109 protein-coding genes, 1 other RNA gene, 1 pseudogene and 1 other annotated feature are annotated in these 104,915 nt (G+C 41.5%); of the genes and pseudogenes, 97 read left to right on the top strand and 14 right to left on the bottom strand.

The window, feature by feature from the left end; genetic code table 11:
• The 5 genes and pseudogenes from BFI01S_RS23240 to BFI01S_RS02325 form a co-directional block, all read left to right on the top strand.
• Window positions 1-349, top strand: a pseudogene (locus tag BFI01S_RS23240) (hypothetical protein); the annotation flags it as partial.
• The gene (locus tag BFI01S_RS02340) at window positions 333-1,325 is read left to right on the top strand and encodes a phosphotransferase (RefSeq protein WP_061791168.1); all 993 of its coding nucleotides are present in this window, start codon (window positions 333-335) and stop codon (window positions 1,323-1,325) included. The pseudogene BFI01S_RS23240 and the gene BFI01S_RS02340, both read left to right, overlap by 17 nt.
• Window positions 1,326-1,439: 114 nt before the next feature.
• Entirely contained in the window at window positions 1,440-2,183 is a 744-nt protein-coding gene (locus tag BFI01S_RS02335; RefSeq protein ID WP_061791167.1) for a YhcN/YlaJ family sporulation lipoprotein, read from the top strand.
• Between the two features lie 162 nt (window positions 2,184-2,345).
• A complete protein-coding gene (locus tag BFI01S_RS02330) occupies window positions 2,346-2,894 on the top strand; it encodes an intercompartmental signaling factor BofC (RefSeq protein WP_061791166.1) in 549 nt (182 codons plus the stop codon).
• A 134-nt stretch (window positions 2,895-3,028) separates the two neighbouring features.
• Window positions 3,029-3,613: a tyrosine-type recombinase/integrase gene (locus tag BFI01S_RS02325; RefSeq protein WP_061791165.1), complete on the top strand. Its 585-nt coding sequence runs from the start codon at window positions 3,029-3,031 to the stop codon at window positions 3,611-3,613.
• Window positions 3,614-3,669: 56 nt separating this feature from the next.
• Here BFI01S_RS02325 and BFI01S_RS02320 read toward each other — a convergent pair whose 3' ends face one another.
• Window positions 3,670-4,356: a universal stress protein gene (locus BFI01S_RS02320; protein ID WP_061791164.1), complete on the bottom strand. Its 687-nt coding sequence runs from the start codon at window positions 4,354-4,356 to the stop codon at window positions 3,670-3,672.
• Window positions 4,357-4,578: 222 nt separating this feature from the next.
• Here BFI01S_RS02320 and BFI01S_RS02315 point away from each other — a divergent pair, with 222 nt between their 5' ends.
• The 13 genes from BFI01S_RS02315 (at window position 4,579) to yajC (ending at window position 14,954) form a co-directional block, all read left to right on the top strand.
• Window positions 4,579-6,996, top strand: a complete 2,418-nt coding sequence (locus BFI01S_RS02315; protein ID WP_061791163.1) for a Na+/H+ antiporter subunit A — start codon at window positions 4,579-4,581, stop codon at window positions 6,994-6,996.
• Window positions 6,980-7,405, top strand: a complete 426-nt coding sequence (locus tag BFI01S_RS02310; RefSeq protein ID WP_061791162.1) for a Na(+)/H(+) antiporter subunit B — start codon at window positions 6,980-6,982, stop codon at window positions 7,403-7,405. Before BFI01S_RS02315 ends, BFI01S_RS02310 begins: the two co-directional genes overlap by 17 nt.
• A 2-nt stretch (window positions 7,406-7,407) precedes the next feature.
• Complete coding sequence (locus tag BFI01S_RS02305) at window positions 7,408-7,746, top strand: Na(+)/H(+) antiporter subunit C (protein WP_048011602.1); 339 nt, start codon at window positions 7,408-7,410, stop codon at window positions 7,744-7,746.
• Window positions 7,739-9,229 (top strand): Na+/H+ antiporter subunit D, encoded by a 1,491-nt coding sequence (locus tag BFI01S_RS02300; RefSeq protein ID WP_061791161.1) that lies wholly within the window; start codon window positions 7,739-7,741, stop codon window positions 9,227-9,229. Before BFI01S_RS02305 ends, BFI01S_RS02300 begins: the two co-directional genes overlap by 8 nt.
• A gap of 41 nt (window positions 9,230-9,270) precedes the next feature.
• Window positions 9,271-9,750: a Na+/H+ antiporter subunit E gene (locus BFI01S_RS02295; RefSeq protein WP_061791160.1), complete on the top strand. Its 480-nt coding sequence runs from the start codon at window positions 9,271-9,273 to the stop codon at window positions 9,748-9,750.
• The gene (locus BFI01S_RS02290) at window positions 9,747-10,031 is read left to right on the top strand and encodes a Na(+)/H(+) antiporter subunit F1 (protein WP_061791159.1); all 285 of its coding nucleotides are present in this window, start codon (window positions 9,747-9,749) and stop codon (window positions 10,029-10,031) included. Before BFI01S_RS02295 ends, BFI01S_RS02290 begins: the two co-directional genes overlap by 4 nt.
• Complete coding sequence (gene mnhG, locus BFI01S_RS02285) at window positions 10,009-10,323, top strand: monovalent cation/H(+) antiporter subunit G (protein WP_369691491.1); 315 nt, start codon at window positions 10,009-10,011, stop codon at window positions 10,321-10,323. Before BFI01S_RS02290 ends, mnhG begins: the two co-directional genes overlap by 23 nt.
• Before the next feature lie 146 nt (window positions 10,324-10,469).
• Window positions 10,470-11,081 carry a Holliday junction branch migration protein RuvA gene (ruvA, locus tag BFI01S_RS02280; RefSeq protein ID WP_061791158.1) on the top strand — a complete coding sequence of 204 codons (612 nt, stop codon included), beginning with the start codon at window positions 10,470-10,472 and terminating at the stop codon, window positions 11,079-11,081.
• A gap of 52 nt (window positions 11,082-11,133) precedes the next feature.
• Window positions 11,134-12,135, top strand: coding sequence for a Holliday junction branch migration DNA helicase RuvB (ruvB, locus tag BFI01S_RS02275; protein ID WP_061791157.1), 1,002 nt, complete (start codon window positions 11,134-11,136; stop codon window positions 12,133-12,135).
• Window positions 12,132-12,338: a DUF2905 domain-containing protein gene (locus tag BFI01S_RS02270; RefSeq protein WP_061791156.1), complete on the top strand. Its 207-nt coding sequence runs from the start codon at window positions 12,132-12,134 to the stop codon at window positions 12,336-12,338. Before ruvB ends, BFI01S_RS02270 begins: the two co-directional genes overlap by 4 nt.
• Before the next feature lie 28 nt (window positions 12,339-12,366).
• Window positions 12,367-13,395 (top strand): tRNA preQ1(34) S-adenosylmethionine ribosyltransferase-isomerase QueA, encoded by a 1,029-nt coding sequence (gene queA / locus BFI01S_RS02265; RefSeq protein ID WP_061791155.1) that lies wholly within the window; start codon window positions 12,367-12,369, stop codon window positions 13,393-13,395.
• Between the two features lie 60 nt (window positions 13,396-13,455).
• Window positions 13,456-14,595, top strand: coding sequence for a tRNA guanosine(34) transglycosylase Tgt (tgt, locus tag BFI01S_RS02260; RefSeq protein WP_048011594.1), 1,140 nt, complete (start codon window positions 13,456-13,458; stop codon window positions 14,593-14,595).
• A 74-nt stretch (window positions 14,596-14,669) separates the two neighbouring features.
• Complete coding sequence (yajC, locus tag BFI01S_RS02255; protein WP_009333093.1) at window positions 14,670-14,954, top strand: preprotein translocase subunit YajC; 285 nt, start codon at window positions 14,670-14,672, stop codon at window positions 14,952-14,954.
• 39 nt (window positions 14,955-14,993) lie between these two features.
• Here the strand turns inward: yajC and BFI01S_RS22185 are convergent, their stop codons facing one another.
• A complete protein-coding gene (locus tag BFI01S_RS22185) occupies window positions 14,994-15,380 on the bottom strand; it encodes a TIGR04086 family membrane protein (RefSeq protein ID WP_082804448.1) in 387 nt (128 codons plus the stop codon).
• A 198-nt stretch (window positions 15,381-15,578) separates the two neighbouring features.
• Here BFI01S_RS22185 and BFI01S_RS02250 point away from each other — a divergent pair, with 198 nt between their 5' ends.
• Entirely contained in the window at window positions 15,579-16,229 is a 651-nt protein-coding gene (locus BFI01S_RS02250) for a DUF421 domain-containing protein (protein WP_061791154.1), read from the top strand.
• Between the two features lie 28 nt (window positions 16,230-16,257).
• Here BFI01S_RS02250 and spoVB read toward each other — a convergent pair whose 3' ends face one another.
• Window positions 16,258-17,823, bottom strand: a complete 1,566-nt coding sequence (spoVB, locus tag BFI01S_RS02245; protein WP_061791153.1) for a stage V sporulation protein B — start codon at window positions 17,821-17,823, stop codon at window positions 16,258-16,260.
• Window positions 17,824-17,945: 122 nt separating this feature from the next.
• Here spoVB and BFI01S_RS02240 point away from each other — a divergent pair, with 122 nt between their 5' ends.
• From BFI01S_RS02240 to dtd, 8 genes are all read left to right on the top strand, one after another.
• The gene (locus tag BFI01S_RS02240; protein ID WP_061791152.1) at window positions 17,946-18,242 is read left to right on the top strand and encodes a post-transcriptional regulator; all 297 of its coding nucleotides are present in this window, start codon (window positions 17,946-17,948) and stop codon (window positions 18,240-18,242) included.
• Window positions 18,243-18,540: 298 nt separating this feature from the next.
• Entirely contained in the window at window positions 18,541-20,805 is a 2,265-nt protein-coding gene (gene secDF, locus BFI01S_RS02235; protein ID WP_061791151.1) for a protein translocase subunit SecDF, read from the top strand.
• A 131-nt stretch (window positions 20,806-20,936) separates the two neighbouring features.
• Window positions 20,937-21,839, top strand: coding sequence for a cation diffusion facilitator family transporter (locus BFI01S_RS02230; protein ID WP_061791150.1), 903 nt, complete (start codon window positions 20,937-20,939; stop codon window positions 21,837-21,839).
• Window positions 21,840-21,862: 23 nt separating this feature from the next.
• Window positions 21,863-22,180, top strand: coding sequence for a LapA family protein (locus BFI01S_RS02225; protein WP_061791149.1), 318 nt, complete (start codon window positions 21,863-21,865; stop codon window positions 22,178-22,180).
• 154 nt (window positions 22,181-22,334) lie between these two features.
• On the top strand, window positions 22,335-24,704 hold the full coding sequence (gene recJ, locus BFI01S_RS02220; protein WP_061791148.1) for a single-stranded-DNA-specific exonuclease RecJ: 2,370 nt from the start codon (window positions 22,335-22,337) through the stop codon (window positions 24,702-24,704).
• Window positions 24,695-25,207 carry an adenine phosphoribosyltransferase gene (locus tag BFI01S_RS02215; RefSeq protein ID WP_061791147.1) on the top strand — a complete coding sequence of 171 codons (513 nt, stop codon included), beginning with the start codon at window positions 24,695-24,697 and terminating at the stop codon, window positions 25,205-25,207. Before recJ ends, BFI01S_RS02215 begins: the two co-directional genes overlap by 10 nt.
• A gap of 292 nt (window positions 25,208-25,499) precedes the next feature.
• Window positions 25,500-27,695, top strand: a complete 2,196-nt coding sequence (locus BFI01S_RS02210; RefSeq protein WP_061791146.1) for a RelA/SpoT family protein — start codon at window positions 25,500-25,502, stop codon at window positions 27,693-27,695.
• A 14-nt stretch (window positions 27,696-27,709) separates the two neighbouring features.
• Entirely contained in the window at window positions 27,710-28,150 is a 441-nt protein-coding gene (gene dtd, locus BFI01S_RS02205) for a D-aminoacyl-tRNA deacylase (RefSeq protein ID WP_048010352.1), read from the top strand.
• 48 nt (window positions 28,151-28,198) lie between these two features.
• Here the strand turns inward: dtd and BFI01S_RS02200 are convergent, their stop codons facing one another.
• Window positions 28,199-29,944: an N-acetylmuramoyl-L-alanine amidase family protein gene (locus BFI01S_RS02200; RefSeq protein ID WP_235831075.1), complete on the bottom strand. Its 1,746-nt coding sequence runs from the start codon at window positions 29,942-29,944 to the stop codon at window positions 28,199-28,201.
• A 229-nt stretch (window positions 29,945-30,173) separates the two neighbouring features.
• Between BFI01S_RS02200 and BFI01S_RS23235 the strand changes: the two genes are divergently transcribed.
• The 5 genes from BFI01S_RS23235 (at window position 30,174) to BFI01S_RS02180 (ending at window position 35,309) form a co-directional block, all read left to right on the top strand.
• Window positions 30,174-30,350: a hypothetical protein gene (locus tag BFI01S_RS23235; protein WP_048010351.1), complete on the top strand. Its 177-nt coding sequence runs from the start codon at window positions 30,174-30,176 to the stop codon at window positions 30,348-30,350.
• Window positions 30,351-30,463: 113 nt separating this feature from the next.
• Window positions 30,464-30,704: a binding site (T-box leader), on the top strand.
• A 130-nt stretch (window positions 30,705-30,834) separates the two neighbouring features.
• On the top strand, window positions 30,835-32,109 hold the full coding sequence (hisS, locus tag BFI01S_RS02195; protein WP_061791145.1) for a histidine--tRNA ligase: 1,275 nt from the start codon (window positions 30,835-30,837) through the stop codon (window positions 32,107-32,109).
• Between the two features lie 25 nt (window positions 32,110-32,134).
• A complete protein-coding gene (gene aspS, locus BFI01S_RS02190; RefSeq protein WP_061791144.1) occupies window positions 32,135-33,910 on the top strand; it encodes an aspartate--tRNA ligase in 1,776 nt (591 codons plus the stop codon).
• A 187-nt stretch (window positions 33,911-34,097) separates the two neighbouring features.
• Window positions 34,098-34,285, top strand: a non-coding RNA gene (gene ssrS / locus BFI01S_RS02185) — 6S RNA.
• Between the two features lie 262 nt (window positions 34,286-34,547).
• Window positions 34,548-35,309, top strand: coding sequence for a tRNA threonylcarbamoyladenosine dehydratase (locus BFI01S_RS02180; RefSeq protein ID WP_061791143.1), 762 nt, complete (start codon window positions 34,548-34,550; stop codon window positions 35,307-35,309).
• Between the two features lie 61 nt (window positions 35,310-35,370).
• On the opposite strand, the gene BFI01S_RS02175 is transcribed toward BFI01S_RS02180, so the two are convergent.
• Window positions 35,371-35,898 carry a hypothetical protein gene (locus BFI01S_RS02175; RefSeq protein ID WP_061791142.1) on the bottom strand — a complete coding sequence of 176 codons (528 nt, stop codon included), beginning with the start codon at window positions 35,896-35,898 and terminating at the stop codon, window positions 35,371-35,373.
• Between the two features lie 177 nt (window positions 35,899-36,075).
• On the opposite strand from BFI01S_RS02175, the gene BFI01S_RS02170 reads away from it, so the two are divergent.
• Together BFI01S_RS02170 and BFI01S_RS02165 are read left to right on the top strand one after the other, a co-directional pair.
• Window positions 36,076-37,017 (top strand): ABC transporter ATP-binding protein, encoded by a 942-nt coding sequence (locus BFI01S_RS02170; RefSeq protein ID WP_061791141.1) that lies wholly within the window; start codon window positions 36,076-36,078, stop codon window positions 37,015-37,017.
• On the top strand, window positions 36,995-37,954 hold the full coding sequence (locus BFI01S_RS02165) for an ABC transporter permease (protein WP_061791140.1): 960 nt from the start codon (window positions 36,995-36,997) through the stop codon (window positions 37,952-37,954). Before BFI01S_RS02170 ends, BFI01S_RS02165 begins: the two co-directional genes overlap by 23 nt.
• A 37-nt stretch (window positions 37,955-37,991) precedes the next feature.
• On the opposite strand, the gene BFI01S_RS02160 is transcribed toward BFI01S_RS02165, so the two are convergent.
• Complete coding sequence (locus BFI01S_RS02160) at window positions 37,992-39,257, bottom strand: replication-associated recombination protein A (protein WP_115596849.1); 1,266 nt, start codon at window positions 39,255-39,257, stop codon at window positions 37,992-37,994.
• A gap of 379 nt (window positions 39,258-39,636) precedes the next feature.
• Between BFI01S_RS02160 and cymR the strand changes: the two genes are divergently transcribed.
• From cymR to BFI01S_RS02055, 23 genes are all read left to right on the top strand, one after another.
• On the top strand, window positions 39,637-40,056 hold the full coding sequence (gene cymR / locus BFI01S_RS02155) for a cysteine metabolism transcriptional regulator CymR (RefSeq protein WP_061791139.1): 420 nt from the start codon (window positions 39,637-39,639) through the stop codon (window positions 40,054-40,056).
• A 69-nt stretch (window positions 40,057-40,125) separates the two neighbouring features.
• Complete coding sequence (locus tag BFI01S_RS02150; RefSeq protein ID WP_061791138.1) at window positions 40,126-41,268, top strand: cysteine desulfurase family protein; 1,143 nt, start codon at window positions 40,126-40,128, stop codon at window positions 41,266-41,268.
• A 59-nt stretch (window positions 41,269-41,327) separates the two neighbouring features.
• Window positions 41,328-42,443 carry a tRNA 2-thiouridine(34) synthase MnmA gene (gene mnmA, locus BFI01S_RS02145; protein ID WP_061791137.1) on the top strand — a complete coding sequence of 372 codons (1,116 nt, stop codon included), beginning with the start codon at window positions 41,328-41,330 and terminating at the stop codon, window positions 42,441-42,443.
• 116 nt (window positions 42,444-42,559) lie between these two features.
• Window positions 42,560-43,225 carry a tetratricopeptide repeat protein gene (locus BFI01S_RS02140; RefSeq protein WP_061791136.1) on the top strand — a complete coding sequence of 222 codons (666 nt, stop codon included), beginning with the start codon at window positions 42,560-42,562 and terminating at the stop codon, window positions 43,223-43,225.
• 26 nt (window positions 43,226-43,251) lie between these two features.
• Window positions 43,252-45,678 carry an SF1B family DNA helicase RecD2 gene (recD2, locus tag BFI01S_RS02135; RefSeq protein ID WP_061791135.1) on the top strand — a complete coding sequence of 809 codons (2,427 nt, stop codon included), beginning with the start codon at window positions 43,252-43,254 and terminating at the stop codon, window positions 45,676-45,678.
• 99 nt (window positions 45,679-45,777) lie between these two features.
• Window positions 45,778-45,927, top strand: a complete 150-nt coding sequence (locus BFI01S_RS23230; protein WP_169799718.1) for a hypothetical protein — start codon at window positions 45,778-45,780, stop codon at window positions 45,925-45,927.
• Window positions 45,928-46,048: 121 nt separating this feature from the next.
• Window positions 46,049-46,519, top strand: coding sequence for a PRC-barrel domain-containing protein (locus tag BFI01S_RS02130; protein ID WP_061791134.1), 471 nt, complete (start codon window positions 46,049-46,051; stop codon window positions 46,517-46,519).
• Between the two features lie 15 nt (window positions 46,520-46,534).
• Entirely contained in the window at window positions 46,535-46,726 is a 192-nt protein-coding gene (locus BFI01S_RS02125; RefSeq protein ID WP_061791133.1) for a YrzR-like zinc ribbon domain, read from the top strand.
• 25 nt (window positions 46,727-46,751) lie between these two features.
• Window positions 46,752-46,886 (top strand): YrzQ family protein, encoded by a 135-nt coding sequence (locus BFI01S_RS22180; protein WP_082804445.1) that lies wholly within the window; start codon window positions 46,752-46,754, stop codon window positions 46,884-46,886.
• A 122-nt stretch (window positions 46,887-47,008) separates the two neighbouring features.
• Complete coding sequence (locus BFI01S_RS02120; RefSeq protein WP_061791132.1) at window positions 47,009-48,094, top strand: AI-2E family transporter; 1,086 nt, start codon at window positions 47,009-47,011, stop codon at window positions 48,092-48,094.
• A 385-nt stretch (window positions 48,095-48,479) separates the two neighbouring features.
• Window positions 48,480-51,113 carry an alanine--tRNA ligase gene (alaS, locus tag BFI01S_RS02115; RefSeq protein WP_061791131.1) on the top strand — a complete coding sequence of 878 codons (2,634 nt, stop codon included), beginning with the start codon at window positions 48,480-48,482 and terminating at the stop codon, window positions 51,111-51,113.
• A gap of 42 nt (window positions 51,114-51,155) precedes the next feature.
• Window positions 51,156-51,365, top strand: coding sequence for a hypothetical protein (locus BFI01S_RS23225; protein ID WP_061791130.1), 210 nt, complete (start codon window positions 51,156-51,158; stop codon window positions 51,363-51,365).
• Window positions 51,352-51,618 (top strand): IreB family regulatory phosphoprotein, encoded by a 267-nt coding sequence (locus BFI01S_RS02105; protein ID WP_009333061.1) that lies wholly within the window; start codon window positions 51,352-51,354, stop codon window positions 51,616-51,618. Before BFI01S_RS23225 ends, BFI01S_RS02105 begins: the two co-directional genes overlap by 14 nt.
• Before the next feature lie 2 nt (window positions 51,619-51,620).
• Window positions 51,621-52,037: a Holliday junction resolvase RuvX gene (gene ruvX / locus BFI01S_RS02100; protein ID WP_061791129.1), complete on the top strand. Its 417-nt coding sequence runs from the start codon at window positions 51,621-51,623 to the stop codon at window positions 52,035-52,037.
• 14 nt (window positions 52,038-52,051) lie between these two features.
• Window positions 52,052-52,336, top strand: a complete 285-nt coding sequence (locus tag BFI01S_RS02095; RefSeq protein WP_061791128.1) for a DUF1292 domain-containing protein — start codon at window positions 52,052-52,054, stop codon at window positions 52,334-52,336.
• A gap of 261 nt (window positions 52,337-52,597) precedes the next feature.
• Window positions 52,598-53,731 (top strand): endolytic transglycosylase MltG, encoded by a 1,134-nt coding sequence (mltG, locus tag BFI01S_RS02090; protein ID WP_061791127.1) that lies wholly within the window; start codon window positions 52,598-52,600, stop codon window positions 53,729-53,731.
• Window positions 53,732-53,999: 268 nt separating this feature from the next.
• The gene (locus BFI01S_RS02085) at window positions 54,000-54,635 is read left to right on the top strand and encodes an O-methyltransferase (protein WP_061791126.1); all 636 of its coding nucleotides are present in this window, start codon (window positions 54,000-54,002) and stop codon (window positions 54,633-54,635) included.
• 5 nt (window positions 54,636-54,640) lie between these two features.
• Window positions 54,641-55,570, top strand: a complete 930-nt coding sequence (locus tag BFI01S_RS02080) for a peptidase U32 family protein (RefSeq protein WP_061791125.1) — start codon at window positions 54,641-54,643, stop codon at window positions 55,568-55,570.
• A 35-nt stretch (window positions 55,571-55,605) separates the two neighbouring features.
• The gene (locus tag BFI01S_RS02075) at window positions 55,606-56,874 is read left to right on the top strand and encodes a peptidase U32 family protein (RefSeq protein WP_061791124.1); all 1,269 of its coding nucleotides are present in this window, start codon (window positions 55,606-55,608) and stop codon (window positions 56,872-56,874) included.
• A gap of 3 nt (window positions 56,875-56,877) precedes the next feature.
• Entirely contained in the window at window positions 56,878-57,513 is a 636-nt protein-coding gene (gene udk / locus BFI01S_RS02070; RefSeq protein ID WP_035331228.1) for a uridine kinase, read from the top strand.
• A 251-nt stretch (window positions 57,514-57,764) separates the two neighbouring features.
• Window positions 57,765-58,241 (top strand): transcription elongation factor GreA, encoded by a 477-nt coding sequence (greA, locus tag BFI01S_RS02065; protein WP_048010330.1) that lies wholly within the window; start codon window positions 57,765-57,767, stop codon window positions 58,239-58,241.
• Window positions 58,242-58,297: 56 nt separating this feature from the next.
• On the top strand, window positions 58,298-60,091 hold the full coding sequence (locus tag BFI01S_RS02060) for a peptidoglycan D,D-transpeptidase FtsI family protein (RefSeq protein ID WP_061791123.1): 1,794 nt from the start codon (window positions 58,298-58,300) through the stop codon (window positions 60,089-60,091).
• A 220-nt stretch (window positions 60,092-60,311) separates the two neighbouring features.
• The gene (locus tag BFI01S_RS02055) at window positions 60,312-60,977 is read left to right on the top strand and encodes a YrrS family protein (RefSeq protein ID WP_061791122.1); all 666 of its coding nucleotides are present in this window, start codon (window positions 60,312-60,314) and stop codon (window positions 60,975-60,977) included.
• Between the two features lie 23 nt (window positions 60,978-61,000).
• Here BFI01S_RS02055 and BFI01S_RS02050 read toward each other — a convergent pair whose 3' ends face one another.
• On the bottom strand, window positions 61,001-61,207 hold the full coding sequence (locus BFI01S_RS02050; RefSeq protein WP_048010327.1) for a YrzA family protein: 207 nt from the start codon (window positions 61,205-61,207) through the stop codon (window positions 61,001-61,003).
• Between the two features lie 214 nt (window positions 61,208-61,421).
• Between BFI01S_RS02050 and mtnN the strand changes: the two genes are divergently transcribed.
• The 4 genes from mtnN to sigK all read left to right on the top strand — a co-directional run bounded on the left by mtnN (window position 61,422) and on the right by sigK (window position 64,589).
• Window positions 61,422-62,126 carry a 5'-methylthioadenosine/S-adenosylhomocysteine nucleosidase gene (mtnN, locus tag BFI01S_RS02045; RefSeq protein WP_061791121.1) on the top strand — a complete coding sequence of 235 codons (705 nt, stop codon included), beginning with the start codon at window positions 61,422-61,424 and terminating at the stop codon, window positions 62,124-62,126.
• Window positions 62,127-62,253: 127 nt separating this feature from the next.
• A complete protein-coding gene (locus BFI01S_RS02040; protein WP_061791120.1) occupies window positions 62,254-62,514 on the top strand; it encodes a YrhC family protein in 261 nt (86 codons plus the stop codon).
• A gap of 351 nt (window positions 62,515-62,865) precedes the next feature.
• A complete protein-coding gene (locus BFI01S_RS22175) occupies window positions 62,866-63,030 on the top strand; it encodes a YrzI family small protein (RefSeq protein WP_235831074.1) in 165 nt (54 codons plus the stop codon).
• A gap of 839 nt (window positions 63,031-63,869) precedes the next feature.
• Window positions 63,870-64,589 (top strand): RNA polymerase sporulation sigma factor SigK, encoded by a 720-nt coding sequence (sigK, locus tag BFI01S_RS02025; RefSeq protein WP_061791117.1) that lies wholly within the window; start codon window positions 63,870-63,872, stop codon window positions 64,587-64,589.
• A 25-nt stretch (window positions 64,590-64,614) separates the two neighbouring features.
• On the opposite strand, the gene BFI01S_RS02020 is transcribed toward sigK, so the two are convergent.
• On the bottom strand, window positions 64,615-65,580 hold the full coding sequence (locus tag BFI01S_RS02020) for a F510_1955 family glycosylhydrolase (RefSeq protein ID WP_061791116.1): 966 nt from the start codon (window positions 65,578-65,580) through the stop codon (window positions 64,615-64,617).
• Between the two features lie 444 nt (window positions 65,581-66,024).
• Here BFI01S_RS02020 and BFI01S_RS23215 point away from each other — a divergent pair, with 444 nt between their 5' ends.
• Together BFI01S_RS23215 and BFI01S_RS02015 are read left to right on the top strand one after the other, a co-directional pair.
• A complete protein-coding gene (locus BFI01S_RS23215; protein ID WP_169799717.1) occupies window positions 66,025-66,177 on the top strand; it encodes a hypothetical protein in 153 nt (50 codons plus the stop codon).
• Window positions 66,178-66,301: 124 nt separating this feature from the next.
• Complete coding sequence (locus BFI01S_RS02015) at window positions 66,302-68,098, top strand: M3 family oligoendopeptidase (protein ID WP_061791115.1); 1,797 nt, start codon at window positions 66,302-66,304, stop codon at window positions 68,096-68,098.
• A 40-nt stretch (window positions 68,099-68,138) separates the two neighbouring features.
• Here BFI01S_RS02015 and pssA read toward each other — a convergent pair whose 3' ends face one another.
• Entirely contained in the window at window positions 68,139-68,678 is a 540-nt protein-coding gene (gene pssA / locus BFI01S_RS02010; protein ID WP_061791114.1) for a CDP-diacylglycerol--serine O-phosphatidyltransferase, read from the bottom strand.
• A 269-nt stretch (window positions 68,679-68,947) separates the two neighbouring features.
• On the opposite strand from pssA, the gene BFI01S_RS02005 reads away from it, so the two are divergent.
• Window positions 68,948-69,724, top strand: a complete 777-nt coding sequence (locus BFI01S_RS02005; RefSeq protein ID WP_061791113.1) for a phosphatidylserine decarboxylase — start codon at window positions 68,948-68,950, stop codon at window positions 69,722-69,724.
• Between the two features lie 70 nt (window positions 69,725-69,794).
• On the opposite strand, the gene BFI01S_RS02000 is transcribed toward BFI01S_RS02005, so the two are convergent.
• Window positions 69,795-69,935, bottom strand: coding sequence for a sporulation histidine kinase inhibitor Sda (locus BFI01S_RS02000; protein WP_035331211.1), 141 nt, complete (start codon window positions 69,933-69,935; stop codon window positions 69,795-69,797).
• 528 nt (window positions 69,936-70,463) lie between these two features.
• Between BFI01S_RS02000 and BFI01S_RS01995 the strand changes: the two genes are divergently transcribed.
• Genes BFI01S_RS01995 through BFI01S_RS01960 form a run of 8 tightly spaced genes read left to right on the top strand, consistent with a single transcriptional unit; the run spans window position 70,464 to window position 75,532 of the window.
• Window positions 70,464-70,979 (top strand): YqeG family HAD IIIA-type phosphatase, encoded by a 516-nt coding sequence (locus tag BFI01S_RS01995; RefSeq protein WP_061791112.1) that lies wholly within the window; start codon window positions 70,464-70,466, stop codon window positions 70,977-70,979.
• A 3-nt stretch (window positions 70,980-70,982) separates the two neighbouring features.
• The gene (yqeH, locus tag BFI01S_RS01990) at window positions 70,983-72,089 is read left to right on the top strand and encodes a ribosome biogenesis GTPase YqeH (RefSeq protein WP_061791111.1); all 1,107 of its coding nucleotides are present in this window, start codon (window positions 70,983-70,985) and stop codon (window positions 72,087-72,089) included.
• 47 nt (window positions 72,090-72,136) lie between these two features.
• Window positions 72,137-72,976, top strand: a complete 840-nt coding sequence (gene aroE / locus BFI01S_RS01985) for a shikimate dehydrogenase (RefSeq protein WP_061791110.1) — start codon at window positions 72,137-72,139, stop codon at window positions 72,974-72,976.
• Window positions 72,970-73,260, top strand: coding sequence for a ribosome assembly RNA-binding protein YhbY (gene yhbY / locus BFI01S_RS01980; protein WP_061791109.1), 291 nt, complete (start codon window positions 72,970-72,972; stop codon window positions 73,258-73,260). Before aroE ends, yhbY begins: the two co-directional genes overlap by 7 nt.
• Window positions 73,261-73,299: 39 nt before the next feature.
• Window positions 73,300-73,869, top strand: a complete 570-nt coding sequence (locus BFI01S_RS01975; protein WP_061791108.1) for a nicotinate-nucleotide adenylyltransferase — start codon at window positions 73,300-73,302, stop codon at window positions 73,867-73,869.
• Window positions 73,859-74,425: a bis(5'-nucleosyl)-tetraphosphatase (symmetrical) YqeK gene (gene yqeK / locus BFI01S_RS01970; RefSeq protein ID WP_048010313.1), complete on the top strand. Its 567-nt coding sequence runs from the start codon at window positions 73,859-73,861 to the stop codon at window positions 74,423-74,425. The genes BFI01S_RS01975 and yqeK overlap by 11 nt, the downstream gene beginning before the upstream one ends.
• A gap of 4 nt (window positions 74,426-74,429) precedes the next feature.
• Window positions 74,430-74,786, top strand: a complete 357-nt coding sequence (gene rsfS, locus BFI01S_RS01965) for a ribosome silencing factor (protein ID WP_061791107.1) — start codon at window positions 74,430-74,432, stop codon at window positions 74,784-74,786.
• The gene (locus tag BFI01S_RS01960; protein ID WP_061791106.1) at window positions 74,783-75,532 is read left to right on the top strand and encodes a class I SAM-dependent DNA methyltransferase; all 750 of its coding nucleotides are present in this window, start codon (window positions 74,783-74,785) and stop codon (window positions 75,530-75,532) included. Before rsfS ends, BFI01S_RS01960 begins: the two co-directional genes overlap by 4 nt.
• Window positions 75,533-75,603: 71 nt before the next feature.
• Here the strand turns inward: BFI01S_RS01960 and comER are convergent, their stop codons facing one another.
• Window positions 75,604-76,428, bottom strand: a complete 825-nt coding sequence (gene comER, locus BFI01S_RS01955) for a late competence protein ComER (protein ID WP_061791105.1) — start codon at window positions 76,426-76,428, stop codon at window positions 75,604-75,606.
• A 90-nt stretch (window positions 76,429-76,518) separates the two neighbouring features.
• Here comER and BFI01S_RS01950 point away from each other — a divergent pair, with 90 nt between their 5' ends.
• From BFI01S_RS01950 to BFI01S_RS01940, 3 genes are all read left to right on the top strand, one after another.
• Window positions 76,519-77,151, top strand: a complete 633-nt coding sequence (locus BFI01S_RS01950) for a helix-hairpin-helix domain-containing protein (RefSeq protein WP_061791104.1) — start codon at window positions 76,519-76,521, stop codon at window positions 77,149-77,151.
• 104 nt (window positions 77,152-77,255) lie between these two features.
• Window positions 77,256-77,819 carry a ComE operon protein 2 gene (locus tag BFI01S_RS01945; RefSeq protein WP_061791103.1) on the top strand — a complete coding sequence of 188 codons (564 nt, stop codon included), beginning with the start codon at window positions 77,256-77,258 and terminating at the stop codon, window positions 77,817-77,819.
• A gap of 69 nt (window positions 77,820-77,888) precedes the next feature.
• The gene (locus BFI01S_RS01940) at window positions 77,889-80,216 is read left to right on the top strand and encodes a DNA internalization-related competence protein ComEC/Rec2 (RefSeq protein WP_061791102.1); all 2,328 of its coding nucleotides are present in this window, start codon (window positions 77,889-77,891) and stop codon (window positions 80,214-80,216) included.
• A 125-nt stretch (window positions 80,217-80,341) separates the two neighbouring features.
• On the opposite strand, the gene BFI01S_RS22170 is transcribed toward BFI01S_RS01940, so the two are convergent.
• Entirely contained in the window at window positions 80,342-80,476 is a 135-nt protein-coding gene (locus BFI01S_RS22170) for a YqzM family protein (protein WP_019382872.1), read from the bottom strand.
• A 299-nt stretch (window positions 80,477-80,775) separates the two neighbouring features.
• Between BFI01S_RS22170 and holA the strand changes: the two genes are divergently transcribed.
• Entirely contained in the window at window positions 80,776-81,813 is a 1,038-nt protein-coding gene (gene holA / locus BFI01S_RS01935) for a DNA polymerase III subunit delta (RefSeq protein ID WP_061791101.1), read from the top strand.
• An 81-nt stretch (window positions 81,814-81,894) separates the two neighbouring features.
• On the opposite strand, the gene rpsT is transcribed toward holA, so the two are convergent.
• Window positions 81,895-82,161, bottom strand: coding sequence for a 30S ribosomal protein S20 (gene rpsT / locus BFI01S_RS01930; protein ID WP_061791100.1), 267 nt, complete (start codon window positions 82,159-82,161; stop codon window positions 81,895-81,897).
• A gap of 260 nt (window positions 82,162-82,421) precedes the next feature.
• Between rpsT and gpr the strand changes: the two genes are divergently transcribed.
• The 13 genes from gpr to deoC all read left to right on the top strand — a co-directional run bounded on the left by gpr (window position 82,422) and on the right by deoC (window position 97,438).
• Window positions 82,422-83,555, top strand: coding sequence for a GPR endopeptidase (gpr, locus tag BFI01S_RS01925; RefSeq protein ID WP_061791099.1), 1,134 nt, complete (start codon window positions 82,422-82,424; stop codon window positions 83,553-83,555).
• A gap of 69 nt (window positions 83,556-83,624) precedes the next feature.
• Window positions 83,625-84,830: a stage II sporulation protein P gene (gene spoIIP, locus BFI01S_RS01920; RefSeq protein ID WP_061791098.1), complete on the top strand. Its 1,206-nt coding sequence runs from the start codon at window positions 83,625-83,627 to the stop codon at window positions 84,828-84,830.
• A 17-nt stretch (window positions 84,831-84,847) separates the two neighbouring features.
• Complete coding sequence (locus tag BFI01S_RS01915) at window positions 84,848-85,180, top strand: YqxA family protein (protein ID WP_061791097.1); 333 nt, start codon at window positions 84,848-84,850, stop codon at window positions 85,178-85,180.
• Between the two features lie 198 nt (window positions 85,181-85,378).
• On the top strand, window positions 85,379-87,214 hold the full coding sequence (gene lepA / locus BFI01S_RS01910) for a translation elongation factor 4 (RefSeq protein ID WP_061791096.1): 1,836 nt from the start codon (window positions 85,379-85,381) through the stop codon (window positions 87,212-87,214).
• Window positions 87,215-87,335: 121 nt separating this feature from the next.
• Complete coding sequence (hemW, locus tag BFI01S_RS01905) at window positions 87,336-88,469, top strand: radical SAM family heme chaperone HemW (protein ID WP_061791095.1); 1,134 nt, start codon at window positions 87,336-87,338, stop codon at window positions 88,467-88,469.
• Between the two features lie 120 nt (window positions 88,470-88,589).
• On the top strand, window positions 88,590-89,621 hold the full coding sequence (hrcA, locus tag BFI01S_RS01900; protein WP_061791171.1) for a heat-inducible transcriptional repressor HrcA: 1,032 nt from the start codon (window positions 88,590-88,592) through the stop codon (window positions 89,619-89,621).
• A gap of 96 nt (window positions 89,622-89,717) precedes the next feature.
• Window positions 89,718-90,329 carry a nucleotide exchange factor GrpE gene (gene grpE / locus BFI01S_RS01895; RefSeq protein ID WP_061791094.1) on the top strand — a complete coding sequence of 204 codons (612 nt, stop codon included), beginning with the start codon at window positions 89,718-89,720 and terminating at the stop codon, window positions 90,327-90,329.
• A 25-nt stretch (window positions 90,330-90,354) separates the two neighbouring features.
• Window positions 90,355-92,184, top strand: coding sequence for a molecular chaperone DnaK (dnaK, locus tag BFI01S_RS01890; protein WP_061791093.1), 1,830 nt, complete (start codon window positions 90,355-90,357; stop codon window positions 92,182-92,184).
• Between the two features lie 98 nt (window positions 92,185-92,282).
• Complete coding sequence (gene dnaJ, locus BFI01S_RS01885) at window positions 92,283-93,401, top strand: molecular chaperone DnaJ (protein WP_061791092.1); 1,119 nt, start codon at window positions 92,283-92,285, stop codon at window positions 93,399-93,401.
• Between the two features lie 20 nt (window positions 93,402-93,421).
• Window positions 93,422-94,360, top strand: coding sequence for a 50S ribosomal protein L11 methyltransferase (gene prmA / locus BFI01S_RS01880; protein ID WP_061791091.1), 939 nt, complete (start codon window positions 93,422-93,424; stop codon window positions 94,358-94,360).
• 130 nt (window positions 94,361-94,490) lie between these two features.
• Window positions 94,491-95,240: a 16S rRNA (uracil(1498)-N(3))-methyltransferase gene (locus tag BFI01S_RS01875; RefSeq protein WP_061791170.1), complete on the top strand. Its 750-nt coding sequence runs from the start codon at window positions 94,491-94,493 to the stop codon at window positions 95,238-95,240.
• A 6-nt stretch (window positions 95,241-95,246) separates the two neighbouring features.
• Window positions 95,247-96,599 carry a tRNA (N(6)-L-threonylcarbamoyladenosine(37)-C(2))-methylthiotransferase MtaB gene (gene mtaB / locus BFI01S_RS01870; protein ID WP_061791090.1) on the top strand — a complete coding sequence of 451 codons (1,353 nt, stop codon included), beginning with the start codon at window positions 95,247-95,249 and terminating at the stop codon, window positions 96,597-96,599.
• A gap of 167 nt (window positions 96,600-96,766) precedes the next feature.
• Window positions 96,767-97,438, top strand: a complete 672-nt coding sequence (gene deoC, locus BFI01S_RS01865; RefSeq protein ID WP_061791089.1) for a deoxyribose-phosphate aldolase — start codon at window positions 96,767-96,769, stop codon at window positions 97,436-97,438.
• Window positions 97,439-97,468: 30 nt separating this feature from the next.
• Here deoC and BFI01S_RS01860 read toward each other — a convergent pair whose 3' ends face one another.
• A complete protein-coding gene (locus tag BFI01S_RS01860; protein ID WP_061791088.1) occupies window positions 97,469-98,389 on the bottom strand; it encodes a Na/Pi symporter in 921 nt (306 codons plus the stop codon).
• Window positions 98,390-98,628: 239 nt separating this feature from the next.
• On the opposite strand from BFI01S_RS01860, the gene rpsU reads away from it, so the two are divergent.
• From rpsU to BFI01S_RS01820, 8 genes are all read left to right on the top strand, one after another.
• Window positions 98,629-98,802 carry a 30S ribosomal protein S21 gene (rpsU, locus tag BFI01S_RS01855; RefSeq protein ID WP_009333009.1) on the top strand — a complete coding sequence of 58 codons (174 nt, stop codon included), beginning with the start codon at window positions 98,629-98,631 and terminating at the stop codon, window positions 98,800-98,802.
• A 15-nt stretch (window positions 98,803-98,817) separates the two neighbouring features.
• On the top strand, window positions 98,818-99,261 hold the full coding sequence (locus BFI01S_RS01850; RefSeq protein WP_035331153.1) for a GatB/YqeY domain-containing protein: 444 nt from the start codon (window positions 98,818-98,820) through the stop codon (window positions 99,259-99,261).
• 215 nt (window positions 99,262-99,476) lie between these two features.
• Window positions 99,477-100,808, top strand: coding sequence for an NfeD family protein (locus BFI01S_RS01845; RefSeq protein ID WP_061791087.1), 1,332 nt, complete (start codon window positions 99,477-99,479; stop codon window positions 100,806-100,808).
• 20 nt (window positions 100,809-100,828) lie between these two features.
• Window positions 100,829-101,827 (top strand): flotillin-like protein FloA, encoded by a 999-nt coding sequence (floA, locus tag BFI01S_RS01840; protein WP_061791086.1) that lies wholly within the window; start codon window positions 100,829-100,831, stop codon window positions 101,825-101,827.
• Window positions 101,828-101,861: 34 nt separating this feature from the next.
• The gene (locus tag BFI01S_RS01835; RefSeq protein ID WP_061791085.1) at window positions 101,862-102,341 is read left to right on the top strand and encodes a YqfB family membrane protein; all 480 of its coding nucleotides are present in this window, start codon (window positions 101,862-101,864) and stop codon (window positions 102,339-102,341) included.
• A gap of 62 nt (window positions 102,342-102,403) precedes the next feature.
• Window positions 102,404-102,694: a sporulation protein YqfC gene (gene yqfC / locus BFI01S_RS01830; RefSeq protein ID WP_061791084.1), complete on the top strand. Its 291-nt coding sequence runs from the start codon at window positions 102,404-102,406 to the stop codon at window positions 102,692-102,694.
• An 18-nt stretch (window positions 102,695-102,712) separates the two neighbouring features.
• Window positions 102,713-103,906, top strand: a complete 1,194-nt coding sequence (gene yqfD / locus BFI01S_RS01825) for a sporulation protein YqfD (RefSeq protein ID WP_061791083.1) — start codon at window positions 102,713-102,715, stop codon at window positions 103,904-103,906.
• Window positions 103,903-104,868, top strand: a complete 966-nt coding sequence (locus tag BFI01S_RS01820; RefSeq protein ID WP_061791082.1) for a PhoH family protein — start codon at window positions 103,903-103,905, stop codon at window positions 104,866-104,868. Before yqfD ends, BFI01S_RS01820 begins: the two co-directional genes overlap by 4 nt.
• The last annotated feature ends 47 nt before the right edge of the window (window positions 104,869-104,915 follow it).

The raw sequence follows: 104,915 nt of genomic DNA, 5'->3' as shown, positions 1-104,915 counted from the left end.
ACAGATGCCGCACCAAATGCCGCCGGGTGTGATGGGAGCAGAAGATATGGGAATGCAAATGCCGCATCAGATGCCACAGGTGCAGGGAATGGAAGAATCCCCAGGCATGTCTCAAAAGCCATTGATGCCTGGCTCGGTGATGGGAGCTTCCAATGATTGCGGCTGTGGAGGACCGCAATTTGCCCCTGGAGGCTACGGATCAGGACCAGGATTTGGTCCAGGGCAGGGGTATGGTCCGGGATTCGGCTATGGTCCGGGACCAGGTTTCGGTCAGGGTTTTGGCCCAATGGGCGGGGCGCCTTTCGGAATGCCAAGAAACATAGACGAAAGCAGTGAATACGACGGTTAATAATGGAGGAGACGATTTAGTTCAAAATCGTCTCCTCTCCTATTTGCAGGATCAGCTGCCATTTAAAATTGAAGAATTAAAGCCAATCCGAAAGAAGGTTTATTTACTGAGGACACAGGAAAGATCCTTTATACTAAAAGGGTTTTCATCCTATCACCGTCTAAAGCTTCAGGAAGCATTCACCTCTTCATTAATGAAAGAAGGATTTTCAAAAACATATATTTTTTACGAAGTTGCCAAAGAACCGCCTTTGTTTTTTGACAGGACTTATTACGGCTGTATGGAGTATTTACCGCCTTCGAAAGAAGTTTTTACTTATTATTTTAAGACAGATCGTTTAGAAGGGCTGGAGCTGCTGAAGAAATTCCACGGTACTACAGAGATGCTGGTCAGCCGTTATCAAACGGTTGTGCCGGCATATAGGCAGGCGGACAAGTGGAGAGAAAGAGCAACCCTTTTCCTTAATAATCTCCCTGTAGTAAGATATTTTGTCCAAAAAGAAATTATTAATGAGCTATTAGCCTGGGCAGATTGGTCTTTAAAAGGCATGGAAGACGAAGCCTGGCTTTTTCAGCCGGGGAAGCAGGTAATTCTGCACGGTGATGTAGCACATCATAATTTTCTCAGAGCAAAAGATCAATCTTTATATTTGCTCGATTTTGACCTGGTAGCAATAGGGGCTCCCCATTCCGATTATCTGCAGTATGCAAATCGCATCCTTCCTTATATGAATTGGTCCTTTGAAGATTTGAGAAAATATCCAATCTTAAAATCCAATCTTGAAGAAAAGGGCTTTCTTCATGCATTGGCATTTCCAACTGATATATTCAGGGAATGGAATCGTGTAATAAGGGATAGATCGTATCTTGATTCTGTGAAAATTCGCCCTGTTCTGGACTTAACTGTAGGGCAGTTTGCTGAAAGACAGCGTTTTATTAAAGCTCTTAAATATGCTGCCAATGACAAAAACAAATAATGCTCATTAAAAAATTGGACGTAAATGGACAGAATGAAAGCCTTTCTTTGCTCACAAGCTAAATAAGAGCAGAAATGCTCAGGGCTTGTAATATTAGCGAGGGGGGTTTTTCGCTTGCACAAGAAACTGCTTGCAGTGCCGATGGCTGCCATTTTATCAATGGGATTGACAGGATGCGGAACGAACGAAGACGCAGGTGTTGAACGGAACAATGAAATTGGTCAGCCCATGGGATATTACTCGAATGAAAATCACGGAAACCGCGGCGGCAATGTCCGGGTGGAAGATGGTACCGATAATGATGGGCTTCTGACAGAAATGATGGATCATACGCTTGGAGGCGAGGGGGAAAACACCCGCTATAACCAAGTGGACAATAATGCCGGGAGAGTCCGGAACGAAAATACCGGAAACCCTACTATTCCTATTGCAGACAGAGATCGCAGCTTTTTTATGAAAGATAATCGTTTTAGCCATAGCGATGCAAATTATCATGGCCATCTCGATGACAATACACGACAAGCCAAAAATTCTTATTATCAGGCTTATGAAGGTGAGCTTGCTGAAAAAATTGGCGATGTTGCAGCATCTGTTCCAAATGTTGAAGACGTCAGGTCTGTTACCTATGGCAGCAATGTTTTGATTGCTGTAGATCTGACTGATTACGATAAGGAAGAACAAACGAAAGAAGCGATTCACGAAGCTGTCGAGCCATATCTGAGGGGAAGATCTGCAAAGGTGGTAACAGACGAAGGAACATTCAGCCGTTTAAGAAACATTGATAACAATCTTCGTGATGGAGGCCCAAGAGAGCAAATTGACTGGGATTTAAAAAACTTATTCCGCAGTGAAAAATAACGAATTACTATTAGGGGTAAAAGCAGCTGAGCTTTGCCCCTTTTTACATATAAAATTTTTTCAGGATAAACATGCAAATTTTGGCCAAACTAATCATAAAGATCTGGAAAAACAGGCCAGGCAGATAGTGAAGAAGTTACTATTTAATCGAGGTGATCGATCATGAGAACCATATGGGGCCTGCTACTAGCAGGAGCTGCTTCCTTATATCTCTTCTTCCATCCGGATACATTCAATTTTTTATCTAACAGCACATCTATATATGCTATGGCAGCAGAGGAACAAATTGAAGGTCCGCTTAAGATGGAGGTCATTTTGGAAAGGGAATATCTGGATGGGGAAGTGAGCCAGGAAACGATAGAGGAAACCATATGGACTCTTGAAGATTTCTGGGCTAAATATGATCAATGGCAACTTGTTGATATGGATATAGATTATATGGTATTCCGCAGGAAAGTGGATGATATTTCACCGTTATTAAAAGCAAATGGGTATTTCGGTGTAACGGAGGACGGAACACTTACTATCTTCAATGGAAAGCCGCAAAATACGAATATTATCCAGTCATTCTTTCAAATCGACTTAGGAAAATTAGAAAGTGCAAAATGTGAAGAATTAAAAAAAGGAATACCAATTGTTTCAAAAGATCGATATGTCGAAGTTCTGGAAACCTTTAAAAGCTATACTGCCGGTGAAAAGCATGCGAATTAGCGGTGAAACATGCAAGGGAATGTACTTCTCTTGCATGTTTCTGTTGTGGACAAAAATACAAATGAATTGTTTGTAATGTTACTTAGTTTCTGATAGGATATAATTAAGTAACATTAGATGCAGGAGGGAATCTAGTGGAATATGTTGATCCTATCAAGGACATCAAAAGTATTAATAAAATTAAAGAGATTTTAAAGAGACAATCACAGCGGGACCTATTGCTGTTTGTATTGGGAATAAATACAGGCATTAGAGTCAGTGACCTGCTTTCTTTGAGAATCAGTGATGTTTCAGATGGGAAAGAAATAAAGGAATTTATATATATTGATGATTTAAACAATGGTGCCGAATCTAAAAACAGCAATGAACAGAAAGCCTATTTTTTAAATAACAGTGTAAAAAAAGAATTAAAAAAGTATTTTTCCCAGCATGATTTTACTGAATGCGATTTTCTTTTTAAATCCAAGAAGAATAATCAGCCAATAACCCGCCAGCAGGCTTACCGGATCATAAATAGTGCTGCAAAGGAAGCGGGAATAGAGGGGAAAATCGGAACACACACACTCCGTAAAACCTTTGGTTATCATGCTTACAGAAAAGGGATTGCCATATCGATCATTATGTCGATTTATAATCACCATTCATCAGCTGAAACATTGCGTTATTTAGGAATTGAGAGAGGTCAAAAGCAATTAATCAAGGTGGATGTTAATCTCTAGTCTGATTTGAAAGCATAAAAAACTCCTCCGCATTTCAGCAGAGGAGGAAGTAATCTTTATTCATCATCATCATTCAAGGAATCATCTAAATCAACATTAGTTAAGTCTGATATTATGTCTTCAGTTACAATGACTTGAAGTGTCATCTGGTCTTTCATAAATTTAAAAACCCCATTATTAAAGTCAGTACCCTGATCTTTAAAGAAGATCCCTTCATATTCAGCATCCTTCGTATGTTTGAATGTCACACGATAGTTGCTGCCATCCTTTACGAGGTATGCACGTACGCCTTTTTCAAACTGCCCCTCCTGATCTTTCAGGTAGCGGGACACAGAAATGATATGAAGATCCACAAATGGAATCTCACGAAGAAGTGTATTGATGATGGACCCCTTGGCAATTTGTTCCCAGCGGCTTTGAGCTGTTTGGCCAAGAATTATTTGTGTAATGCCTTTTTCTCTTGCCACTTCGGTGATTACTTTGGATACTGGCCGCTTATCATTATCCTTCAAAATGAAAGCATCAGCACTAAAGTGTTCGGCTAATTGTTTCCACCTGGTGATGTAATGGGATTTCTCCGCATCCATTTCATCAAAAGGTTTTGGATCAATGGTCAAAATATATAAAGGACAATCTAGCATACTTGCTATTTGGCATCCTCGGCGAATTAACTTTTCACCATTTGGGCCGTAATAAACGCAAACAAGAATGCTTTCGTCCATTCGTCCTTTTAGTTTCTTCACTGTAAACTCACCTCGAATAGATGTGAAAAATAGTAGTGTCCATAAATTAAACTATGTATGACTATAGCTTATGCAACCTGAACAGTCAATGTCATTCATTAAAATTAATCAAGTTCAGAGTTAATGGTTTGATGAATAGGGAAGCATACTTTAAAAGACAGTTAATACCCTGAAGTTTAAACAGTAATGTCACCTGAAATTTTAAAAAGGGAGGGGATCTGTTTGTCCTGGCTGCACATAATGGTTTTAGTTCCATTTTTATTTGCAATAATTGTTCCGGTAATTTATAGAATGGTAACACCCCGCATACATACTGGCTGGTTTGTGCTAATAGTGCCATCGGTCATTTTTCTGTATTTGCTTAAATATATTCCAATTGTTTCAAATGGAGATTCGGTTTTTATTTCTGTACCCTGGATCCCGTCATTTGGAATAAATTACACAACATATATTGATGGATTAAGCTTAGTCTTTGGATTACTCATTACAGGCATTGGGGCCCTGGTTGTGCTGTATTCCATATATTACTTGTCAAAGCTGAAAGAATCACTGCATAATTTCTATATTTATTTACTTTTATTCATGGGAGCCATGCTTGGTTTGGTTTTCTCTGATAACATTCTGGTTTTGTATGTTTTTTGGGAATTGACAAGCATCTCATCTTTCTTGCTGATCGCTTACTGGTATCAAAGGGAAAAATCGAGGTATGGGGCACAGAAATCAATGAATATTACGATTTTTGGCGGACTTGCCATGCTTGCCGGATTTATCATGCTGTCAATGATGACAGAAACATTCAGCATCCGTGAAATAATTAATCAAACAGACTCTATATATGAGCATTCTTTATTTTTGCCTGCCATGATTCTTCTTCTCATTGGGGCGTTTACAAAATCCGCACAATTCCCATTCAGCATATGGCTTCCGGATGCAATGGAAGCTCCAACACCTATTAGTGCTTACCTGCACTCTGCGACAATGGTTAAAGCGGGGATATACTTAGTCGCGCGTATGACGCCGATTTTTGGAGGAACTGCAGAGTGGTTTTGGCTTGTAAGCAGCGCCGGGCTTGTAACATTGCTGTATGGTTCTCTTAATGCTGTAAAACAAACTGACTTAAAGGCTTTATTGGCGTACTCAACCATTAGCCAGCTCGGGCTGATCATGAGTCTGCTTGGCATGGGGTCAGCATCCCTGTATTACGGCAGGGGTGATGAAGCGTCGATGTATGCAGCAGCGGTGCTTGCTGCAATCTTTCATTTAATCAATCACTCTACGTTTAAGGGAAGTTTGTTTATGGTTGTGGGGATCATTGACCATGAAACCGGAACAAGGGATATTAGAAGACTTGGCGGTTTGATGCACCTGATGCCTATTTCTTTCACCCTTGCTATAATTGGCGGCTTTTCAATGGCCGGACTTCCTCCATTTAATGGATTTCTAAGTAAAGAAATGTTTTTTACCGCTGTGTTGAATGCTTCTGATATGTCTATTTTCAGCATGGAGTCCTTAGGTGTGATTTTCCCTGTTATCGCCTGGGCAGCCAGTGTGTTTACTTTTATCTATAGCATGATCATAATTTTTAAGACCTTTACCGGGAAATACAAGCCGAAAAAGCTGGAAAAAGCAGTCCACGAAGCACCTGTTGGGATGTTAGTTCCTCCGGTTATTCTATCTTCCCTGGTTATTATCATTTTCTTTTTCCCTAATGTGCTCTCCCAATACATTCTTAAGCCGGCAATGGGAGCTGTTTTACCTGCCTATTCCCAGCCTGGGGAAATTGAAATCAAGATCAGTGCCTGGCATGGCTGGAATGCAGAATTGTTTATGACCATTGGAGTCGTCGGAGCAGGGGCTCTGCTATATCTATATCTAAAAAAGTGGATTGGCATTTATTCGATCTACCCGTATAGCATGACTTTTAATAATTTCTACAATCAAGGGCTCGGCAAAATGGAAGACATGTCCTTCTCACTTACAAAGAGATATATGACAGGTTATATACGTGACTATTTTGTGTATATCTTCACTTTTCTAATAATTATTGTTGGAGGTTCGCTATTTTATTTTGATGGAGCAGCCTTTGATGCCAGCAATAATGCACCTGTCAGCATATATGAAGGTGTGTTGATCATTAGTATGTTAACAGCAGCCTTAACCGTCCTTTTTTCCAAATCAAGGCTGACGGCTATAGTTGCCGTTGGTGCTCTTGGATACCTGGTCTCACTTTTCTTTGTCATTTTCCGCGCACCGGATTTAGCTTTAACCCAGCTGGTGGTTGAGACAGTAACAACTGCCCTTTTTCTTTTATGTTTCTATCATTTGCCGGAAATGCGCAGGAAAGCCGAAAGAGTAAAATTCAGAATGACAAATTTAGTGATTTCCATTGGTGTTGGGGCCATAGTGGCAATTCTTGCCTTATCAGCTAATGGAACAAGATTATTCAAGCCTATCGCCTATTATTATGAAAATTCATATGAACTAGCCGGGGCAAGAAATATTGTTAACGCGATACTTGTAGACTTCCGTGGAATTGATACCATGCTTGAAATATTCGTGCTTGGCATTGCTTCCTTAGGAGTGTACACACTTGTGAAACTGAGAATATCGGGGAGGGGAAAAAGTGAAAGAGCCAAATGATATCATTTTGCATGCTGTTATAAAGGTTGCAGTAGTTATCATACTTACCTTTTCGATTAACCTGTTCTTCTCAGGACATCATAACCCTGGCGGGGGATTCATCGGAGGTTTAGGGTTTTCAGCTGCTCTGACACTTTTGTTTCTGGCATTCGATATTGAAACAGTCCGTCAAAACATTCCTGTTGACTTTAAGGTGCTTACAGCCATCGGTGTATTAATTGCTGTATTTACAGGAGTAGGGGGTATTGTTTTTGGGGAGCCCTTTTTAACACAGGCATTTGATTATTTCGACATTCCGGTTTTCGGAAAGACTGAACTTGCTACTGCAGTGCTCTTCGATGTAGGGGTTGCACTGGCAGTTATTGGGACATCGATGTCCATAATTCTGAGTATAGGTGATGATCACTAAGAATGGAAACTTTAATGTCACTGCTTGTCGGTCTATTTTTTGCCATAGGAACCTATTTAATATTAACCAAGAGTTTGCTTAGAATCATCCTGGGAACGTCCATTATCAGCCATGGAGTCCATCTGCTTATTCTTACGATGGGCGGATTAAAAACGGGAGGTCCCCCATTATTGGGGCTTCAGGACCTTCCATTTACCGATGCGCTTCCGCAAGCACTTATATTAACAGCGATTGTTATTAATTTTGCAACAACGGCCCTATTCTTAGTGTTAAGCTATCGTGCATATAAAGTGCTGGGCACAGACGATACGGATCAAATGAGAGGTAATCATGATGAATAATTTAATTATTATGCCCATTATCATCCCTCTGATTGCAGGGATGGTAATGGTGATTTTTAGGAGGAATTTAAAACTTCATAAAATCTTAAGCCTCATTGCCTTATCAGGATCAGGAATCATTGCGGTCAAGTTAATGGGAGAAAATAAAAACGATGGGATTCAGACCCTGCATTTGGGAGACTGGAAGCCTCCATTCGGGGTAAGCATGGTCGCGGATATGTTTTCCTCCATGATGCTTTTAATAACAAGTATTGTAGCTGTCTGCTGCTTGCTTTATGCCTTCAGATCAATAGGAGAAGAAAGGGAGAGCCATTATTTTTATCCTTTGTTTTTATTTCTGATTACCGGGGTTAATGGCTCCTTTATTACCGGGGACTTATTTAATCTGTTTGTCTGTTTTGAAGTTATGCTCATTTCTTCCTACGTATTGATTTCATTGGGAGGCACTAAAGTGCAGCTCCGGGAGTCTATTAAATATGTTCTTACCAATATAATTTCGTCATTTCTTTTCCTCGTCGCAATTGCCTATATTTATGCCATTACAGGAACTTTAAACTTTGCCCATCTTTCAGTTAGAGTTGCAGAAACAGGACAGAGCGGACTGTTGACCATTATATCTATTTTATTGCTGGTCATATTCAGCCTCAAAGCCGCCCTTTTTCTATTCTTTTGGCTCCCGGGCTCATATAGTGCACCACCGACGGCTGTGGCTGCGGTCTTTGCTGCGCTATTAACAAAGGTTGGCATATATGCGATATTTCGTTTGTTTACCCTGGTTTTCTACCACGAGCCAAAAGTTACACATCTCCTAATCGGCATTTTGGGAGCGGCAACCATGATCCTTGGTGCGATTGGAGCTGTTGCACATTGGGATATTAAGAACATACTTGCTTATAACGTCATTATAGGCGTTGGTTTTATCATTGCTGGGCTGGCCTCTTTCTCAATCGAGGGATTAACCGGCTCTGTATACTATATGATTCATGACATAATCGTTAAGGCGCTTATATTCTTATTAGGCGGGACAATCATCAGTCTTACAGGCACAGGGAAACTAAAAGATATGAGCGGTCTCATTCGCAATCACCCATATCTTGGATGGATGTTCTTTATTGCTGCTCTGTCCCTGGCAGGAATACCTCCATTAAGCGGTTTCCTTGGCAAAGTATTTATAACGCAAGGCACTTTCGAAGCCGGCTATTTCTGGCTTGGCGCAATAGGTCTGTTAACAAGTCTGATGGCCCTCTACTCCGTTATTAAAATTTTTATGAATTGTTTTTGGGGAGAAACGTTTTTAAGTGAGGAAATGGAGTCAGGTACCACTAAAGGGGTGATGTTCCCGATAGCCTGTCTCAGCCTGCTGACAATATTGCTGGGCTTGGGGGCTGAAGGAATCTCTGCATATACCCAGCTGGCAGTTCAAACCTTAATGAATCCGGAGATTTATATTCAAGCTGTTTTTGGTGGCGAGACTGCGCCGTAATACCTGGAATAAACAGATTTTCTTCGAAAGGGGTTATCATTTTGCCCATTCAAGTATTAATCAATCTATTTATAGCTTTTTTATGGATGTTTCTTCAAGATGACTGGAGCGTATTATCCTTTTTCAGCGGTTATCTGGTGGGGATAATTGTTTTGATCGTTTTAGAGAAATTCTTTAAAGCCCCTTTATATTTGAGATCACTCTTAGCCATCCTTAAATTGTTTTTTGTATTTATTTGGGAATTGTTCACTTCGAGCATACTTGTAATCCGGCAGGTAATAAGGCCAAGAATTAATATCACTCCCGGGATTTTCAGAATAGAAACTGAGCTTGAAGGAGAGCTTGAAGTAACTCTGCTTGCTTTGCTGCTTTCACTGACTCCCGGTTCTGTTGTTGTGGAGGTATCCCACGATAATAAAGTGTTCTACATTCATGCCATGGATATTCCGGAATCAAGTGAATCTGTCATAGTATCAAAGGATCGGTTTGAAAAGGCGATAAAGAAGGTGACCCGCAAATGATAGAAATTATTTTAATGCTTTCATTGGGATTTCTGGCGCTTTCAATGATGGCAACAATCTTCCGGCTGGTCATAGGACCCACGATACCAGACAGGGTACAGGCTTTGGATATTTTAGGGATAAATTTAATTTCAGCGGTGGCTATTTTATCGGTATTACTAAAAACACATGCCTTTATGGAAGTCATTTTATTAATTGGCATTCTTTCCTTTATTGGAACAATTGCCTTTGCTCGATTTATGGAAAGAGGTGTTGTCATTGAACGCAGACGTCACAAGTGAACTGGTAGCAGCCATACTGATATTGACAGGCACCATTTTCAGTTTTTTAAGTGCAATCGGAATTATTCGGCTTCCGGATGTGTATACCCGGTCTCATGCTGCCTCAAAAAGCTCCACTCTGGGTGTAATGTTTACATTGTTTGGAGCATTCCTGTTTTTCCTGTTTGCAGATAATTACTTCAGTATTCGATTACTGCTTGGCATATTTTTTGTATTCCTGACTGCCCCCCGTTTCCGCACATGCAATTTGCCGCGCTGCTTATCGCTCAAGTGTAGAATTGAGCAGTACTAGTGTCCAGGATGATTTGAAGGGTGCTTTAAGGAAAGAACAAGAGGATGCATAGATCACTTCAAAAGAGTGTCTGCAGCATTTTTTACTTCTTGTCAAAATAGTTTATGGTACAATGAGGTACAGTTGAATTAGGGGGTAGAAAGGCATTGTTTGAATTTGTAAGAGGCAGGCTCGATTTTATCGGACCTGAATATGTAGTGATTGAAAACAATGGAATTGGCTATCAGATATTAACGCCTAATCCATTTAGCTATACCCCGGAGTTTGGGCAGGAAGTCAGGATATTCACGTATCATTATGTACGGGAAGATATCATTGCATTGTATGGTTTTCAGACCCGTGAGGAGAAAACTCTGTTTACCAGGCTGCTTAATGTTACCGGCATTGGGCCGAAGGGAGCACTTGCAATTCTTGCATCAGGTGAACCCGAACAGGTGGTGCAGGCAATTGAAAATGAAGATGAAGCATTCCTTGTTAAGTTTCCTGGAGTCGGAAAGAAAACAGCCAGGCAAATGATTCTTGATCTTAAAGGGAAGCTACCGGATATTGTCCCTGACTTCTTCCCGAATCTGTTTTCAGCGGATAGAATACAGTCGGAGAGCGGGCATGCGGGAGATTTGGAAGAAGCCTTGCTTGCATTAAAAGCTCTGGGCTATTCAGATAAGGAACTAAAAAAGATTACGCCGGAACTGAAAAAGGAAAAGCTTACAACGGACCAATACATAAAGAAGGCTCTGCAAAAGCTTTTAAAATTATAATTTATTGATGAAGGCCGTTGCGTTTTATGCCGAATTAAGAAGGTGAATAAGTATGGAAGAGCGGATAATATCCGGTGAAGCTGATCTTCAGGATTTTTCATTTGAACAGAGTCTGCGCCCGCAGACACTAAAGCAGTATATTGGTCAGGATAAAGTAAAGGAGAACCTCGAGATCTTTATCAAAGCTGCCAGAATACGCAAGGAGACCTTAGATCATGTCCTTCTATATGGGCCGCCGGGTTTGGGGAAAACGACACTGGCTGCTATTATTGCCAATGAAATGGGCGTTAATATCAGAACAACTGCAGGCCCTGCAATTGAAAGGCCAGGTGATCTGGCGGCGATCCTGACTGCATTGGAACCGGGTGACGTCCTGTTTATTGATGAAATTCATCGCTTGCCTCGGTCTATAGAGGAAGTTCTTTATCCGGCAATGGAAGACTTCTGCCTTGATATTGTTATCGGAAAAGGGCCAAGTGCCAGATCAGTAAGGCTTGATTTGCCTCCTTTTACTCTGGTTGGCGCGACTACAAGGGCCGGGTCTTTATCGGCTCCGTTAAGAGACCGCTTTGGCGTGCTCAGCAGGCTTGAATATTACTCAGAACAGCAGCTGACTAATATTGTTGTCCGTACAGCTGACGTGCTGGATACAGGTATAGATCAAAAAGCAGCGATTGAAGTGGCCAGAAGATCAAGAGGCACGCCCAGAATTGCAAACAGGCTCCTCCGGAGAGTCAGGGACTTTGCACAGGTCAAAGCGGATGGCCAAATTGATGAAACACTTGCCAAGGAAGCCCTGGAGCTTTTGCAGGTTGACCGTTTAGGCCTTGATCATATTGACCATAAATTATTAAGAGGGATAATAGAAAAATTCCGGGGCGGACCTGTTGGTCTTGAAACGATTGCTGCGACCATTGGGGAAGAAGCGCATACGATTGAAGATGTTTATGAACCTTATCTATTGCAGATCGGGTTTCTTCAGCGGACACCAAGAGGAAGAATTGTAACGGACCTGGTGTATCGACATTTTCAAATGGAGGTGCCTGCTGATTGAGCGGGATATCAAAATGGCTGATGGTCATAGGTGCCATCATTTTTGCCATAGGATTTATAAGCCAGTTTATTAATATTGGCAAGCTGCCTGGAGATTTAGTGATTAAAAAAGGCAATACGACCTTTTATTTTCCAGTCGTTACATCGATATTGCTGAGTATTATCCTATCTGCCATCTTTTATTTTATTGGCAGGTTCCGGTAGTCTATTTGAATAACAGAAGGGTGACATCATGAAAGTAGATTGGTTTGATTTTCATTTGCCTGAAGAATTAATTGCACAAACGCCTTTGGCTGATCGGACAAGCAGCAGGCTAATGGTCCTTGTTAAAAAAACCGGGGATATTCAGCATAGTGTTTTTAAAGATATTAAGAATTATCTTAAGGCAGGAGATTGCCTTGTATTAAATGACACAAAGGTCCTTCCTGCGAGGCTGTTTGGAGAAAAGACAGGCACTGGTGCAAAAATAGAGGTGCTTCTTCTCAAACAGATTGAAGGGGATTCCTGGGAAACACTTGTCAAACCAGCCAAAAGAGTAAAAGAAGGAACTGAGATAACTTTTGGAGACGGCAAATTGACTGCTGTCTGCACTGGAACTTCAGATCATGGCGGCAGGGTACTTGAGTTCCGATACGACGGAATATTCTATGAGGTCCTTGAGCAATTGGGAGAAATGCCTTTGCCTCCTTATATTAAAGAGCAGCTTGATGATCGAGACCGTTATCAGACTGTGTTTGCCCGTGAACGCGGTTCAGCTGCAGCTCCGACAGCAGGCCTTCATTTTACTGAACAGCTTCTTGAAGAAATAAAAGAAATGGGTGTGCATATTGCTTTTATTACTCTGCACGTTGGTCTTGGAACTTTCAGGCCTGTTAGTGTAGATGATATAAATGAGCATGAAATGCATGCTGAATTTTACCAGGTAACTGAAGGAACTGCACGGCTATTAAATGAAGTGCGTGAGCAGGGAGGAAGAATCATCAGTGTGGGGACTACTTCCACGAGGACTTTAGAAACCATTGCTTCTGCGCATAATGGCCGTTTTGAGGAAGCAAGCGGCTGGACTGATATTTTCATTTACCCTGGCTATGATTTTAAAGCGATTGATGGCATGATTACGAATTTTCACCTCCCTAAATCAACGTTAATTATGCTTGTGAGTGCACTGGCAGGCCGTGAGAACGTTCTGAATGCCTATAATCAGGCTGTTGAACAGCGTTACCGGTTCTTCAGCTTTGGAGATGCTATGCTCATTTTGTAATATTATTTTGCCTTTCCCTGGCAGGAATAATGTGCTTTTAAATGGAAGGAGAACTGCAACTTGACTGCAATTCGTTATGAATTAATAAAAACATGTAAGCAAACAGGTGCCCGTCTGGGACGGGTACATACGCCGCATGGTTCTTTTGAAACCCCTGTGTTCATGCCCGTTGGAACACTCGCTACAGTAAAAACCATGTCCCCGGAAGAATTGGTGGAAATGGGAGCGGGCATCATTCTGAGCAATACTTATCATCTCTGGCTCCGGCCGGGTCAGGAAATCGTGGAAGAAGCAGGCGGCCTGCATAAATTTATGAATTGGGACAGGGCCATTCTGACAGATTCCGGCGGATTCCAGGTGTTCAGCCTTAGCGAATTCCGCAAAATTGAAGAAGAAGGCGTTCATTTCAGGAACCACTTGAATGGTGACAAGCTGTTTTTATCTCCTGAAAAAGCAATGGATATCCAAAATTCGCTTGGATCTGATATTATGATGGCATTTGATGAGTGCCCGCCTTATCCAGCTTCTTTTGAGTATATGAAGAAGTCAGTAGAGCGGACTTCCCGATGGGCTGAGCGCTGCTTAAAAGCTCACAAGCGCCCGAATGACCAGGGACTTTTTGGTATTATACAGGGCGGAGAATATGAGGAGCTGCGCAAACAGAGCGCGAGAGACTTAACATCTCTTGATTTCCCGGGGTATGCTGTGGGCGGATTATCGGTAGGCGAGCCTAAGGATGTTATGAACCGTGTGCTTGAATTCACAACACCGCTAATGCCGTCTGATAAGCCAAGATACCTTATGGGAGTGGGATCCCCGGATTCTTTGATTGATGGTTCGATCAGAGGAATCGATATGTTCGACTGTGTTCTTCCTACCAGGATTGCGAGGAACGGAACATTGATGACAAGTAATGGCCGGCTGGTTGTTAAGAATGCAAAATTTGCAAGAGATTTCGGCCCTATAGATGAGAATTGCGATTGCTACACATGCCGAAATTACAGCCGCGCTTACATCAGGCATTTGATCCGCTGTGATGAAACATTCGGAATCAGGCTTACAACTTACCATAATCTTTATTTTCTGCTAAAATTAATGGAGCAGGTAAGACAGGCAATTAGGGAAGATCGTCTGGGTGACTTTAGAGAAGAGTTTTTCGAAAGGTATGGATTCAATAAGCCTAACGCGAAGAACTTTTAATAATAAAAATTGAGAGTTCATTTAAGGAGCAGCTTTTCCTTAAATCGGGCCGTTCTTTGAAAGGGGGGAAAACAATGGAGCTTTTAGGAACATTAGGACCATTATTGCTGATGTTTGTTTTATTCTATTTCCTGTTAATTCGTCCGCAGCAGAAACGCCAAAAGGCAGTTCAGCAAATGCAGAGTGATTTGAAAAAGGGAGATAAGGTTGTTACAATCGGCGGCCTTCATGGATTCGTTGATGCCATCGACGAAGACAAAGTGGTTATTAAATGTGGTGACGGAAGCCGTCTTACATACGATCGTGCAGCGATCCGCGAAGTAACGCAGGCAACTGGCGATGCATTAGCAAAATCTTAATATCAAAAAAGAAGGTCCTCAAACTCAGGACCTTCTTTTTTATGCGGTTCTTTTTGTGTTGAGATTCACTCCCAATATACCGCCCATCATGGCTGTAAGTGTGAAACAGGTGTGGTATATCATTTGCTCCATATTAAATAAACTGTCATGCCCCAAATATTGAAAAAGAAAAATGACGATTGAATAAATAAGGCCGGTTAGGCCTCCGAGCAGCCAGCCTTTTTGCTTGCCTTTGCCTCCGGAAATGAACCCGCCTGCAAAAAGAGAAATGAATGAAACAGCAGTAATAATATACTGCAGGGATGACTCCTGCAGAGATGTAAACCGCAGGAGCAGTGAAAAAATGAGACTGCCGGCAACGGCAATGGCAAAAATCGCAATAATACCGTAAAGGACAGCGCTGCCAAAGTTCTTTGATTCTTCTATATGAACCCTCTCCCTTCTTAATAAGTAATAGGAACAGCTTTCAACCCTTGGGGAAGCCAGCCTTTTTCCTTAGTACAAGCATATTCAGACAATGAAAAAATAGAATATAAATTGTTCAAAGAAAAAACCTCATATACTCATAAAAGTTCAAATATGCGGAAGAATAGAAAGGATTGCATCAAAAGGAGTGCTGTAGAAGTGGAAGAATATCTAATCATCATTGTAAGAACCTTATTTCTATATGCAGTCATTCTTCTCATCTTTAGACTAATGGGCAAAAGGGAAATTGGTGAACTAAGCATCTTGGACCTCGTCGTCTATATCATGATTGCTGAACTTGCAGTTGTCGCTATTGAAACTCCGGATTCAAATATTTTGAAAAATGTGCTCCCCATGCTCCTTTTGATGGTTGTACAAATTGTATTGGCCATATTCTCCCTGAAGAGCAAAACATTCAGGGACGTAGTTGATGGAAAACCGACCATAATTATTAATAAAGGAAAAATAGATGAAAATGCCATGAGGAAGCAGCGGTATAACTTTGATGACCTGCTTCTGCAGTTAAGAGAAAAAGATATTGCCAAAATCTCCGATGTGGAATTTGCTATCCTTGAATCCTCAGGTACATTGTCCGTGTTTGAAAGAAATGACAGTAAAGAGGGAGGGATAACGATCCCTTTAATTATAGATGGAACGATTCAGAAAACGAATCTGGAAACGATAAATAAAAGCGACTTTTGGCTGCGTCAGGAACTTCGAAAAGAGGGGTATAAAGAAATATCCAATATTTCTTTCTGCAGTTATGAAAATGGCCAATTTTATGTGGACCTGCTTGATGAAAGAAAATAAACAAGGACAGTTCAGCTGACCTTGTTTATTATTTAAATGCAAGCCTGGATATCATTTTGCCGATTCCCGGAATACGAATTAAGTCATTCTTTCTAATCAGCTTTAAGATTAATAAAAGGATGGTATAGACAATTGTGATGACTGTGGATATCAAAATAACCCTTAAGGCGGTATTCATGTCTGAGGCAAGGATGTTTTTTAGCATCCAGAACCCTAAGCCTCCTGACATACCCATTGCAATAATCGTTTTTATATAATCCCTTACGAAAAAAGTAAAAGAAATAGCTTTCAGAACGGTTGCAAAGTGAAGCATTGTAACCAGAACTGTGCCTGTCAAAATCCCCATTGCAACTCCGTTTATCCCGAATGCAGGCTGGCTGGCAAGGAGAAAGATAACGGCCGTCTTTACAACAGCTCCAATCAAACTGTTGATCATGGCCGCACGGGCAAGATTCAATGCCTGTAAAGTTGCCTGAAGCGGACCCTGATAATAATAAAAAAGGAAAAAGGGCGCCATCAGTTTAATAAAATGAGAACCGCTTGAGGAGCCATACATCACTTCCATTAACTGATCGGAAAGGACGTAAAGAACCACCACTGCAAGGCCCCCGGTAATGAATGCGAATCGAAGAGCCTGCTGAAGCCGGTATTCGATCAGACGCATATTATTTTGGGAATTTGCCTCGCTTATAGCGGGAACAAGAGAAGTTGACAGAGAATAAGTAATAAACGATGGCAGCATCAGCAGAGGCATGGCAAAGCCCGTAAGAGCACCATACTGCTTCGTAGCCGCAGCTGCTGCCACACCTGCAAGTGCCAGACTCTGCGCTACCACAATCGGTTCAAAAAACCAGGCGACAGAACCGATCATTCTGCTCCCAGTCGTTGGGAGAGCAACGGTCATCAATTCGTTAAATGTACTTTTTCCGGAAGACACATATTTAAAAAATTGTTTCCTGACTCTGAATTTCTTTTTAAGCTTAAATGTGGTCATCAAATAAAGCAATGATGCAAGCTCCCCGATGACTGCTGCCAGCATGGCGCCCGCAGCCGCATATTCAATTCCATATGGCAGAAATGCCTTAGTCATTAAAGCGATCAGACTGATTCGGACTATCTGCTCAATCATCTGGGAATAGGCAGCAGGCTTCATGTTTTGCCTGCCCTGGAAATAACCGCGAATGACTGAGGAAACTGCAATGATCGGCACAATCGGAGCGATTGCCATCAAAGGCAAATGGGTCCGGTTATCAGTAAAGAGTGTCTCTGATAATAATGGAGCGAGCAAAATTAAAGCGGGAGTGAAAACAATGGAAAGCGAGATGGTAGTTGCCAAGGAAACAATTAATATTTTTTTAATTTTTGCTGTATCTCCTCTTGCCTCTGCCTCGGCCACATTTTTAGAAATAGCAACCGGCAATCCAATCTGTGTGATGGTGACGACAAGAATCATGGTGGGAAAGGCCATCATATATAGGCCAACACCTTCTTCTCCAATAAATCGGGCAATGACAATTCTGTTAATAAAGCCAAGGACCCTGGTCACCAGCCCTGCAGCGAGCAGGATCATGGTACCTTTCAGAAATTTGGACATTCAACTCCCTGCCTTCTCAAAATGGGTAATATCATATACAATTATCTATATGCAAGATAGAGGACAAAGCATGACAAGCTATCATAATTTCCATGTTATTAATGGCGGGGAGGCGGCTGAAAATGAAAATCGGCCATGAATATGATTATTTTCGCACTACTGTAAAACCTGCATTGGAAAGCAAACTGGAGGAATTTCGGCTTCTGGGATATAAAAAAGTGACTGAACAGGAACTCTGGGGATATCTGACAAAGAAAAAGTGGAAAAAACCAAAAGAAAATGTCAGGCTATTTCAAATTGTGGAAGAAGTAATGGGGGTAAAGGTGAGTGAATACATTCACTATGCTACCATCGAGTCTTTTAAAGAAGCAGAATTTGATTTAGATAATGAAGAAGAACGAAAAAAACTATTAAAGTAGCCCGGTGTTTCCAATTTTTTCAAGGATTAACATGATATAAGACAAATTGACAGGTTTTACAATCTGTTTCATAATGAAAAGCGGAGTAATCGGCATTTTCATGTAATAGGTTATACATAGAATGAAAGTTAAGGACGAGTAGTAAAAGTATCAAACAGTAGTCTTAATTAACGTGAAGGCTTATTAGATAGTAATGCAGCCTTCACGTGCAGGAATGATAGTAAATAATGTATCACTCCGCTGATGCAGTGCCTGTTATATCAAGTAGCGGGCGATAGTTAAGGAGGATTTATTCAGAATGGTAAAGCGCAGCCGTATCGTTGCTTTTTTCCTGATTGTTTTATTATTGGGAAGCTTGGCTGGGGCAACGACAAACAACATCTTAAAAAATATTAAGCTTGGACTTGATTTACAGGGCGGATTTGAGGTTCTCTATGAGGTAACACCAAAAGATGGGCAGAAGGTGACTAAAGAAGTCCTAGCAAGTACTGCCGAAGCGCTTGACAGGCGAATCAATGTACTTGGAGTCAGTGAGCCGAATATCCAGATTGAGGGAGATAAGCGGGTCCGTGTTCAGCTTGCCGGTGTAACAGATCAGAATAAAGCAAGGGAAATTCTGTCCACAGAAGCTAATCTTTCATTTAGAGATGTTAATGATCAGTTGATGATGGATGGTTCAGATCTTGCTGAAAATGGTGCAAAGCAAACATTTGATGAAAATGGAAAGCCAAGTGTTTCTTTGAAGCTGAAAAGCGCCGGCAAATTTAAAGATGTAACCCAAAAAATTGTCAATATGGGAGCGCCAAATAACCTGCTTGTCATTTGGCTAGATTTTGAAGAAGGCCAGGATTCCTTCCAGGCTGAGGCAGCAAAAAAAGACCCTAAGTACTTATCTGCTCCGCAGGTAAGCCAAATCTTTAATCAGGATACTGTTTCCATTGTTGGGAACTTTACAATTGAAGAAGCACAGACGCTGGCGGATTTATTGAATGCAGGATCCCTTCCTGTACAGCTCGATGAAGTTTATTCAACATCAGTAGGTGCTAAATTTGGTGAGCAGGCAATGGAAACGACTATTCTTGCCGGAATAATAGGGGTATTGATTATCTTTATCTACATGATTGCGGTATATCGTTTCCCTGGATTTATTGCAACTCTTACTTTATCGTTTTATATTTATCTGATTTTACTCGTTTTTGACTGGATGAATGGCGTATTGACGCTGCCTGGTATTGCTGCGCTCATTCTGGGGGTTGGTATGGCGGTTGATGCGAATATCATTACCTATGAGAGAATCAGAGAAGAAATGAAAGTGGGCAGAACAATCAAATCTGCTTTCCAGGCTGGAGAGAAAAATTCACTTTCCACCATCTTTGATGCTAATATCACAACAATTCTGGCAGCAGCCGTATTATTCTTGTATGGGACAAGTTCTGTAAAGGGATTTGCTACCATGCTTATAATAAGCATTCTGGCCAGCTTTATTACTGCTGTATATGGTACAAGGCTGCTTATGGGGCTTTGGGTCCAAAGTAAAGCACTTGATAAGAAACCAGGCTGGTTTGGTGTTAAGAAAAGTGAGATCAAAAATATTGCAGAAAATTACGATACCCTTGATTTGCCGACCAAATTTGATAAATTTGATTTTGTAGGGAACCGCAAGAAGTTTTTCATCCTTTCTGCTGTTTTAATTACTGCAGGAATAATTGTTCTTTCTATATTCCGCTTAAATCTTGGAATCGATTTTGTCAGCGGTACCCGGATTGAGCAGCAGGCAAGTGAATCCTTAACAAAAGAAAAATTCCAAGCTGAATTATCAGCCCTTGGAATCGAGACAGATGATATTGTCATCTCTGGAGATAATAATGAAATTGGTGTTGCTAGGTTTAAAGATGTTTTAACTAAAGACGAAATAGCAGAAGTTAAAACTCAATTTCATGAAAAATTCGGTCAAGATCCGAATGTCAGCACAGTTTCACCAACTGTAGGAAAAGAACTTGCTAAAAATGCACTGAAAGCTCTTGCGATAGCCTCTGTAGGCATTATCATCTATGTATCCATTCGCTTTGAGGTCAAGATGGCCATTCCGGCAGTACTGGCACTTCTGCATGATGCCTTCTTTATTATCGCAGTATTTAGCTTTACACGCATGGAAGTGGATATTACCTTCATTGCAGCAATTCTTACAGTGGTCGGTTACTCAATAAATGATACAATCGTAACGTTCGACCGGATGCGTGAGAATATGCAGAAAAAGAAAAAACTCAAGTCATTTGAAGATATTGCGGATGTTGTAAACAAGAGTCTTCGCCAAACGCTTGGCCGCTCTGTAAATACTGTTTTAACGGTTGTATTTACAGTCGTTGCGCTGCTTGTGTTTGGAAGTGAATCGATCAGAAACTTCTCGTTTGCACTTCTTATTGGTTTAATAGCAGGTACTTATTCTTCCATTTTCCTTGCTGCACAGATTTGGGCAGTATGGAAAGGCAAGGAACTGAAAGAAAAAGGCGTTATTCATACTGTTAAAGAAAAACGCAAAGTCAGTGACGAACCTCAAGTGTAATTTACAAAACTCAGGCGAGTGCCTGAGTTTTTTTTATTAAATCAGGATGCTGCCTATTTTACAAATTTGGTTAATGATTCCGGGAAATAGGATAAACTAATAGCAAGATCAGGGAGGAAGGAAGTATCGCTTTGGAAAATAACGATCGTTTTAAGAAAGCTGAATTTGCAGCTATAATTGGCATCGTGGGCAATATTATTCTTGCCGCCCTCAAATGGGGAATTGGCGTTTATTCAGGAAGTAAAGCGCTGGTGGCGGATGCGGTTCATTCGGCTTCAGATGTTGCCGGATCCTTTGCTGTATATTTGGGTCTGAGGGCTGCGAAACAGCCGCCGGATGAGGATCATCCATACGGCCATGGCAAAGCTGAATTGATAGCAGCCATAATTGTTGCCGTCCTGCTGTTCCTCGTGGGAATTGAAATTGGCAAATCATCATTTGAATCATTCTTTTCGCCAATTGAACCACCAAAAGCGATTGCAATAGCTGCAGTGCTGGTTTCCATCATTGTGAAAGAAGCAATGTTTCGGTATAAGTATAATTTGGGAAAGAAACTAAACAGTGATGCTTTAATTGTAAATGCTTATGAACACCGTTCAGATGTTTATTCATCAATTGCAGCTTTGATAGGCATTGGCTGTGCGATTATTGGCGGAAGAATGGGGATCGAGTGGCTTGAGTATGCAGATCCTGTGGCTGGCCTCATTGTGTCCCTTATGATACTCCAGATGGCATGGCGGCTTGGGAAAGAATCCATTCATAGCACACTTGATCATGTGCTTCATGAGGAGGATACATTTGAAATGCGCAAAACGGCTGAATCCGTCGAACAGGTTAAAAGAATTGATGAACTGCATGCCAGGGAACACGGACATTATGTAATTGTTGATATTAAAGTTTCAGTGGATCCGAATATGACTGTTGAGGATGGCCACCGGGTCGGCAAAGAAGTAAAAGGCAAGCTGCTCCAATTGGAAAATGTACAAAATGTCTTTGTGCACATTAATCCTTATAGCAAGGAGCGAATAAATTAGAGAATGATCAGGGAGAGGATAGCATGAAATTTCAATGGACTTTATTATTTGGTTTTTTATTTGCACTAATAGTAGCTGTTTTTGCAGTGATCAATGTCGATAATGTAACGGTAAACTACTTGTTTGGGGAAAGCCGGTGGCCGCTGATTCTAGTGATTTTAGGATCTGTCCTTATGGGGGGACTAATTGTCGGTTCTGTGGGCTTTGTCCGTATTTACTCACTTCAAAGGCAAGTGAAAATACTAAAAAAGGAAAATGAAAAGCTGAAAGCAGGAAATGCTGTAAAAGATAATGCTGATAAAGAAGAATCTGAAAAAGAGCTGGATAGGGATATACATTAAAAACTTGAACTTTTGCTCAAGTTTTACTTTTGAACGCAGAAAAGTGACCTGAAGCTCCTGTTTTTCTTTCCAGAATTGTATGGATTATCCCGATTTTAACTTATTGAAACGCACCTTCCCCTCTTGTATAATTAATAAGCTGAGGGGTGAACGTATGTTACATTCAAGAACGCGATGGATTGTTCGGCAAACACAGGAGGATAAAGTGCAGCGGCTTTCAGAGGAACTGAATATTTCTCCTCTTGCAGCATCGCTGTTAATTAATCGCGGAATGGATACCGTTGATTCAGCACGGTATTTTCTGATGGATAATAAGCAGGAATTTCATGATCCTTTTTTAATGACAGATATGGCAATTGCTGTTTCCAGAATAAAAGAAGCCATAGAAAAACAAGAACCTATTTTAATTTTTGGTGATTATGATGCGGATGGTGTGACTAGCACTTCTGTCATGATGATGGCACTTAGAGATCTCGGTGCTGTCGTCCAATTCTACATACCGAATCGTTTTACTGAAGGCTATGGACCAAATATCCCGGCTTTTGAACATGCAGCCGAAACTGGCATCCGTTTAATTATTACTGTAGATACTGGAATCTCTGCTGTAAATGAAGCAAAAGCTGCAAAAGAGCTTGGAATGGATTTGATCATTACAGATCACCATGAGCCCGGCCCTGAGCTTCCTGAAGCATTGGCCATTGTGCATCCTAAGCATCCGGAAAGCAGATACCCATTTCGGGAACTTGCAGGTGTTGGAGTAGCCTTTAAGCTTGCACATGCACTGTATGGTGAAATGCCTGATCACTTTTTGGAAATAGCTGCTATCGGCACAATTGCTGACCTTGTTTCTTTAACAGGAGAAAACAGACTTATTGCCAAGCGCGGAATTCAAAAACTGAAATCAACTAAAAATACAGGTTTGAATGCTTTGTTTAAAGCGGCACGAATCGAGCTTCCATCCATTAGTGAGGAAACGATCGGCTTTACAATCGGCCCTCGCCTCAATGCAGCCGGAAGGCTTGAAAGCGCGGATCCTGCTGTGGATTTGCTTCTGACAAATGATCCTTATGAAGCACAGGCCATTGCCGAAGAAATTGAAATGCTGAATAAAGAGAGGCAAGCTATTGTCAATGACATTGCAGCACAAGCGGTTCATGAGGTTGAAACAAATTTCCCAATCAGTGAGAATTCTGTTATTGTTGTTGGGAAAGAAGGATGGAACGCCGGGGTAATCGGAATAGTAGCTTCGAAGCTTGTTGAAAAGTTTTACCGCCCGGCCATTGTCCTTAGTTATGACAGTGAAAAAGGGCTGGCGAAGGGTTCAGCAAGAAGTATAGAAGGTTTTGATCTGTTCAAAAATCTATCTGAATGCCGGGATATCCTGCCTCACTTTGGAGGGCACCCGATGGCAGCAGGTATGACTTTATCCATTGATTCGGTTGATGATCTGAGAAGCAGACTGAAAACTCTTGCAAATGAACAGCTGACTGAGGAAGATTTTATTCCTGTAACCTCCATTGACGGGGTTTTCCATATAAAAGATATCAATCTTTCTTCTATTGCAGAGATGCAGCTGCTTGCTCCATTTGGGATGGGGAATGCAAAACCGAAAGTAATGATAAAAAATGCTAATATTGCTGCTATGAGAAAGATCGGATCTGAACAGACCCATATTAAAGTCACAATCGAGAATGATGGATCTTCACTTGATGGCATCGGTTTTGGGCTTGGGCATTTGCATGAGCATATTTCACCATACTCCAAGCTGTCCGTTATTGGTGAATTATCCATTAATGAATGGAATAATATTAAAAAACCGCAAATTTTCCTGCAGGATCTGGCAGTAAACTCCTGGCAGCTGTTTGATATCCGGAGTTTAAAACGGCTTGAAAGGCTTCTAGGTGTCATTCCTGAGGCAAACACAACCTGGATATTTTTTAATGAGGAATATATTTCTAAATATAAGACATTTGCAGGGGAAAACATGGTGAAAATAACATCTGCAGAAGATGCAGAAGCCATAAAACTAGAAGGCTCAAACGTTGTACTGGCTGATTTGCCGCCTTCAAAGGAAATCCTTGCACATGTTTTCTCCGGCAAAAAACCTGCCAGAATCTATGCTCATTTTTATAAAGAAGACAGTGACTATTTCAGCACACTGCCCACAAGAGACCATTTTAAATGGTATTTTGCCCTGATTGCTAAAAAAGGTTCAATTGATATCAGGCGTCATGGGAATGATATAGCCAAGCATAAGGGTTGGAGCAGGGAGACGGTAGATTTTATGTCTCAAGTGTTTTTTGAATTGGAATTTGTTAAAATAAATAATGGTGTCATTTCGTTAAACAATACATCCACTAAACGGGATTTAGCTGATTCACGAACTTATCAGCTTAAACAGGCACAATATACTCTTGAGAGCGATTTGCTCTATTCATCCTTTCAGCAGCTCAAAGACTGGTTTGATGAAGTTATGCAAGGGGCTGTAAAACATGAGGAGGCAAAGGAAGAAAAATGGACTTAAAACAGTATATAACAATTGTAGAAGATTGGCCGAAGCCAGGCATTAAATTTAAAGATATTACAACACTTATGGACAATGGTGAAGCGTATAAATATGCTACTGATCAAATTGTTAAATATGCACGCGAAAAGAAGATTGACCTGGTAGTTGGCCCTGAAGCCCGCGGATTCATCATCGGCTGTCCTGTGGCTTATTCTTTAGGTGTAGGCTTTGCTCCAGTCCGCAAAGAAGGTAAACTTCCACGTGAAACAGTCAAGGTTAATTATGGCCTTGAATATGGCAAAGATGTATTAACCATTCATAAAGATGCCATCAAACCAGGGCAAAGAGTCCTGATCACTGATGACCTCCTTGCAACAGGCGGAACAATCGATGCAACCATCCAGCTGGTTGAAGAACTTGGCGGAGTTGTGGCAGGAATTGCATTCCTCATCGAGTTATCATACCTCGACGGGCGTAAAAAGCTGGACAACTATGATATTTTGACATTGATGCAGTATTAATTTTTTATACAAAGAGAGCGCCAGACGAAATGGCGCTCTTTTTAATTTATTTGAAAATAATATTTAAAGGGCTTCCAAATCCATTTATGGAAATACGATAAAGGAATTCGGACAAAAAACGACAAATTTTTTGTTATTCCCATAAAAATAACAGTCTATCCCTTTACATCTTCACTTTTTTTTTCGATAATAGTAGCAATATTAATTTTTTTAATAACTTGTTATTATTGATCAATTTCAAAATTATTACATTATGCAACTGCATAAAATTCAGGGAGATAAAGGTGATTCCATGGCGAACGATCAAGTTCTGACCGCCGAGCAAGTCATCAACAGGGCAAAAGAATATTTAAACGATGAGCATGCAGAGCTTGTTAAAAAAGCATACGAGTTTGCCAAGCATGCCCATCGTGAACAATATAGAAAATCCGGTGAACCATACATCATCCATCCAATCCAGGTAGCAGGCATCCTTGCTGATTTGGAGATGGATCCATCTACGGTTGCAGCCGGCTTTCTTCACGATGTGGTTGAAGACACCGAAGTCTCATTGGAGAATATCGAAGAAGCCTTCAATTCAGAAGTGGCCATGCTTGTCGATGGTGTAACGAAGCTGGGGAAAATTAAATATAAATCACAGGAAGAGCAGCAGGCTGAAAATCACCGGAAAATGTTTGTGGCTATGGCCCAGGACATCCGTGTAATCTTGATTAAGCTTGCTGACCGCCTTCATAATATGCGGACACTTAAGCATCTGCCGGCTGAAAAGCAGCGCCGCATTTCAAATGAAACACTTGAAATCTTTGCACCTCTTGCCCATAGGCTTGGAATCTCCAAGATTAAGTGGGAGCTTGAAGATACCGCTTTGAGGTACCTAAATCCGCAGCAGTATTACCGGATTGTGAACCTGATGAAGAAAAAAAGGGCGGAGCGCGAAGAGTATTTAGATGATGTAATCAATGTTATGAGGAGCCGAATGTCAGAGGTCTCAATTAAATCAGAAATCTCCGGACGTCCTAAGCATATTTACAGCATCTACCGTAAAATGGCGCTTCAAAATAAGCAATTCAATGAGATATATGATTTGCTGGCTGTACGCATTGTTGTTAACAGCATTAAGGATTGCTATGCGGTTCTCGGGATTATTCATACATGCTGGAAGCCAATGCCCGGCCGTTTCAAAGATTATATTGCCATGCCTAAACAGAATATGTATCAGTCACTTCATACTACGGTGATCGGACCAAAGGGCGACCCTCTGGAAGTCCAGATCCGCACTATGGATATGCACAGAATTGCAGAGTTTGGTATTGCTGCCCATTGGGCCTATAAAGAAGGAAAAAGAGTGAATGAAGGCTCTTCTTTTGAGGAAAAACTGACCTGGTTCCGTGAAATCCTGGAATTCCAGGATGATGCAGCAAATGCCGAAGAATTCATGGAATCATTAAAAATTGATTTGTTTTCCGATATGGTGTTTGTTTTTACTCCTAAAGGGGACGTCATCGAGCTTCCTTCCGGATCAGTCCCAATTGACTTTGCTTACCGGATACATTCGGAAATAGGAAACAAGACAATCGGCGCCAAAGTGAATGGGAAAATGGTAACCCTCGATTATAAGCTGAAAACCGGGGATATCATTGAAATTCTGACATCCAAGCATTCCTATGGGCCAAGTAAAGACTGGCTGAAGCTGGCCCAGACTTCACAGGCAAAAAATAGAATTCGGACTTTCTTCAAAAAGCAAAGAAAAGAAGAAAATGTGGAAAAAGGGAAAGAGCTTGTTGAGCGGGAGATCCGCAATATGGATTTCGAGCTGAAGGAAATCCTGACACCTGATAATGTCAAAAGGATTGCAGAGAAATTCAATTTCGCCACTGAGGAAGATATGTATGCTGCTGTTGGCTATAATGGGGTAACAGCCCTTCAGGTTGCCAACAGGCTTACAGAAAAATGGCGCAAGAAGCGCGACCTTGAACAAACCTCCGATATTACAAATGCTGTTTCGGAACTGAAGACATTTACTTCAGCCAAAAAGCGCGAATCCGGTGTCCGGGTTTCCGGCATTGATAACCTGCTCATTCGCCTTTCCCGCTGCTGTAATCCTGTCCCAGGTGATGAAATCGTCGGGTTTATTACAAAGGGCAGAGGTGTCTCTGTACACCGTGATGATTGCCCTAATATCGAAACGGATGATGCAAAACAAAGGCTTATACCAGTTGAGTGGGAAACAGCATTAAATGACCGGAAAGAATACAATGTTGAAATTGAAATTACCGGTTATGACCGCAGAGGATTATTGAACGAGGTCCTTCAGGCTGTTAATGAAACGAAAACCAACATTTCAGCCGTTTCAGGACGCTCGGACCGAAATAAATCAGCAACGATCAATATGTCCATTGCTATACACAATGTAAGCCACCTGCAAAGGGTTGTGGAGCGGATAAAGCAAATCCCTGATATATATGCAGTAAGAAGGATTATGAACTAAAGGGAGCAGATAGAATGCGTGTTGTAGTGCAGCGAAGCAAAGAAGCCAGCGTAACGGTTGACGGGGAAACCGTTGGAAGCATCAAAAAAGGGTTTGTTTTGCTCGTTGGAGTCACCCACGAAGATAAAGAAGAGGACGCAGCTTTTCTGGCTGATAAGATTGCCAATCTTCGCGTCTTTGAAGATGATGCCGGCAAAATGAATCTATCACTGCTCGATCAGGAAGGTGAAATTCTTTCGGTCTCTCAATTCACATTATATGGAGATTGCCGAAAGGGCAGACGTCCCAATTTCATGGACGCGGCAAAGCCTGCGCATGCCGTGAAAATCTATGATGCTTTTAACCGGTTTTTAGAAGCTAAAGGCCTGAAAGTGGAAACAGGTGAATTCGGCGCCATGATGGATGTTCAGTTAACCAACGATGGGCCTGTTACCTTAATTTTAGAAAGCAAATAATGAACGCAAAAAGCCCCGGCATCCCAATGTGAGTGCCAGGGCTTTTTGCTAATTCTTAAAATATCGTGCAAGCCCCTGACAAATTCCTGCTGCTGCTGATTGCTGATACTGTGCAGAAGCTATCAGGGCTTCTTCTGCGGGATTGCTCAGGTATCCGAGTTCGATCAGAACAGCATTTCGTTTGTTCTCTCTGATTACATGATAATCTCCGACTCTAGAGCCCCGATCTCTCAGGTTTGTCATTGCTGTTACATTGGAGTGGATATTGGCTGCAATCTCCTTTTGGAAAGGATGGTAGTAATAGGTAGTCGCTCCTCTGGCAGTCCGGTCCGGAGTGCTGTCATAATGAATGCTGATAAAAGCATCTGCATTATGATCATGTGAGATCCCTACTCTAGAAGGAAGCGGCAAATAGGTATCCCCGCTCCTGGTCAGAATGACATTAGCCCCGGCAGCCCTTAATTTTTCGGCGAGCAATTGAGCAGTCCTGATTGTAATATCCTTTTCACGTGTCCCTCTTGCTCCTGTTGTCCCATTATCACGGCCTCCATGACCTGGATCAAGGACAATTGTTTTATTTTTTAAATGCTTTTCTGCTCCCGGCTTTGTTACTGCAGGTGCAGATCCTTCAACCGTTACGATCCAGCCGGCTACAAAACCCTTTCCGCCGTTTGGCAGGCGAATTTCGTACCAATCATTATTCAGACTGATAATTTCAAAGCTGTCTCCTTTATTTGCCCTGTGAACGACAGCTGACCGGGTACTCGCTTTTTTTCTAATATTTGATCCGTTATGTAAGATAATTGCAGAACTGCCGTTTACATTTTGCTGAGAAGAGCCGGAATTCTTTTCGGCAGTTATGTCTATAAACCAGCTTGCCGCCCATCCGTAAGAACCAGGCTTAAATTCAATCTTTACCCAATTATCTTCTACTTCAAGAATGGAGAAAGTTTGGCCTTTGGCAACTGAACCAATTGGTTTCCCATTTAACGATGCTTTGTTTCTTACCGTTAAAGAGGTTGCAGTTACAGTGCCGGTTTTCCCGGATGATGACTGTTTTGGTTTGCTTTCTGATTGTGAGGGTTGAACCGTAATATATTGGCTGCTGATCCATCCTGTATTTCCCGAGAAAGAGATTTCTGTCCAGCTGTCATCTTGAGAAAGAACGGCAACTGTCTCCCCCGAATTAAGTTTGCCGATGATATCACTTTGAAGAGATGGCTTGTTTCTCACATTTAGAGAGTTTGCCGTGATCTTCCCGGTTTGGCTGCTGCGGGATGAATTCTTCTTTTGTTTGCCGCTGAATTGGACAAATTCATTTGCCACCCATCCATCTCCAAAAGGAGTTTGAATCTTAATCCAGCTTCCTTCTGTGCTCTTGACCTTATAGGCTGTTCCTTTTTGGATAGCCCCCAGAACCCCGTAACTTGTACCAGGTCCATTTCTCACCCTAAGGCCATCTGTTGTGACAACCACCTGGGAATTGTTACCTGACGTTTTTTCTCCAATCTGATTTGAAGTCATATTGGAAACAAGCCAGCTTGCGACATAGCCATTTTCTCCCTGGAAATTAATTTTAATCCATTCTCCTTCACGGGAAAGGGCGTTAAATTGGTCTCCTTTCTGGGCTTGTCCCAGAATGGGGTAGCTTAAACCCGGCCCTTGACGGACGTTAAGATTATTGGTGGTGATTGTTACAGAACTGTTTTCAGCTTTAACCTGTGTTTCCGGCTGTGTTATGCCAGCTAAAAGCATAAGGCATATCACGAGAATAAGTGGCTTTCTTTTCTTCAACAGGCCGCCTCCTTTCATAATAAAAATCCTTATTAAAAGAAAAACAAACAAGGTGCCCGCAGTCAAGAGAACTTTGGTCCTAAAATACTTCTCCATCTTGTGCAATATCCCTTCTAATATCGGATTATCAGCCATCAATTTTAGCTGGGGAATTTAATTTGTCCGTTATGAAACATTTCATCTGAAAATGGCAAGAATAGAACAGACTATATAAAAAAGGGTGAGCACAATGAGATTTGGAGAAAAAGGAATGTCAGCACAATCTGGTGAAAATCAGCTGTTCGGGGTAGATTTTCATGATTTTATACAAAAAGAACAGAACTCAAACATGATTGAACTCGCGTCAGAGTTTGGACTATCTCTCAGGGATGTAAGAAAACTGAAAAAAAGGCTGGAACGATCATAGCATTTTTTAGTCTTGACATTGGCGGAAATGCTCCGTATTATAATATAAATAAAATGACAAAACAATTAAATGTCTAGCTGCAGCGCCAGACCAAGGCGTTTCTGCTTTTCGATAATAAACCATTGATGGAGAAGAGTAGTTAAACCCCACATGAAAAGAGAGAGAATGCCGTCCGGCTGAAAGCATTCTCACATGATGATTTAACGAAAGAACACTTCGTAGGTTTCTCTCTGAAAAAGGCTTGATCCTTAGTAGGAGCTGAACGTTAACAGGCGTTAACTGTAAAAGAGGAAGTCTATTTATAGGCTTCAACTAGGGTGGCACCACGGGAAAAAACAGACTCTCGTCCCTTGTATTTAATATACAAGGAGGCGGGGGTTTTTTTATTTTGGCGATGCTTGCGAACATGGCTGATTTATTGGCTAAAGCGTAAAGGATCAATAAATTATACATAGTTATCATTTTGCATTAGGAGGTAATTTTCATGTCAATTCGAATACCGAGGGGAACGCAGGACATTCTGCCGGGAGAAGTTGAGAAATGGCAATTGATTGAAGAAAAGGCAAGGGAACTTTGTGAGAAGTTTCAATATCGTGAGATCAGAACACCTATATTCGAACATACAGAATTATTCCTGCGCAGTGTAGGAGACACCACGGATATTGTTCAAAAAGAAATGTACACGTTTGAAGACCGCGGCGGCCGCAGTCTGACCCTTCGCCCTGAAGGAACAGCTTCAACTGTAAGATCTTTTGTTGAGCACAAAATGCATGGCGATGCAAGTCAGCCTGTAAAGCTTTATTATATGGGACCTATGTTCCGTTATGAGCGCCCTCAGGCAGGACGTTTCCGCCAGTTTGTCCAATTCGGCGTCGAAGCGATCGGCAGTGCTGATCCGGCAATTGATGCGGAAGTAATTGCATTGGCAATGTCACTCTATAAAAGAATGGGTCTGCAAAAGCTTAAATTGATTGTGAACAGCCTGGGAGATAAAGAAAGCCGAACTGCACACAGAGAGGCCTTGGTCAACCACTTTAAGCCGCGGATCGGTGAGTTTTGCCAGGATTGCCAGAACCGTCTTGAGAAGAATCCAATGCGTATCCTGGACTGTAAACAAGACCGTGAACATGAACTTATGAAATCTGCTCCATCCATTATTGATTATTTAAATGATTATTCAAAAGCCTACTTCGAGAAGGTTCAAAAGTATTTAAAGAACCTGGATATTGACTTTACGGTCGATCCAAATCTTGTTCGCGGCCTGGATTATTATAATCATACGGCCTTTGAAATTATGAGTGATTCCGAAGGTTTCGGAGCAATTACTACTCTTTGCGGCGGCGGACGATACAATGGCCTCACTGAGGAAATTGGAGGTCCTGAAGCGCCTGGAATTGGCTTTGCTTTAAGTATCGAGCGATTCATTGCTGCTCTTGAAGCAGAAAAGGTCAATCTGCCTCTTGCTAGGAGCATTGATTGCTACCTTGTATCCCTTGGAGAGGAAGCAAAGGATTATACAGTCGGCCTTCTTCAAAAACTGCGGATGGCAGGATATTCTGCTGAAAGAGATTATCTTGACAGAAAAATTAAAGCACAGTTTAAAGCGGCAGACCGTTCAAATGCGAAATTTGTTGCTGTCCTGGGCGAAGATGAGCTTAAAGCCAATAAAATTAATGTTAAATCGATGGAATCAGGGGAGCAAACAGAGGTTGCACTTGATTCGTTTATAGAGAAATTCACAGCACTTTATCAATCATAAACTTGTGTTTACAGGAGGAATTAGTATGTATGGGCGAACGTATTTTTGCGGGGAAGTAACGGAAAAAGCTATAGGAGAAAAAGTAAGCTTAAAAGGCTGGGTGCAAAAGCGCCGGGATCTGGGCGGCCTGATCTTTGTGGATCTTCGTGACCGCACTGGCATTGTTCAGGTTGTATTCAATCCGGAAGTTTCCCCGGAAGCTCTTGCAGCGGCTGAAAAAATCCGCAATGAATTTGTAATTGATATAGAGGGAGAAGTAATTGCGCGTGAAGAAGGCACCATCAATGAGAATTTGAAAACAGGGCGCATTGAGATTAAAGCAGAGAAAGTGACGATCATCAATGAAGCAAAAACACCTCCTTTTGTCATTGATGATAAAACGGATGTTTCTGAAGATGTCCGCTTAAAATACCGCTATCTGGATTTGAGACGCCCGGTTATGTTCGAAACCTTTAAAATGCGTCATCAAGTTACTAAAGTAATGAGGGATTTCCTGGACAGCGAAGGATTTTTGGATGTGGAAACACCGATCTTAACGAAGAGCACCCCGGAGGGAGCCCGTGATTATTTAGTTCCAAGCCGTGTGCATCCAGGTGAATTTTACGCTCTTCCGCAGTCGCCGCAAATCTTTAAGCAGTTATTAATGGTAGGCGGATTTGAGCGCTATTACCAAATTGCACGATGCTTCCGTGATGAAGATCTTCGGGCAGATCGCCAGCCTGAATTTACTCAACTCGACATCGAAATGAGTTTCATGAGCCAGGAAGAAATCATCAGCCTGATGGAAAACATGATGGAAAAGATTATGAAAGAAGTAAAAGGCCATGATGTAAAGCTTCCATTTCCTCGCATGACCTATCAGGATGCCATGGACCGTTTTGGTTCAGATAAGCCGGATACACGCTTTGGGATGGAATTAACAGATCTGTCTGAGATCGTGAAAGAGTCAAGCTTCAAAGTATTTGCCGGAGCAGTAGCATCCGGAGGACAGGTGAAGGCCATTAATGTAAAAAATGGCGCAGGAAAGTACTCAAGAAAAGATATTGATGCCTTAACAGAGTTTGCAGCTGTTTATGGTGCAAAAGGGCTTGCGTGGTTAAAAGCGGAAGAGGACGGATTAAAAGGTCCGATTGCCAAGTTTGTCACTGAGGACGAGCAAAAATCATTCTATTCCGTACTATCGGTAGAACCGGGAGACTTGCTCCTATTTGTAGCAGATAAGAAGAATGTTGTCGCTGATGCACTTGGCGCTCTGCGCTTAAAGCTTGGTAAAGAGCTTGAGCTGATTGATCAAAGCAAATTTAATTTCCTTTGGGTTACAGACTGGCCGCTTCTTGAGTATGATGAGGAAGAAGGCAGATATTATGCAGCCCATCATCCATTTACCATGCCTGCAAGAGAAGATTTAGATCTTCTTGATAAGGATCCTGCTGGGGTCCGCGCACAAGCATATGACCTTGTATTAAATGGCTACGAGCTTGGCGGCGGTTCATTGCGTATTTTCGAAAGAGATGTTCAGGAGAAAATGTTCAGTGTGCTTGGCTTCTCAAAAGAAGAAGCTGTTGAACAGTTTGGTTTCCTTCTTGAAGCATTTGAATATGGCACTCCTCCGCATGGCGGTATTGCCCTGGGGTTGGACAGACTCGTGATGCTATTGGCCGGCAGAACAAACCTGAGGGATACAATTGCATTCCCTAAAACAGCCAGTGCGAGCTGTGTGCTTACAGAAGCTCCTGGGGAAGTCAGCCAGTCGCAGCTTAATGATTTGCATTTAGCACTTAATTTAAAAAAAAGTGAGTAATTTCCTATTTAATGGTTAAACGGAAGAAAAAATTCATTTTTCAGAAAATTAAACCGGGAAGTAACTCCTGACTTTTAGGCAGACTTTCTAATTTTAAGGAATAAAATGGATATATTTGTCCATATCACCTCCATTTCATCAGCTTGAAAAAGACGAAATCGTGTGATATGATCATATCAATAAATAAAGAGTCCTGATGTGTTCGTTGTAAAACCTGAAATTTTGACCAACATTATTCCTTCGGGAGTCCGGAGTTTTCCAGCAGCGTAAATGCCTCATGGATGAGGACTTACAAACGCAGGAAACAGGACACCCACCTGCTGAGTGCGGGTTCAAAACGAGGGCATCAACAGCGACGGCACGATTGGGACTCTTTAGTACATACGATATTTATAATCCATGCCAGCGGGCATGGTTTTTTTATTTGTCCTGTTAGTATGAATCACTGATAAGAAGATAAGTTTTAAATAAGATAATGCTGTGAACACTATTGGAGAGAAGTTTGAATTTAAGCTTAAATGTTAATATCATTAATCCCATAGAACTACTTGCTTTAAAAATCAAGTATGATATATTCATTATCGGGTATAAGAAAATACATGCTTATTAAATAACATCTGATGGAGTTGATATAAATATGCTTCACCAATTTTCCAGGAATGAATTGGCTATTGGCAAAGAAGGCCTCGAAAAAATGAAAAATAGCACCGTTGCAGTACTGGGCATCGGCGGAGTTGGTTCTTTTGCAGCGGAAGCATTGGCGCGTTCCGGCGTTGGCCGGCTTGTGCTGGTTGATAAAGACGATGTAGATATTACAAATGTGAACAGACAGGTCATCGCTTTATTATCCACTGTCGGGAAACCAAAGGTGGATTTAATGAAAGAAAGAATCAAGGATATCAATCCTGACTGTGAAGTTATTGCTTTGAAAATGTTTTATACAGAAGAAACCTATGAACAATTCTTCAATTACGGTCTGGACTTTGTAGTTGATGCTTCCGATACAATTGCCTATAAAATCCATCTAATGAAAGAATGCTTGAACAGAGGGATTCCAATGATCTCATGCATGGGTGCTGCCAATAAGATGGATCCAACCAGATTCCAGATTGCTGATATCTTCAAAACTCATACTGACCCGATTGCAAAGGTTATCCGCACGCGCCTGAGAAAAGAAGGAATCAGAAAAGGCGTTCCGGTTGTATTTTCAGATGAAAGCCCGATTGTAATCCGGGAAGATGTCCGAAAAACAGTAGGAAAAGATGATGCTGAAATCAGAAAGGCCAAAATGCCGCCATCTTCTAACGCATTTGTTCCTTCTGTTGCAGGTTTAATCATGGCCAGCTATGTAACCAGAGAACTCTTAAGCGATATAAAAATTGCACGTGTAAATGACTGAAAAGAGACCGGCCTTCTGAAGGCCGGTCTTTGCGCATGTTAATTTTCTTCAATCGCTTCAGTTAATGAACAGCTCTTTTCTCTTCTATGCTGTCATGCTTCAGCAGCTGGTCTGCTTCTTTCAGGATGCTTGCCATTTCCCCATATTGCAAAAGCTGATTTTTATATTCCGTTTCTTTTTCCTTCAACCTTTTAATTAACTCCTCATTTTGAAGTTTTAATTGCACTTGTTCTTCGTGCAGACATTTATTTTCCTTCATTTGATCTGGATCAGGCTGTGTTTTGGCGAAATTTCTTAAGAAGTGTATGACTTGAGCCAAGTTGGCGGGCGGAACAGTATCAGGAGTTTCATGTGTTTCATGTGTTAGAGAGCCTGCAGTATTCCTTGTGTTTTCTTCGGATCCATAATCTTCCCTTTTGGTTATGACCATGTTCCAGCGATATTGGCAGGCTGAAACTGTACGGCCCAGTTCGGTACTTGCCTTCTTAAAGGCTGATGCTTTTGAATCGCCATTTGATGTGTATTCGAGTACTGTCTCTTCGAGTAATTGATCCTCTTCCGGCTTCCATAAGTCTTTCCGTTCCTTCATTTCTTTGATCACCTCGAAAATACGATTGTTAGGCTTATCGTCACCTTAATAGATGAAAATATTCCATTCTCAGCCCGTGAAAGGTAAAATAGCAAGGAGCAAATCTAATTTTGATCCCGGCCTTAAAGACGTCTGCAAAATGGACAAAGCATTACCAGCTGGGAGGAGGATGAATACATGGATACTCTTGTAGAAATACAGGATGTTACAAAAGTGATTAAAGGAAGAACGATTATTGATTCTGTCAGCTTTGACGTGAAAAAGGGAGAGGTATTCGGTTTCCTTGGCCCAAACGGTGCAGGTAAAACCACCACTATTCGAATGCTGGTGGGCTTGATCGGCATTACTTCCGGGGACATAAAAATTCTTGGCAGCAGCATTAAAACAGATTTTGAAAAAGCGGTTTCCCATATTGGAGCCATTGTAGAAAATCCTGAGATGTATAAGTTTTTGTCAGGTTATCAAAATTTAATCCATTATGCACGAATGTCAAAAGGTGTGACAAAGGAGAAGATTGATGAGACTGTCGAGCTGGTAGGCCTGGCAGATCGGATACATGATAAAGTGAGGACATACTCACTTGGAATGAGGCAGAGACTTGGTCTGGCGCAGTGTCTTTTGCATGATCCCCAAATCCTCGTTCTGGATGAGCCTACGAATGGGCTTGATCCGGCAGGCATCAGAGAGATTAGGGATCATCTGAGGATGCTTGCGAGAGAGAGAGAAATGGCTGTCATTGTATCCAGCCACTTATTATCGGAAATGGAAATGATGTGCGACAGAATCGGCATTATTCAAAATGGGAAATTGATTGATGTTCAGCACATCAGTGATTTTGTACAGGGAAAAGAAAAGGTTTATGAAGTGGAAGTGGATGACCCTGATAAAGCACAAAGAATGTTAAAGGGGATATACCCTGAATTGCCGATACAGGTCACTGGAAACAGCGTGTTTCTTCCACTTGTCCGTGACGGAATACCTGAGATGGTAAAGGAGTTTGTAAGTACAGATATTAAAATATTTGCTGTCCGTGAAGTAACCAAAACATTGGAAGATCGCTTCCTGGAAGTTACTGAGTTCAAGGGAGGTGCCGGACATGCTCGGACTGATTCAAAATGAATGGATGAAGATTTTTAGGCGTCCGGGGACTTATGTCATGATTGGACTGCTTTTAATCATGACGACTGTTGCAGGCGCCTTTATAAAATATCAGGAAAGCGGGGGAACAGTCCCTGATAATATGGAATGGAAAAGGGGTTTGCAGACTCAGAACGAAAGCTATCAAAAACAGCTTGAAGAGATGGGGGAAATGGTTCCCAGAGACATGAAGGAACAGTATCAGAGAGAGATTGCCCTTAATGAATACCGAATTCAACATGATATTTCACCCAATGAGGAATACTCTATCTGGGGATTTGTATCCGATACCTCACAGCTGATTGAATTTGCCGGCCTGTTTACCATAATCATTGCCGGGGGGATCGTGGCGAGTGAGTTTACATGGGGAACCATCAAACTTCTTTTGATTAGGCCTATCAAAAGAGTGAAAATCCTGGGAGCAAAGTATATTACCGTGATTTTGTTCGGTCTGATGCTGCTGGCCCTCCTCTTCGGATATTCAGCACTTCTGGGCGGTCTCCTCTTTGGATTCCCTGAAAAAGCAATTCCTTTTTTATATTATTACAATGGGACAGTGGAAGAGCAAAGCATGGGACTTCATCTGATAGCTTATTATGGCCTTAAATCCATTAATATGCTTATGCTTGCAACCATGGCTTTTATGATTTCAGCAGTTTTCAGGAATAGCTCTCTGGCAATAGGACTTTCTCTGTTTCTGATGTTTATGGGAGGACAGGTAACAAGGCTGATTGCCATGAAGTATGAGTGGGCTAAGTACAGCCTTTTTGCCAATACAGATCTTCTTCAATATTTTGAAGGAGTGCCAATGGTTCAGGGAATGACGCTTGGATTTTCGATCATGATTATATTAATATACTTCCTGCTTTTTCAGGTGCTTGCATTTTATGTATTTAATAAAAGAGATGTTTCTGCTTAAAATAGCAAAAGGTCTGGCATCACAGCCAGACCTTTTGCTATTTAAGGAGTTTTTCATAAATTGATGCTAATGCCTGTTCAAATTTGCCTGTTTTCTTAGGCTGATAATATACCTTGTTTTTTATTCTGTCCGGCAGGTATTGCTGTTTGACCCAGCCCGTTTCATAGTCGTGAGGGTACAGATAGCCGATGCCTCTTCCAAGCTCTTTTGCACCTTTGTAGTGGGCGTCCTTCAGATGATCGGGGACTTCACCGCTTTTGCCTGCGCGAATATCTGCAATTGCAGAATCCAAGGCTTTGTATGCAGAATTGGATTTTGGAGATAAGCAAAGCTCTATGACCGCATTTGCAAGCGGTATCCTTGCTTCCGGGAATCCAATTCTTTCCGCTGTTTCAATGGCTGCAAGAGTTCTGGTCCCGGCTTGCGGCGATGCCAGTCCAATATCTTCATAGGCGATAACCAGCAGTCTTCTGCTTATGCTCTGCAGATCGCCTGCTTCAATTAATCTTCCCAAATAGTGCAGCGCAGCATTTACATCGCTTCCGCGGATAGACTTTTGAAATCCTGATAATACATCGTAATGGGCATCCCCATCTTTATCGTGAGTAAAGCCTTTGCGCTGAATGCATTCCTCAGCAACAGACAAGTCAATCTTAATGATGCCTTCTTCATCCTCTTTTGTTGAAAGCACAGCCAGTTCCAAGGCATTAAGCGAGCTTCTGACATCGCCATTTGAAGCAGTTGCCAGGTGTGTTAGAGCTTCATCGGTAACATCGGTATGTTTATTGCCAAGGCCCCGTTCCTTATCATGCAATGCCCTTGTCAGTGCCATTTTTATTTCATCTGCAGACAGCGGCTTCAGTTCAAAAATTTGACACCGGCTTCTGATCGCAGGATTTATTGCATGATATGGGTTGCTGGTTGTGGCGCCAATTAAAGTGATGCTGCCATTTTCCAGATAGGGAAGCAGAAAATCCTGTTTACCTTTATCCAGCCTATGGACTTCATCCAGCAGCAGAATAACCTTTCCCGACATTTTTGCCTCTGCTGCTACCACTTCCATATCTTTTTTATTATTAGTCACTGCATTTAAAGTGCGGAAAGCATATTGTGTGCTTCCTGCAATGGCGCTTGCAATCGACGTCTTGCCTATACCTGGAGGCCCGTACAGAATCATCGATGAGAGCTGCTTAGCCTGCACCATGCGATAAATAATTTTTCCTTCTGAAACAAGATGCTCCTGGCCGATGATTTCATCTATCGTTCTCGGCCTCATCCGGAATGCAAGAGGTTTAATGTTCAAAGTTATCACTCCAGCCTTTTGCCGGCAGCCTGCAGTCTGCCTATCAATTTTCAGCAAAGCTTTCGCTTTCTATTTAAGATACCATAACATTTCCTGCTGTGAAATCAATTAGACCGCCATTGCCAGCGTGCGGGGTTCAATCCCTTGCGCCCCTTTTCTCCCTAAAATATGCTATAATGTCAAAAGTCTATAATCTTACTAAGGATTTAATTTTCCATATAATGAAGCTGGTCTTTTGGGGTAATTTGGGATCAAGGTGGATTTCCGGAGCAGCTTTGCCGCAGTGCCAGGCTTTAACTGACCGATTTTTGGCAAAGCTTAAAGAAAAGGATATTTATTCGAATCAAATGCTTAAAGACAAGGATAGAGGTGCAAGCTGATGAAAATATCTACTAAAGGCCGTTATGGTTTAACTATAATGATTGAATTAGCTAAAAAGCATGGGGAAGGTCCCACTTCGTTAAAATCGATTGCCCAGACGAATGACCTGTCTGAGCACTATCTGGAGCAGCTTATTGCTCCGCTTCGGAACGCAGGTCTTGTTAAAAGCATCCGCGGTGCATACGGCGGATATATTTTAGGCAAAGAGCCGGCAAAAATTACCTCCGGGGATATCATCAGAGTTCTGGAAGGACCGATCAGTCCAGTAGAAGGAATTGAAGATGAAGAGCCTGCAAAGAGAGAACTGTGGATGCGAATTCGTGATGCTGTGAAAGATGTGCTTGATAACACAACGCTTGAAGATCTTGCCAGCCATACTGATACTGGCGAATCGGATGCTTATATGTTTTATATTTAGTCCTTTATAAGGGGATAATTCATATGTAAAAAAGCAAACAGCAGGATGAAATGAGGTAGGTGAAATAGATTGGAAAGAATATATCTTGACCATGCGGCAACTTCGCCAATGCATCCGGAAGTGATTGAACGGATGACTGAAATCATGAAATCTGAATATGGAAATCCCTCAAGCATTCATCATTTCGGGCGGAGGGCACGCCATATTGTCGATGAAGCAAGATTTGCTTTAGCAAACAGCATTGGTGCAAAAGCCAATGACATTATTTTTACAGGCGGCGGAACAGAAGCTGATAATCATGCGATTTTTGGAACGGCTGAATCCTGCCGCCATAGGGGCAAACACATTATCACAACCCAAATTGAACATCATGCGGTTTTGCATGCGTGTGAGGAGCTTGAAAGACAGGGCTTTGAGGTAACGTATTTGCCTGTTGATCCAAATGGGCGTGTTTCATTAAAGGACGTAGAAGATGCTTTGCGGGAGGATACCATTCTTGTAACCATCATGTACGGAAATAATGAAATAGGGACTCTTCAGCCGATTAAGGAAATAGGAGAGTTATTGGCAGAGCATCCTGCCAAATTCCATACCGATGCTGTTCAGGCTTATGGGCTTGAAAAAATTGATGTGCAGGAATTGAGAGTGGATTTGCTTTCCGTCTCCGCCCATAAAATCAATGGCCCAAAAGGGATCGGCTTTTTATACGCCCATCCTGATGTGAAGCTTTCTTCACGGCTATTTGGCGGTGAACAAGAAAGGAAGCGCCGGGCAGGAACAGAAAATGTTCCATCTATTGCAGGCTTCCAGGAGGCTGTCCGGATCACTCAGAAGGAGATGGAAGCTAAGCGGGAAGAGCTGCATTCTTTTAAGATGCTGTTCATGGATAAACTGAAGCAGGAAGAAGCTGTTTTTGAACTGAACGGATTGCTTGATTGTTCCCTTCCTCATGTTTTAAACTTAAGCTTTCCCGGAACAAATGTTGAAGCCATGCTGGTCAATCTTGATTTGGCTGGAATAGCAGCATCAAGCGGGTCGGCTTGTACTGCAGGCTCCATCGATCCATCCCATGTCCTTGTCAGCATGTTTGGAAAAGGATCAGATAAGCTGCAAAATTCCATCCGTTTCAGCTACGGCCTTTTTAATACAACAGAACAAGTCGAAAAAGCAGCTGTACAAACAGCCAAAATCGTGAAGCGGCTGGCTAAATAGATAAGGTAATGGAAACATGCACGTCTAAGTGTGGTTTCTGAAGATTTGAGGTGAAAGAGATGAAAAAAGATCCAAAGGATACCCGGGTAGTGGTTGGAATGTCCGGAGGCGTTGATTCTTCTGTGGCGGCTCTGCTTTTGAAGGAACAGGGGTATGATGTAATCGGCATCTTCATGAAAAACTGGGATGATACAGACGAAAATGGTGTTTGTACCGCTACAGAGGACTACAATGATGTCATCCGGGTATGCAACCAAATCGGCATCCCATATTATGCAGTCAACTTTGAAAAGCAATATTGGGACAAAGTATTTACCTACTTCCTTGAAGAATACAAGGCAGGGCGGACACCCAATCCGGATGTGATGTGCAATAAAGAAATTAAATTTAAGGCATTCCTTGAACATGCTATGAGCCTTGGCGCCGACTATCTGGCGACAGGACACTACGCCCGTGTGGAATTCAGGGATGGCGAATACAAAATGCTGAGAGGTCTTGATGATAATAAGGACCAAACATATTTCCTGAACCAGTTAACACAGGAACAGCTTGAAAAAGTAATGTTCCCGATTGGGGATATTGAAAAATCAAAAGTCCGTGAACTTGCAAAGGAAGCCGGATTGGCAACTGCAGCAAAGAAAGACAGTACGGGCATCTGCTTTATCGGTGAACGCAACTTTAAGGAATTCCTTGGGAACTACCTTCCGGCTCAGCCCGGAAACATGGAAACCATGGACGGAAAAGTTGTCGGCAAACACGATGGCCTCATGTATTATACGATTGGACAGCGGCATGGACTGGGCATAGGCGGAGCAGGTGAACCCTGGTTTGCAATCGGTAAAGACCTGAAGAGAAATGTCTTGTATGTGGGACAGGGCTTCCACAATGAACTGCTCTATTCTGACTCCATTATTGCTGTTAATACCAGCTGGGTGACTAATTCAGAACAGCCGCAGGAATTTGAATGTACGGCTAAATTCAGATATCGCCAGGCTGACAGCAGGGTAAAGGTTCAAATACTTGGAGATGGCAAGGTCAAAGTTACTTTTGAGGAGCCAATCCGGGCTGTTACCCCTGGTCAGGCGGTTGTCTTTTATAATGGAGACGAGTGCCTTGGCGGAGGAACAATTGATGAAATATTCAAGGATGGCAAACAGCTGGATTATGTCGGTTAAGAAAAGACTTGACCCCGATTCTTATCAAAGGATCGGGGTTTTATTACGGGAATAGAAGACAGCGGAAAAGCTGAATTCAAATATGCTATACTTTGATTTGAATGGAGTGATGAATAATGGATAAAAACCAAAAGGGTATTCAATATATGAAAGAAGGAAAATGGGAAGAAGCCGCGAAGGTTTTTATGGAAGCGATTGAAGAGAATCCTTCAGATCCTGTTTCATATATTAACTTTGGAAATGTGCTATCTGCTGTAGGAGAAAACGAAAAAGCGCTGAAGTTCTATGAAAAAGCAATAGGTCTTGATGAAAATGCCGGTGCTGCTTACTACAGTGCGGGAAATTTATATTATGAATTACAGCAGTTTGACGAAGCTAAAAAGATGTTTGAAACAGCATTGAAAAAAGGCCTGGAAACTGCAGATAATTTCTTCATGCTTGGCATGTCCCTTACTGCCCTTGACCAGGGCAGACTGGCTTTGCCTTATTTGCAGCGGAGTGCAGAGCTGAATGAAAATGACGCCGAAGCACATTTCCAATATGGATTATGCCTGGCACAGCTGGATTACATTGATGAAGCGATCCAGCAGATGAAAAAGTGCATTGAAATTGAGCCGGAGCATGCAGATGCTTATTACAATCTTGGAGTAGCATATGGATTTAAAGAAAAGGAAAATGAAGCACTTGCTTACTTTAATAAGGCACTGGGAATTCAGCCGGACCATATGCTTGCGGGCTATGGAAAAAAGCTGATTGAAAAGGGCGGCAGCGAATTGAATTAAAGTTGTTTTAAGGGGAGGGAAAGGCAATGGAAAAACAGGATTCCATGGATCTTTTTGCCGAACAGGGAAAGTTCATAAAAGGCAGACATCTGGTCACAATCTTTCATAATGAGCAAAACTTATATACGGTTGTGCGCATTCGGGTTGATGAAACGAATGACTCTTATGATGAAAAAGAAGCGGTCATTACCGGCTATCTGCCAAAGATGCATGAGCATGAAACCTATATTTTTTATGGTGAATTCAAAGACCACCCCAAGTTCGGCATCCAATTCCATGCAAGCCATTACAGGAAAGATCTTCCCCAGACGAAACAAGGCGTAGCCAATTATTTATCAAGTGAATTATTTAAAGGGATTGGCAAGAAAACCGCCGAGCAAATTGTCGAGACACTTGGAGAAGATGCGATTACTCGTATTCTTAACCAGCCGTCCCTGCTAGATAAAGTTCCCAAACTGTCACCTGAAAAAGCTAAATTGCTTTATGACACGCTTATGGAACACCAGGGCCTTGAGCAAGCCATGATTGCACTAAATCAATATGGTTTTGGCCCGCAGCTTTCCATGAGAATTTACCAGGTGTATAAAGAAATGACGGTTGAAGTCGTACAAAACAACCCTTATAAGCTGGTTGAGGATATAGACGGGGTCGGCTTTGGCAGAGCAGACGAACTGGGATATCAAATCGGCATATCAGGCAATCATCCTGACCGTATTAAAGCTGCCTGCCTATACATACTTGAAACGGAGAGTATGCAGGCAGGCCATGTTTATATTGAAGTAAAGCCTCTTCTGCAAAGTGTAAAGAAGCTGCTGGAAGAAAATAAGCGTGATGTGATTGAATACAGGGATATATCCAATGAACTGATTAAGCTTGAAGAGGAAGGGAAGATCATGGCTGAAGGCCAAAAAATTTTCCTTCCATCTCTTTATTTTTCCGAAAAGGGACTGGTAACCAATATCAAACGGATCCTAAAGCAAACCCAGTATGATGAACAGTTCCCGGAGTCGGAATTTCTTTTGGCCCTTGGAAATTTGGAGGAGCGCCTGGGTGTCCAATATGCCCCAACTCAAAAGGAAGCCATTCAAACAGCTCTTATGTCTCCTATGCTGATATTGACCGGCGGGCCGGGGACAGGAAAAACAACCGTTATTAAGGGGATTGTTGAATTATATGCCGAGCTGCATGGCTGTTCCCTGGAACCGAAAGATTATAAAAAGGAAGAGCCCTTTCCCTTCCTGCTGGCAGCCCCTACAGGAAGGGCAGCAAAACGGATGGCAGAATCAACGGGGCTGCCCGCTGTAACCATTCACCGTCTTCTTGGCTGGAATGGGACTGAAGGATTTGACCGGCACGAGGAGAGTCCATTAGAAGGCAGGATTTTAATTGTAGATGAAACATCAATGGTTGATGTTTGGCTTGCAAATCAGCTTTTCAAGGCTCTTCCTGAAAATATGCAGGTGATCCTGGTTGGTGATGAAGACCAGCTGCCTTCAGTAGGTCCCGGCCAGGTTTTGAAGGATCTTTTGCGGTCAGAACGCATTCCAACTGTCCGTTTAACAGATATATACAGACAGGCCGAAGGATCCTCAATTATTGAATTGGCCCATGAAATGAAAAAAGGCAAGCTTCCTGCGAACATCTCTGCGCAGCAATCGGATCGTTCATTTATCAAATGCCAGCCGGGTCAAATTGCGGATGTTGTTGAAAAGGTTGTACTGAATGCCAAAAAGAAAGGTTATTCTTCCAAAGATATTCAGGTGCTTGCCCCAATGTACCGGGGACCTGCAGGAATCGACAGACTAAACGAAATACTGCAGGAAATACTGAATCCAAATCCCGATGGAACGAGGAAAGAGCTGTCCTTTGGTGATGTGAAATACAGAATTGGCGATAAGGTCCTTCAGCTTGTCAACCAGCCTGAGAACAATGTTTTTAACGGGGATATGGGTGAAATTGTTTCTATTTTTTACGCAAAGGAAAATACGGAAAAACAGGATATGATTGTCGTATCCTTCGATGGTGCGGAAGCTGCATACACAAGGCAGGATCTGAATCAGATCACTCATGCTTACTGCTGCTCTGTCCATAAATCGCAGGGAAGTGAATTTCCGATCGTCATTATGCCTGTTGTTAAAAGCTATTACAGGATGCTGAGAAGAAATCTCCTTTATACCGCCATTACCCGCAGCAGACAATTTTTGATCCTTTGCGGCGAAGAAGATGCATTGAAAATCGGTGTGGAACGTGCTGAGGAACAGGCCCGCCTGACCACTCTTTCCGAAAAGCTGAGAGATGCAATCCTATCTAATGATGAAACAGGGCTTGAAGATACAGCGGAGTCTTCTCTGACAGAAACACTTTCTCTAGAAGAAAAGCTTCTCCAAGCTGATCCAATGATAGGAATGGGAAATATAACACCGTATGATTTTTTGGAAAAAGAATATAGCTAAGAAGAGCAGTCTACAATAAAAGACTGTTCTTTTTGTATATCTAAGCGATCGACGTGCAATTTGGCGGTTTAATCAAAAATATAAAAAGGAGAGATAAATATGGAAAAAAAAAGCAGAACTTCTCTTCTCAATCTCCATGGAGTAAAACGGCGCAGTCAGCCGCGGCAGAACTATGAGTTTTCAGAGGAACTGTCAGACGGCGGGGAGCGCAGCGAGCGTTTTAATAAGCCAAGGTACAGCACAAAGTAGGCTTATGCAGGCTTGCTAATCCGTTCTTAACAATATTTTTTGGCTCCCGTGGCAATGGTTTTCCGTTATGTTTTTTTAGGGACAGTGAAAACTATAACTGTTCGGGAAGGCGGGATTCTCTTTGCGGACATTTTCTTTATTAAAAGGCCTGCCGGTTTTTGAGTTGAAAACCGGCAATAAGGCAGGCGATATCTGTGATTTATCCATTTCAGGCACCGGAAAAGTACAGGGATTACTCCTGCGAAAGGGCGCACTTTTGAAAAAAACATATATCATCAATATTGAAGACGTGGCATCTTTCGGCTGGGATGGAGTGATGATTGAAGATACCTCTGTTCTGCAGGCAATTCCTAAACATGAGGATTATACATGTGAGACCCATAACCGGTTAACCGGCAAAATGATTATGAGCCGGGAAGGAGAACGGCTGGGTTTGCTTGAGGATGTATACTTTAAGGAAGAATTGGGCACGATTGTAGGGTACGAACTGTCGGATGGCTTCTTTTCAGATGTGCTGGAAGGAAAACGTGTCATAAAAACCGATGACCCGCCTGCAATTGGAAAAGACGCCATAATTGTAAATGTAAAATAGTGAGGTGTCTTTTTCGTGCTGAAATGTCCAAATTGCCAGAGCAAAGATATTGGGAAAATCGGGATTAACCAATATTATTGCTGGAATTGCTTTATAGAACTTTCCTTGTCCAAAGGGATCATTAACACCCATCAAGTAGAGGAAGATGGTACGCTCAGCTCCCTTGATGATTTATTTGAAGAAGATGAGCGCCGGTTTCTTTCGTAAGAATTAACGGAAGAGGTGAGCCAGTTTGAACAGAATATTAACCTCTGCAATGATGCTTGGGGCAGGAATGGCTGCTTATAATTACGCCCAAAAGAATAATATGATATCAGGCCGAAAAATGAAACGCATCCGAAAAAGAATAACAAAAGCTTTATTTTAAAATGATCATGGCTGGTTCTTAAAAAGGGCCAGCTTTTTTGCGCAGCTTCAGGCTAATCTTACTAAGTAAGATGCATAAATCCCAGGGAAGCTATCACAATAAAAACAAGGAGGCGGGCCATATTGAATATTCAAATGAAATGGTACTACCGGCTTGGATTTCTGCTTCTCTTGTTTATTGTGATCTTAGTTTTCCTAAAGCTCCAGGCATTATGGATGCCCTTTCTGGAAATCATATTTGCCGTTCTCATTCCTTTTATCATTGGGGCATTTATTACATATCTTCTTCACCCGATCGTGGAAAAATTGCATGAAACGGGCCTTCACAGGGGGCTTGCCGTTTTTATTATATATTTGTTGTTCTTCGGGGGAATTGGCCTTATCCTATATAAAGGGATTCCGGCTTTTATTCATCAATTGCGTGATCTGGCGGAAAATGCACCTCATTTTGCAAATCAGTATCGCGGGTGGATCGACGCGATTCAGAGTAAAACATCAACATGGCCAGATGGCCTGCAGACCAGGATTGATGATGTTATTGCTGCTGTAGAGCAACGATTAAATAATCTTTTATCAAAGGTAATCACATTTTTTCTGAATGTACTGAACTATGCTGTGATTATCGCAGTTATTCCCTTCATTTCCTTTTACCTTCTTAAAGATTTTTCGATTATGAAAAGAGCTGCCTGGTACTTGACGCCAAGGAAATGGCGGAAGGAAGGCGTGCTATTCTTAAGAGATATAGATAGATCCCTCGGAAGCTATATCAGAGGACAGCTTCTGGTATGTGCAGCCATAGGGACAATTTCTTCTCTGCTATTCTGGGTTTTTGATATGCGCTATCCTCTTTTGCTGGGCACTATAATAGGTGTTACCAATGTAATTCCTTATTTTGGTCCAATTATCGGAGCGGTTCCTGCTGTCATCATTGCTTCAGCTTTATCGGTTAAAATGATCGTCATAACAATTGGGATTATTATTGTTCTTCAATTCCTTGAGGGGAATATCCTATCACCCCTGATTGTTGGAAAAAGTCTTCATATGCACCCTCTTCTCATTATGCTCGCACTGCTGGCCGGCGGAGAAGCAGGAGGGATTTTGGGTTTGATTATTGCAGTTCCAATTTTAGCTGTCATTAAAGTAAGTATGATACATGCAAAAAAGCACTTTTCAAAAAATAAACAGCCAAAAATCAGCGGAACCTCATGATGATGTTGACAACAATAAAGGTAAATCGCTATAATGCGTCTATAAAGTCATATATTAAACATTTTGACGGAATGAGTATGTTATAGGCCATCTGCATGAATGCAACGCTGCATTCATACAAGAGAGGGAGTTCCATGGCTGAAAGAACTCCCAGATGAAGGATAACAGAAAGCTAATCCTGAGTGCAGCTAATCCCTGCCGTATTTCCGCGTTAAGGATCTGAGAGATGGGAGATTGCCTAATAAACCGGATAAGGATCTGGTTATTATTCATTTAACTTCCATAATCAGGGTGGTACCGCGAGCAAGCTCTCGTCCCTGTCCAGGGATGAGGGCTTTTTTTTGTGTATTTAAAAGTTTTTACATATTTTAGGAGGTTGATTAGAATGAAACAATTATCAGGTGCTGAAATACGCCGAATGTTCCTGGATTTCTTTAAAGAGAAAGGACACGCTGTTGAACCGAGCGCATCCCTCGTTCCTCACGAAGATCCTTCCCTTCTCTGGATTAACAGTGGTGTCGCCACTCTGAAAAAATATTTTGACGGCCGTGTCATCCCAGAGAACCCAAGGATTACAAATGCCCAAAAATCCATCCGCACAAACGATATTGAAAATGTCGGTAAAACAGCAAGACATCATACTTTTTTTGAAATGCTGGGCAACTTCTCAATTGGTGATTACTTTAAAGAAGAAGCAATCGTCTGGGCTTGGGAGTTTTTGACTGATAAAAAATGGATCGGCTTTGCTGAAGAAAAGCTTTCAGTTACGATTCATCCTGAGGATAATGAAGCTTTTAACATCTGGAGAGAAAAAGTAGGTGTACCGGAAGAGAGAATTATTCGTCTTGAAGGAAACTTCTGGGATATCGGAGAAGGTCCAAGCGGGCCAAATACAGAGATCTTCTATGATCGCGGTACTGAATATGGTAATGACGCGGAAGATCCTGAGCTTTATCCCGGCGGTGAAAACGAACGCTATCTTGAAGTCTGGAATCTTGTGTTTTCAGAATTCAATCATAATCCTGATGGCACTTATACCCCGCTTCCTAAGAAAAATATTGATACCGGGATGGGACTTGAGCGGATGGCATCTGTTGTTCAAAATGTTCCTACCAACTTTGATACAGACTTATTTATGCCGATCATCCGGGGAACTGAGGAAATTTCTGGCCGGAAATATGGATCTTCAAAAGAAACGGATGTAGCATTTAAGATTATTGCGGACCATATCCGCACAGTAGCCTTTGCTGTTGGTGACGGTGCTCTGCCTTCTAATGAAGGACGAGGATATGTATTAAGAAGACTGCTTCGCCGTGCTGTCAGATACGCTAAACAAATCAATATTAACGAACCATTCATGTATCAATTGGTGCCGGTTGTCGGCGAAATTATGAATGACTTCTATCCGGAAGTAAAAGAAAAAACAGAATTCATTCAAAAGGTCATCAAGAACGAAGAAGAACGTTTCCATGAAACACTTCATGAAGGACTGGCCATTCTTTCTTCTGTTATCAAGAAAGAAAAAGAAAAAGGCAGTGTTACAATTCAGGGTGAAGATGTTTTCCGTCTTTATGATACGTACGGATTCCCGGTTGAATTAACGGAGGAATATGCTGAAGAAGAAGGCATGAAAGTGGATCATGCGGGATTTGAAAAGGAAATGGAAGGACAGCGTGAGCGTGCACGTTCAGCACGTCAGGATGTAGATTCCATGCAGGTCCAGGGTGGAGTATTGGGCGAGCTGAAAACTGAAAGCCAATTTGTCGGATATGATAAGCTTCAAACAAATGCCACAATCGCAGCAATTGTGAAGGATGGGCAATTAATTGAAGAAGCTCATGCTGGTGAAGAGATTCAGCTGATCCTGGATGAAACACCATTTTACGCAGAGAGCGGCGGACAGATTGCTGACCAGGGAACTCTTGAGGCAGAAGGTTTAAAGGTTTCCATTAAGGATGTCCAAAAAGCTCCGAATGGACAAAACCTTCATAGAGCTGTCGTTGAAAAAGGAACACTGAAGGCTGAAGCGTCTGTGTTAGCTTCTGTAAATGAGCAAATCCGTTCAAAGATAATTAAGAATCATACTGCAACTCACTTGCTGCATCAGGCTTTAAAGGATGTTTTGGGAGGCCATGTTAACCAGGCTGGTTCTTTGGTAGGGCCTGATCGCCTGCGTTTTGACTTCTCTCATTTCGGGCAAATTAATTCTAAAGAGCTTGAGAAAATTGAAGCGATTGTCAACGAACAAATTTGGCAAAGCCTTGAAGTTGAAATCAACTACAAGGACATTGAAGAGGCAAAGGCAATGGGGGCTATGGCTCTATTTGGTGAGAAATATGGCAAGATTGTCCGGGTTGTTCAGGTTGGGGATTACAGTCTCGAGCTTTGCGGCGGATGCCATGTTCCTAATACTGCTTCAATCGGATTGTTCAAGATCCAATCGGAAAGCGGAATTGGCGCTGGAACTCGCAGAATAGAAGCAGTAACTGGAGAATCTGCATACAAGCTAATGAATGATCAGATTACTGTATTAAAGGAAGCTTCCGGCAAATTAAAAACTAATCCTAAAGATTTGTCTGCAAGAATTGATGTACTGCTTGGGGAAATGAAGCAGCTGCAGCGCGAAAATGAATCTTTAGCAGCGAAATTGGGCAATATTGAAGCAGGAAGCCTGGTATCAAAGGCGAAAGAAGTCAATGGCATTACTGTTCTTGCCGAGAAGGTACAGGCATCAGACATGAATAACCTGCGCAATATGGCTGACGATTTAAAGCAAAAACTGGGATCTGCTGTAGTTGTATTAGGAAGTGTAAACGAGGGAAAAGTGAATATTATTGCCGGGGTGACAGATGATCTGATCAAAAAAGGCTTCCATGCGGGCAAAGCGGTCAAAGAAGTTGCTGCAAAATGCGGCGGCGGAGGCGGGGGCCGTCCGGATATGGCCCAGGCTGGCGGAAAAGACCCGGAAAAACTTGAAAGTGCTCTGCAATTTGTGGAAGAATGGGTTAAATCCGTTTGATATCCCTGTGAAGTAGTGTAAAATGGAGGTAACCAAGAGAGATTGTTCATCATCAGGAAGAAACAGCTTGTACTTCACCATGTTTTCCTGTCAGGAACAAAATCATTTATTGATCGCTCTGTTTATTCAGGCGGCAGCCAAACCGTTATGAAGAGGAGGACAAGCTGGCTATGCACCGGTACAATACCGGTTAATATAAGCTATCCTATCCGTCATACAGAAAAGCGAGGTGTAAGATATGAGCTCATTTGATAAAACAATGAGGTTTAATTTTCCTGAAGAACCAATCGAACAAGATGTGAATGAAGTTTTGTTTCAAGTATACGGTGCCCTCCAGGAAAAAGGGTATAACCCGATTAACCAAATTGTCGGTTATCTGCTATCCGGGGACCCGGCTTACATTCCCCGCCATAAGGATGCACGCAATATCATCCGTAAACTTGAACGGGATGAGATCATCGAAGAATTGGTTAAATCATACTTAAAACAGCAGCGTGAGGGATAAACATGCGGACTATGGGATTGGATGTCGGCTCTAAGACGGTCGGTGTCGCTCTAAGCGATGCGCTCGGATGGACAGCGCAGGGCTTGGAAACCATCAAAATCAACGAGGAAGAAAAAGAGTTTGGTTTTGAAAGAATTGGTGAAATAATAAAAGAGCATGAAGTCAGTAAAATTGTTGTCGGCTTTCCTAAAAATATGAATGGAACCATTGGCCCCCGCGGTGAAGCAAGCCAGTTCTTTGCTTCAGAGCTGGAAAAGCTATTTGGCCTTCCGGTCGTATTATGGGACGAGCGGCTCTCAACAATGGCAGCTGAAAGAGTGTTGCTGGAAGCGGATGTAAGCCGCAAAAAACGGAAAAAAGTCATTGATAAAATGGCAGCCGTCATGATTTTACAAGGCTTTTTAAATAGCCAAATTTAATGAGGTGAACAGAAATGAACCATGGAGATAACAACATTACTGTAATTGACGAGGAAGGCAACGAGCAGCTTTGCGAAGTATTGTTCACGTTTGATTCGGAAGAATTCGGCAAGTCATATGTCCTTTACTACCCAGTGGGGGAAGATGAAAATGATGATGAAGAAATTGAAATTCACGCATCAGCATTCAGCCCAAGCGAAGACAGCAAGGATGGCGAACTGCAGCCGATCGAGACAGAAGAGGAATGGGATCTAATTGAAGAAATGCTAAACACATTCCTTGATGAGCAGGAAGATTAATAAAACTGGCCCCCGGGCCAGTTTTTTATTTGCTTCTTTTTCCGCCGGAGTTAATTAAACCGACAGCGCAAAATGTGGAAATAATTGGCGAATCTTTTTGGTTTTTGTAATATCCTGCGACTTCCAAAAGAAAATATAGTATAATAAGCCCGTGATGTATGAGGAAACAATAAATATATACGATTTCTTAGGCCAGTTGGCAAGAAAACATGCTAGTTAATTTCCAAAGAAGCCAACGTCTTTTTAACGGGGGGATATGTGATGTCGGCAGACGATCAAAAAGGGAAAAAAGAAATAATACGCGAAAAAATGATTGAGCGCCAAGGCGAAGCAAAAGTAGTCCGTAAAATTGTACTGATAGTTGCAATCATATTATTAATCTCAGCTGCTGCAGTGCTCGGCGGCGGATATTTTTATATTAATTCAGCTTTAAAGCCTGTGGATCCCGATAATAATAAGCCGAAAAAAGTAGAGATACCAATCGGGTCTTCTGTTACAGGAATCGGCACCGTCCTTGAAGAAAATGGAATTATCAGGGATGCACGTGTTTTTAAATATTATGTGAAATTTAAGAATGAAGCTGGATTCATGGCAGGAGAATATGAATTGAAGCCTTCCATGAATATGAAGGAGATTCTGGATAGCTTAAAAACAGGCAAGGTAATGGAAGAAGTTGCTTTCAAGATTACCATTCCAGAGGGAAAACAGCTTGAGCAGATAGCAGGGATCATTGCAGAAAAAACTGATAAAAAACCAGAAGATGTATTGAAAAAACTTAATGAAAAAGCTTTTATTAAGTCTTTAATGACAGAATATCCTGAATTGCTTACAAAGGAAATCCTGGGTGAGAATATTAAATATCCTCTTGAGGGATATCTATTTCCGGCAACCTATCCTTTTTACAAAGAAGATCCGACTATAGAGGAAATTGTCGAAGTTATGCTTGATAAAACGGCATCAGTTATTGAAGAGTATAGCGGTGATATGGAGAAGCGGGAATACACCCCGCACAAATTATTGACAATGGCATCGCTCATAGAAGAAGAAGCAACGGCGAAAGTAGACCGTGATCAGATTGCGAGTGTTTTCTACAACAGGATTGACACAGGAATGCCTCTGCAGACAGATCCAACTGTTCTATATGCACATGGGGAACATAAATCAAGGGTCCTATATAAAGACTTAGAAATCGACTCACCATACAACACCTATAAGTACCCTGGACTTACGCCCGGTCCAATTTCAAATGCAGGAGTTTCCTCAATTGAAGCAGCATTGGTGCCTGCAGAAACAGATTACCTTTACTTCCTTGCTACATCATCAGGAGAAGTTCTTTTCTCAAAGACATTGGATGAGCATAATCAAAAAAAAGCACAGCATATATCAAATAATTAAATTGGGAAAAGGGGAATGTGCAGATATAGCATTCCCCTTTTACTTATGGTAAAATAGATCAGGTGTTTTAATGTCTTTAAGATAGCGTAAATCACGGACAAGCATGGATACAGGCTCATCAAAGCCGGAATGCAGCACAGCGCATTTTCACATCCTATCTGTGAACGCTATTTTTTCATGTCTAAATAAAAAAACGGCTGAGACCTAAGTGTCTTTTAGAGCCCAGCTTGACAATAAAATTCCATCTGATCGAGGTGATGTCAGCTTGATGAACGATAAGCTGCATGCATATATAGAGGAAATAATACCTGATAGATCCCAGTTACTGCACAAAATGGAGCAGTACGCCAAAGAGCATAATGTTCCAATTATGGAGCTGGCAGGAATTGAAGCGATGCTTCAGCTTTTGCGCATTCAAAAACCCAAAATGATTCTCGAAGTAGGCACGGCAATCGGCTATTCAGCACTCAGAATGGCGTTCGCAGTTCCTGAATCGAAAATTGTTTCTATTGAACGCGATGCGGAACGTTACCAGCTTGCCGAAAAGTATATGGAAGAAGCCGGGAAAACGGAGCAAATCATCATCATTAAGGGAGATGCCCTGGAAGTCGAGGAAGATGTTGAAAAGCACGGGCCCTATGATGCTATATTTATTGATGCAGCAAAAGGCCAGTATCAGCGGTTCTTTGAAATCTATTCACGATTTCTCTCAGATGGCGGTGTGATTATTACAGACAATGTCCTTTTTAAAGGCCTTGTGTGTGAACCAGATATAGAAAATAAACGTATCCGGAATATGGTTAGAAAAATTGATGTGTTTAATAAATGGCTAATGAGTCATCCTGAATATCATACAGTTATTTTGCCTGTTGGGGATGGCGTGGCAATTAGTAAAAAGAGGTGATTATAATGAATAAACCTGAACTGTTGGTAACGCCAACAAGTGTTGAAGATATCGGGCCCCTTGTGTCTGCGGGTGCAGATGCCTTTGTTGTAGGAGAACAGCGGTATGGACTGAGACTTGCAGGGAAATTCACAAAGGAAGATGTGAAAAAAGCGGTTCAACTTGCACACAAGCATGGGAAAAAAGTGTATGTGGCAATGAACGCTTTATTTCATAATGATAAAGTGCCTGAACTTGAAGGCTATATCAGTTTCCTGAAAGAAATAAATGCTGATGCAATTATATTTGGGGATCCTGCTGTATTAATGGCCGCCCGCTCGGCTGCGCCGGACATGAAGCTCCATTGGAATACAGAAACTACTGCAACAAACTGGTATACGTGCAACTACTGGGGCAGAAAAGGTGCAAAACGCGCAGTCCTTGCAAGAGAGATTAATATGGATGCCATCATTGAAATAAAAGAGAATGCCGAGGTGGAAATTGAAGTGCAGGTTCATGGCATGACTGCCATGTTCCAATCAAAGCGCTCCCTGCTGGGCAATTATTATGAATACCAGGGGAAAGCCCTGGAAGTTGAAAACCGCAAACAGGAAAAAAATATGTTCCTTCATGATAAGGAACGGGAAAATAAATACCCGATTTTCGAAGATGAAAATGGCACTCATATCATGAGCCCTAATGACATCTGCATTATAGATGAGCTGCAGGAAATGATTGAAGCAGGCATTGATTCATTTAAAATTGACGGGATATTAAAAACTCCTGAGTATATTGTTGAAGTGACTAAGCTCTACAGAAAAGCTATTGATCTATGTGCCGAAGATCCGGAACAATACGATGAAATAAAAGACGGTCTTCTCACTGAAGTTGAAGAAATTCAGCCGGCGAATCGTCCCCTTGATACCGGATTCTTCTTCAAAGAAACTGTCTACTGATTTGACTATATTAAAAAGAAAGAGGAGGAAGCTCTATGGCAGCGGTAAAAGAAAAAATTTCCGAAATTGTCAACGGCAAACGGGTTATTGTAAAAAAGCCTGAATTGCTTGCTCCGGCTGGAAACCTTGAAAAGCTGAAGATTGCCGTCCACTATGGTGCCGACGCTGTGTTTATCGGCGGACAGGAATACGGCCTTCGTTCAAACGCAGGCAACTTCACTTTTGAAGAAATGAAAGAAGGCGTGGAATTCGCCAAAAAATACGGAGCAAAGATTTATGTTACAACTAATATTTTTGCTCATAACGAAAATATTGATGGTCTTGAGGAATATTTGCTGGGCCTTAAAGAAGCAGGAGTTGCAGGAATCATTGTGGCAGATCCGCTGATCATTGAAACCTGCCGCCGTGTTGCACCGGAGATAGAAGTGCATTTAAGCACACAGCAATCCCTCTCCAACTGGAAGGCAGTCGAGTTCTGGAAGGAAGAAGGATTGGAGCGTGTCGTCCTTGCGCGTGAAACAAGTGCGGAGGAAATCAAAGAAATGAAGGAAAAGGTTGATATTGAAATTGAAACCTTCATTCATGGGGCGATGTGCATTGCCTACTCCGGGCGCTGCACACTCAGCAACCATATGACTGCACGTGATTCCAACAGGGGCGGCTGCTGCCAGTCCTGCCGCTGGGATTATGATTTGTATCAGCTTGAAGGCGAAAATGAAGTCCCTTTATACAGCGAAGGAGATGCTCCTTTTGCGATGAGTCCTAAAGATCTTAAGCTGATTGAATCAATTCCGCGTATGATCGAATTGGGAATTGACAGTTTAAAAATTGAAGGACGCATGAAATCCATCCATTACATTGCAACAGTAGTAAGCGTGTACCGCAAAGTGATTGATGCCTATTGTGCAGATCCGGATAACTTCCAGATTAAGCAGGAATGGCTTAAAGAGCTTGATAAATGTGCAAACCGCGAAACAGCGACCGCTTTCTTTGAAGGGGTTCCCGGGTATAAAGAGCAAATGTTTGGAAATCATAGCAAAAAGACGAATATCGATTTCGTCGGGCTTGTGCTGGATTACAATCCGGAAACACAAATTGTTACCCTGCAGCAGAGAAACAAATTTATGCCTGGAGAGGAAGTAGAATTCTTCGGCCCTGAAATTGAAAACTTTACACAAGTCATCGATAAAATATGGGATGAAAAAGGCAATGAGCTGGATGCAGCGCGCCATCCGCTGCAAATTGTTCAATTTAAAGTTGATAAGCCGGTATACCCTGACAACATGATGCGAAAGGAGCTCTAATCAATGAAACGCAAACCCGTTGTAATTGGGGTGGCCGGCGGTTCCGGCTCAGGAAAAACGAGCGTAACTAAAGCGATTTATGACCGATTCAAAGGGCACTCAATCCTTATGATCGAACAGGATTATTATTATAAGGATCAGACTCATCTGCCCTTCGAAGAAAGACTGAAGACAAATTATGACCATCCGCTTGCATTTGATAACGACTTGCTTATTGAACATATTGAAAGCCTGCTGAGATATGAGCCGATAAGAAAGCCTGTATATGATTATGCCATGCATACAAGGTCTGAAGAAGTAATTGAAGTCGAACCAAAGGATGTCATCATCTTAGAGGGCATACTGATTCTTGAGGATGAGAGGCTTCGTAATCTGATGGACATGAAATTATATGTAGATACAGATGCCGACCTGCGGATCATCCGCCGCTTATTCAGGGATATAAAAGAGCGTGGACGCACCATGGATTCAGTCATTGAACAATATGTAAATGTTGTAAGGCCAATGCATAATCAATTTATTGAGCCGACGAAAAGATATGCTGACATCATTATTCCCGAAGGCGGGCATAATTACGTTGCCATTGATTTAATGGTCACAAAAATTCAAACAATTCTTGAACAAAAGTCATTTTTATGAAACAATAGCATTGAAAATGTTCTATAGGACTTATCCTTTTACCGAGTGGCTTTTTTAGATCTATTGCTTGTCCCGGTTCAATATAACCGTCAGCTAAGTCTTTCAGAGCCGGTCAATATAAAAAGATGATCTGCGCGCCCTTTAACAAAGGACGCGCTCCTGTTCATTTTCTTGATAATATGATAAAAAGAAGTACATACATTATAGAACACATCCTTTTAAAGGATGTGTAATTCGAAGGAGTGAAGGTTTTGGCTACAGAAAAGGTTTTCCCAATGACACAGGCAGGTAAAGAAAAACTTGAGCAGGAACTTGAATACTTAAAATCAGTTAAACGCAAAGAAGTAGTTGAACGTATAAAAATCGCTAGAAGCTTCGGAGATCTTTCCGAGAACTCGGAATATGATTCAGCAAAAGAAGAGCAGGCGTTTGTAGAGGGCCGGATTACCACTCTTGAAAATATGATCCGCAATGCAAAAATCATTCAAGAGGAAGAAATAGCTGGAGATATCGTTGGTCTTGGCCGTTCCGTTACGTTCGTGGAGCTTCCGGATGGAGACGAAGAAACTTACACTATCGTAGGAAGTGCCGAGGCGGATCCTTTTGAAGGTAAAATCTCAAACGATTCACCAATTGCCAAGAGCCTGATTGGACGTACAGTCGGAGACGAAGTTACCGTTCAGACTCCTGGAGGAGAAATGAACGTACGCATTGTTTCCATTAAATAAGAATAGCTGGTTTGAAATCAGAAAACCTCGTCAAGACTTTTGACGAGGTGTTTTTTATGTGGAGAAAAAGAGCAGTTGGCTGGCTAATCGTTAGTTTCATAATTCTTTGTTTTTTAATGGGAAGGCTTATCCAGCTGCAGCTTGTTTCAACAGAGCATTTTACAGGCAGGGAAATCAATCTTTTGGAAGCAAGTGTCCGTCAGCGCTCCCAGGAGATGATTATAGATGCCGGGAGAGGGGATTTTCTTGATCGCAGCGGTAATCCCATGACATTTGAAAACAAATCTGTTCTTATATTATTCCCCTTCCTCGCAAGAATGGATTGGGATATAAAAAAGATATCTGAAATTACGGGTGCTTCAGAGTATTCTTTGCGTCATTCTGTTGAGAATGCAAAAGAACCTTTTGCATTTGGAAGCCCGCAGCCCATTCAGCTGTCTTACGATCAAATGGAGAAAATCAATGATTTGAAAATTCCGGGTGTCTTTGCTGTTGAAAAGAAATACAGCCGTTCCGAAAAACCCGCATCCCAGCTAATTGGAATTACCGGCCAAAATCAGGACGTCCTTAATGAAAGGTACCCGGACAAAGATCTGTCTCCTGACACAATGATCGGCATTACTGGCATGGAGAAGAGCTTTGATGAATTTCTGCTACCTGAAGGGGCATCAAAACTTGTTTATCATGTAGATGGAACAGGAGGGCCCCTGTTTGGCATCGATGTAAAATATGTTGAACCGGCAAATCCCTTTTATCCGGTTAATATTAGGACAACTTTGGACTACGACTTGCAGATGATGGCGGAAAAATTGGCGGATCAGCATGGGATTAAAAAAGGCGGTATTGTCCTGCTTGATATAGAGACTAATTCAATTTTGGCAATGGTGTCGCGTCCATCACTTAATAAACATAATCCATTTGATGAAGAAAGCAAAGGGACGATTAACCATATGATTAAACAGCAGATCATGGGATCGGTTTTTAAGACGATAGTGGCAGCAGCCGCAATTGATCATGGTCTGGACGATCCTAAGAGGCAATTTGACTGCAGCAGGAAAATAAATGGGGAACCGGATCTTAAATATCAGCATGGCATGCTGAATTTCGATGAGAGCTTTGCCAGGAGCTGTAATAATACATTTGCATCCATTGCTAAGGAGTTAAAAGATATTAACCCTGATCTCCTTGAACAGTATGCAGACAAACTGTCATTAATAGGTCCTGTAAGCTGGGAGGGAGATATTTATCACTTCAGCGATTTTAAACAGCTTCAGGACGAAGAAAAAGGGAGGGTGTTTCTGTCTGAAGATGCTAAGAAAGACAGTAATTTTGCAGGCCTGACAGGAATTGGACAGCATGAGGTGAGAGCTACTCCACTTGCTGTTGCCAACATGATGGCAACTATAGCCAGAGGAGGAGAGAAAGAAATGGTCCGGGTTGCGTCAGAAATTGAATATAAAAACAGTACATCTCTTATAGAATTCGGGAAACAGAAACTGCAGGGAGAAATAATTGCCCCGTTTACCGCTATGAAGCTTCAAAGGCTGCTAAGGGAAGTCGTAAACAATGAAGAAGGGACCGGCCGCTGGTTTAAAGAGCTTCCTTACGAAGTTGCAGGAAAATCCGGCACTGCAGAAACGGGCATAATGGCAGATGGAAAGCAGCTTCACAATAAATGGTTCGCTGGTTATTTCCCATATAAAAATCCAAAATATGCCCTTGTAACAGTAAATTTGGAAGTTACTGAAGACACAGGAGGAGTGAATCCGCTCTTTGCTGATATTGTGAAAGAAATCTATAACTATAATCATAAACAAGAAACTCCTCCATCTGGCTCTGCAGACTCTTAAACAAATATGGTATAGTGTAACTTTCCACATGCTGCCGTACATTAATTGCTGGCGTTACCTGTGTCCATAGGTTATTTCTTTTAAGATAACCTGATTCCATGTTAGAATGTTGACAGCCGCTGTTTGGGATATAGCCCGTGGGCAGACGGCTGGGGTAATAATTTCTACTCATTTTTTATTATACCTATAAGTCTGATAACAGATTGGGGAGGAGAAAGTCTTGAAAGGGAATAACAGAGAATCCCGTTTTGGTAAACGGGAAAAAAGAAAAAAAACCAATATTATCTTAAATAGTCTTATTGCGCTTGTCATCATCCTTATTATTGTTGTATCAGCCAAAATATTCTTTGGCGGTAATAATGACCAGGCACTTCCTGCTGATGAACAGACAGCATCTGAATCGAAGCAAAATGAGAAAAACAAGGAAGACAAGGGCAATGATATAGAGCAGAACGAGGATAAAGACGAAGAGAAAGCAGATAAAGAGTCTAAAGAAGAAGAAAAAGAAACAGAAGAGAATGCTGAAGAGGAACCTGAAGAAGATAAAGAACAAGTCGTAACCGAAGGCGGAAGCGGGCCTGACGTTGAAAAAACGATTGAAAATCCAGGATGGAAACCAGTCGGAACCTCTCAAACCGGAGAGCATACTGCTGTCTACGATCAAAATCATGCTGATTGGCAGGAAATGCTCAGTGCCATTTCTTATGCGACAGGTGTTGATCAGGGGAATATGACTGTTTGGTTCCTCGGAAATAATGGGCCCAACAGCTCTGTCGGGACAATTTCCACAAAAGATCAAAGTGAAAAGTACCGTGTCTATATAGACTGGGTTGACGGAGAAGGATGGAAGCCATCCAGAGTAGAGGTCTTAAATGCAATAAATTAGTTAATAAGGACGCCAAGGCGTCCTTATTTTTTTGCTTTATAGTGAACCACCGCCGAGAAATAAGTCCTTCCATTCTCATCAAGATGCATTTGATGCGATACGTGGTGGACAGATAAAAGGATGGCTTTATTATGCTCAATCTGTAAATTTATCTTCTTTTCAAGCTCCTTTAGAGTAGGAGCCTCATAAAACTCAACCTTATCTTCTATCAAATCAAACTGGAAATTCATCGTGATTCCCCCTTCCCTTCGATACTATCTTTTATTTTATGGGGTGAGTTTTAGTCTGGCAACTTTCAAAACCTAAGAGGTTAATGCATGAATTATTTACGAATATGGCAAACATCCCGTCTATGATGGTAGAATAGAGTTTGCATAAATCATATGGGCATGCTTATACCATGAATGTAATTAAAGCATAGAAAAATCAGAAAGAGGTTTTAAAATGAAAATAGCTATTATTGGAGCAATGGAAGAGGAAGTTACTTTGCTTAGAGATAAAATAGAAGATAAGCAACAGGATACTATTGCCGGATGCGAGTTTACAGCAGGAAAAATGAGTGGTGCGGATGTTGTGCTGCTCCGTTCTGGAATAGGCAAAGTAAATGCAGCCATGTCGACTGCCATCCTTTTGGAGCGGTACAAGCCGGATTATGTCATTAACACCGGTTCAGCGGGAGGATTTAATCCTGAACTGAATGTGGGAGATACGGTAATTTCGACTGAGGTTAGACATCATGATGTAGACGTTACTGCTTTTGGCTACGAATATGGACAGGTACCTCAATTGCCGGCAGCATTCGAAGCCGATCACAGCCTCGTGCAGATTGCTGAAGCATGCGCCAAGGAAATTGGGGATATCCAGGTTGTCAGAGGGTTAATTGCAACAGGTGACTCCTTCATGAATGATCCGGCAAGAGTGGATTATATCCGTGATAAATTTACAGACCTTCAGGCAGTAGAAATGGAAGCAGCAGCGGTTGCGCAGGTTGCACATCAATTTGAGACTCCTTTTGTTGTCATCCGTGCCCTGTCAGATATTGCAGGAAAAGAATCCGATGTTTCATTTGAGCAATTTTTGGAGAAGGCAGCACTTCATTCTGCTACACTTGTAATGAAGATAGTAGATGCCCTTAAGAATAACAAGTAAAAATGACAGGCCGTTATACATGAATCGGCTTTTCCCTTTTTTTCCTATCTTACATTATTTACATCACCTTCACGCTTGCTAAGTATGTTAAGGTAGAATTATAGTCTTTCTTAGAAGGTGATAATAAATGATGAACGAAGCAAAGCACTTATATGAAAAAATGGTGGATTTCAAGCGATTTGCAATTTCAATGCTCGCTGTCGGATCGTTTTTTTACATTGGCTTAATTATCCCTGACACTGCAAATACAGTTTCTGATTTATATATAATGGCTGGATCTTCTTTAGCTTTCCTTATAGGCTCAATCCTTTTCTTTATCCTTTCCAAACGATGCAGAACGAAATTGAATGAAACGGATGAAGGCCAGGAATACCTCATGAGAAAATAATGAAAATCAGCGCCCGGACTTCCGGGCGTTTTTTTTCATAAATTAAAATTTTTAATAAAAATGAGAAAAAAAGGTTTACAAACTGCATAATCGTGGATATAATTACCAGTGTAAGTGAAAATTCTAAAAAGGAGGTCGAATGAAATGATGTTAACTGCAATTGTATTAGAAGCACAGCTAAATAAATATTGTACAAATTCGACCTACATGGAATGGATCGCTTAGATTTGCTTTATTGACATTACATATCCATGCCGCAGGGGAGAATTGTGCCCTGCGGTTTTTTAAGCCTAAATGGCAGGCCGCTGGGAGTATATCTCTTTGCGGCTTTTTTGTGCCTTTTGGCAGGATATGAAAGAGGAGGTGGAATATCTAATGACATTAAATATCTTATTTTTAACAGTCACGATAAAAAAACGTCACGTATCAGCAGAAGATGTAGTTCGTGAACAAATGGCTAAAGAAATTATTGAACAAAACCGTGATCGTCAATTCTCCATTTACCGCCCATTTTAATTTCAGTGACAAAAAACAAGAAAGGTGGTTTGTTAAATGATTTACATTTTACAAGGACGTCAGGCAATTTTCTGGGTGGAGAAAGATTCTACCTAACAAAGCTGTAACCGGTTAGGAGGTAAGGAGTATGTCTTTGCATATATTAATTTTAACCTTGAAATTCCGAAAAAAAAAAGAACTCATCCACTTGATGCGGATTAACAGAATGTTCACATTCCTCCCCTTTTCTTAAGCAAAAACCATGTTACATTAAAGAAAATAAGGAATTTTATAAGGGGTGTGGAAGATGTTCTGGATCGTAATGGGATTGGTTGTGTGCGGTACTGTCGGCTGCATCATTTCTGCTGAGGTAAGTGTAACAGAGTAATGTGCAATATAAGAAAAAGGACTGACTTCCGGATTGAGAAGTCAGTCCTTTTTGCTTGGGAAAATCCAGAGAAATAGGACGATTCCAGAAACTGCGAGCAATATCAGCAAGGTCTTTAAAGAAAAACCTTCAAAAATAAACTTTGCAAGGCTGTCAAGAAAAACAATAAAAAATACGAGGGCTAAAATTATTCTCTGACCATTCAAATTATCAAGACCTCTTTCTTCCTGATTATTTATATAACTTGAAACGGAGCTATGTATACCGCATGCCGGCGATAAAAATTATAACATGAATGATTATATCCTATCATCATAGCGAAAAGCTTTAATGGAGGTCTAATGGCTGAAAAAATGAGGAACGGAATTTTTTCTGAGGAAGTTATCTGAATTGGACAGACAAAAACAACTCCATCCATACATAGGAATTAGTTATAGGCATTTTTGAACGCATTATAAGCGGGGGTGGAACGATGTCCGGTATTTTAACTGCACTCGGGTTTTTGGTTAAGGAGATAGTGTTTCTTGTATCTTATGTAAAAAATAATGCATTTCCTCAACCGCTGTCTCCTGCAGATGAAAAGAAATACCTGCGTTTGATGGCTGCAGGCGATTCACATGCCCGTAATATGCTTATTGAACATAATCTAAGGCTCGTTGCCCATATTGTAAAGAAATTTGAAAATACAGGAGAGGATTCTGAGGATCTGATTTCAATAGGGACAATCGGATTGATAAAGGCCATCGAGAGCTATTCGGAAGGGAAAGGCACAAAGCTTGCCACCTATGCAGCCCGCTGTATTGAGAATGAGATACTGATGCACTTACGGGCACTGAAGAAGACTAAAAAAGATGTATCCCTTCATGATCCTATCGGGCAGGACAAAGAAGGCAATGTAATATCTCTTATTGATGTTCTTAAGTCGGAATCTGAGGATGTTATTAATACGATTCAGCTAAATATGGAGCTGGAAAAAGTGAAGGAGTATATTGATGTTTTAGATGACAGAGAAAAAGAAGTCATTGTCGGCAGGTTCGGACTTGACCTGCAAAAAGAAAAAACACAAAGAGAAATTGCCAAAGAGCTTGGCATATCAAGAAGTTATGTCTCAAGAATTGAAAAGAGAGCATTAATGAAAATGTTTCATGAGTTTTATCGGGCGGAAAAAGAAAAAAGGAAAAATAACAGCTAAAGGGACAGTTAGACTGTCCCTTCAGTTATTCAATTCTGCCGTTTTTCAATAGGAGCTTCCAGTTCTCACCGCTGTCTGCAGATTCATATACATCTTTGAGATAAGTTGAAACAGCAAGCTTTCCGTCAGATTTATGATCGGCAGCAATGTATGTAATTGGATTGTCATAGCTAAGAAAAGGGATATTAATTTGTGAGCTTTCCATCGTTTCAAGATCGATTTTGCTCATTTGAACCTTTTCCTGATCTGCATACGCATAATACAAGCTGTTTTCCGTAAATGTGAGGGCTGTAGCCATAATTGGCTCAGATATTAATTTTACAGTTTCCCCTTTATCCTGTGAGTAAAAGATGCCGCTTCTTGTTGACATGGCCATGATTTCAGGATTAGTTGGATGTGCCGCAATCATACCAAGAGTGTCGGCCTCAAGTCCTTTTAAGCTGACTGGATCCCATGTTTTTCCTGCGTCCTGAGATCGGTATACACCTGCCTTGAGCTCATCGTTATTTTCCTGATTGATCATATAGATTAAATTGGTATCATAGCCTGCAGCTAGAAAAGGAAAGGAACTTGTTCCGCTAAAAGCCAGTTTATTGAAAGAGGCTCCTTTATCTGTACTTTTCACAATTCCAAGAGGGTTTTTTATAACGGAATTCTTATCAGGATGGCCGCTGACAATAAATCCATCTTTGACAGCCTGAAATCCCATATAGTCATGGTTAAGAGAAGTCGTCTCGTGCCAAATGCCATCTTTGAAAAATTTTAAGCCTTCGCTGGATGAAAGATAAAGTCCGGTATCATTTCCGGGATATCCAATTCCTTGAATATGCTCGATTTGCTGAGCTGAGGCCTCAATAATAGTATAATCAGTCGCTTCTGAAGTTTTATTTGAAGGTTCATCAGCAGTTTTCTTACTTTGCTCATCCTCCATAGAACAGCCGGCAGTGAGCAATAAAAGGAGAACCGCCAAAATCGTTCTGCCATGTTTCATACGTTTCACTCCAATCCATAACTTTCAATGGTTATAATTATCGATGTCATTATATAGTATTTCAGCAAAAAATAAAAAACCCTTGCCTGTGGAAGGGTTCGGATAATCGCTCCCTGCTAAGAGTGAAGAAAAAACTTATTGCGTTCCTCATACTTGATCTCAGAAAGGTGTTTTGTCATTCTGCCTGATCCCTTACAGGCAGGACAGGTTTTCTTTATGAATTTACATGCTGTTATGCTGCCTGTGCCTTTGCATTTCTTGCAGATTGAGATAATCTTCATTTAACACTCCTCCCATAAAATTCCTTCTAGTATATTCTATGAATTTTTCTAATAGAGGTGCTAAGAAAACATCAGTTTTAAACCGTGATTTAGTACAAAAGCCTAATCGATTGTCCATTTATTACATATCTTAGTAATAGAAGGCGAAGGGAGGTAATTGGTTATGCCTTATGGTTATGGCGGTTATCCTATTCCTCCTCCTTATCCATGCGGTTATTATGGAGGAGGCGGTTTCTGGCTGGCCCTCGCAGTTGTCCTGCTGATCCTGCTGCTTGTTTTTGGGGGATTTGCTTATTATGGCGGCTATTTCAGGTAGCGATAACCAGCAGCTGGCTCATATCTTAGGATATGGGCTTCTTTTATAGGTGCTATTTTATAGAAATTTCGGAAAAATCAAGGTATAATATTTCTGCAGCCGAAACTTATTATGGGGGGATTATATGACTGCAGCAGCATATTCATCAGTGTGGGATTTAGATGTTTTTTTTAAGGATGGAAGCGACTCAGCTGAATTTAAACAGCATTTACAGGAAACAAGAAAACATATTGATTCATTTTCTAATCTAATCCATAATTGGGAGCCTTCTAACTCAGCTGCAGATGCCGATGAAATAAGTAAAATTATTGAGCTGTTTCAGCAGACGGCAAGAAAAGTGCGCCAGGCAGGAGCTTTTGTCAGTTGTCTTCAGGCTCAAAATACCGAAGATAAAAAAGCCAAAGACCTTAGAGGGGCAACTACTGAATTGAGTGCAGGTTTTCAAAACGCTTTAACTGTATTTGATCAGAAGCTGGCAAGTTTAGATCACGGTGCATGGGAGCAAGTAATAAATGATCAAAGTTTAAATGAACTCTCATTTGTATTAAGCGAACGCCGCGAAAAAGCCTCAGAAAAACTTTCGCAGGAGGAAGAGACTGTCATTAATGCTCTTGCAGTTGATGGTTACCACGGATGGGGCCAGATGTATGACGTAATAGTGGGAAACATAAAAATTCCATGCACTGAAAATGGGGAGATAAAACAGCTTTCAGTTGGACAGGCTGCCAATAAGTTTTCAAGTCCTGACAGAAAGTTGCGCAAGGAAGTTTTTGATAATTGGGAAAAGTCATGGAACAGCCAGTCTGACTATTTATCCAAGACCCTAAATCACTTAGCCGGTTTTAGATTAAATGTATATAAATTAAGAGGATGGAATGACTTTCTAAAGGAACCGCTGGACTTAAACAGAATGAATAAAGAAACCTTGGAAACAATGTGGGAGGTAATTTCCCGAAATAAAGCGCCTCTTGTTAAATATCTGGAGAGAAAGGCAAAGCTTTTAGGTTTAGAAAAATTAAGCTGGTATGACCTGGATGCGCCGCTCTCCGCGTCAGAAACGAAATTGTCCTATCAGGAGGGCGCAGAATTTATCCTTGAGCAGTTTGCCCAATTCGGAGAAGAGATGACCTCCTTTTCAAAAAAAGCCTTTGAAGAAAAGTGGATTGAAGCTGAGGACCGTCCAGGAAAGGCGCCAGGCGGTTTTCATACTTACTTTCCTGAAGACAGCCAATCAAGAATCTTTATGACATACTCAGGGACACCATCCAATGTTTCTACCCTTGCACATGAACTCGGGCATGGTTTTCATACATATGCAATGAGAGATCTTCATTTGCTGAATCGAAATTATGCCATGAATGTTGCAGAGACAGCTTCTACTTTTGCAGAAATGATTGTCTCTGATGCCGCAGTGAAAAAAGCAGGGTCAGAAGAAGAGAAGCTGGCACTATTAGAAGATAAAGTACAAAGATCGGTTGCACTGCTAATGAATATCCATGCGCGATTCCTGTTTGAAACCAGATTCTATGAAGAAAGAAAACAGGGGAATGTGAGTGCCGAACGTCTGAATGACATCATGGCGGCAGCCCAAAAAGAGGCTTATGGCGACGCGCTTGATGAGTATCATCCATCCTTCTGGGCTTCAAAACTGCATTTCTTTATTACTGGCGTGCCATTCTATAATTTCCCATATACTTTTGGGTATTTATTCTCGCTCGGAATCTATGCACAGGCATTAAAGGAAGGGAAAGGATATGAAGAAAAATATATAGCACTATTAAAGGATACTGCATCGATGACAGTTGAAGATTTAGCGATGAAGCATTTAAATGCTGATTTAACCAAGCCTGAGTTCTGGGAAAGTGCCGTGCAATTATGCTTGGATGATGTGGAAGAGTTCCTGGCATTAACAGGAGATTAATAAAATATAGAAGCCGCGCTCTTATTTTGAGCACGGCTTTTTACATTTTTTTCAGGCTGAAAGGGCTTATCATTAAAATTGAAAGTATCAGCATTATGAAAAGGAATATAGGTGAAGGCCAATACGGGACCGCCAGAAAGCATAAAGTGGCGATGCATCCGGAAGCTGTTATTGGCAGTCCGGTAAAATAGCCGTTATTCTCACTAATGTTAAAACGGGCGAGCCGCAAAGCTCCACATCCTATATATATAGCAGTCAGGAAGGCGCCGGGTGCCCCGAATTCATAAAGTACTCCTGTATATAGGAGCAGTGCAGGTGCAACTCCAAACGAAATTATGTCACTCATCGAATCAAGCTGCTTTCCTAATTCCGATTCGATATTCATTTTCCTTGCTGCCATCCCATCAAATCGGTCAGCAAGAGCTGCGATAAAGATAAGCAGCACACTCAATTTCAAATTGTTATTAATAGAAAATAAAATAGCAAAGCACCCTAAGAATAAGTTAGACAGTGTTAAGATATTGGCTGTCTGTGCCTTTAGCTTCTTAAGGGTTAAATCAAGAACATCCTGAGAAAACATATCGAACACTCCTTGCAACGGGGAATCACAGCTTGCAGACTTTAGGAAGTTTTTCTAACAGCTATGTGTAAATGTCTTCTGGCAAATGGGAACTATCGGGAAGGGTAGAAAAAGAAGTAATCTGCAATTTACTGAAGCTAATAATAAAAAAAGCGCCAAATCTGAGGAAGTCTATGGCAAACTTAGTTTTATATGTTATATAATAATATTTTATTCTATGCTTTTTATGCCTGTTCGTAAAGAACATATTTAGTTAGGGGGCATTTCCATTGTTAAAACCTGTATATCGACTGCTGATTGAATTGACAAATGGAAGATGGACATCCGGTATACTTCAGAAATTTGCACAATCAAGTTTAAGCAGGAGGGTCATTCCATCATTTTCAAGAATTTATAATATTAATGAGAGTGAAATGGAAAAAAAACTGCATGAATATCCAACACTTCATGAGTTTTTCATTAGAAAGCTGAAGGAAGGGGTACGAGTAACCGATGAGAACCCTGATTCAGCAGTAAGTCCTGTAGATGCTGTAATCGAAGATATTGGGGATATCCGGGAGGATCGTATAATTACAGTAAAAGGGAAGGACTATTCCATCTCTGAGATGCTTGGTGCAAATAAAGCAGGGAAATATGCAGGCGGCACTTACATGGTCTTTTATTTAAGTCCGAGCCACTACCACAGGATACACAGCCCGGTCACTGGAAAAGTAGCAGATCAATGGATTCTGGGGTTAAAATCTTTTCCGGTTAACAAATGGGGTTTAAAATATGGAAGAGAAACGCTTTCTAAAAATTTCCGGAGCATAACTGAAGTAAAGCATGGTGATTCAGCAATCGCAATTGTGAAGGTGGGCGCTATGTTTGTAAATTCCATCGAACTTACCCATGAAGGGGACCAGCTTGAAAAAGGAAAGGAAATGGCCTATTTTACATTTGGCTCTACCGTCATTCTCTTATTTGAGAAGGGGAAATTCCAGCTTGAAAAATCAATTAAGACTCCTGCTCATATTAAAGTAGGAGAGCGGATTGGAACTTTATTGTGATTGTGCAGGCCAATTGTTGCGGTTTTAAATATGGAGAATAAAAAAAGCCCTATTCAGGGCTTGTCCATTTTTAGGATGTAACTTTTATTCTGTTTGATAGTGAACGACGGTGGATTTCTGTTTCAATTAAACGGATGAAGTCTTTGCTTAGCTGCAGTTCCTTTGCTTTATAATAGGATTCGATTAATAATTCATCTGACAGTTTACGCATTCCTGTCCCACCTCCAGGTCCTTGATATTTCAGTTCTAAAAGAATTATTTTATACATATAATGTAAGATTTTATGTTGTACCCTTACTCTAGCAAATTAAAACGATTAGAACAACTGTTCTCTTATCCACAGGAAACCGTGGATAACCTGTGATTATGTTGTTTATAAAAAGGGAAAAAGTATTAAAATCATATTGGATTATGTGCATAAAGTTATCCACAGGTGTGAGTAGCAGTTGATTTTTGTCGAAAAATTTTTATTTTAAGGGTGAATAACAACTATTCCGTGGAAATTTACTGAGTTTTGAGTGTCTTTCCCCATTTTGTGGAACCGTATAAAATAGAACTGCCTGATTGTATCCGTCATTCTTTATTTTGAAAGAGCGGGTGAAATTGGGTATGATGAAATCGGTGTTTTATCCAGTGAAAGGCTGCAGACCCTAATTGTCATTAAAGACGGGGAACTAGTTGAGGGCAGTAGAAACATTTTTGCCGGACAATATGAATAAATGATTGAGGTGTAAATATAGTGTTAAAGCAATTTTTGCCTAATCAGCATGTTAAAAGCATTTTTGAAATAACTCCACACAGTTTACAGGAAAAAGGAGTTAAAGGGATAATCACGGACCTGGATAACACTTTAGTTGAATGGGACAGGCCGAATGCAACACCGAAGCTGATTAGCTGGTTTGAAGAAATGAAGCAAAGCAACATCAAGGTTACCATTGTGTCTAATAATAATGAAAATCGTGTAAAGGCTTTTTCCGATCCCCTTGATATTCCGTTTATTTATCAGGCTAGAAAGCCAATGGGCAGGGCTTTCCGGAGAGCTCTATCCGAAATGGGACTGAGAAAAGAAGAAACAGTAGTGATTGGAGACCAATTGCTGACTGACGTGCTGGGAGGAAACAGAAGCGGTTTCCATACTATTTTGGTCGTACCTGTAGCTCAAACTGACGGGTTTGTTACGAAATTTAACCGTCTGGTGGAGAGACGGATTTTAAATTGGTTCAGAAAAAAAGGAATGATTCAGTGGGAGGATTAAAAAGTGAGTGAAGAACAATTTGTTTGCGTAGGCTGTGGAGTAAAAGTTCAGGCAGATAACCCTGATGAGTTGGGTTATGCTCCTCAATCAGCTCTGCAGAAGGAAACAATTATTTGCCAGCGCTGTTTCAGGCTGAAGCATTATAATGAAGTTCAGGATGTAAGCTTGACTGATGATGATTTTCTGAAGATCCTGAATGAAATTGGACAAAGTGATGCACTAATTGTGAAGATTGTGGACATTTTTGATTTTAACGGCAGCTGGCTTCCAGGTCTTCACCGTTTTGTGGGCAGCAATAAAATCCTGCTTGTTGGAAACAAAGTTGACCTGCTTCCAAAGTCCGTGAAGACAAACAAGCTGATTAACTGGATGAAGCAGGAATCAAAACAGCTGGGGCTGAAACCGGAAGAGGTTTATCTGGCTAGTGCGGCAAAAGGGTACTCCATTAATGAAATTGCAGCAGCCATCGATCATTATCGGGAAGGAAAAGACGTTTATGTAGTAGGATGTACTAATGTAGGTAAATCCACTTTCATCAATCGTATTTTAAAAGAAGTAACAGGTGAGGGAGATGTCATCACTACTTCCCACTTCCCAGGGACGACTCTTGATATTATCGAGATACCTCTATCTGACGGAAAGGCTTTAGTGGATACACCAGGTATAATTAACCATCATCAGATGGCCCATTATGTAGATAAAAGGGATTTAAAGGTGATAACACCTAAAAAGGAGATTAAGCCTAAGGTTTACCAGCTGAATGAAGAGCAGACTCTGTTTTTTGGCGGACTGGCCAGGTTTGATTACATTGCTGGCGGCCGGCGGTCATTTGTTTGCCATTTCTCCAATGAATTAACTATTCACCGCACAAAAACAGAAAAGGCGGATGAGCTATACGAGAATCATGCGGGAGAGATGCTCACACCGCCAAGAAAAGAGCAGATGGAAACCTTCCCGGAGCTTGTGAAACATGAATTCACAATTAAAGAACCGAAAACAGATATAGTGTTTTCAGGACTTGGCTGGATTACGGTAAATGAGGGCGGGGCAAAAGTAGCTGCATATGTTCCTAAAGGTGTCCATGCCATGATAAGGAAGTCATTAATTTAGGCTGTGTATTTGCATTTGCTTACGCTTTTCAAAAGGGGTGAGGATTTTTGAAAAAGCTGTTTGGAGTGATTGGGGATCCAATTTCCCATTCAATGTCCCCCGCTATGCACAATGATTTATTTAAGATTTACAATATTGATGCCCATTATCAGCCATTCCATATATCCAGGGAGAATCTGAACGAAGCTATTAAAGGATTCAGGGCAATCGGCATTGCGGGATTTAATGTTACAGTCCCCCATAAGGAGGCTATCATCCCTCTTTTAGATGATCTGGATCCTCTGGCGGAGGCAATTGGGGCAGTTAATACAGTGATCAATCAGGATGGTAAGCTAATAGGCTATAACACGGATGGAAGCGGGTTTGTAAAAGGCCTGCTGAACCAAAAACAATCAATTAAAGACAAAAAGGTGCTTATAGTGGGGGCAGGCGGAGCTGCGAGGGCCATTTATTTTACAATTGCTAAAGAAGCCCCGGAGCTTCTGGATATTTGCAACCGGACTCCAGAAAGGGCAGAACAGATTTTGAATGATTGCCCTTTTGAGGTGCCTGCTCGTGTGCTGAACCGGCAGAAAGCAGAGGAAAGTCTGGAAACATACGATTTAATTGTTCAGACTACATCAATTGGAATGCATCCGGACATTGGCCAAAGCCCACTTTCGGCACATAAGCTTAAGCCTGGAGCCTTTGTCAGTGATATCATTTATAATCCGCTGCAAACCAGGCTTTTAAAGGAAGCTGCCGTAAAGGGCGCCGGAATTCAGAATGGTATTGATATGTTTGTGTATCAGGGGGCTCTTGCTTTTGAAATGTGGACTGGCATTGGGCCCGACATTGAAAGAATGAGACATAAGGTTTTAAATCAGCTGGGAGGATTATTATGCTAACAGGAAAGCAAAAGCGTTTATTGCGATCAAAAGCCCACCATTTAAACCCTATTTTCCAAGTGGGAAAGGGCGGGGTTAATGAAAACATGATTAAGCAAGTAGGAGAAGCACTGGAAGCCCGTGAGTTATTAAAGGTTTCAGTCCTTCAAAACTGTGAAGAAGACAGAGATACCGTAGCACAGCAGCTGTCAGAAGGCGCGAAGGCTGATGTTGTCCAAATCATCGGAAATATAATTGTTTTATACAAAGAATCAAAAGAAAACAAACAAATCAACTTGCCGTAAGCTTAGGGGAAATTAAACTGAATGTATGGAGGAGTGTAAATGGAAAAGGTAGGCATACTTGGAGGGACCTTTAATCCGCCTCATTTAGGCCATCTCATTATTGCAAATGAGGTAATGTCTTCCCATGGTTTGGATGAAGTATGGTTTATGCCGAACCATGAGCCTCCCCATAAAAAGAGGTCAGATAATGTCAGCAGCAGTGATCGAATAGAAATGCTGAAACTGGCATTGCAGAATCATCCTGGCTTTAAATTGGAGTTGATTGAGCTGGAGCGGGAAGGTCCTTCATTTACCTACGATACGATCAGGATTTTGAAGGAACACTATCCTCAAAAGCAATTTTATTTTATTATTGGAGCTGACATGGTTGAATATTTGCCCAAGTGGCAAAACATTGACAAACTTCTTGATTTGATTACCTTTATAGGAGTAAGGCGGCCATCTTACAATTTGCAGACTCCGTATCCGATTCTTTATGCTGACGTTCCTGAAATGGGAATCTCCTCAAGTATGATCAGAAGCCGTGTAAAGGAAGGCGGTACTATACGATATCTGGTACCGGATTCTATAGGGAGTTATATAAAGGAGAATCATTTATATGAATCGTGAAACAGCTCTGGATATTGTAAAGGAGCAGCTGACTGAACATCGCTACCTTCATACAGTCGGTGTGATGGAAACAGCCATTAAACTTGCAGAGAAATATGGCGCTGATAGTAAGAAAGCTGAATTGGCAGCCATTTTTCATGATTATGCTAAGTTCCGCCCTAAGGAAGAAATGAGGGAAATTATCATTAAGGAAGGTATGCCAGCCGAGCTTTTGGATTACAATAGTGAACTTTGGCATGCGCCTGTCGGTGCTTTTTTGGCTGAGAAAGAAGCGGGAATCCATGATAAAGAGGTACTGGATGCAATAAGATATCATACTTCTGGGAGACCGGGAATGGCACTTCTTGAAAAGATCATTTATCTGGCAGATTATATTGAACCTGGAAGGCATTTTCCGGGAGTTGATGAAGTGCGTGATTTAGCACAGACGAACTTGAACAAGGCTTTAATAAAATCTGTTCAAAATACCATCATGTTTTTAATGAAAAAAGGGCAGCCTGTATTTCCGGCTTCCTTCGAAACTTATAATGACCTTGTAATGAATAAGGAGGATTGATTAAATGAAAGAAAATACTATGTTGATGACGGCAGTAAAAGCAGCGGATGATAAACGAGCAGAAGATATAACGGTTCTTAATATGAAGGGAATTTCCCTGATTTCGGACTACTTTGTTATTTGCCACGGAAACTCTGATAAACAAGTGCAGGCCATTGCTCGGGAAATGAAAGAAAAATCTGAAGAACACGGGTTTACGGTTAAGCGAATGGAAGGCTTTGATGAAGCAAGGTGGATTCTGGTTGATATGGGTGATGTTGTTGCACATATTTTCCATAAGGATGAAAGAAGCTACTATAATCTTGAAAGACTCTGGGGCGATGCTCCGGTCGAGAACGTTCAGGGCATTCTTAACCAATGAGCTACGGAAAGTTCGCTTATCTCTATGACAGGCTGATGGAAGATGTTCCTTATGACAGCTGGATTAAATTGGTCAATGAAAAGCATGAAGAATTTAATGTTTCCGGCAAACGATTGCTGGATCTTGCATGCGGCACCGGGCAGCTATCAATAAGGTTAAGTGAACAGGGCTATGATGTAACCGGTGTCGATTTATCAGAGGATATGCTGGCTGTAGCCCAGTCAAAGGCGGAGCAGAAAGGTCTGCAAATCCCCTTTTACCTGCAGAACATGGCAGAGCTCGAAGGGTTTAGTGAATTTGATATTATTGGCATCTTTTGTGATTCTCTGAATTATCTGGAGACAGAATCCGATGTGAAGAACACCTTCCGGCAGGTCCATAGCCATTTAAAAAATGATGGTCTATTTATTTTTGATGTTCATTCCATTTATAAAATTATGCAGATATTTATGAACCAGACATTTGCTGAAAATGACGAGGAAATTTCATATATCTGGCACAGCTATCAGGGCGAATACCCTAATTCTGTAGAGCATGATCTTTCATTTTTTGTTCTGGATGAAGAAACAGGAAAGTATGACCGCTATGACGAACTTCACTTGCAGCGCACTTATCCTATTGATCAATATAAAAGCTGGCTTGAGGAATGCGGTTTTGACCTTGTTGACCTTTCAGCAGATTTTGAAGAAGGACCACCAGGCAGCCAGGCTGAACGAATCATTTTCATTGCAAAGAAAAGTCACTAATAAAAAAACAGCCGTTTTTTCCGGCTGTTTTTTAAAAAAATTGAAGGATTATTTCCATTAGCATCGAATAGCTAATGGAGAGAATACTGTTTTTTTACTTCGACAAGATCTTCGTCAAACTTGGAATGTGTAGCATGGAATAAGTGTTCAAATACACTGCCGAGCTCGCTTTCGAGAATTTTAATTCCCTCTCCTGTAATTCCTCCTTTGACACACACCTTCTCCTGCAATGTAGGCAATGTGTAAAGACCTTTTTTCAGTAAATCCCCAAGCCCGATCAGCATTTCTCCTGCAAGCTTTGTAGCTGTTTCATTATCAATCTCCGTTTCCGCAACTGCCGCATTGATGAAGCGCTGTGTCAAGTAGCTGAAAAAGGCAGGTCCGCAGCTGACAATATCCGAAGATACCCTGGTAATCGCTTCCTCTATAAAGACAGGTGTGGAGATGCTTTCAAAAAGTTTGTTAAGTTCCCCTTTCCATTGTTCGCTGCACTGTTCACCGAATGATAATAATGACACCCCTGATAAGGCCCGGTTAGTAATGCTGGGAATCGCCCTCGCTGCTGAACAAGGCACAATTGATTCAAGCTGTTTTACACTAATAGGGCTGGTTATGGACACTACACATTTATCTTCCGACAGGAACGGCAAAATATCTTGAACAACATTATACACATCATGAGGCTTTACACAAATAAAGATCAGCGAAGAACGAAGGGCGGCCTCTCTTGCATTATTTACAACCTTAATTTCCTGATGCGTTTCTTTTATTTCCATCGCTTTTGCCACTGTCCGATTGGTTATCGTCATGGAATCCGGGGAAACTGCTCCTCCATCCAGGAAGGCCTCGGTCAAAATTCTCCCCATATTACCTGTGCCAATGATTCCGATTTTCAATGCTGCATCCCTCCTTTAAAAGCAGGCTCTCTCATATAACGATATGTATCAAAAAAACATTTATTCCAAAAAGAAAGGATGGAATCCATAGTGACCGAATGGATAAAAACATATAAATTTTACTTTGCATTAGGTGCGATTGCATTGGCTGCACTCCTCTATTATTTTTTGACGCCCGTTCAGGAAACTGAAGTTTTTCCTGAGATTGAACAGTCAATTCCAATGAACGAAGCAGATGGTAAAGAAACAGCAGGTGAAATGCAGGCTGAACAGAGGCCACAGGCAATGAAAGCAGATATTAAAGGCGCAGTGAAAAAACCGGGAGTGTACGAAGCGGAAGAGGGTGAAAGGGTAATAGACCTGCTGGAAAAAGCAGGCGGACTGACGGAAAAAGCGGATAGCACTAAAATTAATTTTGCCCTCAAAATTACAGATGAAATGGTGATATATGTTCCGGAAGAGGGTGAAATTCTTGAAGAGACCCAGATGGGAGCCGGAAATTTCGAGGACAAAGGACAGCAGGATAGCGGAAAGGTGAATTTAAACGGGGCAGATGAAACAGAATTGCAGACACTGCCGGGGATTGGCCCATCAAAGGCTGCAGCGATAATTGAACACCGCGATACCAATGGACCCTTTAAAGGTATTGAGGATTTGAAATTAATATCAGGGATAGGGGATAAAACCTTCGAAAAACTCAAAGAGCATATTAGTGTAAACTAATTTCATTCCATTTGACCTTCACAAGCCTGAGGCTTACACTTATTGAGAGAAAAAAGCTATGTTTGAATTCAGGGCATATATGCCTGTGTAAAGGGGAGAGACAGATGGACCGGATTTCCTGGAACCAATATTTTATGGCACAAAGCCATTTGCTTGCTTTGAGGAGCACATGTACAAGGCTTGCGGTCGGGGCAACCATTGTAAGGGATAAGAGAATCATTGCCGGCGGCTATAATGGATCAATTGCCGGCGGTGAACATTGTGTTGATGAAGGCTGCTATGTTATTGATAACCATTGTGTCAGGACCATTCATGCGGAAATGAATGCGATTTTACAATGTGCAAAATTTGGGGTGCCGACAAGTGATGCAGAAATATATGTAACTCATTTTCCGTGCCTTCAATGCTGCAAAGCGATTATTCAGGCGGGAATTAAAACAGTTTACTACGCACAGGACTATAAAAATCACCCTTATGGAATTGAACTTTTTGGGAAGGCTGGAGTGAAAACTGTCCATGTGGCAGCTGAAAAAGTATCCTTTGATGACAGCATACAGGAAAAACGTGATTTTATAGAAGATTTAATCAATGAGCTTGAAAAAAGCGGTAAAAATCAGGATACCATGAAAAGCTATAAAGAAAAAAAGGACAGGCTTTTTCAAAATTAAACCATTGAAGGAGCAGCACCTGTAATGATAAGGTGCTGCTCCCTTTAAAAAACTAAAGGAGCAAATGATATGAAAGGCAGATGGATCTATGCAGCTGCTGCCTCACTCCTGGGAAATTTGACATCTTTTTTTCATCCGGCAATTGCTATCATTTTTTCTCTTCTTGCCATTTTCCTCTTAAAAAGAAATATCTTGACTAAAAAGAACATGACTATCCTGATTTTGATTTACCTTGGCTTAATCATAAGGAGTGAATTAGCGGAAGAATATAACAGGACAAGTCTTACAGGAAATGAGGGTGATTTTGAAATTACCCTGTCAGATTCAGTAAAGATAGATGGGGACCTTCTCACAGTCCTAATTGAATTGACCGAAAAAAAAGAAAAGGTGGCTGCCAGGTATAAGATAAAATCCAAAACAGAACAAAAAATCCTTTCAGACCATCTGAGGATAGGAATGACATGCAGGGTTAATGGCACCCTACAGACTCCTCCAACATCCACAAATCCTAATTCCTTCAGCTACAAGGATTACCTAAACCACAATAGTATCTTTTGGATCCTCGAATTGGAACAGTTAAATCTCTCTGATTGCACCTACAATAAAAGCCGCATCACATTACCCATATTAAAAATAAGGGAAATGGGAACAAATCATATTTTAGACCATTTCCCTGAACAGACTGCTCCACTGGCGATCGCACTTGTTTTCGGCGATCGGAATTTTATTGAGGAGGATACTATTGCCGCTTATCAGAAAATCGGAATTATCCATTTGCTTGCAATATCCGGACTTCATGTAGGAATGCTTGCCGGAATGTTCTTTCTTGCCGGAATACGTGCCGGGATCACCAGAGAAAAAATGACCAGCATCCTAATATTGGTTTTGCCGGTATATGCAATACTGACAGGGGCTGCACCGTCTGTAATGCGGGCTGTGTTTATGATGCTTCTGGTTTTACTGGCAAACAAGCTGAAGGCCCCTATTCAATTAGCTGATGTTATCTCCATTGTGTTTGCCGGCTACCTTTTTATCTCCCCTTTTATTATTTATAATGCGGGGTTTCAGCTGTCTTTTGCTGTGGCCTTATCACTTATTCTCTCAGCTCCTGCCATTCTCAAAAAATTTACTCATCCTCTCGCTGGTATCCTGTCTGTTTCTTTCATTTGCCAGATAGCAGCCATTCCGATCCTCCTTTGGCATTTTTATGAGATATCGATTATTTCCATAATTGCCAATCTGATCTTTGTGCCTTTGTATACTTCCATAGTCCTCCCTGTGGTATTAATTCTATTCATTTTTGATTTATTATCAGGGGGAAGGGCAGATTTCTTACTTAGTGTATTTGAAAAAATGATCGTTTTTCTTAATTGGATTGCTGAAATGCTTTCCGCCATTCCTAATTCGACCCTTATACTTGGCAGGCCATCCCCTATAATGCTGATTATATATCTTCTGCTCATTCCCGCATTCTTTGCCGGCTGGGAAAGGTCAAAAAACAAAAAAGCTATTATTAAGAACGGTGTGCTTCCTGTTCTTGCGATAGTGATTCATTTTTTTGTAAATGTGTTTACACCAGCTGGTGAAATTACATTTATTGATGTTGGGCAGGGTGACAGCATCCTGATAAAGCTTCCGTATGGGAGAGGGAATTATTTGATAGATGCAGGAGGTGCGCTTATGTTTGAGGCTGAGGAATGGAAGATGCGAAGCGATCCATATGAAACAGGAAAGGACACAGTAGTGCCTTTTCTGAAAAGCAAAGGGATCAGTAAAATAGATAAATTTTTTCTCACTCACGGGGATATGGATCACATTGGCGGAGCATCAGCTGTTCTGAGGGAAATGAAGGTAAAGTCTGTTGTGTTTCCACAGGGAGCTGAGTTCTCAGAGGCTGAAAAGGATTTGATTGTTCAGGCTAAAAATAACAAAAGTGAAATTGTCTTCACTAAAGCCGGAGATAGCTGGCTCATAGGAAATTCCGTTTTTCAAGTTTTGTCCCCGTTGGATGGGGAGATGGGGGACGACGTGGGGAAAAATGATGGATCTATTGTCCTTTTTGCCAAAGTGGGAGGGTTAAACTGGCTGTTTACCGGAGATTTGGAGGAACAGGGGGAAGGCCAGCTCATAAAGTCTTATCCCAAGTTGAGAGCTGATGTATTGAAAATCGCACATCATGGAAGCAAAACCTCCTCAACAGATTTATTTCTCGCTGGAGTGAAGCCTCGGATTGGCGTTATTTCTGCAGGCAGGAACAACAGGTATGGGCATCCTCATAATGATGTTATGAGCAGGCTGAATGACTATAATGTCAAAGTTTTGAGAACCGATATGCAAGGGGCGGTTACCTATTTTTTTAAAGGGGATTCAGGAACCTTTTCAGTGCAGCTTCCATAGTATATGGTAGAAAGCATCCAGCTTCCAGCTTGATAATGCTTCATCGAAATTCCGTCCAAAAAAAGAGGCTGCTGAGGCAGCCTCAATGTGTCAGCATTATTGTGACACATTACTGTATGTAGCCATTAAGCTCCTAAAAATTTAATGACTGTTGCAATAACAAATAACGTTGCGAAGAAACCGAATGATACGATGAATCCTACACCAGAGTCGATTGCATCATTACGTTTGCTTTGGACGTTCTTTTCAAATTCGTTCACAGTCTACCCCTCCTATTTCCTATATAGTATAAGTCATTCAAATGAAAAAATCTAGAGTTCGCCTGCCCTTTTCCTGCATTAGCAGGAGTTGTCACAAATATGACGAAACATCAAGGGGAACATAATAAAACAAAGGTGCACCGCAGCTTCCTGAGTTTCCCGGGCCTCAGGAATGCAGCGTTCTATATAGATTGGAAATTGGCGTTCATCTGGACGCCAATTTCTTATGTCTTGTCAAATTGCGATTGCTTCTTTAGGATATATAGTGAATATATTGTATGGCGAACGGAGAGAAGAAATTGGTTTTTGATATTTGGAACAGAATTAAAGCGAAAAGTTTTGCTCCTATTTATTTATTATACGGAACAGAACCTTATCTTATAAACGAAACGAAGCAGCTTCTGATCAGCAATGTGCTAAACGAAGATGAAGCTGATTTTAATTTATCCTCTTATGACCTTGAGGAAACCCCCATTGATACAGCGCTTGAAGATGCGGAGACATTTCCGTTTATGGGTGAAAGAAGACTGATTTTTTTACATAACCCGGTTTTTTTAACGTCAGAGAAATCGAAAGCTAAACAGGAGCATAACCTGGCTAAGCTTGAAGCCTATATTAAAGAGCCTGCTCCATATTCAGTGGTGGTATTTTCCTCATCGGCAGAAAAACTCGATGATCGGAAAAAAATAACCAAACAATTGAAAAAAACGGCTGCAGTCCTTGAAGCCAAGAAATTAAATGAAGGTGAATTGAAAGCCTGGATCAGGGAACGGGCAGCATTGAACGGTGTGCAGATTGATGAATCGGCTGTTGAGGTGATTTTGACATTGGCAGGCGCCAACCTGTTTATTCTGACCAACGAGATCGATAAATTAGCCCTATATGCGAATGACACAAAGCGGATAGATGAACAAATGGCAGAAAAAATGGTATCACGGTCTTTAGAGCAAAACATTTTTTCCCTTGTGGATAAGGTGGTTCACCGCAAAATAGAAGAAGCCCTGAGAATTTATTATGATTTATTAAAGCAAAATGAAGAGCCTATTAAGATTTTATCTGTTATTACTGGACAGTTCAGATTGATTTATCAGGTGAAGGAGCTTGCAAGAAGAGGCTACGGCCAGCAGCAGATTGCCGGCTATTTAAAGATTCATCCTTTCCGGGTAAAGCTGGCGGCTGGACAGGCTCAGCTGTTTGCAGACGAAGAACTGGCAGCGATCATAAGCTTGCTTGCTGATGCAGATTACCAAATGAAAACAGGAGGCATGAATAAAACCATGCTGATTGAAATGTTCCTGTTTCGTCTGCAAAGTCAGGCACTCAGAAAAAATCCATAATAAAAATGCGGTCCGCAATTTGGACCGCTTTTTTATGTAAAATAAAAGGCTATCCCTTAAGATAGCCGATATCTTTAAACATTACGCATTTAAAGAGTTCATTTTTTTCATTAAACGAGACTTTTTACGGGCAGCAGCATTTTTGTGGATAAGACCTTTTGCAGCAGCTTTGTCCAGTTTACGAGCAGCATCAGCGAAAGATGCTGTTGCAGCAGTAGAATCGTTGTTTACGATTGCAGCATCAACCTTCTTAACAGCTGTACGCATTGCTGATTTAACAGTAGCGTTTTGAGCGTTGCGAGCTTCGCTAGTTTTAACACGCTTGATAGCAGATTTAATGTTTGGCATTCCATTCACCTCCTGAAAAAGCATCGAGATTCTATAACTCGACATTCACGTTCATTAACAAATTCAGAACAAGTGATATTTTATCAAATACGGGGGCATAATGCAATACTCTGTACTTAAAATTACTGAAGGATAAATCGGGAAGTTCATTCTTTTTCTGCATGTTTTTAAATTTTAAAGGCAAAGATAGTATATATCTGAATTTTAGTAATTTGTCTGTTATTTTCCAGCCTAATAAGCTGAGATTGTGAGGGATACATGTGAAGGAATCAATAGATTTAAGCCAGTACTCAGTTCGAACGGATCTTGCCATTGAAGCCAGGGAAATGGTGATTTCCGGCAGGCAGAAGGACAATGATAATGTTCACGGGCAGGAGAATCTTTCCCAAATTGAAGGTGTCATAATTAAAGAAAAAGAAGAAAACGATATTAAAATTTCCTTTGTTGAAGTAACAAAGGAAGGAGCAGAAGCATTAGGGAAAAAGGAGGGCAAATATCTGACCCTCGAAGTGACGGGCATACGCCAGCAGGATACGGAGCTTCAGCATAAAGTGGAGACTGTATTTGCAAGTGAATTTTCCCAATTTATAAAGCAGCTGGGCATTAATGAAGATGCATCCTGTTTAATTGTCGGACTGGGCAATTGGAATGTCACTCCCGACGCACTGGGACCGCAAGTCTGCGAAAATCTGCTTATTACAAGACATCTCTATCAGCTGCAGCCTGAAAGCGTAGAAGAAGGCTACCGGCCGGTAAGTGCTATTTCTCCAGGGGTGATGGGCCTGACGGGAATTGAAACAAGTGACATTATTCATGGCATTGTTGAAAAAACAAAGCCCGACTTTGTCATTGCGATCGACGCTCTTGCTTCCCGATCAATTGAAAGAGTCAATTCTACCATTCAAATTTCGGATACAGGGATTCACCCTGGTTCTGGTGTAGGGAATAAACGTAAAGAAATCAGCAAAGAGACTTTAGGGATACCTGTCATAGCGATTGGCATCCCAACGGTTGTCGATGCCGTGTCCATCACAAGCGATACCATTGACTACATTCTGAAGCATTTCGGAAAGGAAATGAAAGAAGGCGGCCGCCCATCACGTGCCCTTGCCCCTGCAGGAATGACTTTTGGAGAGAAGAAAAAGCTGACAGATGAGGACCTCCCGGAAGAGCATCATAGAAAAACCTTCCTTGGCATGATCGGAACCTTGCCTGAAGAAGAGAAGCGGAAGCTTATTTATGAAGTTCTGTCTCCTTTGGGTCACAACCTTATGGTGACGCCAAAGGAAGTGGATGTATTTATTGAAGATATGTCAAACTTAATTGCCAATGGTTTGAACGCAGCGCTCCACCAGAAAGTGAATCAGGATAATGCCGGATTTTATACAAGATAGAAAATATCCTGTTCTATCTTCTCTAGCAAAGTCATAACATTTACTAGACTAGCAAGGAGAGGTGGAACAATGAAACCTTTTAAAACGAACGGATTTGTAGTAACTATCCAAGGGACAAGCCTGCTGAAGGCTATTGGCGGATTTCTGCTTTTTCTATTTATGATATTTTCCATAAGCGGAGCATTGACTTCCTTAAAGCCTGAATACCGAATCAGTTCTTCTTCAGTAAATTCTGCAGCGAACAGCCTGACAGGAGAAATGCTTTATCATTTTCTCGGATGGGAAAATCACGCATTTCTCCAAGGAGTTTCTGAAAGCAGTTCTCCCCCGGGCTTTGCCAATTTAATTTTTAAGCTATCCACGAATGTCAATTTGGATGATCCCAGAAGTCTTCTGGGAAGGGAGCTTCCTTTTTTCTCGATTTATGACAGTAAAATCCTGGTTGCAGGTGAGGGAACAGATTATACAAACATGCCTGTAGAATCTTCTCCGCCTTTAGAAGTACTCATGGCCGAACAGGAGGCAGCCCTGCAAAACACAGAAGGGCTTGAGCCATCTGGAGATAAAAAACAATCAAATGCCCCGCCGGTGTCTACAGGAGATAAAAAACCTGTCTATGTATACTTTTCACATAATACTGAATCCTATCTTCCATATCTGAAGGGTGTCACCAACCCTGATGCTGCCTACCATTCAAAAATTAATATTACTAAAATCGGTGACAAGCTTAAGGAAGAGATGGAGAGCAAAGGAATCGGCACCTTTGTGGATAAAACGGATATTCAGGGGAATTTAAACAAAAAGGGCTTATCATATGGACGCTCATATCAGGAATCCAGAGAGGTAGTCCAGGCAGCAATCACTTCCAATCGGGATCTGGCTTATTTAATCGATATTCACCGTGATTCAAAAAGAAAAATAGATACTACAAAAGAAATTAACGGAGAGTCTTATGCCAAGCTGGCTTTTATTATTGGAGGAAATAATCCGAATTACGAAAAGAACCTAAGATTTGCAAAAGAGCTGCATGATAGACTGAGCGTCAAGTACAAAGGATTAAGCAGGGGGATAATGAAAAAAGAAGGCGCAGGGACAAATGGCAACTTCAATCAGGATTTATCAGGCAATGCCATACTCATTGAGTTTGGGGGAGTCGATAATACGTTTGAGGAGTTAAACCGATCGGCCGAAGCACTCGCGGAAGTGTTCAGTGAATATTATTGGCAGGCCGAGGAAGTGAATTCACCGACTGGCGGTGAATCAGAAAAGAAATAATAATAGGATGATGCGGAATGAAAATGTTTATGCTTAAAGCTCTTTTTCTGGCAGCGCTCATGTTTGTCTCTGTGTTATTCGGAATGCAGCAGGCAAATGAAGGAATTCACAGAATGAAGGGATTCCATGACGGGGATTTCAAAAGTGCCCTGACCATAAATGAAACAAATGAAGGCGAAGTTCAGGCTTCTGTCCTGGGGAATGATGTGTCAAGCCATGATCTTCAGAAGAAAAGGGAAAAGCTTGAAGAAATGAAAGCATATAATTTCTTTTCATCTTTAGGAAAAAGCATATCAGAGCTGACAGAAAAATCGGTAGCAATCATCACAGACTTAATAACAGGGAAATAGGCTGCTCAGGAGGGCAGCCTTATTTTTTTGGGAAAATTAGCGGCTTAAAGCTTAGCGTTGAATCTTCACAAACCTACTGATATAATCAAAAATAGTGTATAAACTAAAAGGACTATTTTAAAATTAACTACACTTAGCTCCAGGCGCCTGTTACTAGGCGCTTGCGCTTTTCTATAGTAGGAGTTGAAATAATAAACAATGAACAGAGAAGAGAGACTAAAAAGGCAAGAGAAAATAAGGAATTTTTCGATCATCGCCCATATTGACCATGGTAAATCGACTTTGGCCGACAGAATTCTTGAAAAAACCAATGCGCTGACTTCACGCGAAATGAAGGACCAGCTCCTTGATTCCATGGATCTTGAAAGGGAGCGCGGCATTACGATCAAGCTGAATTCCGTTCAGTTAAAATATAAAGCGAAAGATGGAGAGATATACACTTTCCACTTAATAGATACACCGGGACACGTCGATTTTACATATGAAGTATCCCGAAGCCTTGCAGCATGTGAAGGAGCCATTCTGGTTGTGGATGCAGCTCAGGGTATTGAAGCGCAAACCCTTGCCAATGTTTATCTGGCCCTGGATAACGATCTTGAGATTCTTCCAATTATTAATAAGATCGACCTGCCAAGTGCGGATCCGGAAAGGGTTCGAAATGAAATCGAAGAAGTTATCGGCCTGGATGCATCTGAAGCAGTACTTGCTTCAGCAAAGGCTGGAATTGGAATAGAAGAAATTCTTGAACAGGTCGTTGAAAAAGTTCCTGCTCCAGTAGGGGATCCGGATGCCCCATTAAAGGCTCTTATATTTGATTCCCTTTATGATGCCTACCGCGGTGTAGTGGCCTATATCCGTGTGGTTGAGGGTACGGTAAAAGTAGGGGATAAAATTAAAATGATGGCAACCGGAAAAGAGTTTGAAGTCACAGAGGTTGGTGTGTTTACGCCAAAATCAACGCCATTGCCTGAATTGTCAGTTGGAGACGTGGGGTTTTTGACTGCTGCAATCAAAAATGTTGGTGATACACGTGTGGGTGATACCATTACAAGCGCAAAAAACGGTGCTGAAGAAGCTCTTCCTGGATACAGAAAGATGAACCCGATGGTTTATTGCGGACTTTATCCAATTGATAGCGCCAAGTTCAATGACCTGCGTGAAGCGCTTGAAAAGCTGGAGCTGAATGATTCCGCCCTTCAGTTTGAACCGGAAACTTCACAGGCACTCGGATTTGGATTCCGCTGCGGTTTCCTTGGATTGCTTCACATGGAAATTATCCAGGAGCGCATTGAGCGCGAATTCAAAATAGATTTGATTACAACAGCACCTAGTGTTATCTATGATGTTATCATGACAGACGGCACTGAGGTTAAAGTGGATAACCCATCCAATATGCCTGACCCTCAGAAGATTGACCGTGTTGAAGAACCTTATGTAAAAGCTACAATGATGGCTCCGAATGATTATGTGGGAGCAATAATGGAACTTTGCCAGCAAAAGCGCGGCATCTTTATTGATATGCAATACATGGATGAAACCAGAGTAAACATTATATATGAAATTCCTTTATCGGAAATTGTTTATGACTTCTTTGATCAGCTAAAATCCAATACAAAAGGATATGCCTCTTTTGATTATGAATTAATTGGGTACAAGCCATCAAAACTTGTTAAGATGGATATTCTGTTAAATGCAGAAAAGGTAGATGCATTGAGCTTCATCGTTCATAAGGATTTTGCTTATGAAAGAGGAAAAGTAATCGTTGAGAAGTTAAAAGAGCTAATTCCCCGTCAGCAGTTTGAGGTTCCTATTCAAGCGGCGATCGGCCAGAAAATTGTAGCCCGCTCAACCATTAAAGCCATCCGCAAAAATGTATTGGCTAAATGTTACGGCGGAGACATTTCCCGTAAACGTAAATTATTGGAGAAGCAGAAAGAAGGTAAAAAGCGGATGAAGCAGGTTGGTTCTGTTGAAGTTCCGCAGGAAGCTTTCATGGCCGTCTTGAAGATGGACGATAATACCCCTAAAAAGTAAAATATTTGCTTTGTTTTAAGAGGTTAGATATGCTGTCATAATAATAACAGCACTAGCCTCTTTTTATTTAGGAAACTGCTGTATATGAATGTTGATTGAATGATGGAAAGTAGTGAAATGAATGATTAAAGCAGCTTATATACACATTCCCTTTTGTGAACATATCTGCCATTATTGTGATTTTAATAAAGTGTATTTGAAGAACCAGCCGGTTAAAGAATACCTTGACTCTCTTGACAAAGAGATGGATCTTGCTTTGAAAGAAACACCAGCATCGCGCCTGGACTCCATCTTTGTCGGAGGCGGCACACCTACAGCGCTGAACGGGAAACAGCTTGAACAGCTCTGCAGCACAATTAAACGTCAGCTGCCCTATGACTCTTTCACAGAATATACATTTGAAGCGAATCCCGGAGATCTCTCTAAGGAAAAGCTTCAAATATTGCATGATGCCGGAGTCAACAGGCTCAGCTTTGGTGTCCAGACATTCAACGATGAACTCTTAAAAAGAATTGGAAGGTCACACCGGGCAAAAGATGTTCTTCAGTCAATTGAAGCTGCAAAACAAGTAGGTTTCGATAACATTAGCATCGATCTTATATACAGTCTTCCCGGCCAGACACTTCAGGACTTTAAAGATACACTTGAGACATCATTTACATTGGATATTGTTCATTATTCGGGCTATTCTCTGATCATTGAGCCCAAGACGGTATTCTATAATCTGATGAGGAGAGGGAAACTGCCGACACCCGGAGAAGATGTGGAAGCTGAAATGTATGACTTATTGATGGAGCAAATGGACAAACATGGATTTGCCCAATATGAAATCAGCAATTTTGCCAAACCTGGCTATGAGAGCAGGCATAACATCACTTATTGGGATAATGAATGGTACTTCGGTTTTGGGGCAGGTGCGCATGGCTATGTTAATGGGCTTCGCCGTTCAAACCACGGCCCTCTGAAAAAATATATGGAGCAAATTGAAAAGGGCCAGCTTCCGATCCTTGAAGAACATAAGGTGCCCCTTGAAGAACAGATGGAAGAGGAAATGTTTCTTGGGCTGAGAAAAAAAGCAGGTGTCTCAATTAGTCGCTTTAAAGAGAAATTTGGCAAAGACCCGCTTGTGCACTTTGAAAATCAAATTAAACAGCACACCGAAAAAAAATTAATTATTGCCGGGGAAGAGCATATTAAATTGACAAGGCGAGGCCGATTTCTCGGAAATGAAGTATTTCAGTCCTTTATAGGGTAATCTGCCTTGGGATCCTTCAGGAAAAAAGGAAGCCAAATTATTGACACTGCACGTATGATTTGATAATTTATTAGTAGAATTAGCACTCGGGGGTAAAGAGTGCTAACAGAGGTGATAACTGTGTTAACAGATCGTCAATTATTAATTTTTCAAGTAATTGTTGATGATTTTATTCAAACTGCACAGCCTGTGGGGTCGAGAACTCTGTCGAAAAAAGAAGAAATTTCTTTTAGTTCCGCAACGATCAGAAATGAGATGGCTGATTTAGAGGAACTTGGGTTTATTGAGAAAACACACACCTCATCGGGGAGGATTCCATCTGAAAAAGGGTACCGCTACTACGTGGATCACCTTTTATCCCCGCAAAAATTAAATCAGCATGATATCCACAAAGTACAATCGATCTTTGCAGAAAGAATTTATGAGCTGGAGAAAATTGTTCAAAAATCGGCAAAAATCCTATCTGAGCTGACTAATTATACATCCATAGTCCTCGGGCCTGCAGTCAGGGATAACAAGCTGAAGAGAATTCAGATTGTTCCTTTGAATAAAGAAACAGCGATAGCAATTATTATCACAGATACAGGCCATGTGGAAAACAGAATGTTCCACTTGCCGGAAAACATTGATGCAGGTGATTTGGAAAAAGTCGTCAATATCCTTAATGACCGTCTTGCCGGTGCACCATTGGAAAGTCTGAACAATAAGTTATATAAAGAGGTTGCCGTCCTTTTAAGGCATCATATCAGTAATTATGATCTAATGCTGAATTCAATTGCCGATACAATAAAGATACCGGCCTATGATAAGCTTTTCTTTGGCGGTAAAACAAATATGCTCAGCCAGCCGGAGTTTCATGATATTGAAAAGGTTAAAAACCTCATGAATATGATCGAGCAGGAAAAAGGCATATATGATTTACTGAGTAAAAATAAGTCTGGGATCAATATTAAAATCGGCCGGGAAAATAATAATTCAGCAATGGAAAACTGCAGTCTGATAACAGCAAGCTATTCAATCGGCACCGAACAGCTCGGCACAATTGCCATTCTGGGCCCTACCAGAATGGAGTATTCAAGAGTCATCAGCTTATTGAACTATATCAGTGCAGACTTATCATCTGTTTTATCCAAGTTGTATCAAAACAGATGATGGTGGAGATATTGATTAAGGGTGGAAAAACCTTTCCACTCCTTTCCTTATGTTTTTTTTACTCTATAATACAGCGATTCTTTAAGGGAGGTGAACATGTTGGCAGAAGAGAAAGAGACATTGAACCATGAATTAAATGAACAAACCAGCGAACCTGAAGGAACTGAAAATGAGGCTCCTATTGAAGAGGTATTTGCAGAGGCTGATGAAGCAGATGCGGGTCCTGATGAGGGAACTGATGCCGAGCTTACAGCAGCAAATGCAAGAATAGCTGAATTGGAAGGCAAGCTGGAAGAGGCTGAAAATCGCATCTACCGCCTTCAGGCTGATTTTGAAAATTCCCGGCGCCGTGCAAGGCTGGACCTTGATGCGTCTGAAAAATATAGAGCACAAAGCTTAATCTCTGATTTGCTACCTGCGCTTGACAATTTTGAAAGAGCCCTTCAGATGGAAGCTGAAAATGATCAGGCTAAATCTATTCTTCAAGGAATGGAAATGGTTTATCGAAGCTTGGTGGAGGCTATTAAAAAAGAAGGCGCAGAACAGATTGAGGCAGTTGGGAAAGAATTCGACCCTCATTTGCACCAGGCTGTGATGCAGGTAGAAGATGAGAATTTTGATTCCAATATCGTGGTCGAAGAGTTCCAAAAAGGCTACAAGCTAAAGGATCGAGTCATTCGTCCATCAATGGTTAAAGTAAATCAATAACTACATATTTGGGGAGGTAAATAACATGAGCAAAATTATCGGAATCGATTTAGGTACAACAAACTCATGTGTCGCTGTACTTGAAGGCGGCGAACCGAAAGTAATTCCAAATCCGGAAGGCAACCGTACAACGCCATCAGTTGTAGCGTTTAAAAACGGCGAGCGTCAGGTTGGTGAGGTGGCAAAGCGCCAGTCTATTACAAACCCGAACACCATCATGTCCGTTAAACGCCATATGGGTACAGATCATAAAACAGAGGTTGAAGGAAAGGAATACTCTCCGCAAGAGGTTTCTGCTATTATTCTTCAATATTTGAAATCTTATGCAGAAGACTATCTTGGCGAGAAAGTTACTAAAGCGGTAATCACAGTTCCAGCATATTTCAACGATGCTGAGCGTCAGGCAACAAAGGATGCAGGCCGAATTGCCGGCTTGGAAGTTGAACGCATCATCAACGAACCGACTGCTGCAGCTTTGGCATATGGACTTGATAAAATGGATGAAGACCAGACAATCCTTGTTTATGACCTTGGCGGCGGTACATTTGACGTATCTATCCTTGAGCTGGGAGATGGTGTATTTGAAGTAAAATCCACTGCCGGGGATAACCGTCTTGGCGGAGATGATTTTGACCAGGTAATTATTGATTACCTCGTTGATCAATTCAAAAAAGAGAACGGCATTGATCTTTCTAAAGATAAAATGGCTCTGCAGCGTTTAAAAGATGCTGCTGAAAAAGCGAAAAAGGATCTTTCCGGTGTAACTTCCACACAAATTTCACTACCGTTTATCACTGCCGGGGAAGCTGGACCTTTACACCTGGAAGTAACACTTTCAAGAGCTAAATTTGAAGAGCTGTCTGCAGATCTTGTTGAACGTACAATGGGACCTACACGCCAGGCATTAAAGGATGCTGGCTTGACTCCTTCAGAAATCGATAAAGTTATCCTTGTGGGCGGTTCAACACGTATTCCGGCTGTACAGGAAGCAATCAAAAAAGAAACAGGAAAAGAACCGCACAGAGGAGTTAACCCTGATGAGGTTGTAGCTATGGGTGCAGCTATTCAGGGCGGTGTCATCACTGGTGATGTTAAGGATGTTGTCCTTCTGGACGTAACACCTTTGTCTCTTGGAATTGAAACAATGGGCGGTGTGTTCACTAAACTGATTGAACGCAATACAACTATTCCAACATCAAAATCCCAGGTGTTCTCAACTGCTGCTGATAATCAGTCTGCTGTTGATATCCATGTTCTTCAAGGGGAGCGCCCAATGGCAGCGGATAACAAAACACTTGGCCGTTTCCAGCTAGGGGATATTCCTCCAGCTCCGCGTGGTGTGCCGCAGATCGAAGTGTCTTTTGATATCGATAAAAATGGTATCGTAAACGTACGCGCTAAAGACCTGGGCACAAACAAAGAGCAAGCCATTACGATCAAATCATCAACAGGATTATCTGATGATGAAATTGAAAAAATGGTAAGAGAAGCTGAAGAAAACGCTGAAGCTGATAAGAAGCGCAAAGAAGAAGTTGAACTCCGCAATGAAGCGGACCAGCTGGTATTCACTACTGAAAAGACTTTAAAAGATCTTGAAGGCAAAGTGGATGAAGCAGATGTGAACAAAGCAAATGAAGCTAAAGAAGCACTGAAAGCTGCAATTGAAAAGAACGATCTGGATGAAATCCGTGCTAAGAAAGATGCTTTACAGGAAGTTGTTCAGGCGTTAACAATGAAGCTTTATGAGCAGGCGCAGGCTGCTCAGGGACCCCAGGGCGCAGAAGGTGCTGAAAGCAAAAATGATGACGATAACGTTGTAGATGCTGAGTTCGAAGAAGTTAAAGACGATAAATAATTTCTGAATCTTTTAAGTCAAAGTCAGGTCTTTCTTGGCTTTGGCTTTTATTTTTGATACAATAATCTTTATGTGAAATGAATCGGGGAGTGGTAATCATGAGTAAAAGGGATTACTATGAGGTTCTCGGAATCAGCAAGGGTGCATCCAAGGATGAAATTAAGAAGGCATATCGAAAGCTTTCAAAGAAATACCATCCTGATATTAACAAAGATCCTGATGCTGACGAGAAGTTCAAGGAAGTTAAAGAAGCATATGAAGTCTTAAGCGACGACCAGAAAAAGGCCCACTATGATCAATTTGGCCATACGGATCCTAATCAAGGCTTTGGCGGAGCCGGTTTTGAAGGTTTCGGAGGATTTGAAGACATTTTCAGCACCTTCTTCGGAGGGGGCTCCCGCAGGCGTGATCCTAACGCCCCAAGACAGGGGGCAGATTTACAGTACACCATGTCCTTAACTTTTGAGGAAGCAGTATTTGGCAAAGAGACCGATATTGAAATTCCTCGCGAAGAGACGTGCGAGACCTGCAGCGGTTCAGGCGCTAAACCGGGAACTAAGCCGGAAACATGCCGTCATTGTCATGGATCAGGTCAGTTGAATGTTGAACAAAATACGCCATTTGGCAAGATCGTAAATAGAAGAGTTTGCCACTACTGTAATGGTACCGGCAAAGAAATCAAAGAAAAGTGCACAACCTGCCGTGGAGCCGGTAAAGTGCAAAAACGCAGAAAGATACACGTGAAAATTCCTGCCGGCATTGATGATGGCCAGCAGCTTCGCGTAGCAGGCCAGGGGGAACCAGGTGTTAACGGAGGACCTCCAGGCGACCTTTATGTTGTATTCCATGTGCGGTCACATGAGTTTTTTGAGCGTGATGGCGATGATGTTTATTGTGAAATGCCTATAACATTTGTGCAGGCTGCTCTCGGCGATGAAATAGAAGTGCCGACACTGCATGGGAAAGTAAAACTCAAAGTCCCTTCAGGCACACAAACAGGAACCAAATTCCGTCTGAAGGGAAAAGGTGTGCCAAATGTAAGAGGATACGGAACAGGAGATCAGCATATAATTGTCCGCGTTATTACTCCGACAAAGCTGACCGAAAAACAGAAGCAGCTGTTAAGCGAGTTTGCTGAAGTCAGCGGAACAGTTCCGCAGGGAGAACAGGAAGAAAGCTTTTTTTCTAAAGTAAAACGAGCCTTTAAAGGTGAATAAAGGAATGGGAGTTGGTAGTAGTGAAATGGTCAGAAATCAGTATTCATACCGCAAATGAAGCTGTTGAACCGATTTCGAATATTTTGCATGAAGCCGGAGCAAGCGGAGTTGTAATAGAGGATCCTTTAGAACTTGTAAAAGAAAGAAAGGATCAATTCGGTGAAATCTACCAGCTCAATCCGCAGGACTATCCTGAAGAAGGCGTAATTGTAAAAGCATATTTGCCAGTAAACAGTTTCCTTGGGGAAACAGTTGATGAAATAAAAGAAGCAATCAATAACCTCATTTTATTTAACATCGATATTGGCGCAAATAAAGTCAGCATTAGTGAGGTAAACGAAGAAGAATGGGCTACTGCCTGGAAAAAATATTATAACCCTGTAAAAATTTCAGAACGCTTTACCATTGTCCCAACCTGGGAGGATTACACACCTGTCAGCAGTGATGAGCTTATCATAGAGCTTGACCCAGGCATGGCCTTTGGAACGGGAACACACCCTACGACGGTAATGTGTATCCAGGCACTTGAAAGAACAGTAAAACAGGGTGATAAAGTTGTAGATGTAGGAACAGGATCGGGTGTCTTAAGCATTGCTGCAGCTATGCTCGGTGCCGGGAAGGTAAAAGCCCTTGATCTTGATGAAGTGGCAGTAAATTCAGCTAAATTAAATATTAAGCTGAATAAAGTGCAGCATATAGTGGATGTATCACAAGGAAATCTGCTCGATGGTGTCAGCCAGGGTGCAGATGTGGTCGTTGCCAACATCCTTGCTGAAGTAATTCTCCGCTTTACAGATGATGTTGCATCAGTCGTAAAGGAAGGCGGATTCTTCATCGCTTCAGGCATTATCCAGCAGAAGAAACAGGAAGTAAAAGATGCTATTTCCGCTGCAGGGTTTGAAATAGAAGAAACCATACAAATGGAAGATTGGGTTGCCATTTTGGCAAGGAGGAAGTAATCAGAAAGGCTCCTGTACCTCGATGGTGGGAGGTGCAGGAGCTGGTCATACCGTAAAAAGGGGGTAATGAACTTACCCTCCTTTTTACAGTTGAATGAATCTTGGACAGGTTAGAAAGAGGGTGCCGATTGTGCAGCGGTATTTCACAGAAAATGCAGTTAAAGATAAGTACTTTCATATTAAAGGGGAAGACCGTCATCATATAGTGAAGGTAATGCGCATGAAAGAAGGCGACAAAATTATCTGTGTCGATCCATCCCAAAATAGTGCACTTTGCTCAATTGCAGAAATTACCGATGAACATGTTGCTGCAGAAGTTGTACAATGGATTGAAGGGTCTTCTGAGCTGCCTGCCGATGTTACTATTGTGAGCGGACTGCCTAAAGGGGATAAGCTGGAGTGGATCATTCAAAAGGGCACTGAGCTGGGAGCTCACCGTTTTATCCCTTTTACTTCAGCTCGTTCAGTAGTAAAATGGGATGCGAAGAAATCTGTGAAAAAAGCAGAGAGATGGCAGAAGATTGCTAAAGAAGCTGCTGAACAGTCACACAGGAGCATAGTGCCTGAAGTGTTTGCTCCGCTTGATTTAAAGTCATTGCTGAAAATATCAGCTGATTATTCATATAAATTGATTGCCTTTGAGGAAGAAGCGAAGCAGGGAGAGGACTCTGTGCTCTATAAAACACTTTCTTCCATGAACAAAGGAGAATCACTTTTAGTTGTATTCGGACCTGAAGGCGGTCTTGCAGATAATGAAGTTTCATTGCTGCTGGAAGCAGGCTTTCTTGCCTGCGGGTTGGGACCGCGTATTTTAAGGACAGAGACAGCACCTCTCTATTTGCTGTCAGCTGTTTCCTATCATTTTGAATTAATGGGGTGAATTTAGATGCCTGCAGTTGCATTTCATACACTTGGATGCAAAGTCAATCATTACGAAACAGAAGCCATTTGGCAGCTGTTCAAAGAAGCTGGCTATGAACGGACAGACTTCGAATCCGTTTCAGATGTTTATGTAATTAATACATGCACGGTTACAAATACCGGTGATAAGAAAAGCCGCCAGGTAATCAGAAGGGCAATCAGAAAAAACCCTGATGCGGTTATCTGTGTAACGGGCTGTTATGCACAAACCTCACCTGCCGAAATTATGGCAATCCCTGGAGTAGATATCGTTGTAGGGACTCAGGATCGGGTAAAAATGCTTGAATATATCGAGCAGTATAAACAAGAACGTCAGCCGATCAATGGTGTTGGAAACATTATGAAGAACCGTGTCTACGAAGAGCTTGATGTGCCGGCATTTACAGATCGGACACGTGCTTCCCTTAAAATTCAGGAAGGCTGCAATAACTTCTGTACATTCTGTATTATTCCCTGGGCGCGCGGCTTAATGAGATCCAGAGACCCGAAAGAAGTAATCCGGCAGGCTCAGCAGCTTGTTGATGCCGGATATAAAGAAATCGTTCTGACTGGAATCCATACAGGCGGCTATGGCGAAGACATGAAGGATTACAATCTGGCTATGCTTCTTACGGATCTGGAATCACAGGTAAAAGGGCTCAAACGTTTAAGAATCTCTTCAATTGAAGCCAGCCAAATTACAGATGAAGTCATTGAAGTTATGGATAAGTCCAAGGTCGTGGTAAGGCACTTGCACATTCCTCTGCAGTCAGGCTCAAATACGGTTCTTAAAAGAATGCGCCGCAAATATACAATGGAGTTTTTTGCAGAGCGTCTCGAGCGCTTGAAGGAAGCTCTTCCGGGTTTGGCTGTTACATCGGATGTTATCGTTGGCTTCCCGGGGGAAACAGAAGAAGAATTTATGGAAACCTACAACTTTATTAAAGAGCATAAATTCTCCGAGCTTCATGTATTCCCATATTCAAAGCGGACAGGAACACCTGCTGCGAGAATGGACGATCAGATTGATGAAGAAGTCAAAAACGAGCGTGTTCATCGCCTGATTGCCCTGTCAGATCAGCTTGCAAAAGAATATGCATCTCAGTACGAAGGTGAAGTTCTTGAAGTGATCCCGGAGGAAAGATTTAAGGAAAGCAGTGACAGCAATTTATTTGTCGGATACACTGACAATTATTTAAAAATTGTCTTCCCGGCAACAGAAGAAATGGTCGGCCAGATTGTAAAAGTAAAAATTACAAAAGCCGGCTACCCATACAATGAAGGTCAATTTGTAAGAGTCCTTGATGAATTGAATGAAACAGAAGAGGCGGCAGTTTAAAGGAATTACCCTAGGGTAGTTCTTTTTTTTATAAATTTATTAATAACTATTGGGAAAACTACTTTCGAAAACGATTACAAAAAATATAAATAGTGCTCGATATTTTTTATTCTAAGTGATATTATGAAAGAGGTACGTACAACTGTTTTTTTAAAGGAGTAGTTAAAATGACAAATAATGTAGCAAAAATGATCGATCATACATTACTTAAAGCTGATGCAACAAAAGACCAAATAGAAAAAATCTGTGCAGAAGCTAAAGAATACAATTTTGCGTCTGTTTGTGTTAATCCGACATGGGTTAAACTCTCAAGCGACCTGCTAAACGGTACCGAAGTGAAGGTCTGCACAGTAATCGGCTTCCCGCTGGGAGCTTCCACACCTGAAACAAAAGCATTTGAAACAAAGAATGCTATTGAAAACGGTGCAACAGAAGTAGATATGGTAATCAACATAGGCGCTTTAAAAGGCGGAGACAATGAGCTGGTTGAACGGGACATACGTGCGGTTGTAGACGCTGCAAAAGGAAAAGCATTAACCAAGGTTATTATCGAAACTTGCCTTCTGACTGAAGAAGAAAAAGTTAGAGCATGTGAGCTATCTGTAAAAGCTGGTGCTGACTTTGTTAAAACATCTACAGGATTCTCAACAGGCGGCGCAACTGCTGAAGATATTGCCCTCATGAGAAAAACTGTCGGGCCTGATATTGGCGTAAAAGCTTCGGGCGGAGTAAGAAGTGCAGAAGATGCACAGAAAATGATCGAAGCTGGTGCAACGAGAATTGGAGCAAGCTCTGGCGCTGCTATTGTCAACGGTTTAACAAGCGATTCGGATTACTAAGAAAATGCCGGGATTTCCCGGCATTTTTTTTTATCGGCCGTGCAGCTTTATGACAAATCTTCCAAACTGATTTGCAAATGGAAGAACAAGCAGAGTAGATATTACATTAAATAAAACACTGATATGTGCAAGCTGCACATCTGGAGAACTGGCTGCACTCTCTCCGAAAACAGCAAGGGCATGAATAAAAGGATAAAAGGCCGCTACACCCAAACAGTTCAGCCATATATGGGCAAAGGCAGTCAGTTTTGCTTCTTTTCCTGAACCTATGGATGCTAAATATGCGTCTGCGCATGTACCTATATTAGATCCAAGCATTATGGCAATGCCGGTATCCAAATCCATAGCGCCAGCAGTTAAAAAGCCCATGATAATGCCAGTTGTTGCTGTGCTTGATTGGATGATCGCCGTAAGTACAATGCCGGCAGCCGCAGCGAACATATAATTCCCGTCCAAAGTAAGCAGCCAGTGATTGACCATATCATTATCTTTAACAGAACCAGCGAGATATTCAAACCCCCGCATAGCTGCAAAAACTGCTGATAAACCAAGTAAGGCCAGACCGTAGCTTCGCAAGCTCTTATTCTTCAGAACAGCCAGGATGCTTCCGGCAGCAGCAAGCGGAATAATATACGATTCTATATTAAAAGTGATTAATTCTGTCGTAAATGTTGTTCCTATGTTGGTCCCTAATATGATGCCAATCGTCTGGGGAAAAGTCAGCATCCGTGCAGAAACCATTCCAATTGTTATGATCATTACCGCTGAACTGCTCTGCAGGACAGCTGTGACGATTGTGCCAATAACAGTGCCTTTCCAAGGTGAATTTGTCATCACTGCCAGCCAATTCTTTAATGAACCGGCAGATAAATTAAACAGACCCGATCTTAAGAGTGTCATACCATAAATAAATAACCCGATTAGCAGAAAAAATAATAAAAGCTGGACCAAGCAGTATTCACCCCCTACATTAGATACTATGGGACACTCTGCCTGGACATGCTTATGTGTGAAAAATTGTTTAGCTTGTCAGGAATGGGGTACAAAATAAACACAATCTAATAAAAATCAATCCCGCAGCAGGCTAATTACTGTTGACCTTGATAAGCTGTTATATTATAATTGCAAGGTACATGGAATAAACCATGTTGTTGATGTAAGTGTGTTGTGCTCGGAGGGAGGGAAAGAGAATGTCTAAAACCGTCGTTCGTAAAAACGAATCGCTTGAAGATGCTCTTCGTCGCTTCAAACGTTCAGTATCAAAAACTGGTACTTTGCAGGAAGCAAGAAAGCGCGAATTCTACGAAAAACCTAGTATTAAACGTAAGAAAAAGTCTGAGGCTGCTAGAAAGCGTAAGTGGTAAGAGAGGGTGTATGTAATGAGTCTTCTCGAGCGTTTAAATGAAGATATGAAACAAGCGATGAGGAATAAAGAAAAAGAAAAGCTTACTGTTATTCGTATGATTAAAGCTTCGCTTCAAAACGAAGCAATCAAGCTTGGTGAAGATCTTAACGAAGAACAGGAGCTAACTGTCCTTTCTCGCGAAGTTAAACAACGCAAGGATTCCCTCCATGAATTTGAAAAAGCAGGTCGTGAAGATCTTGTTGAAAAAATTCGTACTGAACTTCAGTATGTCGAATTATATATGCCAAAACAGCTCTCTGAAGATGAAGTTTCAAAAATTGTTGCAGAAACAATTGCAGAAACAGGTGCTTCTTCAAAAGCTGATATGGGAAAAGTGATGGCTGCTATCATGCCTAAGGTAAAAGGCAAAGCAGATGGTTCACTTATAAATAAACTTGTACAACAACACCTTTCATAAAACTATGCATTAAAAGACCGAAAGCCAATGGCTGACGGTCTTTTTTACTTTCTTTCGTAACAGCAAAAGGCCGGGTTGAATGAAAATGAATTACTCTTGTTTCTAGGTTATACTAAAGCTGTAGCAGATTTCTGTATAAATAAAAATGAAACTTTTTAATGATTCAATCGTACATACATATAGAAATCATTTTTGCGGATAAAGGGGGGAAGGATTTGATTGCCAGAAGAGCAATAACCGCCTTTGCATTGTTTTTTGCTCTGCTGCTGCTGGGAAGCCCTTTTCAAGGAAAAGCCGATAATGAAAAAGTGCTGATTGTTCCTATCGAAGAAACGGTGGAGAAAGGGCTATATGCATTTTTAAATAGAGCGGTGCAAACAGCTGAAGAAGAAAATGCATCAGCGATAATATTTGAAATAAATACACCCGGAGGGGCAGTGGATGCAGCCGGGCAAATTGGAAAGCTGTTAACCTCAACAAATGTAAAAACTATATCTTTTGTCAATAAGCATGCCTTATCTGCAGGTGCCTATATAGCTTTGAATACGGATGAAATCTACATGGTGCCGGGTTCAACGATGGGTTCAGCCGCAATCATTGACCAGCAGGGAAATACAGCTGGCAAGAAAGCAGAATCATACTGGTTTGCGGCAATGCAGAGTGCGGCCTCACAAACGGACAGAGATCCTGTTTATGCCCTTGCTATGGCGGATGAATCGGTGGATCTGCCTGAATTGGGGGCACCGAAAGGAAAGCTGCTTACCCTCACAGCTGAACAGGCTGAGCAGGTTGGCTATTCGGAAGGTACGGTAGATTCAAGGGCGGAGCTACTGAAAGTGCTCGGATTTAATGAAGCTAATATACAGACAATTGATGAAAGCTTTGCAGAAAAGATTGCCCGTTTTATTACGCACCCTGTCGTTATACCAATTCTATTATCCATTGGAAGCCTCGGGCTGGTTCTGGAGCTGTATTCACCAGGGTTCGGCATCCCTGGATTAATGGGGTTGTCGTCCCTGCTTCTGTTCTTTTATGGCCATATGGTCGCCGGGCTGGCAGGATATGAGACCTTAATTCTGTTTGTAATAGGGATTGGCTTAATAATAGCTGAGTTTTTCCTTCCTGGAGGAATTGCGGGAATAGCCGGTATAGCAGCAATACTGGGGAGTCTGTTCCTGGCTTCGGATAATATGGCCCATATGGGAATGTCTATTTTAATTGCTATGGGAGTTTCAATATTGGCATCTATATTAATGATAAAGGTGTTTGGTAAAAAGATGAAATTCTTTAAAAAAATTATTTTAACCGATAGCACAAATACTGAAAAAGGTTATATCTCAAATAAGAGCAGGCTTGAACTGATTGGCCTTGAGGGTTATGCTCTTACTGCTCTAAGACCTTCAGGTACTGTAGTTATAGGCGATGAGAGAATTGATGTTGTCAGTGAGGGAGCCTTTATCCTTAAAGGGGCAAAAGTAAAAGTAGTTAAAGCGGAAGGTTCACGTATTGTTGTCAGAGAAATATCTAAGCTTGATTTAGATAAATAAAATCATCAGGAGGTAAGATTATGTTAGAAGCAGGAACAGTAGCAATATTGGTTGCCGTTGTACTCGGTGTTATATTGCTGGGGATATTATTCACCTTTGTACCGGTTATGCTGTGGATATCAGCATTGGCAGCGGGTGTCAAAGTCAGTATCTTTACATTAATTGGAATGAGGCTTCGCCGGGTTATACCTAGCCGTGTTATTAACCCACTAATTAAGGCACATAAAGCAGGGATAAATGTCTCTACAAACCAGCTGGAGAGCCATTATTTGGCTGGAGGTAATGTAGACAGGGTGGTAAACGCCCTAATTGCAGCACATCGTGCAAATATTGATTTAAGCTTTGAACGAAGTGCAGCCATTGACCTGGCTGGCCGTGACGTGCTGGAAGCAGTTCAGATGAGTGTTAATCCTAAAGTAATTGAAACACCATTTATTGCAGGTGTGGCAATGGATGGGATTGAAGTTAAGGCAAAAGCGAGAATCACTGTAAGAGCCAATATTGACCGCCTTGTGGGAGGTGCAGGTGAGGAAACAATCGTTGCGCGGGTAGGTGAAGGGATCGTTTCTACAATTGGTTCCTCGGATAATCACAAGAAAGTGTTGGAGAATCCGGATATGATTTCTCAGACTGTTCTTTCAAAAGGTCTGGATGCAGGAACTGCTTTTGAAATCCTCTCGATTGATATTGCAGATGTGGATATCGGCAAAAATATTGGTGCAGAACTTCAGACTGAACAGGCTGAAGCAGACAAGAAGATTGCCCAGGCTAAAGCCGAAGAAAGACGTGCTATGGCTGTTGCTCAGGAACAGGAAATGAAAGCCCGTGTTGAAGAAATGAGAGCGAAGGTTGTGGAAGCAGAGGCACAGGTGCCGCTTGCCATGTCAGAAGCGCTGCGTTCCGGAAATATCGGGGTAATGGACTATATGAATATCCAGAACATCTCGGCTGATACCGAAATGAGGGATTCAATTGGCAATATGAGTGACGACGGCAAAAATGGCCGGAAAAATGACTAAATGATCCCATAAAGGGAGAAGGGAGGAAACTCTCTTGGAATTTTTATTGGAGAATCCTTTTATTCTAATTGCTGTCATAGCTTTCATTTCCTCCTTTTTCAAAAAAAAGAAGGAGGAGAAGCCCGTTAAAAAGGCTCCCCGATCAGTACAGCAAGAGAACCGGGCACAGGCGGAAAGAACTTCTGCAGATCCTGCTTTGGCCGAAGTGCTGAAAGAGGAAAAAAGGAAGCTGACCGAGAAATCCAGAAGAATAGAGGAAGATTACAGACAGCGTAAACAGCAGGCAGAACAAAGCATGAAGGCTCTCCAGAGTCAGCAGAGAGCTGCTGAAAGAAAAGCAAGCGCAATATCGAGAACAGCAGCCAATTCAAAAACAGGATACCCGGTGGAAGCCTCAGGATCCGGAAAGTTTGAGCCGCAGAAACAGTCGCTTGTTGACGGGATTATCTGGTCCGAAATTCTTGGACCTCCAAGATCAAAAAATCCTCACAGGTCTCTCAACAGACAGCGGTAAAAAATAAGTGCTAGAACCTTCGTTCATTTCATAAATATGAGATGAAAGGGGGTTCTTTTTTTATGGCAAAAACGTGGGGACAATTCGTCCGCGGCTGGATGACTAAAAATATGGAGCTTCCTCAAGATGTCATGATGGATCTGCCCCGCATTACAATGATCGGGCAAATCCATATCTATATAGAAAACCACAGGGGATTACTGGCTTTTTCAGATAAGGAATTAAGACTTCTTTTGAAGCAGGGACAGCTTTTAATAAGAGGGAAAGCCTTCGTCATAAAAACGATACTGCCGGAAGAAATACTGCTCGAGGGAAAAATTGATTCAGTAACTTATATTACAGACACTGATTAAGAATTCAGGGGGAAGGAAATGAAGAACCAGTGGATTGAATTTTACAGGGGCCTTGTCACAGTTAAAGCAAGCGGGAAAGGAATAGAAAGATTTATTAATGCGCTTACCCGGAGCGGAATCAATATCTGGAATGTAAAGAACCATGGAACGCAATCTGTCACCTTCAAAATGAAAGTGGAAGATGCAAAAAAAATAAGGAGCCACGCCAGGAACAGCGATTGCAGAATCGAGTTCCTGCAGCGGGCAGGAGCACCGTTCCTTATGAAAAGGCTGCTGAAAAACAGCGGATTTGCAGCTGGTGCCCTCGCTTTTTTTGCTGTCATTCTCCTTTTATCCAATATGGTTTGGGGCATAGAAATTAAGGGGGCAAATCCTGCAACTGAATATCAGATCATCAAAGAATTGGACAAGATGGGGGTTAAAAAAGGAAAGCTGCAGTTTTTTGCAGATAACGTGGAGTCTATTCAGCGGACGCTATCCAACAATATTGAGGCAATAACCTGGGTTGGCGTGGAGTTAAAAGGGACAACCTACCACCTGCAGGTAGTTGAGAAAAATGAACCTGAGAAGCCCGAGTATTTAAGTCCGCGTCATCTGGTAGCCAAAAAGAAAGCTGTCATTGTAGAAATGTTTGTTGAAGAAGGACGTCCTGTCGTCGATATTCATGATCATGTTCAGCCAGGACAGCTTTTAGTCTCCGGGATAATCGGGAAAGAGGGCCAAACGGAGACTGTTCCTTCAAAAGGGGAGGTTTTCGGGGAGACCTGGTATAAATCTGAAGTCATTCTTCCGCTTAAGAGCACATTCAAAGTCTTTAGCGGCAATGAAAAAGTAAAGCATGCCATCACAATCGGAAATCTTGAGATTCCCATTTGGGGATTTGGGAAACCGGAGTTTGAAGAATATGAATTAGAGGAAAATGAGAAAGCAGTAAAGTTTCTGAAATGGAAACTGCCTGTTTCATACGTAAATAAGACCTTCCGTGAAAGAGAACAGGTCACCAGAATATATTCCAATAAAGAAGCTTTTGAAGCTGCGAAAGATTTGGCAAGAAAAAAAATAAAAAGCAGCTTAGATGAAAATGCTAAAGTTAAGGGAGAAAAAGTTTTGCACCAATCAATTGACAATGGTAAAGTAACTATAGCAATACATTTCCAAATTATTGAGAATATTGCAGAAGGACAACCAATTATTCAAGGAGATTCGGAATGACAGAAGACTTGAAAACAATGAACCTGCAGCTTGAAGATCCTAATGAAGCCATTGCATTATTAGGCAATTCAGATGCAAACCTAAAAATTATTGAGCAAGAACTGAATGTTTCCATTGTAACCAGGGGAGAATCCGTTTATGTGTCTGGGGAAATGGACAAAGTGGAACTGGCTGGAAAGGTTCTGGATAAACTGCTTTATGTAATCCGGAAAGGAATAAATATAAGCCAGAGAGATGTTATGTATGCTCTTCAAATGGCAAACAAGGGAACACTAGAGTATTTCAGTGATTTATACGAAGAAGAAATCACAAAAAATGCAAAAGGAAAGTCTATTCGTGTTAAGACATTAGGACAGCGTCAATACATTCATGCAATCCGCCAAAATGACCTGGTTTTTGGCATAGGGCCAGCAGGAACAGGAAAAACGTATTTGGCAGTTGTCATGGCTGTCAATGCCTTGAAAAATGGGAATGTGAAAAGAATCATTCTTACCCGCCCTGCAGTCGAAGCAGGCGAAAGCCTGGGCTTTCTGCCGGGGGATCTGAAGGAAAAAGTCGATCCTTACTTAAGGCCTTTGTATGATGCTTTGCATGATATATTAGGTGCAGAGCATACACAAAGAATGATTGAAAGAGGCACGATTGAAATTGCACCGCTGGCTTATATGCGCGGAAGAACATTAGATGATGCCTTTGTGATTCTGGATGAAGCACAAAATACAACTCAGGCTCAAATGAAGATGTTTCTAACCAGGCTGGGCTTTGGTTCAAAAATGATTATTACCGGAGACAGAACACAGGTTGACCTTCCAAAGGGTGTAAAATCTGGCCTGATTGCAGCAGAAGACATACTCAAGGGTGTAAGCGGACTATCATTCGTTCATTTAGAACAAAGTGATGTTGTGCGGCACCCGCTTGTGGCCAGGATTATTCAGGCATACCAAAAAGAAGATAACCAATGAAGCTATAAGCCGCCGTTTTTGGCGGTTTTTTGTGCGACGGGCAGTCA

Origin of the sequence: Cytobacillus firmus NBRC 15306 (assembly GCF_001591465.1) — a bacterium.
Lineage (GTDB): Bacteria > Bacillota > Bacilli > Bacillales > Cytobacillaceae > Cytobacillus > Cytobacillus firmus.
The sequence above is the reverse complement of the archived record's forward strand: the minus strand, read 5'-3'. Positions and strand labels throughout refer to the sequence as shown.

Bases quoted from the DNA above. Each gene is read 5' to 3' on its own strand.
- BFI01S_RS02330 (WP_061791166.1), top strand. From the start codon at position 2,346: ATGAGAACCATATGGGGCCTGCTACTAGCAGGAGCTGCTTCCTTATAT.
- BFI01S_RS02305 (WP_048011602.1), top strand. From the start codon at position 7,408: ATGGAAACTTTAATGTCACTGCTTGTCGGTCTATTTTTTGCCATAGGA.
- BFI01S_RS02300 (WP_061791161.1), top strand. From the start codon at position 7,739: ATGAATAATTTAATTATTATGCCCATTATCATCCCTCTGATTGCAGGG.
- BFI01S_RS02290 (WP_061791159.1), top strand. From the start codon at position 9,747: ATGATAGAAATTATTTTAATGCTTTCATTGGGATTTCTGGCGCTTTCA.
- ruvB (WP_061791157.1), top strand. From the start codon at position 11,134: ATGGAAGAGCGGATAATATCCGGTGAAGCTGATCTTCAGGATTTTTCA.
- queA (WP_061791155.1), top strand. From the start codon at position 12,367: ATGAAAGTAGATTGGTTTGATTTTCATTTGCCTGAAGAATTAATTGCA.
- yajC (WP_009333093.1), top strand. From the start codon at position 14,670: ATGGAGCTTTTAGGAACATTAGGACCATTATTGCTGATGTTTGTTTTA.
- spoVB (WP_061791153.1), bottom strand. From the start codon at position 17,823: ATGTCCAAATTTCTGAAAGGTACCATGATCCTGCTCGCTGCAGGGCTG.
- BFI01S_RS02240 (WP_061791152.1), top strand. From the start codon at position 17,946: ATGAAAATCGGCCATGAATATGATTATTTTCGCACTACTGTAAAACCT.
- secDF (WP_061791151.1), top strand. From the start codon at position 18,541: ATGGTAAAGCGCAGCCGTATCGTTGCTTTTTTCCTGATTGTTTTATTA.
- BFI01S_RS02225 (WP_061791149.1), top strand. From the start codon at position 21,863: ATGAAATTTCAATGGACTTTATTATTTGGTTTTTTATTTGCACTAATA.
- recJ (WP_061791148.1), top strand. From the start codon at position 22,335: ATGTTACATTCAAGAACGCGATGGATTGTTCGGCAAACACAGGAGGAT.
- BFI01S_RS02215 (WP_061791147.1), top strand. From the start codon at position 24,695: ATGGACTTAAAACAGTATATAACAATTGTAGAAGATTGGCCGAAGCCA.
- BFI01S_RS02210 (WP_061791146.1), top strand. From the start codon at position 25,500: ATGGCGAACGATCAAGTTCTGACCGCCGAGCAAGTCATCAACAGGGCA.
- dtd (WP_048010352.1), top strand. From the start codon at position 27,710: ATGCGTGTTGTAGTGCAGCGAAGCAAAGAAGCCAGCGTAACGGTTGAC.
- BFI01S_RS23235 (WP_048010351.1), top strand. From the start codon at position 30,174: ATGAGATTTGGAGAAAAAGGAATGTCAGCACAATCTGGTGAAAATCAG.
- hisS (WP_061791145.1), top strand. From the start codon at position 30,835: ATGTCAATTCGAATACCGAGGGGAACGCAGGACATTCTGCCGGGAGAA.
- aspS (WP_061791144.1), top strand. From the start codon at position 32,135: ATGTATGGGCGAACGTATTTTTGCGGGGAAGTAACGGAAAAAGCTATA.
- BFI01S_RS02180 (WP_061791143.1), top strand. From the start codon at position 34,548: ATGCTTCACCAATTTTCCAGGAATGAATTGGCTATTGGCAAAGAAGGC.
- BFI01S_RS02175 (WP_061791142.1), bottom strand. From the start codon at position 35,898: ATGAAGGAACGGAAAGACTTATGGAAGCCGGAAGAGGATCAATTACTC.
- BFI01S_RS02170 (WP_061791141.1), top strand. From the start codon at position 36,076: ATGGATACTCTTGTAGAAATACAGGATGTTACAAAAGTGATTAAAGGA.
- BFI01S_RS02165 (WP_061791140.1), top strand. From the start codon at position 36,995: ATGCTCGGACTGATTCAAAATGAATGGATGAAGATTTTTAGGCGTCCG.
- cymR (WP_061791139.1), top strand. From the start codon at position 39,637: ATGAAAATATCTACTAAAGGCCGTTATGGTTTAACTATAATGATTGAA.
- mnmA (WP_061791137.1), top strand. From the start codon at position 41,328: ATGAAAAAAGATCCAAAGGATACCCGGGTAGTGGTTGGAATGTCCGGA.
- BFI01S_RS02140 (WP_061791136.1), top strand. From the start codon at position 42,560: ATGGATAAAAACCAAAAGGGTATTCAATATATGAAAGAAGGAAAATGG.
- recD2 (WP_061791135.1), top strand. From the start codon at position 43,252: ATGGAAAAACAGGATTCCATGGATCTTTTTGCCGAACAGGGAAAGTTC.
- BFI01S_RS23230 (WP_169799718.1), top strand. From the start codon at position 45,778: ATGGAAAAAAAAAGCAGAACTTCTCTTCTCAATCTCCATGGAGTAAAA.
- alaS (WP_061791131.1), top strand. From the start codon at position 48,480: ATGAAACAATTATCAGGTGCTGAAATACGCCGAATGTTCCTGGATTTC.
- BFI01S_RS02105 (WP_009333061.1), top strand. From the start codon at position 51,352: ATGAGCTCATTTGATAAAACAATGAGGTTTAATTTTCCTGAAGAACCA.
- ruvX (WP_061791129.1), top strand. From the start codon at position 51,621: ATGCGGACTATGGGATTGGATGTCGGCTCTAAGACGGTCGGTGTCGCT.
- BFI01S_RS02095 (WP_061791128.1), top strand. From the start codon at position 52,052: ATGAACCATGGAGATAACAACATTACTGTAATTGACGAGGAAGGCAAC.
- mltG (WP_061791127.1), top strand. From the start codon at position 52,598: ATGTCGGCAGACGATCAAAAAGGGAAAAAAGAAATAATACGCGAAAAA.
- BFI01S_RS02085 (WP_061791126.1), top strand. From the start codon at position 54,000: ATGAACGATAAGCTGCATGCATATATAGAGGAAATAATACCTGATAGA.
- BFI01S_RS02080 (WP_061791125.1), top strand. From the start codon at position 54,641: ATGAATAAACCTGAACTGTTGGTAACGCCAACAAGTGTTGAAGATATC.
- BFI01S_RS02075 (WP_061791124.1), top strand. From the start codon at position 55,606: ATGGCAGCGGTAAAAGAAAAAATTTCCGAAATTGTCAACGGCAAACGG.
- udk (WP_035331228.1), top strand. From the start codon at position 56,878: ATGAAACGCAAACCCGTTGTAATTGGGGTGGCCGGCGGTTCCGGCTCA.
- BFI01S_RS02060 (WP_061791123.1), top strand. From the start codon at position 58,298: ATGTGGAGAAAAAGAGCAGTTGGCTGGCTAATCGTTAGTTTCATAATT.
- BFI01S_RS02050 (WP_048010327.1), bottom strand. From the start codon at position 61,207: ATGAATTTCCAGTTTGATTTGATAGAAGATAAGGTTGAGTTTTATGAG.
- mtnN (WP_061791121.1), top strand. From the start codon at position 61,422: ATGAAAATAGCTATTATTGGAGCAATGGAAGAGGAAGTTACTTTGCTT.
- BFI01S_RS02040 (WP_061791120.1), top strand. From the start codon at position 62,254: ATGATGAACGAAGCAAAGCACTTATATGAAAAAATGGTGGATTTCAAG.
- BFI01S_RS22175 (WP_235831074.1), top strand. From the start codon at position 62,866: ATGAAAGAGGAGGTGGAATATCTAATGACATTAAATATCTTATTTTTA.
- sigK (WP_061791117.1), top strand. From the start codon at position 63,870: ATGTCCGGTATTTTAACTGCACTCGGGTTTTTGGTTAAGGAGATAGTG.
- BFI01S_RS02020 (WP_061791116.1), bottom strand. From the start codon at position 65,580: ATGAAACATGGCAGAACGATTTTGGCGGTTCTCCTTTTATTGCTCACT.
- BFI01S_RS23215 (WP_169799717.1), top strand. From the start codon at position 66,025: ATGCCTTATGGTTATGGCGGTTATCCTATTCCTCCTCCTTATCCATGC.
- BFI01S_RS02015 (WP_061791115.1), top strand. From the start codon at position 66,302: ATGACTGCAGCAGCATATTCATCAGTGTGGGATTTAGATGTTTTTTTT.
- pssA (WP_061791114.1), bottom strand. From the start codon at position 68,678: ATGTTTTCTCAGGATGTTCTTGATTTAACCCTTAAGAAGCTAAAGGCA.
- BFI01S_RS02000 (WP_035331211.1), bottom strand. From the start codon at position 69,935: ATGCGTAAACTGTCAGATGAATTATTAATCGAATCCTATTATAAAGCA.
- yhbY (WP_061791109.1), top strand. From the start codon at position 72,970: ATGCTAACAGGAAAGCAAAAGCGTTTATTGCGATCAAAAGCCCACCAT.
- BFI01S_RS01975 (WP_061791108.1), top strand. From the start codon at position 73,300: ATGGAAAAGGTAGGCATACTTGGAGGGACCTTTAATCCGCCTCATTTA.
- yqeK (WP_048010313.1), top strand. From the start codon at position 73,859: ATGAATCGTGAAACAGCTCTGGATATTGTAAAGGAGCAGCTGACTGAA.
- rsfS (WP_061791107.1), top strand. From the start codon at position 74,430: ATGAAAGAAAATACTATGTTGATGACGGCAGTAAAAGCAGCGGATGAT.
- BFI01S_RS01960 (WP_061791106.1), top strand. From the start codon at position 74,783: ATGAGCTACGGAAAGTTCGCTTATCTCTATGACAGGCTGATGGAAGAT.
- BFI01S_RS01945 (WP_061791103.1), top strand. From the start codon at position 77,256: ATGGACCGGATTTCCTGGAACCAATATTTTATGGCACAAAGCCATTTG.
- BFI01S_RS01940 (WP_061791102.1), top strand. From the start codon at position 77,889: ATGAAAGGCAGATGGATCTATGCAGCTGCTGCCTCACTCCTGGGAAAT.
- rpsT (WP_061791100.1), bottom strand. From the start codon at position 82,161: ATGCCAAACATTAAATCTGCTATCAAGCGTGTTAAAACTAGCGAAGCT.
- spoIIP (WP_061791098.1), top strand. From the start codon at position 83,625: ATGAAACCTTTTAAAACGAACGGATTTGTAGTAACTATCCAAGGGACA.
- BFI01S_RS01915 (WP_061791097.1), top strand. From the start codon at position 84,848: ATGAAAATGTTTATGCTTAAAGCTCTTTTTCTGGCAGCGCTCATGTTT.
- lepA (WP_061791096.1), top strand. From the start codon at position 85,379: ATGAACAGAGAAGAGAGACTAAAAAGGCAAGAGAAAATAAGGAATTTT.
- hemW (WP_061791095.1), top strand. From the start codon at position 87,336: ATGATTAAAGCAGCTTATATACACATTCCCTTTTGTGAACATATCTGC.
- grpE (WP_061791094.1), top strand. From the start codon at position 89,718: ATGTTGGCAGAAGAGAAAGAGACATTGAACCATGAATTAAATGAACAA.
- dnaK (WP_061791093.1), top strand. From the start codon at position 90,355: ATGAGCAAAATTATCGGAATCGATTTAGGTACAACAAACTCATGTGTC.
- dnaJ (WP_061791092.1), top strand. From the start codon at position 92,283: ATGAGTAAAAGGGATTACTATGAGGTTCTCGGAATCAGCAAGGGTGCA.
- mtaB (WP_061791090.1), top strand. From the start codon at position 95,247: ATGCCTGCAGTTGCATTTCATACACTTGGATGCAAAGTCAATCATTAC.
- deoC (WP_061791089.1), top strand. From the start codon at position 96,767: ATGACAAATAATGTAGCAAAAATGATCGATCATACATTACTTAAAGCT.
- rpsU (WP_009333009.1), top strand. From the start codon at position 98,629: ATGTCTAAAACCGTCGTTCGTAAAAACGAATCGCTTGAAGATGCTCTT.
- BFI01S_RS01850 (WP_035331153.1), top strand. From the start codon at position 98,818: ATGAGTCTTCTCGAGCGTTTAAATGAAGATATGAAACAAGCGATGAGG.
- floA (WP_061791086.1), top strand. From the start codon at position 100,829: ATGTTAGAAGCAGGAACAGTAGCAATATTGGTTGCCGTTGTACTCGGT.
- yqfC (WP_061791084.1), top strand. From the start codon at position 102,404: ATGGCAAAAACGTGGGGACAATTCGTCCGCGGCTGGATGACTAAAAAT.
- yqfD (WP_061791083.1), top strand. From the start codon at position 102,713: ATGAAGAACCAGTGGATTGAATTTTACAGGGGCCTTGTCACAGTTAAA.
- BFI01S_RS01820 (WP_061791082.1), top strand. From the start codon at position 103,903: ATGACAGAAGACTTGAAAACAATGAACCTGCAGCTTGAAGATCCTAAT.